The following is a 100,364-nucleotide window of genomic DNA, read 5'->3' on the forward strand; positions in this document are numbered from 1 at the left end:
ACCCCTTCCCATCCCGAACAGGACCGTGAAACAACTTTGCGCCGATGATAGTGCTGCAACCAGTGTGAAAGTAGGTTATCGTCAGGCTTGTTATTCGAAAAAACCCCCATCGGTGATCCGGTGGGGGTTTTTTTACGTCCACAGATTGCCGCGCCTGCACGGCGTACGGACGAAAAAAAGGCAGCGCTGCGCGCGGCCTTTGTCATTTATCAAGTCCATTAAAAGTGATAAGCGACTTTGACGTTCATGTAATTGACGCCGCTATTCGGCTTTTTGTAGCCACCGTTCGAGAAATGCTGGATCTTCGCAGCGACTTCCCATTTGTTATTGAACACATAGCCGACGCCGATGTGGTCGCCGAACTGGAAGTGGGTCGACAGGCGGTTATCATCGTTGTCGTACAGCTTGGACAGCATGTGTACGCCAATGCCGGCTTCCGCATAGAAACCCAGCTTATTCGTGTTTTCAAAGCGGAAGACGGGAGTAAAGCCCAGATCCCACAGTTTTTGATGCTGGCCCGGGACGTTGCGATAGCTCTTGCCATCCCAGCCGCCAATGCTGGCATCCCAGTAACCACTGAGCTGCGTGCCATTCGATACAAACCAGGCCTTATCCCAGTTCGACGTTACGCCAGCGCGCAGCATTTGCACCTTCACCCCCTTGGCATATTCGCCATAGACGGAGTCGATCAGCTTGTCGTCAGCAGCAAAGCCGGCGTTGGCTGCCATCAGCGCAGTAATGGCGGCGATGGATTTGAGGAGATTCTTCTTGAAGAACATAGAGGCTTTCATCGTAAAATTGGCCGATAGGCTATTGTCTTGTCCGTGCAGGCAGCTTTTCCGCATGCCGCTCTCGCCGCTTGTTGATCTCAGGGGTTCAATTGACATTCTCTACAAAAATTGCATTTCTCGGTATCGGTCTGATGGGGGATCCGATGGTCCGCTGCCTGCTACGCGCTGGATATTCTGTCACAATTTGGAATCGCACGCACAGCAAGGCCCAAGTCCTGTGTGCGGCAGGGGCGCAGCCGGCCGTTTCCATCGCTGAGGCTGTCAGTGCTGCGGACGTGGTCATCTCCATGCTGGAAGCCGGTCCCATCGTAGCAATGGTGCTGCAGGAGGCGCTGCCGGCCTTGCGCGCAGGGACGCTGTGGATCGACATGAGTTCCACCAGGCAATCGGAAGCCCAGCAACTTCATGCCACTTTGCATGCTGCAGGCCATGGTTTCATCGACGCACCCGTATCGGGCGGGGTTGGCGGGGCGCAGGCGGGTAAGCTGGCCATCATGGCCGGGGCCAGTAGCAGCGATTACGCCCGGGTTGAAGCGATACTGTCGGCCATGGGGCGGCCGACCCTGGTGGGCCCACCAGGCAGTGGTCAGGTTGCCAAGCTGTGCAATCAGCTGATCGTCGGCGGCACCCTGAACATCGTGGCCGAAGCCCTGCTGCTGGCCCGGGCGGCCGGCGCCGATGCGGCTGCCATGCGGGCGGCCATCCGCGGCGGTTTTGCCGAGAGCAAGATTCTGGAGGTGCATGGCCAGCGCATGCTGGAACGTAACTTTGTTGCCGGTGGGCAGGTAAAAAGCCAGATCAAGGACATGCACAACATCCTCGCGGCGGCCGAGGCGGCCCACGTCACCTTGCCGGTGACGCAACTGGTGACGCAGCGCTATGAAACACTGGCGACCACGCACCCGACGGCCGACCATGCGGCGGCCTTGCTGGCCCTGGAAGCGTTGAATCCGGGCCAGCGCCTGGGCATTGCCCCGGATAAGTTGAGCTGAATCAAGCGACGGGCAGGCTCGCTTCGGCCAGCTTGACCCAGAAACTGGCGCCGATGGGCAGTAATTGGTCATTGAAGTCGTAGCTGCCATTGTGCAAGACGCACGGCCCCAGGCCGTGGCCGCCGTCGCGGTGCTCGCCGTCACCGTTGCCGATGAAGATGTAGCAGCCGGCTTTTTCTTGCAGGAAGAAGGCGAAATCTTCCGCCCCCATGGTCGGTTCGACATTCGCGTTGACCTTGTCGGCCCCCACCACGCTTTTCATCACGTCGACGGCAAACGCCGTTTCCTTGGCATGGTTGACCAGCGGCGGATAGTTGCGCTTGAAGTGGAACTCGACTTCCGCGCCAAAGGCGGCCGCCGTGTGCACGGCGATGTCGCGCATGCGCTCTTCGATCAGGTCCAGCACGGGCGTGGTGAAGGTGCGCACGGTGCCGACCAGGCTGGCATCGTCGGGAATCACGTTGGTGGCGCTGCCTGCGTGGATTTGCGTGATCGACAGCACGGCCGTGTCGAGCGGGCTCTTGTTGCGCGTGATGACGGTTTGCCAGCTTTGCGCGATCTGCACGGCCACCATCACGGGGTCGATGCCCTTGTGGGGCTGGGCCGCGTGGGCGCCCTTGCCCTTGACGGTGACGTGGAATTCATTGCTTGACGCCATCATCGGGCCTTCCACCACGCTCAGGGTGCCCGTTTCCGCGCCTGGCCAGTTGTGCATGCCGTAGATGGCGTCCATGGGAAAGCGGGTAAACAAGCCGTCTGCGATCATTTCGCGCGCGCCGGCGCCGCCTTCTTCCGCCGGCTGGAAGACCAGGTAGACCGTGCCATCAAAATGGCGGTGCTGCGCCAGGTAATGGGCCGCACCGAGCAGCATGGCCGTGTGGCCGTCGTGGCCGCAGGCGTGCATCTTGCCCGGGTGGCGCGACGCATGCTCGAAGGTATTCATTTCCTGCATGGGCAGGGCATCCATGTCGGCGCGCAGGCCAATGGCGCGTTTCGAAGTGCCATTCTGAATGATGCCGACCACGCCAGTGCGGCCCAGGCCGCGTACCACGGGAATGCCCCATTCCGTCAGTTTGGCGGCGACCACGTCCGAGGTGCGCTGTTCTTCGTAGCACAGTTCGGGGTGCGCATGCAGGTCGCGGCGGATGCCTTGCAGCTCGGATTGAAACGCCAAGATCGGATCAACTAGTTTCATGGAACTCTCCTGTGGATGCTGGCGCGCAGCCATGTAGGGCGCGCCGGACCGCGTCTGTTTGATCAAAAACATGCGCGGCTAATAATGCATTGTAGCCCTTGTTTGCGGGGTAAATCCAGCGCACGGACCAGCTTGCCCTGACGCCAACAGCTAGCGCGCGGAATGGTTTACAGTATCGCCTTCCGCCAACGTTTTTGGATTGCACCATGACCACCACCCAAGTGCGCGCCGCCTGCCCGCTCGATTGCCCCGATACCTGCGCCCTCCTGGTCACGGTGACCGATGGCGTGGCCACCGCTGTCAAGGGCGATCCCGACCACCCGACCACGGCCGGCGTGCTGTGCACCAAGGTGTCGCGCTTCACGGAGCGCACCTACCATGCGGACCGCTTGCTGACGCCGCTGCGCCGCGTGGGCAAGAAAGGGGAAGGCAAGTTCGAGCCCATCAGCTGGGACGACGCATTGCAGACCATCGCGGCCCGCCTGAAACCGATCGCCGCGCGCGATCCGCAGGCGATCTTGCCGTACAGCTACTGCGGCACCATGGGCCTGGTGCAGGGCGAATCGATGTCCTCGCGCTTTTTCAACCAGCTCGGCGCTTCCCTGCTGGACCGCACCATCTGCGCCTCGGCCGGCGCCACGGGCTACCGCTACACGGTGGGCGCCAGCATCGGCACGGATATGGAGCAGTTCCAGAACGCCAAGTTGATCATCATCTGGGGCGGCAACCCGATCGCCTCGAACCTGCACTTCTGGATGCGTGCCCAGGAAGCCAAGCGCCATGGCGCCACCCTGATCGCCATCGACCCCTATCGTTCGCTGACAGCTGAAAAATGCCACCAGCATATCGCCTTGCTGCCGGGTACCGACGCGGCCCTGGCGCTGGGTTTGATGCATGTCTTGATCGTGGAAGATATGCTCGATCATGATTACATCGAGCGCTACACTATTGGTTACGAGGCCTTGCGGCAGCGCGCGCTGGAATGGCCGCCCGAGCGCGTGGCCGAGGTGTGCGGCATCACGGCCACGGAAGTGGTGGAACTGGCGCGCCTGTATGGCCAGGCCTGCCGTTCCGGCGAGGGCGCCGCCATCCGTGCCAACTACGGCGTGCAGCGCGTGCATGGCGGGGGCATGGCCGTGCGCAATATCGCCTGCCTGCCGGCCCTGACGGGCGCGTGGCGCCATCCGGCGGGCGGCATGCAACTGTCGAGCTCTGGTTCCTTCCCCGTCAACCGCAAGGCCCTGCAGCGCCCAGATTTGCTCAAAGGCACGCCGCGCACCATCAACATGAGCACCATCGGCGACGATTTATTGAAAGAAAGCTCGCCCGAGTTTGGCCCGCAAGTCGAGGCCGTGATCGTCTACAACTCGAACCCGCTGGCCGTGGCGCCCGATTCCGCGAAAGTGGCGCAGGGTTTTGCCCGCGAAGACCTGTTTACGGTCGTGCTCGAACACTTCCAGACCGATACTGTCGATTACGCCGACATCGTGTTGCCCGCCACCACGCAGCTGGAACATGTCGATGCGCACTCCACCTATGGGCATCTGTACATGATGGCAAACAACGCGGCCGTGGCGCCGCTGGGCGAAGCGAAGGCGAACACGGAAATTTTCCGCCTGCTGGCCCGATACATGGGCTTTGATGACCCGTGCTTCCAGGAAAGCGACGATGCGCTGGCGGCCAAGGCGTTCGACAGTACTGATGCGCGTGCCGTGCATTTCGACTGGGAATCGCTGAAACGCACGGGCTGGCAAAAACTGGCCATGCCCGAGGCGCCCTTTGCCGAAGGTGGTTTCCCCACGCCATCGGGCAAGTGTGAACTGTATTCGGAGGCCATGGCGCAGGCGGGACTCGATCCCTTGCCCACGTATATCGCACCGCACGAATCGCCAGCGAGCAATCCCGCGCTGGCGGCGCGCTTCCCGCTGGCCATGATTTCGCCGCCGGCGCGCAACTTTCTCAATTCCACCTTTGTGAACGTGAAGAGCCTGCGTGCGGCCGAAGGCGAGCCGCACCTCGACATCCACCCGGATGACAGTGCCGCGCGCGGCATCGCGGCCGGCGACATGGTGCGCATCTTCAATGACCGCGGCAGTTTTGTCGCCAAGGCCAGGGTCACGGACAAGGCGAGACGAGGCCTGGTGGTGGGCTTGTCCGTGTGGTGGAAAAAGCTCGCCAGCGACGGCAAGAACGCCAATGAGGTGACCAGCCAGCGCCTGACGGACATGGGCCGCGCGCCGACCTTCTACGATACGCTGGTCGAAGTGGAAAAGGTTGCCTGACATGGCGCGCTGGCCGGCCCGGCTGCTTGTCGGCGTGCTGTGCCTGCCGCTGGGCGGCTGCACGCAGCTGCGTTACTACACGCAGGCGGCGCAGGGACAATATGCGCTGTGGTCCGGCGCGCGCCCCGTCGATGCCTGGCTCGATGACCCGGCCACCGAACCGCGCCTGAAAGTGCGCCTGGCCAAGGCGCAGCAGATCCGCCGCTTTGCCGTCAGCGAACTGGATTTGCCGGACAATGGCAGCTACAAGAATTACGCGGCCCTGCGGCGCCCCTTCGTGCTGTGGAACGTGGTGGCCACGCCGGAACTGTCGCTGCAGCCGCTGCAATGGTGTTTCCCCATCGCCGGCTGCGTGAGTTACCGCGGCTATTACAGCAAGGATGAGGCGCTCGCCTATGCCGACGAGTTGCGCGCCCAGCATTACGACGTGCAGGTGGGCGGCGTGCCCGCCTATTCCACGCTGGGCTGGTTCGACGATCCCCTGCTGTCGACCTTTATCAACTACAACGATGCGGAATTGGCGCGCCTGATTTTCCATGAGCTGGCGCACCAGGTGGTGTACGTGCCCGGCGATTCGGCCTTCAACGAATCGTTTGCCAGCGCCGTCGAAGAGGCGGGCGTGCAGCGCTGGCTGGCGCATGAAGGCAATGATGCCATGCGCACGGCCTACGCCCAGTACACGGCGCGGCGCCAGGATTTTCTCGCCCTGCTGCTGGAGTATCGGGGGGAACTGGAAGCCGTGTATGCGAGCGAGGCCAGCGATGCAGACAAGCGCGCGCGCAAGGTGCAGGTGTTTGCGGCGTTGCAAGACGCGTATCAGGCACTGAAGAAAAACTGGGGTGGTTTTGCCGGTTACGACCGCTGGTTCGAGCAGCCCTTGAGCAATGCGCACCTGGCTTCCATCTCCACCTACAATGAATTTTTGCCTGCCTTCAAAAAATTGCTGGAAGAAAAAAAGAACTTTCGTGCTTTTTATGCTGCAGTGCACACAATGTCCCAACTCGACAAGCCTGAGCGCAGGCATGCGCTGGAACAATTGTCCAGCCCCTGACCCGTAAAGATTGTCCAGTACGCCGAGGCAAGCGATTCGGTAACAGCGTATTTATCATGCTGCAATGCAGCATAAAATACCCCTAGAGTTGCCGCTCGAATACTGTTGAAAGCGCTTGCATGGAAGCGCGGCGCCCGATAGCATCGCATTAGTAGCATAGAGCAATTGCTCGTCAGAATGCTCAAACTGACTGCCGGACGACAGAATCCGCAGCAATGATCCGCGTCGGCAAGGTGCGCCGGCTCCCCCACGATGATTCGAGACAAGAGGCACAGGATGGAAAAAATTTGGCTGAAGTCGTACCCTCCCGGCGTCCCCGCCGACATCGATCCTGATCAATATCGTTCGCTGGTGCATCTGCTGGAAGAAGCGTTTCAAAAATATGCGGACCGCAATGCCTATGTCTGCATGGACAAATTTCTCACCTACGCCGAACTCGACACCTATTCGCGCCAGCTGGGCGCATGGCTGCAAAGCCGCGGCCTGAAAAAAGGGGCCAGGGTCGCCCTGATGATGCCGAACGTGCTGCAGTATCCCGTGGCCATTGCTGCCGTGCTGCGCGCAGGCTACACGGTGGTCAACGTCAATCCTTTATATACGCCGCGCGAACTCGAACATCAGCTCAACGATTCGGGCAGCGAAGCGATCATCGTGCTGGAAAACTTCGCCCATACGGTCGAGCAAGTACTGAGCAAGACGGCCGTCAAGCACATCGTCGTCGCCAGCATGGGCGAGATGCTCGGTGGCTTGAAGGGCATGATCGTCAATTTTGTCGTGCGTAACGTCAAGAAGATGGTGCCCGCGTATTCCCTGCCGAACGCCATGCGTTTCAAGCAGGCGCTGGCGCTGGGCAGCCGCATGAAACTCACGCCCGTCGAGCTGAGCATCCACGACGCCGCGTTCCTGCAATACACGGGCGGCACGACGGGCGTGTCGAAAGGCGCGACCTTGAGCCACCGCAATGTGATCGCCAATGTGCTGCAAAGCGAAGCGTGGTCGGGCGCGGCGCTCGACCAGAACAGCCAGGAGCAACTGATTATCGTCTGCGCCTTGCCGCTGTACCATATCTTTGCCCTGACGGCGTGCGCCATGTGGGGCACGCGCGTGGGCGCGCTCAATATCCTGATCCCGAATCCGCGCGATATCCCGGGCCTGATCAAGGAACTGGGCAAATACAAATTCAATTTGTTGCCGGCGGTCAATACGCTGTATAACGCGCTGGTCAATCACCCCGATTTCGCCAAGCTCGATTTCTCGGGCCTGAAGATCGCCAATGGCGGCGGCATGGCGGTGCAGCAGGCCGTCAACGACAAGTGGCTGCAGGTGACGGGCGTGTCCATCATCGAAGGCTATGGCTTGTCGGAAACGTCGCCTGTTGCCACCTGCAACCGCGCCGACAGTACGGCGTTTTCCGGCACCATCGGCTTGCCCGTGCCATCGACCGACATCGCCATTCTCGACGATGACGGCAAGGAAGTGCCGCTGGGCCAGACGGGCGAGATCGCCATCCGCGGCCCGCAAGTGATGAGCGGCTACTGGAACCGTCCCGATGAAACGGCCAAGGTCATGACGCCGGACGGCTACTTCAAATCGGGCGACGTGGGCATCATGGACGAGCGTGGCTACGTGAAGATCGTTGACCGCAAGAAAGACATGATTCTCGTCTCCGGCTTCAATGTCTATCCCAACGAAGTCGAGGCCGTCATCGCCGCCCATCCGGGCGTGCTCGAGTGCGCCTGCGTGGGCGTGCCTGATGAACACTCGGGCGAGGCCGTGAAAGTGTTTGTCGTACGCAAGGACCCGAACCTGACCCAGGAAGTGCTGGCTGCATATTGCAAGGAGCAGTTCACGGGCTACAAGCGGCCGAAATACATCGAGTTCCGCGATGAACTGCCGAAGACCAACGTCGGCAAGATTTTGCGTCGCGCCCTGCGCGACGAGAAAAAGATAGCAGCATAAACAATGTGGATGCGCCAGGAGGCGCATCCCTTTTACAGATAAAGATGAGGCGAGATGGACAAGATTTGGTTGAAGTCGTACCCGGACAGCGTTCCCGCAGAGATTGACTGCACGCAATACCGTTCCGTCACGCATTTGCTGGAGGAGTCCTTCCAGAAATATGCGGACCGCAATGCCTTCGTGTGCATGGATAAATTCCTTACCTACCGCGAACTCGACAAGCTGTCGCTGCAGATGGGCGCCTGGCTGCAAAGCAAGGGCTTGCAACGGGGCGCGCGCGTGGCGATCATGCTGCCCAACGTGCTCCAATACCCGGTCGCCATGGCGGCGATCCTGCGCGCCGGCTACACGGTGGTCAACGTCAATCCCCTGTACACGCCGCGTGAATTGCAGCACCAGTTGATCGATTCGGGCAGCGAAGCGATCATCGTGCTGGAAAATTTTGCCACCACGGTCGAGCAGGTGCTGCCGCATACCCAGGTCAAGCACGTGATCGTTGCCACCATGGGCGACTTGCTGGGCGGCTTGAAGGGGACGATCGTCAATTTCGTCGTGCGCAAGATCAAGAAAATGGTGCCCGCGTTTTCCTTGCCGACCGCCATCAGCTTCAACAAGATGCTGGCCGAAGGCGCGCGCCTGACCTTGAAACCGGTAGAGCAGGGCCATGACGATATCGTCTTCCTGCAATACACGGGCGGTACGACGGGCGTGTCGAAAGGTGCGATGTTGTTGCACCGCAATGTGATTGCCAACGTGCTGCAGAACGAGGCGTGGATGGCGCCCGTGATGACCAAGGAAATGCGCGCCACGTCGATGGGCTTCATGTGCGCCTTGCCCCTGTATCACATCTATTCGCTGACGGTCAGCGCCCTGATGGGCATGCGTCTGGGCGGCATGTGCGTGCTGATTCCGAATCCGCGCGACATCCCCGGCTTCGTCAAGGAATTGAGCAAGCACAAGATCGTCGTCTTCCCGGCCGTCAATACTCTGTACAACGCGCTGCTGAACAATGCCGACTTTGCCAAGCTCGATTTTTCCAGCTACAAAGTGTGCAATGGCGGCGGCATGGCCCTGCAGCGCAACGTGGCCGAACGCTGGCTGAAACTGACGGGCTGCCCGCTGATCGAAGGCTATGGCATGTCGGAAACGTCGCCCGTGGTGACGGGCAACCGCGTCGATATCACGGAATTTACGGGCACCATCGGCTTGCCTTTCCCGTCGACGGAAGTGGCCATTTTGAACGATGACGGCGTGGAAGTGCCGCTGGGCGAGCCGGGCGAAATCGCCGTGCGCGGCCCGCAAGTGATGGCGGGATATTGGCAGCGTCCGGACGAGACGGCCAAGTCGATGACGGCCGACGGCTATTTCAAGACGGGCGACGTGGGCGTCATGGACGAGCGCGGCTATGTGAAGATCGTCGACCGCAAGAAAGACATGATCATCGTTTCCGGCTTCAATGTGTATCCGAACGAGGTGGAAGACGTGGTCGCATCGTGCCCGGGCGTGCTCGAATGCGCCTGCATCGGCGTGCCGGACGCCAACTCGGGCGAAGCCGTGAAAGTGTTTGTCGTGCGCAAGGATCCGAACCTGACGGTGGAACAGATCCGCGAGCATTGCAAGCATGAATTGACAGCGTACAAGAAGCCGAAATACATCGAGTTCCGCGATGAATTGCCGAAAACCAACGTCGGCAAGATCTTGCGCCGTCAATTACGCGACGAAAAGAAGGTTGCCTAGGCTTTAACTCTGCAATCCCGCCTTGCCGTCCTGGACGGTAAAGCGGGCCAGTGTCGCGATGCCGGATGCGCTGTCGCGCACATTCTCCAGGCCCTGGAACAGGGTCGTCGTCTTCTCCGGCGTGATTTCCATCAATATATAGCCGCGCTTGTCGCTGCGCCCGTAGCGGATGTGCGGATTCATCGCCACATACTGCTCGGTGCGCGCCTGCGGACGGGAACTCGACGTGATTGAGGTGCCGCAAAACTCGGTCGCCAGCACGGGATTATCCTTGCCGGTAGGGCGCATGGCGTTGCGGCTCAGTTCCGTGGCATAGAACGTGTGCACGTCGCCCGACAGCACCAGCGGGTTGCGGGCCTGGCTGCTGCGCAAGGCGTCGAGCAGGTGCTGGCGCGCCATCGGGTAGCCATCCCAGCCGTCGGTCCAGACGCGCTCGTCGCCGGGCCGCACGATGGGCACCTGGCTCGATTGCGCCATCAGGGTTTGCTGCGCCAGGATATTCCAGTGCGCGGGAGAAGCATCGAGCCCGGCTTGCAGCCAGCGCTGCTGTTCTTCGCCCAGCATGGTGCGGCCCGGTTTCAGCAAGTCGGGGCAGTTGCGCGTGGTGACGGAATTCGAGCCGCCGCGGCCCGGCTTGGCGCACGCATGGTAGGCACGGTATTGCCGGTCGTCGAGCACGTGGAAGCGTGCCAGGCGGCCCCAGTCGTAGCGCTGGTAGATGCGCATGTCGACAAAGCCCCTTCTGCCCAGCGGCAGCAGGCGCAGCGGCATATGTTCATAAAACGCCTGGTAGGCGGCCGCGCGACGCTGCAAGAAGGTGGGCGTGAGCAACTCGTCGCGGTCGTTGCCGTAGTCGTTGGCCACTTCATGGTCGTCCCAGGTGACGATCCACGGCGCCGCCAGGTGCGCGCCCTGCAAATCCCGGTCGCTCTTGTATTGCGCATAGCGGGCGCGGTACTCGTCCAGGCTGAAACTTTCATGCGTGCGCATGGCCCGGTCCGGGTGCTGCAGCTGGTACGGCCCCCATTCATAGATGTAATCGCCGAGAAAGGCCACCAGGTCGGGCGCTGCCGCGGCGATATGCCGGTGCGCCGCATACGCGCCGAATTCCCAGTGCTGGCACGAGGCGACGGCCAGCTTCAGCGACGCGGGCAGGGCATCGGCGGCGGGCGCCGTGCGCGTGCGGCCCACGGGACTGACGGCGTCGCCCAGCATGAAGCGGTACCAGTACCAGCGGCCGGGCGCCAGGCCGCCCGCGTCGACATGCACGCTGTGCGCGAGCGCCGGCGTGGCTGTCGCTTGTCCCTTGGCGGCGATGCGCCGGAAAGCCTCGTCTTCGGCCACTTCCCAGCGCACGTTCAGGGCGATGGCGGGCGTGGCAGCGGCCTGCAGCGGGTCGTAGCAGATGCGCGTCCACAGCACGACCGCATCGGGCAAGGGCGAGCCGGAGGCGACGCCGAGTGAAAACGGATAAGCCGTGCCGTTCAGGCGCGTGGCGGCGCTGGCGCTGGAACCGGACAGCATGGTGCCGGCGGCGGCCAGCGAGACTATGCGCGCAGCGCTGTGCAGGAAGATGCGGCGCTGGCTATCCATACCGGCTGAAAATAAAACGTCAGATTATTGCGACAACAAGGTCTCGATGGGCGGCACCTTGCGCGGCTTGCGGTCGGAGTCCGTCGCCACGTAGATCAGGGTTGCTTCCGTGACTTTCACGATGCAGGCCTGCAGGCGGTTGCGCTCCGCATACACCTCGACATTGACGGTGATCGAGGTGTTGCCGACCTTGACGATATCGGCGTAGAAGGATAGCAGATCGCCGACGAACACGGGGTTTTTGAAGACGAAGGAATTGACGGCGATGGTGGCGACACGGCCGTTGGCGCGCCGCGTGGCCGGCAGGGAACCGGCGATATCGACTTGCGCCATGATCCAGCCGCCGAAGACGTCGCCGTACACATTGGCGTCCGATGGCGCGGGCATCATGCGCAGTTCGGGCATTTTTCCGGCGGGCAGGCCGGAGGCGAGGCAGTTGTCGGGGCGGTCGGGGGAGGTGCTCATCTTTTATTCTCATGAAAGGCTACAATTGCTGCGATTGAACCATAAAAAGCCGACCTTCGCCATGCGCCGCTCCCAGACTCCCCCTCCGCCCCGCTCGCCAGCTTCCGCCAGCCACAGCGATTTCGCCACCATCAAGACCTTGCTGCCGTACCTGTGGGTCTACAAATGGCGAGTATTGCTGGCGCTGCTATGCCTGGTGGGCGCCAAGCTGGCCAACGTGGGCGTGCCGCTGATCCTGAAAAAACTCGTCGACGCCATGACGATCACGGCCGCGCATCCGCAAGCGCTGCTGGTGCTGCCCGTGGGCTTGCTGGTGGCCTACGGCTTGCTGCGCCTGTCGACCACCTTGTTTACGGAACTGCGCGAATTCCTGTTCGCCCGGGTCACGCAGCGGGCCGTGCGCACCATCGCCCTGCAAGTGTTCCGCCACCTGCATGCCTTGTCCCTGCGTTTTCATTTGAACCGCCAGACGGGCGGCATGACGCGCGATATCGAACGGGGCACGCGCAGCGTCGGCTCGCTCATTTCCTACACCCTGTTCAACATCCTGCCGACCCTGGTGGAAATCACCCTCGTGCTCGGCTACCTTGTCTTGCATTACGACATCTGGTTCACCGTGATCACGGCCGTGGCGCTGGTGTCGTACATCGCGTTTACCGTGCTGGTGACGAACTGGCGCACGCATTTCCGCCGCACCATGAACGACCTCGATTCAAAAGCCAATACCAAGGCCATCGATTCGCTGATCAACTATGAAACCGTAAAATATTTCGGTAACGAGGATTACGAAGCGAAGCGCTACGACGAAGGCTTGCAGCGCTACGAATCGGCAGCCGTGAAATCGCAGACTTCCTTGTCCTTGCTCAATACGGGCCAGTCGCTGATCATCGCCACGGCCGTGACTTTAATTCTCTGGCGCGCCACCGTGGGCGTGATCGCCGGCACGATGACCCTGGGCGACCTGGTGCTGGTGAACGCCTTCATGATCCAGCTGTACATTCCCCTCAATTTCCTCGGTGTCATTTACCGCGAAATCAAGCAAAGCCTGGCGGACATGGAACGCCTGTTTTCCCTGCTGAACGAAAACCGCGAAATCGCCGATACGCCGGACGCCAAACCGCTCGTCACGCGCGGTGCGGCCGTGCGTTTCGACCACGTGGATTTCAGCTATGAAGCCAAGCGGCAAATCCTGTTCGACGTCAATTTCCAGATACCGGCCGGCACCACCACAGCCGTGGTGGGCCACAGCGGCTCGGGCAAGTCGACCTTGTCGCGTTTGCTGTTCCGCTTCTATGAAGTCGACGGGGGCGGCATTACCATCGATGGCCAGGACTTGCGCGCCGTCACCCAGGACTCCCTGCGCGCCGCCATCGGCATCGTGCCGCAGGATACGGTGCTGTTCAACGACACCATCGAATACAACATCGCCTACGGCAAGCCGGGCGCCAGCAAGGAGGCCATCGTGGCGGCGGCCAAGGCCGCGTCAATCCATGACTTTATTGAAAGCTTGCCAGATGGTTACAGCTCCATGGTGGGCGAGCGAGGGCTGAAACTGTCGGGCGGCGAAAAGCAGCGCGTGGCGATTGCCCGCACCCTGCTGAAAGACCCGGCCATCCTGATCTTCGATGAGGCCACCTCGGCACTCGATTCGAAGGCCGAACAGGCGATCCAGGCGCAGCTGAAGGACATTGCCAGGAATCGCACCACCCTGGTCATTGCGCACCGGCTGTCGACGGTGGCCGACGCCCAGCAAATCCTCGTGCTCGACCATGGCCGCATCGTCGAGCGGGGCACGCATCCGCAATTGCTGGTGCTCGACGGGTTGTACGCGCAGATGTGGCAACGCCAGCAGGCAAATCTGGACGACGAGGCGGAAGAGGACGACGCGCTGGCGGGCTTGGCTCCGGCAAAATAAATCGGAAATGGGAAATCAGTAGGAAAAATGCTACAGCCGCGCTGATTCGGGCACGCGCATAGCGCCTATTTGATGGCAATCGCAGAAAACGGCTGGTCCGGCGCTGAAAATGAAATAAAATTAATTCCATTGGTGGCGTCTGCACCACAGTTGTTTCGTCCGGCACCGCCGGTTTGTCCGCCCAGGAGAATTTATGAAATTGACCAAAATCATCGCCACGCTGCTCAGCGTCGGTGTCATCGGCAGCATGTCGCCAGTCCAGGCTCAGGAATTGACCGGCACCTTGGCCAAGATCAAGAAAGCCGGTTCCGTCACCCTCGGCGTGCGCGACGGCTCCGTGCCCTTCTCCTATCTCGATGACAAGCAGCAATACCAGGGCTATTCGATCGACCTGTGCATGAAAGTCGTCACGGCCCTGCAAAAACACCTGGGCATGAGCGAACTGAAGGTGGTGATGAGTCCCGTCACCTCGGCCAACCGCATCCCGCTGATGGCCAACGGCACCATCGACCTCGAATGCGGCTCGACGACGAATAATCTGGAGCGCCAGCAGCAGGTGGCGTTCGCCCCCACCATGTTCGTCATCGGCAACCGCGTGCTGTCGAAAAAATCCTCGAACATCAAGACCCTGGAGGACTTGCGCGGCAAGACCCTGGTGGCCACGGCTGGCACGTCGACCATCAAGCAGATGACGATTTTGAACAAGGAAAAGAACCTGGGCATGACGATTGCCGTCGGCAAGGATCATCCCGAGTCCTTCCTGATGCTGGAAACGGGCCGCGCGGTGGCCGAAGCCAACGACGACATTTTGCTGGCGTCGCAAGTGGCCAACTCGAAGAACCCGAACGACTACGAAATCACCAAGGAAGCGCTGTCCGTCGAGCCGTACGGCATCATGCTGCGCAAGGGCGACCCGGCCTTCAAGAAAGTGGTCGACGATGCGCTGATCCGCCTGTACAAGAGCGACGACATCAACCGCATTTACGCGAAATGGTTTACCTCGCCGATCCCGCCGAAAAACATCAACCTGAAATTCCCCATGCCGCCGCAATTGAAAGCCGTGTTCATGAATCCGACCGACTCCGGTGACCCGGCCGCGTATGCGGCCGTGCCAGAAGCGCAGAAGACTTCGGACAAACGGAAAAAGTAAAGATTGCGTAACAAACCGGGAGGCGCAAGCCTCCCGATTCATTTGCGGGGCGGGTGGCCGGCTGGCTGCCGTCCTTGGGCTGCACGGGAAGGATGATCATGAATTACAACTGGAATTGGCGCATTTTCTGGGAGATTTCTCCCGATGGCGTGGGCACGTATATGGACACGCTGTGGTCCGGCCTGATCTGGACACTGGCCACGGCCGGTGCGGCCTGGATCATGGCGCTGATCCTGGGCCTGGTGATCGGCACCGTGCGCACCTTGCCGAATAAATGGGTGGTGGGCGTGGCCAATGCCTACGTCGAACTGTTCCGCAACGTGCCGCTGCTGGTGCAGATGTTCCTCTGGTATTTCGTCATGCCGGAACTGCTGCCGCCCGACCTGGGTACCTGGGTCAAGTCGCTGCCGAATGCGCCGTTCGTCACGGCCGTGCTGTGCTTGGGCTTTTTCACCTCCTCGCGCGTGGCCGTGCAGGTGACGACGGGCATCGAGGCGCTGCCGCGCGGGCAGAAACTGGCCGGCACGGCGCTGGGCCTGACCCTGCCGCAAACCTACCGTTTCATTTTGCTGCCGATGGCCGCGCGCGTCATCATGCCGCCGCTGACCAGCGAGTTTTTGAACATCATCAAGAACAGTTCCGTGGCGCTGACCATCGGCCTGATCGAACTGACGGCCAGCGCGCGCGCCATCCAGGAGTTTTCCTTCCAGGTGTTCGAGGCATTTTCGGCCGCCACCATCATCTACATCGTCGTCAACCTGCTGGTCGTGGTACTGATGCACCTGATCGAGAAAAAGGTCGCCATCCCCGGCTTCATCGTCGCCGGCGCCAAGACGGGAGGACACTGATATGTTCGGCAATTTCGACTTCGATGTCATCTCCCGCTCGTGGGTCTACCTGTTCCAGACCGGCATGGTCTTCACCCTGAAACTGACGGCGCTGGCCATGGTGGGCGGCATCGTGCTGGGCACCGTGCTGGCGCTGATGCGCCTGTCCGGCAACCGCATCATCTCGGGCGTGGCGTCGAGCTACGTCAACCTGATACGCTCGATCCCGCTGGTGCTGGTGATCTTCTGGTTCTACTTCCTGGTGCCGTATATCGCCGCCTGGGTCATCGGCGCCAACGAACCGGTGAAAGTGGGCGCGTTTTCTTCCGCGCTGATCACCTTCATCATGTTCGAGGCGGCCTACTATTGCGAGATCATGCGCAGCGGCATCCAGTCGATCCCGCGCGGCCAGGTGTGGGCGGGCCAGGCGCTGGGCATGAACTACCGGCAGACCATGGGCAACATCGTGTTGCCGCAGGCCTTCCGCAACATGATTCCCGTGCTGCTGACGCAGACCATCGTGCTGTTCCAGGACGTGTCGCTCGTGTACGTGCTGTCGATTCCCGATTTCGTCGGCGCCGCCTCGAAAATCGCGCAGCGCGACGGCCGCCTGGTGGAAATGTACGTGTTTGTCGCCGTCGTGTATTTCGTGCTGTGCTATGCCTTGTCGTTCCTGGTAAAACGCCTGCAGAAACGCGTCGCCATCATTCGCTAACCGTAAAAGAAAGAACAAGATGATTGAACTCAATAACGTCAGCAAATGGTATGGCCAGTTCCAGGTACTGACCGATTGCACCACCAATGTCGCCAAGGGCGACGTGATGGTCATTTGCGGCCCGTCCGGCTCCGGCAAGTCGACCCTGATCAAGACCGTCAACGGCCTGGAACCGATCCAGCAGGGGCAGATCATCGTCGACGGCATCACCGTCAACGACCCGAAGACGAATCTGTCGAAACTGCGCGCGCGCATCGGCATGGTGTTCCAGAATTTCGAGCTGTTCCCGCATCTGTCGATCCGCGAAAACCTGACCATCGGCCAGATCAAGGTGCTCGGCCGCAGTGCCGACGAAGCCAATGCCAAGGGCTTGAAATACCTGGACCGCGTGGGCCTGCTGTCGCAGCAGGACAAGTTTCCGGGCCAGCTGTCGGGCGGCCAGCAGCAGCGCGTGGCGATCGCCCGCGCGCTGTCGATGGACCCGATCGCCATGCTGTTCGACGAGCCCACGTCGGCGCTCGATCCGGAGATGATCAACGAGGTGCTCGACGTGATGGTGGGCCTGGCGCAGGAAGGCATGACGATGATGGTCGTCACGCACGAAATGGGTTTTGCCCGGCGCGTGGCGAACCGCATCGTCTTCATGGACCAGGGCAAGATCATCGAGGATTGCAGCAAGGACGACTTCTTCAACACGACACGCTCGGACCGGGCGCGCGATTTCCTCGCCAAGATCATCCATTAATTTTCCATCACCTTGAAGTTGAGTACGAATGCCTGACATGAAACACATCGCCGGCGCCATGCTGGCGCTGGGCATGCTTGCCCATGCCCACGCGGCCGACAAGATCGCCGTCGACATCGCCCTGCGCGACGCCACCCTGATCGACGTGGCCGGTGGCCTCGCCGTCAAGGGCAAGACCGTGCTGCTCAAGGGCGACAGCATCGTCGCCGTCGTCGATGACGCGCAGTTGCGCAGCTACGCGCCGAAGCGGACCATCCGCCTGCCTGGCAAGTACCTGATGCCGGGTCTGTGGGATACGCACGTGCATTTCGGCGGCGGCCCCGAGCTGATCGACGAGAACAAGCAGCTGCTGCCCCTGTACCTGGCGCACGGCATCACCACGGTGCGCGACTGTTCGGGCGACTTGCCCGACACGGTGCTGGCATGGCGCCGGCAGGTCAATGCGGGCCAGCTGGAAGGTCCGACGATCTTTACCTCCGGCGCCAAGCTCGAAGGCATCAAGCCCCTTTGGAAGGGCACCATCGAAGTGGGCACGCCGCAGGAAGTCACGCGCGCGCTCGATGGCCTGCAGGCGCAGCAAGTGGACTTCGTGAAGATCACGGAAAACACCCTGAAGCCGGAGCTGTACCTGGAAGCGCTGCATCAGGCACGCGAACGGGGCATGCGCACTTCGGGCCATATCCCCGTGCAGCTCACATTGGAGCAGATGGCCGATGCGGGCCTGGGCACGATCGAGCATCAATCATATCTGCTGCGTGCCACCACGCCGCGCGAACAGGAGCTGACGGACAAGGTGGCCGCCGGCGCGATGACGGGCAAGGAAGCCATGCACGCCAGCGTGCAAAGCTACGACGAGCCGACGGCGCGCAAGGCTTTCAGCTACCTGGCCGCGCGCGGCACGGCCATCGTGCCGACCCTGTGGGGCTCGCGCGTGACGGCTTACCTGGACCGCGAAGACCACACGCACGATCCGGCCTTGCAGTACATCGGCAAAGGCTTGCGCGCCACCTACGACTGGCGCGTGCAGCGCGCCGCCAAGGATGGCCCGGAAGCGATCGCCCAGCGCCACGCGCAGTTCGAGCAATCGGCAAAGCTGCTGCCGATTTTGCAGCAGCAGGGCGTGAGCATCATCGCCGGCACCGATGCGGGCTTCTTGAATTCATTCGACTATCCGGGCCAGGCCCTGCACGATGAAATCGGCCTGTACGTGCAATACGGCCTGACGCCGCAGCAAGCCTTGCAGTCGGCCGTCATCAACGGCCCCCGCTTCCTGGGCAAGCTGGACCGTTACGGCAGCGTGGCGGCCGGCAAGGCGGCCGACCTGCTGGTGCTCGACGCGAACCCGCTGCAGGATATCGGCGCCACGCGCCAGATCCGCCTGGTGGTCAGCCGTGGTCACGTGTACGACCGCGCCAAGCTGGACCAGATGCTGGCCGAAATTCGCGCCTGGGTGGCGAAGCAGGAAACGGCGCCGGCCAAGTCCTGATGCTCTTCGTTCTGATGCCACGAGCGGCCGGTTGATACCGGCCGTTTTGCCGTCTGCCGGCCAGCATGCACCGGCTCTTCCGGCCGGCGGGACGGCCCCGCGACTGGTAAAATGGCGCTATTCGCAATGACCGCCTGAGAGCAGCCGCCATGTCCACACTCGATCACACCCCAGATTCCATCACCATCACCCGTCCGGATGACTGGCATTTGCACCTGCGCGACGGCGCCGTCATGGCCAGCGTGCTGCCGCACAGCGCGCGCCAGTTTGGCCGCGCCATCGTCATGCCGAACCTCAAACCCCCCGTCACCACCACGGCCGATGCCAGCGCCTACCGCGAGCGCATTTTGGCCGCCGTGCCGGAAGGCGTGAACTTCGATCCGCTGATGGTGCTGTACCTGACGAACAACACCTCGCCCGACGAAATCCGCCGCGCGCAGGACAGCGGCATCGTGCAAGCCGTGAAACTGTATCCGGCCGGCGCCACGACGAATTCCGACCTGGGCGTGACGGATTTGAAGAATTGCTACAAGGTACTCGAAGTGATGCAGGAAGTGGGCATGCCCTTCCTCGTGCACGGCGAAGTGACGGACCCGGAAATCGACATTTTCGACCGCGAAGCCGTCTTCATCGAGCGCGTGATGCGTCCGCTGCGCAGCGCCTTCCCAGCCCTGTCCGTCGTGTTCGAGCACATCACCACCAAGGATGCGGCGCAGTACGTGGCCGAAGCGGAAGGCCCGATCGCCGCCACCATCACGGCGCACCATCTGCTGTACAACCGCAACGAGATTTTCAAGGGCGGCATCCGCCCCCATTACTACTGCCTGCCCATCCTCAAGCGCGAAGAGCACCGTTTGGCCCTGATGACGGCCGCCGCCAGCGGCGACGAGCGCTTCTTCCTCGGCACCGACTCGGCGCCGCACGCGCAGGGCGCCAAGGAAATGGCTTGCGGCTGCGCCGGTTGCTACACGGCCCTGCACGCGATGGAAATGTATGCGGAAGCGTTCGAACGGGCCGGCGCGCTCGACAAGCTGGAGGCGTTCGCCAGCTTCCACGGCCCGGCCTTCTACGGCGTGCCGCGCAACACGGACACCATCACCTTGCGTCGCGAAAGCTGGACCTTGCCGGCCTCGCTGCCGCTGGGCGACAGCCATGTCATTCCGCTTAACGCGGGCGAGCAGATCAACTGGAAAATGGTCTAGGCGCTCATGCTGCCATCGATAGACTGGACCCGCCCCTGGTTTGCCACGGTGCTGCCGGCGCGACGGCAGCTGGACCTGCAGCGCGAGACGGTGATCGCGGCGCTGAACGGACGGGCGCGGGCGCTGGACTTGCGCAATCCGTCGGGCTTGCCGCTGGCCTTCGTACCGCAAGCGGACCTGCCCGAAGGCATGGCCTACGAAGAGTTCATCGGCGCGACGGGCGGCGTGCCCACGCGCGACAATCTGCACGATTTTTTCAACGCGCTCGTGTGGCTGACTTTCCCGCGCATCAAGCGGCAGTTGAATGCGCTGCAGGCGGCGCAGATTGCCCTGTCCGGCGTGGGTAAATCGCGCGGCCCGGCGCGCGATGGCGCGACGATTTTCGATGAAAATTCTGCCTTGCTGGTGCTGCGCGACAGCGACGCGGGGCGCGCGCTGGAAGCGGCCTTGCGCGGGCACGACTGGCGCAGCGTGTTTATCGCGCAGCGCGAGAAATTTGGCGCGGGCGGCGACGCCGAAGTATGGCTGTTCGGCCATGCGCTGATGGAAAAGCTGGTGGCGCCACGCAAGGCCATCACGGCGCACACGCGCGTGATCTTTGCCGGTGACGCCTATTTCACCCTGGACGATGCGGCACGCCGCGCCTGGCTCGACGAACGGGTGGCGCAAGACCTGGCGCAGCAAGGCCTCACCACGGCCGACTTCACGCCGCTGCCGGTGCTCGGTTTGCCCGGCTGGTGCGAAAACCAGGACGACGATTTTTACAATGACGCGGCGGTGTTCCGCCCGAAACGCAAGGTTGCAGGCGCAGAAAGAGAGTAGAGCATGGAGCATACGGTCCGCTGGGGCATCCTCGGCACAGGCAAGATCGCCCGCGCGATGGCCAATGGCTTGCGCGATGCGCCAGGTGCGCAACTGGCGGCGGTCGCTTCGCGCAGCAGCACCGGCGCGCAAGCCTTCGGCACCGAATTCGGCATCGAACGCTGCCATGGCTCCTATCAGGCGCTGGCTGACGATCCTGGCGTGGACGTGATCTACGTTGCCACGCCGCATACCCTGCATGCGGAAAATGCCCTGATGTGCCTGGCCGCAGGCAAGCACGTCGTGTGCGAAAAGCCGTTCACGATGAACGCGCGCGAAGCGCTGGCCGTGGTTGAGCTGGCGCGCGAGAAAAAGCTGTTTTTGATGGAAGCCATGTGGAGCCGTTTCCTGCCCGCCGTGCAGGAAGCCCAACGCATCATCGCCAGCGGCGAAATCGGCGTGCTGCGGCAGGTGCAGGCCGATATCGGCTTTGTCGCCCATTTTCCGCCCGAGCACCGCATGTTCAATCCGGAACTCGGCGGCGGCGCGCTGCTCGACGTGGGTATCTATCCGCTGTCGATGGCGGCCTTTTTCCTCGGCCCGGTATCGCAGGTGCAGGCGCTGGCCGAGCTGGGCGCCAGCGGCGTCGATGAGCAGGTGGTGTTCTCGCTGCTGCACGCGGGCGGCGGCACCTCGTCCTGCGCCTGCAGCCTGCGCGCGCAAACGCCGACGGAAATGACCATTTCCGGCAGCCTGGGCCGCATCCGTCTGCCCAGCCGTTTTTACAAGCCCGATCACCTGATCGTCGAAGCGATGGATGGCACGCGCCGCGTCGTCGCCGCGCCCTATCTGGGCAATGGCTACGCGCATGAAGCGATCGAAGCGATGCGCTGCATCCGCGCGGGCCTGCTGGAAAGCCCGATCATGCCGCAAGCGGAAAGCGTGGCGCTCATGCATAATCTGGACACCATGCGCGGCCAGATCGGTCTCGTTTACCGTGCCGACCAGGCCTAAGCAGGAATATTCCATGACATTGCACTCATCGCGTCCCAGCCTGAAAACCGTCCTGATCGCCAGCGGCGTCGTCCTGACCCTGGCGATGGGCGTGCGCCACGGTCTGGGCTTCTGGATGCAGCCGATCTCGCAAGCGAATGGCTGGACACGCGAAACCTATTCGCTGGCGCTGGCCATGCAAAACCTGATGTGGGGCGTCTTCGGCCCGTTCGCCGGCATGGCGGCCGACCGATTCGGTACCATGCGCGTCGTCATCGTCGGCGCCATCAGCTACATGGCGGGCCTCGTGTGGATGGCGCTGGTGACGCAGCCCACCCTGTTCATCGTCGGTTCCGGCATCTTCATCGGCCTGGCGCTGGCCTGCACGGCCTTTGGCGCCATCAGCGGCATCATCGGGCGCAGTGCGCCGCCCGAACAGCGCTCATGGGCCTTCGGCATCTCGTCTGCGGCCGGCTCGTTTGGGCAGTTCCTGATGATGCCAGTGGAGCAGCAGCTGATTTCCGCCGTGGGCTGGCAAAATGCCTTTTATGTGCTGGCCGCGCTGGTGCTGCTGGCCATGATCCCGATGGCCTTCTACCTGCGCGAGCCGCCCGTGTCGCACGCCAGCGGTCCGCAGCAAAGCGTCGGCGCCGCCTTCAGCGAAGCAGTTGGTACCCGCTCGTTCTGGCTGCTGCTGGCCGGCTATTTTGTCTGCGGTTTCCAGCTGGTCTTCATCGGCGTGCATTTGCCGGCCTACCTGAAGGACCAGGGCCTGATGAATCCGAATGTCGCCGTCACGGCGCTGGCCCTGATCGGCCTGTTCAACATCGTCGGCTCCTACTATGCGGGCAAACTCGGTGGCAAGATCGCCAAGCGCTACCTGCTGTCGGCCATCTACGTGACGCGCGCCGTGGTCATCACCGCATTCCTGCTGGCGCCATTGTCGGCGTGGTCCGTGTACCTGTTCGCCGCCGCCATGGGCGTGCTGTGGCTGTCGACGGTGCCGCTAACGAACGGCATCATCGCCGGCATCTTCGGCGTCAAGCATCTGTCGATGCTGGCCGGGATGGTGTTTTTTTCGCACCAGGTGGGCAGTTTCCTCGGTGCGTGGCTGGGTGGTTATCTGTACGAGCACCAGGGCAGTTACCACGTCGTGTGGATGATCACCATCGGCCTGGGCTTGCTGGCCGCGCTGATTAACCTGCCTGTCGACGAGCGCGCCATCAAGCGCGTGCCGGTGGCCGCGTAATGGCCAGCTGGCGTACATGGCTGTGGCGCCTTGCCGGCGCCGCGCTGCTGACCATCGTATTCCTGGCCTATCTGCGGCCCGACTTCATGCTCGACCTGGCGAACCGCTTCTGGATGTGCATGTAGCGCCCCGGGCCTTACACTTTCAAAAATTCCTCTTTTCCACCGAGCCAGCGCGCCAGGTGCGCTTCCACGGTGGCGGCGGCGGCCGCCGTGGTAGCGTGCAGCAGGTCGTGCGCCACGTCGCGGGCCTGGTCTACCAACCATTGGTCCGTTTCCAGGTCGGCGAAGCGCAGCATGGCCTGGCCGGACTGGCGCGCGCCAAGAAACTCCCCGGGTCCGCGGATTTCCAGGTCGCGCCGGGCGATTTCAAAACCGTCCGTCGTTTCGCGCATGGTCATCAAACGCTGGCGCGCCACGCCGCCCAAGGGGCCTTGATACAGCAGCAGGCAGACGCTGGCCGCCGAGCCGCGGCCCACGCGGCCGCGCAGCTGGTGCAGCTGCGACAGGCCGAAACGCTCGGCGTGCTCGATCACCATCAGCGAAGCGTTTGGCACGTCGACGCCCACCTCGATGACGGTGGTGGCCACCAGCACGTGGATATGGCCGGCGATGAAAGCGTCCATCACTTCCTGTTTTTCCGCCGGTTTCAGGCGGCCGTGCACGAGGCCCACCTGCAGCGCGGGCAGGGCTTCGGCCAGCATCATGTAGGTGTCGGTGGCCGTCTGCAGCTGCAGCGCTTCCGATTCCTCGATCAGCGGGCAGACCCAGTACACCTGGCGGCCTTCCAGCGCGGCCGCGTAGACGCGGGCGATGACTTCGTCGCGCCGGTTCTGGTCGATGGCGCGCGTGACGATGGGACTGCGCCCGGGCGGCAGCTCGTCGATCACGGACACTTCCAGGTCGGCGTAATACGTCATGGCCAGGGTGCGCGGGATCGGCGTGGCCGACATCATCAGCTGGTGCGGCACGGCCGCGCTGTCGCCCTTGTTGCGCAGGGTCAGGCGCTGGCCCACGCCGAAGCGGTGCTGCTCGTCGACGATCACCAGGCCCAGTTTGGCAAACAGCACGTTGTCCTGGATCAGCGCATGCGTGCCGATCACCAGCTGCGCTTCGCCCGATTCGATCAGGGCCAGCGCCGCCGTCTTTTCCTTTTTCTTCAGGCTGCCCGTCAGCCACGCCACCTTCACGCCCAGCGGTTCCATCCAGGCGGCGATCTTGCGGAAGTGCTGCTCGGCCAGAATCTCCGTGGGCGCCATCAGCGCGGCCTGGTAGCCGCTGTCGATCGCCTGCGTGGCGGACAGCGCCGCCACCACCGTCTTGCCGCTGCCGACGTCGCCCTGCAGCAGGCGCTGCATCGGATACGGCTGGCGCAGGTCGGCGCGGATTTCCTCGAGCACGCGCGCCTGCGCGCCCGTCAGCTTGAAGGGCAGGGCGGCGCCGAAGGCTTCCGAGAGGGTACCGACGACGGGCAGGGAGGCGGCGCCCTTCGAGCGGCGCGCGCGCTGGGCGCGTTTGAGCGACAGCTGCTGCGCCAGCAGCTCATCGAACTTCATGCGCACCCAGGCCGGGTGCGAGCGGTCCATCAGCGCGCTTTCATCGATGTCCTGCGGCGGGTAGTGCAGCAGGTGCACGGCGGCGCGGAACGGCGACAGCTGCATCCCGCGCAGCAGATCATCGGGCAATGTATCCTGCCAGTCGATGCGGCGCATGGCGTCGGCGATCTCGCGGCGCAGCACGTGCTGCGACAGGCCTTCGCCGGACGGATACACGGGCGTCAGGGCCGTGGGCAGCGGCGCGCCCTCGTTGACCACCTTGTACGTCGGGTGCACCATCTCGGCGCCGAAAAAGCCGTGCTTGAGTTCGGCGCGCGCGCGCACCCGCGTGCCTTCTGCCAGCTGCTTGACCTGGCTGCCATAGAAATTCATGAAGCGCAGCAGCAAATTGCCCGTTTCGTCGGCGATTGTCACCAGCAATTGCTTGCGCGGCTTGAAATTGACTTCGCACTTGGTGACGATGCCTTCCACCTGCCACGACTCGCCGCCGCGCAGGCAGGCGTCGCGGATGGTGTAGACCTTGGTTTCATCCTCGTAGCGCATCGGCAGGTGCAGCACCAGGTCCATATCCGTGCGCAAGCCCAGTTTGGCCAGCCGGCTTTCCGTGCTGACCACCTTTTTGACGGCTTTCGGCTTGGCTGCCGGCTTGGCTGTGGGAGGAAGATCGGGCTTGGGTTCGGACATATCGGAGATTTTTGTGCCGCTAGCGTAAAATAGAGGGTTGTCCGGCACACCCTGTGCGTACCGCAGTTGTATATTGCTGCGGCGGATTATTGTAATGCCTGTATAGGCGCACAGTATAGTGCCAGATGTTCCATTGCGCACTCCTAATCATTTTTGACGTACTTTTGAAGCAAAACGCATGTATTCGCTTTCCGATTTCGATTTTAATTTGCCGCAAGAAAACATTGCGCAAACTCCGTTGGCCGAGCGCAGCGCCTCGCGCCTGTTGCATCTGGACGGCGCGACCCTGGTCGACCGCCAGTTCGCCGACATCGTAGGACAGCTAGCCGCTGGCGACCTGCTGGTGATGAACGACACGCGCGTGCTCAAGGCGCGCTTCTTCGGCGTCAAGGAAAGCGGCGGCAAGATCGAGGCGCTGGTCGAGCGCGTGCTGGACGACCGCACTGTGCTGGCCCAGGTGCGCGCGTCGAAGTCGCCGCCGCCCGGTTGCCGCATCCGCCTGGCCGACGCCTTCGACGTCACGGTCGGCCAGCGCGCCGGCGAATTTTTTACTTTGCACTTCGAGGCCGACGTGTTCGAGCTGATCGAGGCGCATGGCCGTTTGCCGCTGCCGCCCTACATCGAGCACGATGCGGACGAATTCGACGAAACGCGCTATCAGACGGTCTTCAACAAGGTGCCGGGTGCCGTCGCCGCGCCGACGGCGGGCCTGCATTTCGACCAGGCCCTGCTCGACCAATTGAAGGCCAAGGGCGTCAACTTTGCCTATGTGACCCTGCACGTGGGCGCCGGCACCTTCCAGCCCGTGCGCACGGAAGTGCTGAGCGAACACAAGATGCATACCGAGTGGTACACCATGCCGCAGGAAACCGTCGACGCCGTGCGCGCCGCGCAGCAGGCCGGGCGCGACGTGGTCGCTGTCGGCACGACCAGCCTGCGCGCGCTGGAGTCGGCCTCGCAAAGCGGCCAGCTGGTGGCGGGCAGCGCCGATACGGCCCTGTTCATCACGCCCGGCTATGCGTTTAAAACGGTGACGCGCCTGATCACCAACTTCCATTTGCCGAAGTCGACCCTGCTGATGCTGGTGTCGGCCTTTGCCGGCTATGAGCCGATCCGCAACGCCTACGCGCATGCGATCGCGCAGAACTACCGTTTCTTCAGCTATGGCGATGCGATGCTGCTCACCACGCAATCGCGCGCCCCGCTGAACCTTGATACCCCCGTGAAAGACTGACCATGCTGGAATTTACATTACTCAAGACCGACACGAGCGGCCTGACCAAGGCACGCCGTGGCACCTTGAAACTCAACCATGGCGTCGTGCAGACGCCGATCTTCATGCCAGTGGGTACTTACGGCTCCGTGAAAGCCATGTCGCCGCTGGAACTGAACGAGATCGACGCGCAGATCATCCTGGGCAACACGTTTCATCTGTGGTTGCGTCCAGGCAACACCGTCATGGAAAAATTCGGCGGTTTGCACGGTTTCATGGGCTGGAACAAGCCGATTTTGACGGATTCGGGCGGTTTTCAGGTGTTTTCGCTGGGCGCCATGCGCAAGATCACGGAAGAGGGCGTGCATTTCAATTCGCCCATCAACGGCGATAAACTGTTCCTCTCGCCGGAAGTGTCGATGCAGGTGCAGCGCGTCTTGAATTCCGACATCGTCATGCAGTTCGACGAATGCACGCCGTACGAAATCGCCGGCCGCCCGGCCACCATCGAGGAAGCGGCCAAGTCCATGCGCATGTCCTTGCGCTGGGCGCAGCGCTCGAAGGACGAGTTCCACCGCGGCGAGAACCCGAATGCGCTGTTCGGCATCGTGCAGGGCGGCATGTTCGAAATGCTGCGCGACGAGTCGCTGGCCAAGCTCGAAGAGATCGATTTCCCCGGCATCGCCATCGGCGGCCTGTCCGTCGGCGAGCCGAAGGAAGACATGATGCGCATGCTGGCCCACGTGGGTCCGCGCCTGCCGGCCAACAAGCCCCATTACCTGATGGGCGTGGGCACGCCGGAAGACCTGGTGGCGGGCGTGTCGAACGGCATCGACATGTTCGATTGCGTCATGCCGACGCGTAACGCCCGCAATGGCTGGCTGTTTACCCGTTTTGGCGACATCAAGATCAAGAATGCCAAGTACAAGGAAGACCAGGCGCCGCTCGACGAAACCTGCAGCTGCTACGCGTGCCGCAACTTCTCGCGCGCCTATCTGCACCATTTGCACCGCTCCAAGGAAATCCTCGGCGCGCGCCTGAACACCATCCACAACCTGCATTACTACCTGGACCTGATGCGCCAGATGCGTGAAGCGCTGGACGAGGACCGTTTCCATGCGTTTACGCTGCAATTCCACGCTGAACGGGCGCGGGGAGCTTAAGAAAAGCTTAGGACAAGACGCGACGCCGCCTTGACCCGAGGATTTCTTGATAGATGCTTGGAGCGGGCGATAAAGCATTGCATAATGCCTTTTTAGCCCCATTTGAAGCTGCCATGCCTGCAATTGGAGGCTTGGCGTATTGTCAATGCTAGAATACAGCGCTATTTTTTCAAACTGATTAGAACTGGAGTCACCGTGTTTTTCATTTCCAACGCTTATGCGCAAGCCCCTGCCGATGCCCTGGGTTTCGGCGGCAACCTGACCAGCTTCCTGCCGCTGGTACTGATGTTCGTGGTCATGTATTTCCTGATGATCCGCCCACAGCAAAAACGCGCCAAAGAACAAAGGGCGATGATGGATGCGCTGACCAAGGGTGACGAAGTCGTCACCGCCGGCGGCATGCTGGGTCGTGTTTCCAAGGTAGTGGACGCTTACGTCACCATCGAAGTCGCGACCGGCACCGAAATCACGGTGCAAAAGAGCGCCATCACCACCCTGCTGCCTAAAGGCACCCTGAAGGCGCTGTAATTCCTCGCCGTCGCTACGCCTGTGGCGACTGACCGGGGCGGCTACCCGCCGCCCCTCGCGACGCCTCCGACGCTCAACACTGAACGCTGAATCAATATGAATCGCTATCCTGCCTGGAAATACATCATCATCGTCGTCGCCTTATTGCTGGGCGCACTCTATACGGCGCCCAATTATTTCGGTGAATCACCGGCGCTGCAAGTAACCAGCGGCAAGTCGACCGTCAAAGTGACGGGCGAACTGATGACGCAAGTCGAGCAAATATTGACGAAAGAGAACGTCAAGTCGGAAGGTGTCACCATGGATGGCGCCGGCAACCTCGCCTCCGTGCGCGTGCGTTTTGCCGATCCCGATACCCAGTTCAAGGCAAAACTGGTGCTGGAAAAAGACTTGAATACGGATGCCAGCGACCCCGCGTACATCGTGACGGTCAATCTGCAAGCCAATACCCCGATGTGGATGCAAAAATTGCATGCCTTGCCCATGTTCCTGGGCCTGGATTTGCGCGGTGGCGTGCACTTCCTGATGCAGGTCGATGCGAAAGCAGTACTGAACAAGAAGGTCCAGGGCGTCCAGTCCGCCGCGCGTAGCGTGCTGCGCGACAAAAATATCCGCCACGCCGGCATCGAGCGCGTGGGCGACAGCGTGCAGATCAACTTCCGCGACGCGGAAACGCGCCTGAAGGCCAAGAATGTGCTGTCCGACCAGATGTCGGAACTGGCTTTCGCCGATGCGGGCGAAGGCAGCGACCTGAAACTGAACATCACCCTGAAACCGGCGGCCCTGAAGGCCACCATCGATGAAGGCGTGAAACAGAATATCTCCACCCTGTCCAAGCGCGTCAACGAGCTGGGCGTGGCCGAGCCGCTGATCCAGCAGCAAGGTCCGGACCGCATCGTGGTGCAACTGCCTGGCGTGCAGGACGTGGCCCGCGCGAAAGCCATCATCGGCCGCACGGCGACCCTGGAAGTGCGCCTGGTCGACGAAACCATCGTGCCCGGCACCGAACTGTCGAGCGCCATTCCGTTCAACTCCGAATTGTTCACCGTCGGCAAGGGCGTGCCTGTCGTGCTGGCGAAAGACGTGATCCTGACGGGCGACTACATTTCCAGCGCCACGGCCAGCTTCGACCAGAACCAGCAAGCGGCCGTGTCGATCGACCTGAACGGCGACGGCGGACGCAAGATGCGCGAAGCGACGCGTGAACGCGTGGGCAAGCGCATGGCCATCGTGCTGTTTGAAAAAGGCAAGCCGGAAGTGCTGTCGGTCGCCACCATCCAGCAGGAACTCGGTTCGCGCTTCCAGATCACCGGCATGGGCGGCGCGGAAAACGCAAATGAACTGGCGCTGCTGCTGCGCTCGGGTGCCCTGTCCGCACCGATGACCGTCATCGAAGAACGCACGATCGGACCGCAACTGGGCGCGGAAAACATCGCCAAGGGCTTCCACTCGACCTTGTACGGTTTCATCGCCATCGCCATCTTCATGATTGCCTACTACATGCTGTTCGGCGCCTTCAGCGTGCTGGCCCTGGCCACCAACCTGTTGTTGCTGGTCGGCTTGCTGTCGATGATCCAGGTGACCTTGACCTTGCCAGGTATCGCCGCTATCGCGCTGGCGCTGGGCATGGCGATTGACGCCAACGTGCTGATCAATGAACGTATCCGCGAAGAGCTGCGTGCCGGCAATACGCCGCAAGCGGCGATCGCTGCCGGCTTCGACCGCGCCTGGGCCACGATTCTGGACTCGAACGTGACCACCCTGATCGTCGGCCTGGCCTTGCTGGCCTTCGGCAGCGGTCCTGTGCGCGGCTTCGCTGTCGTGCATTGCCTGGGCATTCTGACCTCGATGTTCTCCTCCGTGTTCGTGTCGCGCGGCGTGGTCAACCTCTGGTATGGCCGCAAGAAAAAGCTGACGACCTTGTCGATCGGCACGGTGTGGGTGCCGGGCGCCAGCAAATAAGCGACGACCCCGACTTACCGAATAGCGTCAACAGCGATAGCGTCCGGCGGTCCCGCCGCCGGATGCACAGAATAGAACTCAGAGGATTTCATGGAATTTTTCCGGATCAAAAAAGATATTCCCTTCATGCGCCATGCGTTGATTTTCAACGTCATCTCGGCCGTGACCTTCCTTGCCGCCGTCTTCTTCCTGGTGCACAAGGGCTTGCACCTGTCCGTGGAATTCAAGGGCGGTACCCTGATGGAGGTGAAATACCCCAAGGCGGCCAACCTTGAAGGCATACGCGGCACCCTGATCGCCATGGGCTACGAAGAGCCGGGCGTGACCAGTTTCGACACGGCGCGCGACGTCATGATCCGCCTGCCGGTGGAGAAGGGCGTGTCTGCCGCGAATACCTCGCAGCGCGTGTTTGACGCGCTGTGCAAGGCCGAGCAAGGCACGGCCAAGGCCATCGACACCGTCACCGCAAAGGGCGAACATGTGCTCAAGAGCGCCTGCATGGACACCGCCGGCAATGAAGCGGTGGTACTGCAGAAGGTTGAATTCGTCGGCCCGCAAGTGGGCGAGGAACTGGCGCAGAACGGCTTGAACGCGCTGGTGGTGGTGATTATCGGCGTGATGATCTACCTGGCCATCCGCTTCGAATGGAAATACGCTGTCTCGGCCATTATCGCCAACTTGCATGACGTGGTGATCATCCTGGGCTTCTTCGCCTTCTTCGAGTGGGAATTCTCGCTGACGGTGCTGGCGGCCATCCTGGCGGTGCTCGGTTATTCCGTCAACGAATCGGTGGTGATCTTTGACCGTATCCGCGAAAACTTCCGCAAGCAGCGCAAGGCTTCCGTGCATGAAGTGATCGACAACGCAATCACCAGCACCATTTCGCGTACCATCATCACCCACGGCTCGACCCAGATGATGGTGCTGTCGATGCTGGTCTTCGGCGGCCAGACCCTGCACCACTTCGCCCTGGCGCTGACCATCGGTATCTGCTTCGGTATCTACTCGTCCGTGTTCGTCGCGGCCTCCATCGCCATGTGGCTGGGCGTGAAGCGCGAAGACTTGATCAAGCCGGTCAAGGAAAAAGACGAAACCGACGGCGCCGTGGTGTAAGCGCAGGTCTTTTGCAGGTTGAATGAAGAACGACCACCGTTTGCGGTGGTCGTTTTTTTTTGTAACGGATGATGATGAAGCGTTTTTTATGGGTAGGTGTGATGGCCGGCGTGACGGGGCTGGCCGGCGCGGCCGATTTCAGCCGTGTCGACGCCGGCAGCATCGCCATGCGTGGCGCGATTGCCGATGGCGATGCGGACCGGCTGCGGCAGATGTACACGCGCGAGACGACTTTGTTGCGCATCAATAGTGACGGCGGCGAGCCGCTGGCGGCAATGTCGCTGGGACGATTCATTCGCCAGCAGCGGCTCGATCTCGCTATCGACACCATGTGCGCGGGCAGCTGCGCCCTGTATGTCTTCCCGGCCGCGCTGCGCAAGAGCATTCCCGCCAATGCCGTGCTGGCCCTGCAGGAACCGGCCTTCCTGCGCGCGCAGGCGGACCGGGCGCACATGCACCGCACCCTGGTCGAGGCGGGCGTGGCGGCCCAGGACCTGGGCAGCGAAACGGCGGCGCTGGCAGCGCAGCTGGCAAGCGTGGCAACGCTGGAAGCGGCCTTTGCCTCGGATCTGGGCATCGCACCCGCCTTTTATCGCGATTTCCGGCAGGTCGCCGCGCAGGCCGAGAGCGTGCGGCGCCGCTTTCCCGACCAGGAGGCCGCCGTCTACTGGTGGCCTGGTGCGGCACGCCTGCAGCGCTGCTACGGCATCGCGGGCGTGGAAGAGGGGCCGCGCGCGGCGCGCCTGGCGCCTGACGGCTATCTGTACGTGCCGGCCCTGTCTGCCCTCGTCATGGGCGACCAGGCCTTGCAGGGCTGTCCATGAGCCGCAGCGGCCGTCTGTTCCTGCTGATGGATGCCATGCGGGCCAGACGCGTGCCGGTGACCGCTGCCCAGCTGGCGCGGCAGCTGGGTGTGTCCGAGCGTACGATCTACCGCGATATCCAGACCCTGGCCGAACTGGGCGCGCCATTGCAGGGCGAGGCCGGCATCGGCTATGTGCTGCGCCGCGGCGCCTTCCTGCCGCCGCTGATGTTCGGACCCGATGAACTGGAGGCGCTGGTGCTGGGGGCGCGCTGGGTGCGCCGGCAGGGCGATGCGGGCCTGGCGCAGGCGGCCAGCAATGCCCTGGCGAAGATCGCGGCCGCTTCGCCGCGCGATTTGCGCGACAGCATGGCCGAGACCAGCCTGTGGGTGCCGCTGGGGCGTCCCGCCGATGGCGGGGAACCGGCCGACCGCTATGTGCAGCCCGTGCGCGAGGCCATCCGCTACGAACAGAAACTCACGCTCGCGTATGAGGATGAGCGCGGCAGCGCCACGCAACGCACGGTGTGGCCATTCGCGCTGGCCTTTTTCGAGGGCAAGCGCCTGCTGGCCGCCTGGTGCGAGCTGCGCGGCGACTACCGGCATTTCCGCATCGACCGCATCGCCGGCGTGCAGCAGCACGAGGAGCGCTATCCCACGCGGCGCCATGTGCTGCTCGATGCCTGGCGCAAGGCCCACGAGATTGATCCGGAATCCTGATATTCGCTCCTGACAAAAACTGTCAGTGATGGCCCGTACGATGGTGGCTTCTTCACTCACCGGAGCCATCCATCATGCGCCTGTACCGCCACCCCATGTCCTCGAATGCCCGCCGTGCCCTGATGACGGCGATCCACCTCGGCCTGCCGCTGGAACTGGCCGAAGTCGACCTGATGAATGCGGACGACCGCCGCCGCCTGCTTGAACTGAACCCGAACGGCAAAGTGCCCGTGCTGGCCGATGGCGCTTTCCTGCTGTGGGAATCGTGCGCCATCATGCAATACCTGGCCGAGCAGGTGCCCGGCCAGACGATTTATCCGCAGGCGCCGCAAGCGCGCGCCGACGTCAACCGCTGGCTGTTCTGGGCCGCGCAGCACTTCGCGCCTGCCATCAGCGTGCTGGCCTGGGAGCGGGCCTGGAAAGGCATGACAGGCAATGGTCCGGCGGACCCGCTCGAAGAGGCGCGCGGCGAACGCGACCTGCATGAATGCGCCATGGTGCTGGACGCGCACCTGGCCCAGCGCGACTGGCTTTGCGGCGATGCCTTGACCCTGGCCGATTTCGCGGTGGCCGCGCCGCTGATGTACAGCGAACGCGTGCAATTGCCGCTGGGGCAGTACGCCAACATCCAGGCCTGGTTTGGCCGCGTGCAGCAACTGCGCGCCTGGCAGGAAACGGAAGTGACGCTGATCGGGGCTTGAATATGGCTGCTAAGTGAGCCAGCGCACGGAGCCGGCATGGCGGCGCGGCATAAGATAGGGCTGTCTCTTTCAGGACATCCCTAGCTTTGGACTTTACCCGCTTTCGAGCGGGTTTTTTTTTTGCCTTGCCTGGAGCTTGAAAAGTTGACAAGTGCACCGCATGTGGACCGTACTCTCTTTTCAGGAAGATCCGCATGTTCATGCCGCGCCATCCGAAGCCGCTGTTGAGTACCCGGGCTGTTGCCATGCAAGTCGTCAGGCAGGAGCAAACGAGCAAGGCCGTGGACAAGCACGTGCTGATCGTCGAGACAGCCAAGCCAGCGGCACCGCCACCGGCCAGCAAGAAGCGCTAGTGCACGAGCACCTTCAGCAGCGACTGCACTTCGTCATCCGATTCGGCGAGGATGCTCGACAGGGTCATGTCGTCGCCGATGACGCAGTCGATGCTGCGGGCAGCGCGGGCGGCCCGGACGGCGATGGCGGCCGGGCTTTCGTTGAGCGGTGACGCCACTGGCGCCAGGTCGTTCGCCAGCAGCAGGGTGTCGCCCAGCGATTCAGGCGGGATGGCGCGCAATCCCTCCCACAGGGAATCGATGGCGTGCATCACGGCTTCCGGCACCTTGAGTTTGGTCAACACGCCGTGGCCGATCGCCTGCTCGCCATGTTCGACCCAGTCCTGCGGTTCGCCATCAAGAATGCCGGGAAACTCGGCCGCGCGCGACAGCAGATAAAAGCCGCCCACTTCGTGCACGATGCCTGCAAACAGGGCTGTATCGGGGTCGACCCTGGTGACCCGGCGGGCCAGCACCTGCGACAGCGCCGCCACATGGGCCGTATGCTCCCACAACTGGTTGGCCTTGGCTTGCAACACGGGATCGGTAATCGTGCTGCCCAGCTGGCGCACGATCAGCGAGGCCACCACCGACTGCAGCGTACGTACGCCAAGCCGTTGCACGGCATTGCGCACGCTGGTGATCTCGTTGCCGGACCGGTTGAAGGCCACGGAATTGGCGATGGCCACCGTGCGCGCCGCCAGCAGCGGGTCGGCCTGCACCAGCTTGGCGGCCGCTTCGATATGGCAGTCGGGATCGGCCAGCGCCTGCTGCAGCTTGAGCGAAGCGTCCACATTGGCGGGGAAGGTCAGCTCGCCACGAGCGGCTTGCGCGGCGATGCTTTTAAAGGCGTCGAGTCTGTTCATTGAAAAAATTATACTCGCAATATTTCCGTGTGGAACTTTTTGGCCATGATCTTTTCGCAAACAGCCTGGCAAAAGGCAAGCAAAGCCCCGTAAACGCAAAATGGGCACGCGTACAGTCGACGCGTGCCCATTTTGAACGACGAAATTCCGAACGCTTAACAAAACCATTGCGAGCGGATGGGATTTGTGGCTAAGAAGCGCAACCGTACCTTAGTACGGGGGCGCCGAGCCGGTGAGCATCGCAGGCCGCAAAGCGCACCGCGCAGCAGGTCTTGTTACGCGTTGTTAGAGAGATTCGCTGAAGATGGCGTCGCAGCCTTCGACCAGTTCGTCGCTGTCTTCCAGTTCATCCGTCAGGCCGAGGTCGAAGAGTTCCTCGACGGCGTTCATGAAGCTGTTGTGCTTGGTCGCACCGATCAGGCGGTAGATTTCGCCATCTTCATTGCGCACGCCGATGATCAGCTTTTCCTGGCGCACCAGTTCAGGCGTGCTGGCGTTGAGCAACAAGTTGCCGATGATGTGTTTATCGAAATGAGCGGGCTTTTTGCCTTCGAGCAGTGTGGTTTTCAACTTGTTTTCCTTTGTCTTGTTTGAATCTGATGTTTGCTTGATGAATTGTCAGCCGTGGCCATGCGCAATGGCCTGCTTCAGGCTCGCCAGGGTCGTTTCCAGACGAATAAAATCGTCTTCGGTATAGCCGGCAAACAAGTGCTGCCCTTGCCTGGTCAGCTTGGGGAATACGTCATGAAACACTTGTTCGCCCTCGCAGCTCAGGCGTACGAAGTAGGAGCGTTTGTCGCGCGTACAACGTTCCCGTAGCACCAGCCCCTTTTGTTCCAGCCGGTCCACCACGCCGGTCAAGGTGCCCTTGGTGATCAGGGTTTTCTGCCCCAGTTCCTTGTAGGACATGCCGCAGGTGTTGCCAAGCGTGGCGATGATGTCGAATTGGGCATGCGTCAAGCCGTACTGGCGCACGAAGTCGCCGGAAAACCGCTCGAAGCCCTGCATGCATTCGGCCAGCAGCCGGATACTTTTTAAATATCGTTCACCCATGGGTGTGATTATATCCTTCCGCCCCGCTTTTTTCCGGCGCAGCGGGCGGGCGCCCTCGATGGCGGGCGCAGAGCCGTCGAACTCCGGTATGATAGGCGAACTGTAGCCATAGCCCCGATCCCTCCCCGCCGATGTCCTTTGCTAATCTTTCCCGTATCGGCCTCGATAAACCGCTGCGGCTGCTGCTGATCCATGCCGGCGATGCCGAATCGATTACCTGGGCCGGCCTGGTGCAGCCTTTGCGCCTGTGCGCGCGGGCGCTGGGACCGCAGGCGTTCCAGCTGGACGTGCGCACGCCGGAACAGGTGGCCGCGCAGGGCGGCAACTGGCATATCGCCCTGCTGGTGGCCGACGAAACGGAAGCGCCATTGCGCGCCGAGCTGTGCCGGGCCGTGATCGAGCGTTGCCGCTCGGCGCCATTCTGGGGGGGCGTGGGCGCAGCCGTGCTGTGGCTGGCCGACGCGGGCGTCATGGACGGCGTGCGCATTGCCCTGCCTTGGGCCTTATATGCCGATGCGGAAGCGAAGGCCGAGCGCGCCATCCTGACGCCGCATTTGTTCGACATCGACGGCCCGCACATCACGTGCTGCGGCGGCGCGGCCAGTATCGACTTTTCGCTGACCCTGATCGAAACCGTGTTTGGCGCCGACGTGCAGGCGCTCGTCAAGGAGGCATTGTGCGTGGACAAGGTGCGTGGCAAGGAGGAGCGCCAGCGCGTGGCGCTGCAGGCGCGCTTCGGCGTGCTGCAGCCGAAGCTGTCCGAGGCGGTGACCTTGATGGAAGCCAATATCGAGGAACCGTTGTCGACGGACGATATCGCCAGCCTGGTGGGACTGTCGCGGCGCCAGCTGGAGCGGCTGTTCAAGCAATACCTGGGCAGCCTGCCGTCGCGCTATTACCTGGAACTGCGGCTGCAACGATCCAGGCAACTATTGCTTGATACACATTATTCCATCGTGCAAGTGGGACTGATGTGTGGTTTTTCGTCCGGATCGCACTTTTCCACGGCCTTCGGCACCCTGTTTGGCAATACGCCCCGCGAAGAGCGGCAGCGCAAGCTCATGCCGGCCGCGTAAGGCGCGGCGGCATGGGATTTTTCCTGTGATGAATTGTGAAAATCCTTGTCGCAGATTCAAAAGAGTTTTAGCATCCCGCTTTTTATAATGCAGTACACACGTAGCTATCGTAGCTGCGGAGTACCTAACATATTGATGGGGAAATGCTATGAATGCCAAGCTTGATTCGACCGTAACCGCTCGCCCAGTCACCCGGGAAACCTTTGACCAGGTTCTGGTTCCTACCTACGCTCCTGCCGCCATGGTGCCGGTGCGTGCCTCCGGACTGGATCTGTGGGACCAGTCCGGCAAGCATTACCTCGATTTCACGTCCGGCATCGCCGTCACCAGCCTGGGACACTGCAATCCGGCCCTGGTCGACGTGCTGACCAAGCAAATCAATTCCCTGTGGCATTTGGGCAACGGCTACACCAACGAGCCCGTGCTGCGCCTGGCGCTGGCCCTGACGGAAGCGACGTTTGCCGACCGTGCCTTCTTCTGCAACTCCGGCGCGGAAGCCAACGAAGCGGCCCTGAAACTGGCGCGCAAGTATGCGCACACCAAATTCGGCGCGCACAAGTCGCGCATCATCTCGTGCTTCAGCTCCTTCCACGGCCGCACCCTGTTTACCGTCTCCGTCGGCGGCCAGGCCAAGTACACGGAAGGCTTCGAGCCGCTGCCGCCGTCGATCGACCACATCGCCTTCAACGATATCGAAGCGGCCCGCGCTGCCATCGGTGACGACGTGTGCGCCGTGATCGTCGAGCCGGTACAGGGCGAAGGCGGCGTGGTGCCAGGCAACCCTGAATTCCTCAAGGAACTGCGCGCCCTGTGCGACAAGACGGGCGCCCTGTTGATTTTCGACGAAGTCCAGAGCGGCATGGGCCGCACTGGCGCGTTGTTTGCCTACATGGGCTATGGCGTCACGCCGGACATCCTGACGGCCGCCAAGGCACTGGGCAACGGTTACCCGATCGGCGCCATGCTGACCACCAACGAGCTGGCACAAACCCTGGCCGTCGGCACCCACGGCACCACCTACGGCGGCAACCCGCTGGCCGCCACCGTGGCCCTGACCGTGCTGGAGACGATCAATACGCCAGCCTTCCTGGCGCGCGTCAAGGAAGCCAGCGTCAGCACCATCGCCATGTTGCAAGGCCTGATCTCGGACTATCCGCAAGTGTTCTCCGTGGTGCGCGGCAGCGGCCTGCTGCTGGGCCTCGTGGTCAGTGACGCCTGGAAGGGCCGTGCGAAAGACATTCAGAAAGCCGCCGAAGCGCAGGGCCTGATGGTGCTGATCGCCGGCATGGACGTGGTGCGCCTGGCGCCGGCCCTGATCGTCTCGGACGAACAGATCACCGAAGCCGGCCGCTTGCTGCGCGCCGCCATCGACGGCATGCTCAAGGCCTGAAACTAGCCTGACCTCCGTTCTGTCACCGGCCCGCCGCCTTGCCGCGGGCCGGCTTGGTTCTACCCTGGCATTGTCTGTATTGAAGGAGTACCCATGTATGTTGTCCGTCCGGTAGAAATTGCGGATATTGCAGCCCTCGAAGCGCTGGCCGCGGTAACCATGCCGGGTGTCCATACCCTGCCGAAGACGCGCGAAAAAATCGCCGCCTCCGTCGAGCGCTCCATCGCCTCGTTTGCCGCCCACGTCGATATCCCCAGCGAAGAGTCGTATCTCTTCGTGCTTGAATCCCTGCTCGACAAGAGCATTGCCGGCACGGCCGCCATCTTCGCCTCGGCCGGCTCGAACGGCACCTATTTTTCCTTTCGCAACGACGTCATCCAGCAAGTCTCGCGCGACCTGAACATCAGTCACAGCGTGCATGCGCTGACCCTGTGTTCCGAGCTGACGGCGTACTCGCAGCTGTCCGGTTTCTTTGTGCGCAATATGGACCAGGCGGGCCTGGAAGCGGCCCTCCTGTCGCGCGCGCGGCTGCTGTTCGCCGTGCTGGCGCCGCACCGTTTCGGCGACCGCTTCTTCGTGCCGCTGGCCGGCATCACGGACGCCAACGGCCAGTCGCCGTTCTGGGATGCGCTGGGCCGCAAGTTCTTCCAGATGGATTTCCTCGATGCCGAGAAAGTCATCGGCGGTGCGCGCAACCGCACCCTGATCGTTGAACTGATGCCTCATTACCCCGTGTACGTGCCCCTGTTGCCCGGTGACGCGCAAGCGGCCATGGGCCAGATCCACCCGAGCGGTGAACTGGCGTTCAACCTGCTGACGGAGGAAGGCTTTGAAGCGGACGATTACATCGATATTTTCGATGGCGGCCCGATCCTGCAGGCCCACAAGAATTCGCTGCGCTCGTTTACGGGCTCGCTCACGCGTCGCGTGGTGGCAGGCGTCACGCCCAGCCGCACGGGCCTGAAAGTGCATTACGCGGTCGCTTCGGGCGCGGAGCGCAACTTCCGCGCCGTCACCTTTGCCTGCGATGCGCTCGAAGCGCAGGACACCGTCGGCTTGCCGGCCGAGCTGCTTGACGCGCTGGCCGTGGCCGAAGGCGACAGCGTCATTTGCGTGCGCATTTAACCGAGAGAACATTATGCTAGTAGTACGCGCCATCAACGCTTCCGACCTGAATGCCCTGTACGGCCTGGCAAGCCAGGTCGGCACCGGCATGACCACCCTCAAGCCGGACATGAAAATGCTGGGCGACCGCCTGGCCATCGCCTGCGCCTCGTTTGCCGAAACCATCGCGCCCGAAAAACGCGACTACATGTTTGTCATGGAGGATACCGACACGGGCCGTCTGGCCGGCGTCTGTGCCATCAAGGGCGCCGTAGGCCTGGAAGAACCGTTCTATAACTACCGCATCGGCACCCTCGTGCATTCGAGCCGCGAACTCGATGTGTTTACGCGCATGGAAACCCTGTACCTGTCGAATGACCTGACAGGCAGCACGGAACTGTGTTCGCTGTTTTTGCACCCTGATTACCGCAGCGGCAACAACGGCAAGCTGCTGTCGAAAAGCCGGTTTCTCTTCATCGCCCAGTTCCCGCACCTGTTCACGGAAAAGCTGATCGCGGAAATGCGCGGCTACCAGGCGCCGGACGGCTGCTCGCCGTTCTATGAAGGCCTGGGCCGCCACTTCTTCAAGATGGATTTCCACCACGTTGACGACTTGACGAGCCTGGGCAAGAAATCGTTCATCGCCGAACTGATGCCGCGCCAGCCCATGTACGTGGCCTACCTGCCGGACGAGGCGCAGGAAGTCATTGGCAAGGTGCATCTGAGCACGGCGCCCGCGCGCCGTTTGCTGGAACAGGAAGGCTTGCACTTTGAAGGCTATGTCGACATTTTCGATGCCGGTCCCGTGCTGCAGGCGCGCGTCTCCGAGCTGCGCGCCATGCGCGACAGCATGCCGGCCGTGCTCGATGCCGAGGCTGCGCCTGAAGCGTGCGGCGACGCCGCCCAGGCCGAGCCTTACCTGGTGTCGAACACCGACCTGAAAGATTTCCGCATGATCGTCACCAGCGCCAATCCGCACGGCGGAAAAATCGCGCTCGATGACGATGAACTGCATCTGCTGCGTTGCCACAATGGCGATACCGTGCGCACGCTGTCACTCAACCCGAGGAAGCATCCCCATGTCTAATGTGTTTAATTCGTCTACCGCAGCATCGAACTTCATCAACGGCGCCTGGCTGCCAGGCACGGGCCGTGAACTCGTCACCATCGATCCGTCAAACGGCAAGCAGACCTGGGCCAGCCTGGAAGCGACGCAGAGCGAAGTCGGGCAAGCCTGCCAGGCCGCGCGCGCGGCCTTCGCGGCGTGGGCCGATACGCCCGTCGAAGAGCGCATCGCCATCTGCGTGCGCTTTCGTGAACTGCTGAAGGAGCATGCGGAAGCGCTGGCGCTCTTGATCTCGGAAGAAGTGGGTAAACCATTGTGGGAGTCGCGCACGGAAGTGGCGACCATGGCCAACAAGATCGATATTTCGGTGCAATCGTACAACGCACGTACCGGCATCACGCAAAGCAAGATCGCCGACGGCGACGCCGTGCTGCGCCACCGCCCGCATGGCGTCTTCGGCGTCTTCGGCCCGTACAATTTCCCCGGTCACCTGCCGAATGGCCACATCGTGCCAGCCCTGATCGCCGGTAACACCATCGTCTTCAAGCCCAGCGAATATGCGCCGCGCACGGCCATCAAAACCGTGCAGCTGTGGCAGCAGGCGGGCTTGCCGAATGGCGTCGTCAACCTCGTCAACGGCGGGCGCGATACGGGCGTGGCGCTGGGCGCCAATGCGCTCCTCGACGGCGTGCTGTTTACGGGTTCCTGCCAGACGGGCATCAGCCTGCACCGCCAGTTCGGCGGCCAGCCGGGCAAGATGCTGGCGCTGGAAATGGGCGGCAACAATGCCCTCGTCGTATGGGATGTGCAGGACGTGGACGCCGCCGTGCACCACGCGATCTTTTCCGCTTTCGTCTCGGCCGGCCAGCGCTGCACCTGCGCGCGCCGCCTGGTGGTGCAAGATAATGCTGCGGGGTCTGCCTTCGTGGCGCGCCTGGTGGAAGTGGCCGCGAAACTGGGCATCGGCGCGTCCGACGCCCAGCCGCAGCCGTTCATGGGGCCAGTGGTGTCCAGTGCCGTGGCAAAGCGCCTGGTGCAGGCACAGGCGGACATGGTCGCCAAGGGTGGCACGACCCTGCTGCAGATGCGCCAGTTGAATCCCGAGGCGGGCTTTGTCACGGCCGGCATCGTCGATGTCACCGCTGCTAGGGGCATCCCCGACGAAGAATGGTTCGGCCCGCTGCTGCAAGTGATACGCGTGGCCGATTTTGATGCGGCCCTGAAGGTCGCCAACGCCACCGAATTTGGCCTGGCCGCGGCTCTGCTGTCCGACGACCCTGCCCTGTGGCAGACCTTCCAGAGGCGCGCGCGCGCCGGCATCATCAACTGGAACCGTCCGACTACGGGCGCGGCCAGCACGGCGCCATTCGGCGGCATCGGCAAGTCGGGCAACCACCGTCCGAGCGCCTATTACGCCGCTGACTATTGCGCCTATCCGGTCGCCTCGATCGAGAACAGCGTACTGGAAATGCCGGCCAAGCTGTCGCCCGGCCTGAATTTTTAAGAAGGTTTATCAAGGAATACCCATGCACAGCACGCGCGAATACAACTTTGACGGCCTGGTCGGGCCATCGCATAACTATGCCGGACTCTCGTTCGGCAACGTGGCCTCGTTCAGCAATGTGAAGAGCGCTTCGAATCCGAAGCAGGCTGCCTTGCAGGGCCTGGCCAAGATGCGTGCGCTGGCCGCGCGCGGTTTTGCGCAAGCCTTGCTGCCGCCGCAGGACCGGCCCAATTTCCGCCTGCTGCGCTCCATCGGTTTCACGGGCAGCGACGCCGAGGTGCTGGCGCGTGCCTACCAGGAGTCGCCCGTCATCCTGGCGTGCGCGTATTCCGCCTCGCCCATGTGGACGGCGAATGCCGCCACGGTCAGCCCGTCGGCGGACACGCAGGACGGCCGCGTGCATTTTACGGCTGCCAACCTGAATAACAAGCTGCATCGCGCCTTCGAGCACGCGCAGTCGGCGCGCAGCCTGCGCGCCATTTTCAGCGACGACAAGCATTTCGCCGTGCACGACGCGCTGCCGTCGACGCCCGCCTTTGGCGACGAGGGCGCGGCCAACCACACGCGCCTGGGCGCGAACCACGGCGCGCCATCGGTCGAGCTGTTCGTGTATGGCCGGGTGGAGTTCGACCCTTCCGCGCCGTCGCCGAAGCGCTACCCGGCGCGCCAGACCCTGGAAGCGTCGCAAGCCGTGGCGCGCCTGCATGGCCTGGACGACAAGCGCACCGTGTACGTGCAGCAGAATCCTGAAGTGATCGACCAGGGCGTATTCCATAACGACGTCATCGCCGTCGGCAATGGCAATGTGCTGTTCTATCACGAGCAGGCGTTTGCCGATGAAGAGAACAGTCTGTCGCAGCTGCGCCGCGCCGTTGCCGGCACGGGCACCGAGCTGCAGGCGCTGCGCGTGGACACTGGCCAGGTGCCCATCGCGGACGCCGTCAGCAGCTATCTGTTCAACAGCCAGTTGCTGACGAAAGAGGGCGGCAAGATGGCGCTGGTGATCCCGCAGGAATGCCAGGAAAACCGTGCCGTGTCGCGCTACCTGGAGGGCCTGGTGGCCGGCGGTGGCCCCATCGATGAACTGATCCATTTCGACCTGCGCCAGAGCATGCGCAACGGCGGCGGGCCCGCCTGCCTGCGTTTGCGCGTGGCCCTGACGGAAACCGAGGCGCGCGCCATGCACCAGGGCGTGATCATGACGGAAACGCTGTACCATCGGCTGGTACAGTGGGTAGAAAAGCACTACCGCGACCATCTGGAGCCAGGCGACCTGGCCGACCCGCAGCTGGCGCTGGAAGTGCATGCGGCGCTTGAAGAATTGACGATCATCCTCAACTTACCTGGATTGTACGACTTGTAGGCGATAGAAAAACACACAGAAAATCCGAGACACCCTATCTGCAGTATCGAAAGAATTGGACGGGCGACCCCCGTCTCTTGACACCGCTGCCGCCTAGCCACAAGCCCACACGACAGCGCTGGACATTCACATTACCGTAATGGAGATGCAAGATGAATCACACGCCACAAGATTTGCGCACACAAACGCTGGAGCTGATCAAGGACAAGGCGGCAGCGCCTGTCGTGCAACTGATACAGGCATGGCTCGACTCGCTCGACGCCGAAGACCTGGCCGATATCGCACCCGATAGCCTGGCGCCTGTGCTGGTCGACGGCTTTACGCAAGCGGCCAAGCGCACTGGCAGCGGTTGCCAGATCGCCACCCTGCGCTATGCGGATGGCCGTGGCGGCATGGCGAGCGCCTTGCTGATCCTGAACGAAGACATGCCTTACCTGGTTGACTCCATCGTCATGGCCATGCGCCGCCAGCACCTGGCCGTGCGCGGCGTGATGAATACCGTCCTGCCCGTGCGCCGCGCCGGCGACGGCAGCGTGGAAGCGGTGCGCCAGGCTGGCGACCCGCTCGAATCATATGTGCTGGTGCTGCTCGACGAAGAGCTGGCGCCGGAAGCGCTGGCCGCACTGGTCGGCTCCCTCGACATGGTGGCGCGCGACGCCGCCGTCGTGCGTCGCGACGCCGCTTCCATGAGCGAACGTTTGGCCGCAGTGGCCACGGCTGCGGCGCAGCATGGCGAAGAGGGTGCGGAAGTTGCCGCTTTCCTGGAGTGGGCGCGCAGCGGCGGCTTTGAGGTATTCGGCTATGCGTACTACCGCGTCAAGCCGGGCGTGCGCGAACTCGAACGTGATATTCCGAGCCGCGTCGGCGTGCTGCAGGATACGGCGCACCCGGTCTACGGCACCTGCCTGGCGAATATTCCGGGTGACTTCGACACCCTGGCCAAGCGTGAATCGGCGCTGTCCATCGTCAAGGCCGACGTGGCGGGTACTTTGCACCGCGACCAGCAGCTCGACTTCATCGGCGTGCGCGACACCGACGCGCAAGGCGCGATCCTGGGCGAGCACTGCTTCGTTGGCCTGTTCACCCGCGCCGGCAATTCCACCCCGCTGGCGGCGCTGCCGTTTGCGCGCGGCCGCGTGGCCAAGGTGCTGAGCCTGGCCGGCGTGCGCCAGCAAGGCTTCCGCGCCGAGAAATTCCGCGAAATCCTCGAGTCCCTGCCGCGCACCGAAGCGCTGGAAGCGGACCTCGATTGGCTGGCGCAAGTGTGCGGCTCCGTCGTTTCGCTGTACAAGCAGCCGCGCACCAAGGTCTTCGCGCGCCGCGACGTATATGCGCGCCACCTGAACGTGCTGGTCTACCTGCCGCGCGAGCGCTACAGCGCCAGCGTGGCATCGAGCCTGGCAAAAGCCTTGCAAGCCAGTTCCGGCGCCACGCATGTGAGCATGCAGACGCTGGTGGCTGACGGCCCGCTGGCGCGCGTCTACCTGATCGCCCACGCCGCCCGTTACCCGCTGGATCTGGAAACGGATATCGAGCAACCGCTCCTGGGCGTGCTCGATGGCTGGCACAACGGCTTTGCCGCCGTGGCCGACGCCGTGCCCGACGTGGCCCTGCGCACCAGCCTGCGCAAACTCTGCGCGACTTTACCGCTCGATTACGTGGCCGCCACCGCGCCGGCCGTCGCCTTCCGCGACCTCGACACCATCTTGCGCAATGGCGATGCAGCGCACGTTGCCGTGCGCATCGAGACGGGCGCGGTCACCACGATCCGCCTGTATTCGGCCAACAAGGTGCCGCCGCTGTCGACCATTTTGCCGGCCCTGCACAATGCGGGCGTGGCCATCGACCGCGAGCAGGCATATTCGGTTTCTCTGTCTGACGGCACACGCTATTTCGTCACCAGCCTGACGGTCGATGCCGCCAGCGCGGCGAAACTGGCGCAGCCATCCGTCGTCGCCGTGGCGCAGGAACTGTTTGCCGCGCTGTTCAATGACGAAGCCGAAGACGGCCGCCTGAATGGCCTCGTCATCGAGGGCGGCCTGTCGACGCGCGAAGTGCAGCTGGTGCGCGCCTACACCAGCTACTGGCGCCAGGCAGGCAGCCGCTTCTCGGTGCGCTACATCGCCGAGAGCCTGCGCAAGCAGCCGGCCCACGTGAAAGCCCTGGTCGAGGCCTTCCTGCAGCGCTTTGATCCTTCGCTGTCAGACGCGCAGCACGCAGCCGCCCTGGAGGCGATCGCCACCATCAAGGCCGGCCTGCCATCCGTGAACCATGCCGATACCGAGGAAATCCTCGGCGCGCTGGCTGACCTGATGAGCGCCACCCTGCGCACCAGCTACTTCCAGAACAAGCAGCAAGGCGACAAGATCATCTTCAAGTTCGACACCAGCAGCCTGGCGCTGGTGCCGGAACCGCGTCCGTACCGCGAGATTTTTGTCTTCTCGCGCCGCTTCGAAGGCGTGCACCTGCGCGGCGGCCCCGTCGCCCGCGGCGGCTTGCGCTGGTCGGACCGCATGGAAGACTACCGCACGGAAGTGCTGGGCCTCGTCAAGGCCCAGATGGTCAAGAATGCCGTCATCGTGCCGGCCGGCGCGAAGGGCGGTTTTGTCTGCAAGATGATGCCGAAGGACGCCGTGCGCGAAACCATCGCGGCCGAAGGCGAAGCCGTCTACCGCCTGTTCATTTCCAGCCTGCTGGAAGTGACGGACAACCGCTCGCTGGGCAATATCGTCCCGCCCGTCGATACCGTCTGCTTCGACGACGCCGACCCGTACCTGGTGGTCGCTGCCGACAAGGGCACGGCCACGTTCTCGGACATCGCCAACGGCATCGCCGTGCAGCGCGGTTTCTGGCTCGGCGACGCGTTCGCCTCGGGCGGCTCGAATGGCTACGACCACAAGAAGCTGGGCATCACCGCCAAGGGCGCCTTCGAAGCCGTGAAGCGCCACTTCTATGAAATGGACCACGACCTCAATACCACGCCGATCACCATGGTCGGCGTGGGAGACATGTCGGGCGACGTGTTCGGCAATGGCGTGCTGCTGTCGCGCCAGCTCAAACTGGTGGCCGCGTTTGACCACCGCCACATCTTCCTCGACCCGACACCGGACGTCGCCGTCTCGTTCGAAGAGCGCGCGCGCCTGTTCGCCTTGCCGCGCTCCTCGTGGGACGACTACAACAAGGACTTGATATCAGATGGCGGCGGCGTGTATCCCCGCTCCGCCCGCACGATCGAACTGTCGCCGCAAATCCGCGCCGCGCTTGATATCGCCGAAACGTCGCTGGCGCCGGAAGAACTGATGCACCGCATCCTGAAATCCCCGGTCGACCTGTTCTACAACGGCGGCATCGGCACCTACATCAAGGCCTCGACCGAGACGCACGCACAGGTGAAGGACCGTGCGAATGACCATATCCGCGTGAACGGCAACGAGCTGCGCGTGAAAGTGGTCGCCGAAGGTGGCAACCTGGGTGCGACGCAGGCGGGCCGCATCGAGTTCGCGCTGGCGGGCGGACGCATCTTCACCGATGCGATCGACAACTCGGCAGGCGTGGATTGCTCGGACCATGAAGTGAACGTGAAAATCTGGCTGGACGTGGAAGTCAATGCGGGCAAGCTGACGGAAGCGGAACGCAACCGCGAGCTGTATGCGATGACGGACGACGTCGAGCGCCTGGTCTTGCGCGACAACACGCAGCAGACGCATTTGCTGGTGCGCGAGCTGCAGGCGCAAGGCGAGAGCGCCGTGCAGGACGGCTATGCCGCCCTGATCGCCAGCCTGGAAGAAGAGGGCGCCCTGTCGCGCGAGCTGGAGCAATTGCCGTCGGTGGCCGAACTGGCGCGCAGGAAGAGCGACGGGCGTGGCCTGACCACGCCGGAACTGGCTGTGGTGATCGCCAACGTGAAGAACCGCTTCAAGCGCATTCTGTCCGCGCTGCCGCTGACGGACGAAACGTGGGCCGAGCCGGTGCTCAAACCGTACTTCCCGTCCCTGCTGGTGGAAACCCGTTCGGCACTCGACCATCCGCTGGCCAACGCCATCCTGGCGACCGTGCTGGCCAATGAAGTGATCAACCGCTGCGGCCCGCTGATGATCCGCAACCTGGCGGCGGAACACGGCGTGGACGAGTCGGCCGTGATCCTGGCCTGGGGCCAGGCATGGGTGGCGCTGAACCTGGCGCCCGTGTTCGACGCGCTCGATGCGGATGCCCTGACGATTCCGCGTGCCGTGTCGATCAAGGTCGATGCGCAAACGCGCGTGCTGCAGCAGACGATGATCGCCGGCGTGCTGTCCGTGCCGGCCGAGCAGTTGCGCGGTGCGGGACTGGCCGAATTGACGCGCTTGTTTGGCGCGGAATCGAAGCGCGAGCTGCTCAAGGCCGTCGGCATCAAGTCGGAAGCGGCGCTGGTGCCGGGCCTGAAGCCGGCCTTCGTGCAGGCGTGGGATGCGGTCGATGCGCTGGAAGTCGTCGCCGGCTTCCTGTTCCCGGCCCTGTCCGTGCCGCGTCCTGCCTCGATGGACCTGGCGGCCTTCCTGCAGGTGGGCCTGGCCCTGCGCAGCCAGGCGGGCATCGACACGCTGGAGCGTGGCCTGAAGCTGGCCGCGCAAGGCAAGTCGCAGGAACAGTTGCGCAACTATGCGCAGCAAGCGCTGCGCCGCACGCAACAGCGTTTGCTGACGCAGGTGTTGGCGCGCGCCGAACAAGGCAATGCGGGCCAGGCCGTCGATGCCGTAACGGGCGCGCTGGGCCTGTCGGCGTATGTGGCGGCGACGGAACTGGAGCAAGCCATGCTGGACGTGTGGACGCTCTCCGAGGCCGTGAATAAAGTGACAATGGAAGCGGCGGTGTAATGACGCAAGAAGCAACGCAAGTAGTAACCCAGGTAGTACAGGGCGCTGGCGGCTTGCCGCCGGCCGTGCAGGCGCTGGCGCAGGCCGATTTCAGCGGCGTGGCGCGGCTGTTCGCCGACGCCGGTTTTGCGGTGGCCTTGCCGGCACCCGGCATGCTGCAAGTCGTCAAACCGGGAGCAGGCCGCGCCAGCGTGGCCGTCTCGGTGGGCGTGCACGGCGACGAGACGGGGCCGATCGAAGTGCTCGCGCATCTGCTCGACGCGCTGTCGCGCGATGCGTCGGCACTGGCCGTCGACCTGCTCGTCTGCGTGGGCAATGTCGATGCGATCCGGGCCCGCAAGCGCTTCATCGACGCCGACCTCAATCGCATGTTCCGCCCCGTGCGGGGTAGCCTGGCGCAAGCGGCGGAAAGCGCGCGCGCCGATGAAATGATCGCCGCGACCAAAGCGTTCTTTGACGCGGCCGGTCCCATGCGCTGGCACCTGGATTTGCACACGGCCATCCGGCCTTCCGTGTACCCCACGTTTGCCATCGTGCCGGACCTGGTGGCCGATGACGCCAAGGCGCAGCTGATAGCCTGGCTGGGCCAGGCGGCCATCGGCGCCATCATCATGAACCCGCAGTCGGCCGGCACCTACAGTTATTATTCGGCCGAGCATTGCGGCGCGGCCGCCAGCACGGTGGAACTGGGCCGCGTGGGCACCCTGGGGCAGAACGATTTATCGCTGTTCGATGACGTGTCGCGGGCGCTGGACGGCTTGCTGCGCGGCTTGCCTGCGCAGCCCGTCAAGGCGCAACCGCACGTGTTCAAGGTGGCGCAGGAAATCATCAAGCATAGCGATGAATTCCGCATGGCTTTTGATCGCAGCACGCAGAATTTCACTTCCCTGCCGCAGCACGCCGTGATCGCCAGCGATGGTGACCATGTGTACACGGTGCAGCACGCGGAAGAGCTGGTGGTGTTTCCCAACCCGGACGTGCGGGTGGGCTTGCGTGCCGGTTTGATGGTGGTGCGCGTGGCCTGATCGTCCAGCCCTCACTCAGCATTTGGCGCCAGCCGGGGAAACCCGCTTGGCGCCATTTTTTTGCCTGGCGTTCGGTGCGCACCCGCGGGCGGCGCCTCGGGTACACTGGCTCATCGTTCACTATCAGGAGTTCGCCATGTCCGTGTCCATGTATCAGGCAACCATTCCCGTCTTCATCCGCGGCTTGCGGGTCGTCTCGGCGCTGCTGGAAAAAGCGCAAGCGCATGTGGAGGAAGACGGCATTGTGCCCGAGATTTTACTGGGCGCGCAGCTGGCGCCCGACATGCTGGATTTGACGGCGCAGGTGCAGCGCGTCAGCGACACGTCGAAGATGTCGGTCGAGCGCCTGAGCGGCGTGCCTGCGCCGAAGTTCGAGGATAACGAAGCCTCGTTCGAGCAGTTACAGGAACGCATTGCCAACACCATCGCCTATATCGACAGCGTCAACGCGGGCCAGATGGCAGGCAGCGCGCAGAAGGAAGTCGTGCTGAACTGGACTGACGAGGGGACAAAATTCTCGGGTGACGATTACCTGCTCAGCTTTGCCTTGCCGAACTTCTATTTCCACGTTTCCATGGTCCACGCCATCCTGCGAAACAATGGCGTGGCCGTGGGCAAGCTCGATTATCTTGGTCCCTACGATTAAAAACCGTCGCGAGCGGCGATGATTTGTTGCCGAGAAGCGCAACTGTGCTGAAGCACAGTGAGCATCGCAGGCCGCAAAGCGCAACGCGCAGCAGGTTCTTTAACGTTGAGGTTGCTGCTCAACCTGGTTCTGCACTGCATTGCCCAGCATGCCGCCGCCGATCACGCCGGCCACCGTCGCCAGCGCCTTGCCGCGACCGCCACCGACCTGATTGCCGATCAAGCCGCCGATGACGGCGCCCGTGCCGATGCCCACGTAGTTCGGCTGCGCAGGCGCAGGCGCTGGAACCGGCTGCGGCTGACGTGCCGTTTCGCGGTAGGACGTGTCGCGGTAGCCATCGTCATGGTAGGCGGGACGCGCCTGCGCCACTTGCGTATGGTGCACGATGCGCTTGTGCACGACGGGCGCCGGTGCCGACGCAGGCGCCGCTTGTGCCACGACGGGAGCGGCCACCGGTGCGCCAACCGGCGCTGCCAGGGCGGCAGCGCCCGCCGGCGTCATGGCGGCCACGTCGGCCGGCACTGCCGCCGTGGCGGGTACGTTCGCCCGCGAATTGGGCAGGATGCCAGCGATGGACGCCGCGCCCACCAGGCACAGGACCGTCACGGAAATGGCGGCGCCGGCCATCAAGGGGTGGATGCGGCTGGCGGTAGTCGTCGTGTTCATGTGTTCTCCTGGGGTGGTATTGCGGGTGTTGTTGATGTGTCCAGATTAGCGGCCGCGCCTGCGCAAGGCTAGCCCTTGCGCTGTATCAAACGTAAGCAGGTGTAAGGCTCCGATCGCCAAAGCGCAGTAGAATCGGTGCTTCCCCTTTTCCGGAGTGCGCCATGAGCCAGTTATTCACGCCGTTTGCACTGGGGCCGCTGCAGGTGGCCAACCGCATCGCCATCGCGCCCATGTGCCAGTACTCGGCCGACAACGGCAATGCCACCGACTGGCACATGATCCACCTGGGCCACCTGGCCCTGTCCGGCGCGGGCCTGCTGATGACGGAAGCGACGGCCGTCTCGCCCGAGGGGCGCATCTCGGCCGACGACCTGGGCCTGTGGTCGGACGCGAATCAAACGGCGCTGGCCAAGGTGGTGCAGGCGATCCGCCGTCATTCTTCGATTCCGCTGGTGGTGCAGCTGGGCCATGCCGGACGCAAGGCGTCGAGCCGCGCGCCCTGGCAGGGCGGCGCCTGCGTGCACCTGGCCGACGGCGGCTGGCAAACGGTGGCGCCATCGGCCATCGCCCATGCACCGGGCGAAACGGTGCCGCTCGCGCTTGACGAGATGGGTTTGCTGCAAATCAAGGGCGCCTTTGTCGCCGCCGCCCAGCGCGTGCATGCACTGGGCATCGAAGGCATCGAATTGCATGCGGCGCACGGCTATCTGCTGCACCAGTTCTTGTCGCCGCTGGCCAACCAGCGTACCGATGCGTATGGCGGCAGCCTGGACAACCGCATGCGCTTTCCGCTGGAAGTGTATGAAGCCGTGCGCGCCGCCGTGCCCGCCAGCGTGGCCGTGGGCGTGCGCATTTCCGCTACCGACTGGGTCGATGGCGGCTGGGAAATCGAACAAAGCGTGCGCTTTGCGCAGGAACTCAAGCAGCGGGGCGCCGACTTCATCCATGTCTCCAGCGGCGGAATCTCTCCGCAGCAGCAGATTCCCGTCGCTCCTGGCTACCAGGTGGCGTTTGCCGAACGCATCAAGCGCGACAGCGGCTTGCCCACCATCAGCGTGGGCCTGATCACGGAAGCGCAGCAGGCGGAAGACATCATCGCCTATGGCCAGTCCGACATGGTGGCGCTGGCGCGCGCCATCCTGTTCGACCCCCGCTGGCCGTGGCACGCGGCGGCCCAACTGGGCGCGCAAGTGCAGGCGCCGCCGCAGTACTGGCGCTCGCAGCCGCGCGAATACAAGGACCTGTTCGGCGACACGACCCTGGGGCAGCGCTAAGAAGCCTGCTCTGCTACACTGACGCTTCTTTCCCACTTCTCCAGGACGCTTCGACATGCGCCATTGATACTGCCGTGCTTGCACGGCCTTGCCCATCCCGCCAGCGCGCCATTGCGCCGCGCGGGTTCGCCAGCCTTGCTCAAGGAGTATCCATGCCTGCATTACTGCAACTCGACCGTCTTTCCTTCGTGCTGCCCGATGGCCGCCCCCTGTTTTCTGATTTGCAATTTACTTTTGCTCCACAACGTACCGGCCTCGTCGGCGATAACGGCGTGGGCAAGAGCGTGCTGGCGCGCCTGCTGGCGGGCCGGGCACAACCGTCTTCTGGCGCCGTGCGCCGCGACGGCAGCTTGCATTACGTGCCGCAGGAGCTCGACCCGCAATCCTATCCCACCGTGGCGGCGCTCGCCGGCATGGATGCCTTGCTGGCCGCGCTGGCGCGCATCGCCGCCGGCAGCATTGACGAGGCTGACTACGCCCTGGTGGGCGAGCGCTGGGATGCGCCGGCCCGGCTGCGCCAGGCGCTCGACGAGATCGATTTGCGCCACGTCGATGCCGACACGCCCACGGCCAGCCTGAGCGGCGGCGAACGCCAGCGCATCGCCTTGCAGGGCGCCTGGCTGTCGCAGGCGGACTGGCTGGTGCTCGATGAACCGAGCAACCACCTTGACGCCCATCAACGCGCCCGCCTGGTGGCGCAGATGGCGCGCTGGCCCGGCGGCTTGCTGCTGATCAGCCATGACCGCGGCTTGCTGCAGCACGTCGCTGCCATCGTGGAACTGTCGGCGCAGGGCTTGCGCAGCTATGGCGGCAATTACGCGCTGTATGCGCAGCAGCGCGCGCTGGAACAGGCCGGTTTTGCTGCCGCCCTGCAGGCGGAAAAGGCCGGCGCCAGGCGCGAACAGCGCGAAGCGCAACAGCAGGCGGAGCGCCAGCAGCGCAGGGTCGGACGCGGCGAGAGGGAAGGGCGCGAAGGCAACCAGAGCAAGCTGCTGCTCGACGCAAAAAAGGAGAGAAGCCAGGATAGCCAGGGCAAGCTGCGCGTGCGCGCGCAAGAGGCGCAGCTGGCGCGCCAGCAGCGCGTGATGGACGCCAGCGCCCGCTGCGCCCCCGAGACCGAGCGCCTGCTGCTGGCGCCGGACAGCCAGGTTCCCAGCGGAAAACTGCTCCTCGAGCTGCGCGCCCTGGTCTTGCCATATGGCCAGACGCAGCCACTGGACCTGGTGCTCAGCGGCCCGCGCCGCCTGGCCGTCACGGGCGACAATGGCAGCGGCAAGTCGACGCTGCTGCGCGTAATCGCCGGGCAACTGGCACCGGCCGGCGGCGCAGTGCTGTGTCCCGCGCGGGTGGCGTGGCTGGATCAGCATGCGGCAACGCGTGAAGGCGAGCTGAGCGCCGTGCAGCGCGTGCAAAAACGCAACAGTACGCTGGCGGAAGGGGCCTTGCGCACGCGGCTGGCGCTGCTGGGCATCGCCGGCACGCGCGCCACCCTGCCCAGCCACCTGCTCAGCGGCGGCGAGCGCATGAAGGTGGCGCTGGCGGCCGAACTGTACGCGCAGGCGCCGCCGCAGCTGCTGCTGCTCGACGAACCCGACAATCACCTGGACCTGGCCAGCCGGCAGGCGCTGGAGCAGATGTTGCTGCAATACCACGGTGCGTTACTTGTGGTATCGCATGACCAGGCATTTCTGGATGGCCTGAACCTTGACCCGGAGGGCTTGACTTTGCATAAAAGACAATCAAGTGAAAAGGATCACGCTCGATGCCTGTAGAGCATGCTTCATGAAACGATGCTGAATTTTGTTTGATTGTCGGTATAATCCACTGAATAACCGGGCCTATTTGTGAACTAAAACTGCTCGTTCACCAATATGATGACGTTTAATCTGGCACTGTTGTCGGTCACTACCGCGCTGCCAGGGCGTCACCCTCCGTGCCCTGCTGCGCATGAATTTTGGTTTCGCTTATATTGTTTTCTTGGAGAAATAGCATGTCGTTTTACGAAAAACTCAAAGCCCTCAACATTGAACTGCCAGTTGTTGCAGCGCCAGCTGCCGCCTACGTGATGCATGCCCGCACCGGCAACACCGTCTTCCTGTCCGGCCACCTGGCCAAGAAGGATGGCAAGGTCTGGGTTGGCCAACTGGGCAAGGATGTCACCACGGAAGAAGGCAAGATCGCTGCGCGCGGCATCGCCATCGAACTGATCGCCACCCTGCAGGACGCGTGCGGCGGCGACTTGAGCAAAGTCAAACGCATCGTCAAGGTCATGAGCCTGGTCAATTCCACCTCCGAATTCACGGAACAGCACCTGGTCACCAACGGCGCCTCGGAACTGTTCGTCGAAGTCTTCGGCGACAGCGGCAAGCATGCCCGCTCCGCCTTTGGCGTGGCGCAGATCCCGCTGGGCGCTTGCGTCGAAATCGAGCTGATCGCCGAACTGGCCTGATCATCTGAGCATGCCGGCGATAACCGCCGGCTCGCCTTTTCCTCCTTTCCAGCAAGAGCGGAACCGCCATTGGGGTGGAGGGATCGGTGTATTCAAGAAAAAACGGAGACACGTAATGAAAACGAGTGAACAAGGCTTGCACCGCGGCCTGGGCGAGCGGCAAATCCGCCTGATGGCGTTGGGCGCTGCGATTGGCGTGGGCCTGTTTCTGGGGTCCGGCAACGCGATCAAGATGGCCGGTCCTGGCATCATGTTGTCGTACATCATCGGTGGCGCGGTCATCTTCATGATCATGCGCGCGCTGGGCGAAATGGCCGTGCACAATCCGGTGGCTGGCTCTTTCAGCCGCTATGCCCAGGATTACCTGGGACCCCTGCAAGGCTATCTGACGGGCTGGAACTACTGGTTCCTGTGGCTGGTCACGTGCGTGGCGGAAATTACCGCCGTCGCCATCTACATGGGCATCTGGTTCCCCGACGTGCCGCGCTGGATCTGGGCCCTGGCGGCCCTCGGTTCCATGGGCGCCATCAACCTGCTGGCAGTGAAAGCCTACGGCGAGTTCGAGTTCTGGTTTGCCCTGATCAAGGTGGTTACCATCATCCTGATGATCGTCGGCGGCACGGGCATGATCATCTTCGGTCTCGGCAACGGCGGCGTGGCCGTCGGCATCTCGAACCTGTGGACGCATGGCGGTTTCTTCCCGAATGGCGCGCAGGGCGTGCTGATGTCCTTGCAGATGGTGATGTTTGCTTACCTGGGCGTGGAAATGATCGGCCTGACGGCCGGCGAAGCGGCGAACCCGAAGAAATCGATTCCCGACGCCATCAATTCGGTGTTCTGGCGCATCCTGATTTTCTATGTCGGCGCGCTGTTCGTCATCCTGTCGATCTACCCATGGAATGAAATCGGCACCACCGGCAGCCCCTTCGTGATGACGTTCGAACGCCTGGGCATCAAGACGGCCGCCGGCATCATCAACTTCGTCGTGCTGACGGCAGCCTTGTCGTCGTGCAATGGCGGCATCTTCAGCACGGGCCGCATGCTGTACAACCTGGCGCTGCAAGGCCAGGCGCCGAAGGCGTTTGCGGAAACGACGGCCAGCGGCGTGCCGCGCCGCGCCATCCTCGTGTCCGTCGTGGCGCTGCTGCTGGGCGTGCTGCTGAACTACATGGTGCCGGAAAAAGTGTTTATCTGGGTCACCTCGATTTCCACCTTCGGCGCCGTCTGGACCTGGGGTGTGATCCTGGTCACGCAGATTCAGTTCCGCAAGACCTTGACGCCGCTGGAAATCAAGAACCTGGCCTTCCGCATGCCGTTCGCGCCGTATGGTTCCTGGATTTCGCTGGCTTTCCTGGCGCTGGTCATCGGCCTGATGGCGTATTTCCCCGATACGCGCATCGCCCTGATGGTCGGACCGGCTTGGCTGATCCTGCTGACGGTGCTGTACTACGCGTTGGGCCTGGCGCCAAAGAACAAGCGCGATGACGTGCCGCAAGGCTACGAAGCGGGCTGGCCAGCGGCCGATGCACCGCACATCAAGAAGTAATCCACCGTCGTTGAGCTGAGCGACAAGCGCGTCACTGCCCCTGCAGTGGCGCGCTTTTTATTTCATATTGACAATTCCACGCCCCGCCAGCGCCTATGCGCGTTTCGCGGCACACGGCCGGCGTTGTTTCCTTGCATCAAAGTTCTGTTTAGCTGAGCCGGTGAAAGCCCTATAATCGCTTAGTTTTCAAAATGGACGCGATCTTTCCGGTTTTTTGCCAGGTAAGTAATCGCCAGGAAATTATTGTGAATTTATAGCAAACAGAAGTGGATGTGATGCAAGGCGCCCGGCGCGACGCAGTGCGAGCACTGCTAGCGATGGGTAACGCAGCAGCGCGCCACTTATGGAAGCTAGAAAACACAAGAATTTATTGGGGGTTACTCAAGGCCGGAGCGCTATTTGTTTTTACCCGTCGTACGAAAATACGTATGCCTCATAAAGGAAGTCTAGTGAGCCAAACCCTGGTCCAGAAACTCTGCCGCACCAAGCCGATCGATACCACGGTCGAGTATGGTGAAGGCCTCAGCAGCAGCGGCTTGAGCCGCTCCATCGGCCTGTTTTCCCTCACCATGATCGGCGTCGGCGCCACCATCGGCACGGGCATCTTCTTTACCATGGTCGAGGCCGTGCCCAAGGCGGGCCCGTCGGTCGTCCTGTCGTTCCTGATCGCCGCCATCACGGCCGGCCTGACGGCCCTGTGCTATGCGGAGCTGTCGTTCCGCATCCCCGCCTCCGGCTCCTCGTATTCGTTTGCCTACGCCACCGTGGGCGAGTTTCTTGCCTTCATCATGGCCGCCTGCTTGCTGCTCGAATACGGCTTGGCGGGCAGTGCCGTGGCCATTGGCTGGTCGTCCTATCTGAATAATTTCCTGGAAAACGCGTTTGGCTGGCACATCCCCGAGATGCTGCGCACGCCGATGATCGTTTCCGGCCCGCATGGCATGGAGTTTCACTCTGGCCACATCAACCTGCCGCCCATCTTCTTGATCTGCATGTGCGGCTTCTTGCTGCTGCGCGGCGCCAAGGAATCGGCCCTGATGAACGCCATCATGGTCATCATCAAGCTGGCGATTCTCGTGTTTTTCATCGTCATCGCGTTTTCCGGTTTTAATGCCGACAATTTCTTCCCCTTCTTCAATGCCGACAACAGCAAGGGCTTTGCCGGCATGACGGGCGTCACGGCGGCGGCTGGCACCGTGTTCTTCTCCTTTATCGGCCTCGATACGGTGGCAACGGCCGGCGACGAAGTGAAAAATCCCACGCGCAATGTGCCGCGCGGCATCCTCGGCGCCTTGCTGATCGTTACCGTGTTTTACCTGCTGGTGGCCGTGGCTGCCCTCGGTGCGCAACAGGCGAAATTGTTCGAAGGCCAGGAAGCGGGCCTGGCGGTGATCCTGCAAAACGTCACGGGCAAGACCTGGCCTGCGCTCGTGCTGTCGGCCGGTGCCGTCATTTCCGTCTTCAGCGTGACCCTGGTGACGATCTACGGCCAGACGCGCATCCTGTTTGCCGTCAGCCGCGACGGCCTGATCCCGAAATCGTTCCAGAAAATCCACCCGCGCACCCTGGTGCCTGTCAGCAATACCATCATCGTCTGCCTGGTGGTGGCCGTGGTGGCCGGTTCCGTCGATGCGACTTACCTGTGGGACATGGTCAGCATCGGCACCCTGACGGCTTTCATGGTGGTCTCGATCGCCGTGCCCGTGCTGCGCCACAAGCAGGGCGCCAACCGCATCGAAGGCTTCAGCGTGCCGTTCGGCCCCTACGTGATACCGGGCCTGAGCGTGCTGGCTTGCCTGTACATCATGCGCGACTTGCCGCATACGACGTTTGTCGTGTTCAGCGTGTGGATGGCGGTCACGGTGGCCATTTATTTCCTGTACAGCATGCGGCATTCGCACCTGGGCAAGAAGGCCCGCTAATGCAGCCTGTTCCATCTAAAACCGCCGCGCTTGCCGGCGGTTTTTTTTATTTCTAACCGGAATTTACATGATGAAAATAACTGATCTGGCCGCTTGCGGCTTGCTGGCAAGCAGTCTTCTTGGCAGCGCAGCGCAGGCTGCTCCTGCCGCCGAGCCGGCATTGCGCGACTATCGCGCCGTCGCCCTGTCGGCCAATGGCCAGCGCATCGCCGCCATCGAATCGAGCAAGGCGGGCGAGCCGCCGCAGCGTCCGCATGCGGCCATCGTCGTGCGCGACGCCGCCAACGGCACCATCGTGCAGCAATTCGACCCGTGCGCCGTGTGTTCCTACGACAAGCCCAACTGGTCGCCCGATGGCAGGCAACTGGCCTTTGTCGGCTACGACGCCAAGGCGGGCACGGCGCATCTGTACCTGGCCACGATGACACAGGCGCAGACGCGCGTGTTGACCAGTATCAAAGGCGTGGCCAGCACGGCGCGCTGGTCGCCCGACGGCACGCAGCTGGCCTTGCTCGCCACAGTGGGCGCGCGCAAGCTGGCCGGCGCCGTGGAAGCGGGTGTGCGCCAGGTGGGCGAAGTGGGCAGCGAAGACGATGCCCAGCGCATCGGCGTCGTGCCTGTCAGCGGCGGCGAGCTGCGCCTGCTGTCACCCGCCGACACCTATGTGTATGAATATAATTGGACGCCCGATGGCCGTGGTTTTGTCGCCACCAGCGCGCAGGGCAATGGCGACAGTAACTGGTGGGTGGCCAAGCTCAGCCATATCGACGCCGCCACGGGCGTCCTGCGCGTGGTGGCCGCCCCTGCCATGCAGCTGAATCTGCCTTCCGTTTCACCTGACGGCAAGACGGTGGCCTTCATCGGTGGCCTGATGAGCGACTTCGGCGTCACAGGCGGCGATCTCTACACGGTGCCGCTGGCCGGCGGCACGCCGCGCAATCTCACGCCAGACTATCGTGGCACCTTCAATGGCGTCGTCTGGCGCGGCGCCGGCTTGCTGGCAACGGCCTTGATCGATTCGCAGCTGGCGCTCGTGCCTGTCGATGCGCAAACGGGTCCCGCCCAGCCCGTGCTGCTCGGAGAACTGAGCAGCGGCGGCAGCGATGGGCGTCTGTCGTTCAGCGCCGACGGCCGGCGCGCCGCCGCAGCACAGCAGGACTTTACGCATGCGGCCCACTTGGTGGCCGGCCCCGTGGGCCAGTTGAAGAAGATTACGCATGACAATGATCACTTCACACCTCAGCTGAGCGTGCAAAACGTGGGCTGGACCAATGAGCAATACCAGGTGCAGGGCTGGTTGCTGGGGCCGATGAAGGTCGAGGCGGGCAAGCAGTATCCGATGATCGTCAACGTGCATGGCGGTCCCGCAGCAGCGGCCTCGCCGCACTACGTGGAAGCCGGCGGACAGATCCAGGAATTCACGGATAAAGGCTATTTCATCTTCCTGCCCAACCCGCGCGGCAGCTTTGGCCAGGGCCAGGCATTTACGCGCGCCAATATGGCCGACTTTGGCGGCGGCGACTGGCGCGACATCCTGGCCGGCATCGATGCTGTCCTGAAGGTGGCGCCCGTCGATGGTCAGCGCCTGGGCCTGATCGGCCATTCGTATGGCGGCTTCATGACCATGTGGGGCGTCACGCACAGCGACCGCTTCAAGGCGGCCGTGGCCGGCGCGGGCGTGTCGAACTGGATCAGTTACTATGGCCAGAACGGCATCAACCAGTGGATGATCCCCTTCTTCGGCGCCTCCGCGTATGACAAGCCCGAGGTCTACCGCCGTGCCTCGCCCATCGAATCGATCAAGGCAGCGAAGACGCCCACCCTGATCTACGTGGGCGAGCGCGACGTGGAAACGCCGGCCGCCCAGTCGCTGGAATTCTGGCACGGCTTGCGCGCCATGGGCGTGCCGTCCAGCCTGTTCATCTACGACGGCGAAGGCCATTCCTTCCGCAAGCCCGAGCACCAGCGCGACCTGCGCCAGCGCACCCTGGCGTGGTTTGAGCGTTATCTGAAATAAGCTGGCAGCCTTAGCGCGGCGCCACAATATGCACGATCGCCGCGCTATGTATCACGATCTTGTCCGCATCTGCCTGCAACAATCGGATGCGCCTTTTGACGAGCGGCCAGCCCGACCAGGCCACGTCGCTGATGGGCGGTGCGGCAGCGCTAGCCTGCGGCGCGCTGATGGCGGTCTTGTTGTCGAGCTGGTCCAGCGCGCGCGACAGGGTCAAACACACTTGCGTATGGCTGTGGCCAAGCAGGGCGTTGACGGGCGCGACGGGCAGCTGGCTGGCGTGGCGCCCCAGGATGGAGCGCAGCGCCGCCACGTGGGCCACCAACAGGTAATTTTGCACGATGAACAGGTTGATGTCTTCCACGGCCCGCTGCTTGCTGGCCGGTTCATCGAGCATGCGCACCAGCGCCGAGCTGAGCGCTGCCAGGCTGTCCATCAGGCGCTTGCGCTCGATACGGTAGGCAAAGTCGTCAAAATATTTTCCCTGCAGCAATTCGAAACTGGCTTGCATATACGACAGGTTGACGTTGAGAACCTGGCGCACGAGCCGTGGCAGGCTCTGGTATTCCCAGTTGGCCAGCACGAAGCTGAACACGGTGGCGACCGCCGCGCCGATCAGGGTATCGATCAGGCGCTCGCTGACGAGGTTCGGGTTGCTGGGCGCCACCAGGTGCATTTGCAGCAAGATCATCAGGCTCACGGCAATGGCCGTGTAGCGGTAGCGCAGATAGATGAAGGTGGGCGTGGCGACGATGGAGAGAAATAAAATGGCCATCAGCACGATATTGCTGTGCACGAAGCGGATCACGATGGCCGTGATGACGCAGCCGATGATGGTGCCGATGATGCGGTCGGCGCGGCGCTGGCGCGTCATGCTGAACGTGGGGCGCAGGATGATGACGATGGTCAAGACGATCCAGTAGCTGTGCGCCGCATACGGCAGCCAGTGGCCGATCAGTAATCCCACCGAGATGGCCATCGACACGCGCAGGGCGAAGCGGAACACGGGCGAATCCAGGCGCAGATTCGACAGCAGGGTCTTCAGTTCGTATTTCTGCTGCGACAGGAAGGGCGCCATGTCGGCGCCGCTCCAGAATGGCACGTCGGCATAGACTTTTTGCGTGGCCAGATGCAGCTCGGCGATCATTTTTAAAATGGCGCGGATCTTGTTGCGCTGCGCGCGCAAGGTGGCCAGCGCTTCCTGCGCGTTTTCTCCCTTCGCCTGCAGGCGGGCAATTTCTCCTTCGATATCGGCCCATTCCTTGTCGTAGCTGATCTGTGCATACGAGGCGCGCTTGCGCGTGACGGCATAGGCCACGGATTCGATATCGCGCGCCGCCTTGTAGGCCAGGTCGTGCAGGGATTTCAAGACATCGGAGTCGGCCAGGTGCTGGCGCAGCAGCGCGTAATCCGTGTGCGTGGAGAGGATCAGTTCATACAAATCGAGCATGCACACGTGCACCTGCACGACGATCGCGTCCTTGCTGTTCTTGTGGCTGCGCAAGATCAAATCACGCGATGCCTGCTGGCGGTCGGCCAACAGGCTTTGGTGGCGCACCAGCTTGTTGAATTGCTCCGTCAGGTTAAAACGCGTGTCGTAGAAATCGGCCTTGATGTCGATGTAGGCGGCCAGTTCGAACAGGGCTTCGGCCAGCACTTGCTGCTTGATGCGGTGGCGCAAGACCCAGGCGATGGCCATGGCGTAGGCCAGATAGATCAATCCCCCCAGCATGAACAGGCCCGCGTGGTGAAACGATTGCTGCCACGTCATCTGATGCTCCATCGACATGGTCATGATGAACAGGGCGGCCAGTTGCAAGGGCATGGATTTCTTGCCGTACACTACCATCATGCTGGCGAGGAAACTGACCAGCACGAGCACCGTCATCAGCAGCCACTGCACGGGACCGCACAGGCTGATCAACAAGGTGACGGCGCTGCACAGCAGCACGGAGGCCAGCATTTCGTTGAACTTGTGGCGCAGGGGGCTGGGCATGTCCATCAGGGTCGTGCACAGGGCGCCGATGCACACCGTCATGGCGGTGGCGCTGTCGCTGATTTCCTGGGTCAGCAAGGCCAGGCCCACCAGGCCGATGGCCACGCGCAAGCCCAGGTAAAAATAATGGCTGTAAATAAAGGTGCGCAGGTTCAGTGCGTAGTGCATGGGATTACCTTGTGGGTAGGGCACAGAAAGAGGCGCCGCACCGGGGTCTCCGGTGCGGCGCCAGGATGTTGCAGTCGCTACAGCCTTGATTTACATCAGGGCAATGACGGGATATCTCCGCCACTCGGGTTCGGCAAAGCGTTGGCAGTGTTCAAAAATGAAGTCGAGCACGGCTTCCTGATTGCTCAGCAAGGCCGGATTCGCTGCTTTCCATTCGGCAAACTTGGCCGCCAGTGCGGGTTCGTCGCGCAGCAGTTCGGACGCCATGTCTTCGAACACATAATCGGAGAACGCTTCCTTTTTCTCCAGCACGCTGTTGAAGAAGCCCCAGCGGAAGAAGCTGTCGTGCGCCTCGGGTTCCAGTGTTTCCACGGCATAGCGCGCGTTGTCCTGGTCCAGGCTGATGACATAGTCGCCCGCCTGCAAGGTGAACTGTCCCGTGCGCGCTTCCAGTTCCACCGTATCGTGGAACATGTGGCCTTCGTAGGCCGTGGCGCGCGTGCCGACGTTGGCGATATGGTAGTAGCGCGCCGTTACCGTCTGTTCGGCGGTGATACGACTCATTTCGACGCCATTCCAGCGCAGCCGCTCGATGACTTCGCGCCAGGCTTGCGGCACGACATAGGCTTTCGGCGCAGCCACGGTGACGTCCGCATCGAAGCGGTTGTAGTAGGCGATATCGCGTTCCCACGGCTGCGAGCGGTCGTACGACAGGCGCTGGTAGTCGCCCAGGATACTCGGCGTGTATTTTGCCGCATAGCCCTTGAAGGGGAAGGTCGACGGTTGCGCTTCGTTCATGCTCCAGTGGATGGGCCATTCGGCTTGCGTGCGTCCCGCCGCCTTGGCTTGCGCGCGCAGTTGCCTGATCTGCTCGCCGTGCTCGATGGTAAAGGCCATGGTGATGTCGAGCAGGGCGCGCATGGACGCGTAGCGGTCGGCAAACGGCTTGAGCATGTGCGTTTCCGGCATGAAACCGATGACGTGATGCAGGGCCGCAAAACCGGTCGAGAAACGCGGTACTTCGAGGAATTCGGCGATGCCGTGGTCGGGGCTGTCCTTGACGGGATTGACGTACGGGCAGGTGGGCCAGCCGGCGCTTTCCATCTGCGCAAAGATGTGCGGCAGCATGGTGTCTTGCAGGAAGGGACCGAGGCCATTGCCCAGCTTGTCCGTCTGCGTGTGGATCAGGGTCATCGTGTACGGGTAGTCGGCGCCGTTCGACGTGTGCGTGTCGACCATCACGTCCGGGTCCCAGCTGGCCAGCAGGCGGTTGAACACTTGTGCGTTCAGGCTGTCGCATTTGATGAAATCGCGGTTCAGGTCCAGGTGGCGGCTGTTGCCGCGGAAACCGAATTGCTCCGGGCCATCCTGGTTCACGCGCGAGGTGTTGGCGCGGTTCAGGCTGCCGTCGACGTTGTAGATCGGAATGAACAGCAGCACGGTGCTGCCCAGCGCGGCCAGGCGCTCCGGCTGCGTGCACAGGTCGCGCACGATGGCCATGCAGGCGTCGATGCCTTCCGGCTCGCCCGGGTGGATGCCGTTATTATTGAAGAACACGGTGCGGCCCGCGCGCTTGATTTGCTCGCGGTCAAACACGCCGTCCGCGCTGACGACGCCAGCGTGGATGGGCACGCCCGAGTCGGACAGGCCGATCTGTTCGAAGTGCAGCACCTGCGGATAGCGTGCGGCGAGATCTTGATAGAAGGTGATGCATTCCAGCCAGGTCGTGGTCTGGTTGTGGTTACCGAGTTCGTAGGTCGTGCGCAAGTCTGGTGGCATAGCGGTCTGAGTCTGGGAGGGGGAAGGCGCGCTGGGTAAGTACGCCCGCTAGGGGCCAATTGTAGCACCGGCGCCCTGGCCTTGATGCGCAACAGCAGGTGATCGCCGGACTTGTGTTATGAATACGTTTCAGGCGCAAGGATGGAGGTGGCATGAGCAAGACGGCGATGGCGGCGCTGCTGTGGTGGGCTTGCCTGGCGGCGCAGGCGGCGCCGCTGCGCTTGCCGGCGGGCAAGGAGCCCGTGGTGCAGGGCGGTTCCGTCACGGCTACGGCCCAAGGGGCGCGGATACGCTACCGGGGCTGGCTGCTGGCCGTTGATGAAGCGCAAGCCGATGGCGCGGCCGATGCGGTGTTGATCTCCGGTAATGCCCGCCTGGCGCCGCAGCTACAGATCGGCGCCAGGCCACGCGCCTTGCCCCTGTGGTCAAGCTTCGAGTTGATCAAGGGCAGCACGCGCTTGCGCATTACGGCGCTGCCGGGATGGGATGAGCTTCCCGCGCTGCTGCTCGACTTTGGCGATGGCGATTACCGCATCGTGATTCCCGCCGCGCGCATCGAGCGCCATGCTTATCCCTTGCTGGCGCAGCGTTTTCCCGGCGCCGACCTGGCCCTGCTGCTGCAGGATGGCCGGAGGGTGATGCTGCCGCTGGGAAAAGGCAGCGCACAGGTGTTTGGCGAGGAGCAGGCCGTGCCTTACCGTTTTGCCAAGGTAAAACGCTAGGCGAAAAAAAGCCACTCCCGCGGGAGTGGCTCAGGGAACAACCGCCCGTTGCCGGGCTTATTAGTTGTTGTTATCCGCGAATTACTCGGCGCCCATTTCTTTCAGCAGGTTGTCCGCGTGGTCGATGTGTTTCATGTTCCACAGCATGTAGCGCAGGTCGACCTGGATCGAACGGGTGTTGGCCTTGTTGTAGTCCCAATCGGAAATGATCGAGTCCAAGGTGCCGTCGAAGGCCAGGCCGATGAATTCACCTTTCGAATTCAGGGCAGCCGAACCGGAGTTGCCGCCGGTGATGTCCAGGGTGGCCAGGTAGTCGACCGGCACGGTTTTCAGCTTCGGATCGACAAATTTGCCGAAGTCCTTGGCTTTGATCGCGGCCAGTTGTTTCGCTGGTGCATTGAACTCGCCTTCGCCCGTGGCTTTGGCGACAATGCCATTGACGGTGGTGAAAGCGGTCCAGGTGGTGCCGTCGGCGCCATGGTCACGGCCGGCAACTTTGCCGAAGGTCACGCGCAGGGTGCTGTTGGCGTCAGGATAGACGGCTTGGCCCTTGCTCTTCATGAAGGCGATCTTGGCTTTCATGTAGTTGGCGTAGGCTTGCTGGATCTTGCCTGCCAGTTCTTCGTCTTCCGCTTCGTTTTTCAACGAATCCGGGTACATGGCGACGGCGGCCTGGATGAAGCTGTCCTTGCTGGCCTGGAATTCGGCTGGCGTGCGTTTCAGCCATGCTGCGCGCTCGGCCTTGTCGCCCAGCTTGCTGCCGGCATACAGTTTGTCCAGGGCGGCGGCCAGGTCCGCTTGCGACATGCCATCCTTGATGCCGATGGCGGCGTCGAAGCTGGCGCGGCGCTGTGCTGCCGGTTGCGCGGCGTACTTGGTCAGGCTGTTCAGTACCAGCGCCTTGTCGACTTTTTCATCGTAGGTGCGCTCGACCGAGGTGATGCCCGCTTCCAGGCGTGGCAAGTCGCGCGTCTGGTAGCCGGACTTGCGTTCCGTATCGGCCTTGGTGCCTTCGTTGGACAGGCGGTACAGGCTGCGTGCCGTGTTCAGCAGGCGTGGCTGGGCGTAGCCCAGGAAGAAATCGCGCTTGGTGTCGGCGTCGCGCTCGGCGATCAGCTTTTCCACTTGCTCGATGTCGCCGGCAAATTCCGCCTTGCGTGCTGGCGTGGCGTTGACCCAGGTTTTCAGGGCGGCGTGTTCGGCCGTCTTGCGCGCCAGGAAGTCGCTGCCGGCGTAGGAGTCCAGCATGCCTTGGCGGTTCTTGTAGTAATTGTTCACGCCAGCCACCTGGCCCGCGTACTTCAGGGCAACATCCTTGTTGTCCTTGGTTTCGCGCGCGATGATGGCCAGGGTTTCGCCCGACGCTTTCACGAAGGCCGGGTAGTTCCAGTCAAACGTGAAGGCCACTTCCGATGGCAGGCGGTGACGGTTGGTGCGGCCAGGGTAGCCCAGCGCCATGACGAAATCGCCTTCCTTCAAGCCATCCTTGGCCAGTTTCAGCACGTGTTTTGGCTGGTATGGCACGTTGTCCTTGCTGAAGTCGGCAGCTTTGCCGTCGCGGCTGACATAGGCGCGGTAGAAACCGTAGTCGCCCGTGTGGCGCGGCCACATCCAGTTGTCGGTGTCGCCGCCGAATTTACCGACGCCGGCCGGAGGCGCGTGTACCAGGCGCACGTCGCGGATTTCCAGTTGCTTGATCAGGTAGAACTCCAGGCCGCCGTAGTAGCTCGACACGGTGCAGCGGAAACCGGCTTCTTTTTCGCATTCGGCGACCAGTTTCTTCTGGTTTTTCTCGATCGCGTCGATGCGCGCCTTGCCTTGCAGCTTGGCCACGTCGGCGGTGATGATCTTGTCGCTGACATTGGTCACGGCCGAGGTGACGAAGATGCGGCTGCCTGGGGCGGCCGGCAGTTCTTCAGCGAACGTCTTGGCCAGGAAACCGTTGGCCAGCAAATCGCGCTCCTTGGTGGAATTGACCGCCACGCTGTTGTAGACGCAATGGTGATTGGTCGCAACCAGGCCTTGCGGCGAGACGAACGAGGCCGAGCAACCGCCCAGGCTGACGATGGCGCCCATCGGGAATTCGGTCAGTTTGGTCAGGGTGGTCGGATCGAGTTTCAGTCCGGCTGCCTTCAGTTCCTTGGCTACTTGTGGCAGCTGTTGGGGCATCCACATGCCTTCATCGGCGTGTGCGAAGTTGCTCAGGATGGCGAGCGCGATTAGAGATTTTTTCATTCGAGTTCTGTTCTTTTTCATGTAGGGAAGTCGGAATCAGCTGCGTACCCAGTGGTTTTCTCAGCGGGCGACCTAGAGTATCCGTATCGAACTGTGACTAGTCAATGACATTTTCCTCAGGGTATGCTGGGGAGTGATGCATTTAGGGAAATATTTTATGCCACGGTGCAGGGCAAACCGGGCTGCCAGGGCGCATTTTTCCGTGCCAGCGACTGTGGTATTGTCCAGACAATTGTCTTGGTGGCAAGAAGAATGGCCGGGTGCGTGTGCGGCCCGGCCATTTGCGGATGGGCGGCTGTTTTGCCCGCCTAGCGTATTTTGCCTCGGCGCAAAAGATTCACGATGCCCAGCAGGATCACGGCGCCCAGGAACGAGACGAGCAGCGAAGACAGGCTGAAATTGTCACTATTGATGGTGCCCGTGCCGAACAGTGGCGCCAGCAGCCAGCCGCCGAGGAAGGCGCCGACGATGCCGACGACGATATTGAGGAAGATGCCTTGTTGCGCATTGGTTTTCATGACCATGCTGGCCAGCCAGCCGATGACGCCGCCAATAACAATCCAGATAATGAAATTCATGTAATCCTCCGCGCGATGGATGAGTAGTAGTGCCATGTCAGAAAAACATCATGGAAAATTGATACTGATGCCGCACGATAGAAAAGTCCAGTGAAAAGTCGACATGCTTTCTGGCATGAAAAAGCCCGCCTGGCTGCGGGCAGCGAGGCGGGCTTGTCATGTGGCAAGGTCGTGCTTAGTCGGCCTTGATCGCTTCCACCTGGATGGCCAGCTTGACTTCCGGCGAGAACGCCGGCATGCCGTAGGTCAGGCCAAAGTCGCTGCGCTTGAATTCCGCGCTGGCATCGGCGCCGCACACTTCACGCTTGTAGCGCGGGTGCATGATGCACTTGAATTTGCTCACGTTCAGCTTGACGGGCTTGGTCACGCCCAGCAGGGTCAGTTCGCCATCGACTTCCACCAGCTGCTCGCCGTTGAACTTGAACGACTTGCTCTTGTAAGTGATTTGCGGAAATTTTTCGACGTTGAACATGTCCGCTTTTTTCGCGTGCGTATTCATGGCGTCCAGGCCGAAATCGATCGAATCGGCATCGATGACCAGGTCCAGGCTGCCGCTCTTGGCGGCGCGGTCCAGGGTCACGGTGCCCTTGGACTTGTTGAACTTGCCACGCCACACGGACAGGCCCATGTGATCGGCTTCAAAGCTGGGGAAGGTGTGCGTCGGGTCGAGGTTGTAGGTGTCGGTAGCGGCCATGGCCGAACCCGCGCCGGCGGCTGCCAGCATGGCGATCATCAAGTGCGAAAATTTCATGCAGATCCTAAAGTTGAACAGGTTGTGGGGTTGTTTTTGGTAACGCCTGAAAAACGTTCAGGGCAAGGCGCCTTGCCTGGTGCGGTCCGAAAAGCACAAGGTGGAAAACCAGGCAAGAGCAACGCAGCCATGGACGTTTTCTCAGGTGTTACTGAGCAGCGACGTGGAATTTAATTGTGACCTCGTCGGCAACCATGCTCGTGTCCTTCCACTCGCCTTCGCCGATGTTGTAGGTCAGGCGCTTGATGGGCAGGGTGCCGTCAAACGCGTATTTGCCGCCATCGGCCTTCACCGTCAGGGGGAAGGTCACGTCCGTGGTCTTGCCTTTGATGCTCAGCTTGCCGGTGACCGTCAGCTTGCCCGCACCGGCGGCCTTGATGCTGCTCGAGACAAAGGTGGCTTTCGGGAACTGGGCCGAGTTGAACCATTCCTTCTTGGCCACTTCCTTGTTGTATTCCGGGTCGCCGATATCGATGCTGGCCGTCTCGATCTCCACCGACGCCTTCGAGGCGTCCGGCGTTGCCGGGTTGTAATCGATGGCGATATTGAATTTCTTGAATTTCGCTTCCACGGGCACGTTCATTTGCTTGAAGACGGCCGACACGCTGGTCTTGGCGGAATCGACTTTCAGCAGGGTGGCGGCGGTGGCGGCCACGGATAGGCCCAGCAGGGAAGCGAGGACGATGCGTTGGGTGGTTTTCATCTTGTTTTTCCTGTGTTTCAGTGAGCAAAGCAGATTGAGGCGGACTTGGAACGCCGGACAAAACCGTAGCGAGCGGAAGTGCGGCTCGGCGCCCCCGTTGGTCCGAGAAGCGGAACTGTGCTTGGCACGGGGCCGCCGAGGCAGTGAGCATCGCAGGCCGCAAATCGCGACGCGCAGTAGGTTTGGTTCGACGTTCTTAGGGCAGCATGCGCTTAAGCACGCCATCGCGGTCGATGAACTGGTGCTTCAGCGCCGCCAGCACATGGGCGGCCACGGCGGCGGCCATCGTCATGTTCAGAACATAATGAATTTCTTTTAAGAGCGGCTTAAGCTCCGGGTTCGGCGCCATGATGACAGGCAGTTGGAACAGGCCCAGGTAGACCACCGGCACGCCGGCGGCCAGGGTGTACAGGTAGCCGGAGATGGGCACGGCGAAGATCAGGATGTACAGCAGCACGTGCATGGCGTCGGCCGCCTTTTTTTGCCAGGCAACCATGCTGGCCGGGTGCGGCGGCGGCACGTTGGCCTTGCGCCACAGCAAGCGGATGGCGGCGATGGCCAGCACGGTCACGCCCAGCCATTTGTGCCAGGAGAAATACTTGAGCTTGGTGGGCGTCAGGCCGGGAATGTCCGTCATGACCAGGCCCATGACAAAGGCGCTGATGATCAGCAGGGCGGTCAGCCAGTGCAGGATGATGGCGGTGGTGGTGTAGCGTTGCATCGGCGGCTTTCTTGAATGTAGTACGTATTAGGACTAATTCAGCCTAATGTACCAAAGAAAAGCAAATTGCGCTGCGTGCTGCAGATTCTACAAGAAAGCGTGCGGGAAAAACTGCGGGGCGGGCAGCATTTGTGTGCTGGCCGCCCCGCGGGAGCGGGATCGGATGATCCCCGTGTGGAAACTGCTTAGATGGCTTTGGCCAGTTGCGCCGCGATACCGATGTAGTTGCCCGGCGTCATCGTCAGCAAGACATCCTTGGCGTCCTGCGGAATGGCCAGGCCGTTGACGAATTCCTGCAGCGCTTCCTTCGAGATGCCTTTGCCGCGCGTCAGCTCTTTCAGCTGCTCGTACGGGTTTTCGATGCCATAGCGGCGCATCACGGTTTGTACGGGCTCGGCCAGCACTTCCCAGGTGGCGTCCAGGTCTTGCGCCAGGCGCGCGTGGTTCACTTCCAGCTTGTTCAGGCCGCGCAGGCAGCTGTCATACGCCAGCAGGGTGTAACCGAGGCCCACGCCGATGTTGCGCAGCACGGTCGAATCCGTCAAATCGCGCTGCATGCGCGAGACGGGCAGTTTTTCCGACAAATGTTTCAAGACGGCATTGGCCAGGCCCAGGTTGCCTTCCGAGTTTTCGAAGTCGATCGGGTTGACCTTGTGCGGCATGGTCGACGAGCCGATCTCGCCCGCTTTCAGCTTTTGCTTGAAGTAGCCCAGCGAGACATACGTCCAGATGTCGCGGTTCAGGTCCAGCAGGATCGTGTTGGCGCGCGCGAAGGCGTCGAACAGTTCGGCCATGTAGTCGTGCGGTTCGATCTGGATGGTGTACGGATTGAAGACCAGGCCCAGGCGCTGTTCGATGACGGCCTGCGAGAATGCCGGCCAGTCGAAGCCGGGGTAGGCCGACAGGTGGGCGTTGTAATTGCCGACGGCGCCATTCATCTTGCCGAGGATTTCCACTTGTGCGATGCGTTTCACGGCGCGCTGCAAACGGGCCACGACGTTGGCAAATTCCTTGCCCAGGGTGGTCGGGCTGGCCGTCTGGCCGTGCGTGCGCGACAGCATCGGCACGTCCGCATTGTCGTGCGCGATCTGCGTCAGCTTGGCCACCAGGCCGTTCAATGCCGGCAGCATCACGCCGTCGCGGGCGGCCTTGAGCATCATGCCGTGCGAGGTGTTGTTGATGTCTTCCGAGGTGCAGGCGAAATGGATGAATTCCGAGGCCGCCACCAGTTCCGGCACGTCCGCCACTTGTTCCTTCAGCCAGTATTCGACGGCCTTGACGTCATGGTTGGTGACCGCTTCGATGGCCTTGATGCGGGCCGCGTCGGCTTCCGAGAAGTCGGCCGCCATCTTGTCGAGCAGGGCGGTCGCTTCTGCCGAGAAAGGCTTGATTTCGGCGAAACCGGCTTGCGACAGCGCTTGCAGCCAGGAGATTTCCACTTTCACGCGGTGGTGCATGAAACCGGCTTCGGACAGGATCGGGCGCAGCAGATCGGTCTTGCTGGCGTAGCGGCCATCGAGCGGAGACAGGGCCGACAGCGTGGAATACGGAGTAGTAGAAGTCATGAGAGCGGACGCAAGTTAAAGAAACGGTTGGCGCGTGGCGCGCGGGGAGGGCAGGGCTATTGCAATACAGCAACACTGACGGCGCCACAGTAAAGGGCGATTTTACCACCGCTGGGGGCTTGCCAGCCGTCCATCGGGCGCCGGCGTACCGCAATCTGGCCGAATCCGGCCCCGATGCGGCATGCCTGCCACACTGGGCGGTGGGCCGGGCGCGCGCTGCCAAAAGGCGGCGCCCGCCGATGCTATACTGCTTGCTGCTCCTTTACCTTAAAGTACCTATGAAACTGATCGGCTCCCTCGCCAGCCCGTATGTCCGCAAAGCCCGTATCGTACTGGCGGAAAAAAAGCTCGACTATGTCTTCGAGCTGGAAAACGTGTGGGTGCCGGAAACCCGCATCGCCCAGGCCAACCCGCTGGGCAAGGTGCCCTGCCTGGTGATGGAAGATGGCAGCACGCTCATCGATTCGAAAGTCATCGTCGAATACCTCGACACGCTCACGCCCGTCTGCAAGCTGCTGCCGGCCGGCGGCAATGGCCGCGAGCGGGCCGATATCAAGAACTGGGAAGCGCTGGCCGACGGCATCCTCGACGCGGGCGTGCTGGTGCGCCTGGAGCGCACGCAGCGTCCGCCCGAGCAGCAAAGCGCGGCCTGGATCGCGCGCCAGCTGGACAAGGTCACGCTGGGCCTGGCGGCGCTGGAAGCGCGCCTGGGCGAGAGCGCCTATTGCGCCGGCAAGAGCTACACCCTGGCCGACGTGGCCGTGGGCTGTACCCTGGGCTGGCTCAGCTTCCGCTTCCCGGAAATCGACTGGCGCGCCGATCACCCGGCGCTGGCGCGCCTGTTCGACAAGCTGTCCGAGCGGCCATCGTTCAAGGACACCGTGCCGCAATAAGGCGCGGACGTAAAAAAACCGGCAGTTGCCGGTTTTTTTATTTCACCACCAGGGTTACGACGCCTGATAAAACCGTCGCAGGCCGCCTATGCCGACGCGCAGCAGGTTTTATCAGGTGTCATCACTCCTCAACGGCCATCTGGCTTTGCAGGTAGTTCTGGATGCCGACCTTGTCGATCAGGTCGATCTGCGTTTCCAGCCAGTCGATATGCTCTTCCGTGTCTTCCAGGATCATCAGGAACAGGTCGCGCGAGACGTAGTCGCCCGCTTTTTCGCAGGTGGCGATGCCTTCCTTGACGGTGGCGTGCGCGGCGCGTTCCAGTTTCAGGTCGCAAGCCAGCATTTCCGGCGTGTTCTCGCCGATCAGCAGCTTGTGCAGCGCTTGCAGGTTAGGCAGGCCGTCGAGCATCAGGATGCGGTCGATCAGCTTGTCGGCGTGTTTCATTTCGCCGATCGACTCTTCGTATTCCTTCTTGCCCAGCTTTTCCAGGCCCCAGTGCTTGTACATGCGGGCATGCAGGAAATACTGGTTGATGGCGGACAGTTCGTTGGTGAGCTGTGCGTTGAGCAAGCGGATGACTTCTTTATCGCCCTTCATGGGAATTCCTTTGTTCTGTGTCGCGTTCGATGATGATACCGGAGGCTGCTGACGGCCACGGCCGGGTGGCGCAAAGGCTGCCTGGTGGCGCGCAGCTTGCCGGTTTCGCTATGCCCGCATGATAGCGCAAAATGTCGGCGATTTCGGGTGCTAAACGGCATTTTGCCGTCTATTTAACGCAAAAATCGTGCGAATAAAACCCATTCTCAAGTGGATCCCTCCACTTTTCCGTTTTTTATTTGTTAAGGAAAATGAAGGCCATTCTCATTCGCGTTCATGGCGCCGTTTGTGTGCGGCCCGCGCACTGGCGCGGCGGCATGGAAACGGTGGACATGTTTGCGCCATTCTTGCTTTTGGCTATTCTGGCCGGGCAATGGCAGTGCGATAATCAGTCAGCGATTTTTACGGAAAAGGATAGCAAGATGATGCTGCATATACCCGGCGTGCTGACGCCGGAACAGGTGACGCAGTTTCGCCAGCGCCTGGCGCAGACGGACTGGGTCGACGGGCGCGCCAGCGTGGGCGCGCAGGGGGCGCAGGTCAAGCGCAACCGCCAGCTGGCCGAAGGTTCGCCGCTGGCGCTGGAGCTGGGCGAGATCGTCAGCCGCGCGCTGATGGCCAACCCGCTGTTTTTTGCGGCCGTGCTGCCGCTGCGCATCCTGCCGCCCTTCTTCAACAGCTATGCGGGCGGCCAGCACTATGGCCTGCACATCGACGGCGCCATCCGCACGCCGAAAAACGGCATGCAGTCGATGCGCGCCGACGTCTCGTCGACCGTGTTCCTCAGCGAGCCGGACGAGTACGAGGGCGGCGAACTGGTGGTGGTCGATGCGTATGGCACGCATGAAGTGAAACTGCCGGCCGGCGATGTGATCGTGTATCCGTCGAGCAGCGTGCATCAGGTGCTGCCCGTCACCAGCGGCGAGCGCATCTGTTCCTTCCTGTGGACGCAAAGCATGGTGCGCGAGGACTGGAAGCGCAGCATGCTGTTTGAGCTTGATCAAAACATCCAGAGCGTGCGCGGCGAGCACGGCGATTCGCCGGCGACCGTGGGGCTGACGGGGCATTATCACAACCTGCTGCGGATGTGGGCGGAGATGTAACGGGAAACGCGCATGGCGGCGTTGCTCAGGCTCGCCGTACATTCGTACTGTCTTCGCCGTCGCGCCTTGCCCTGTGCGCTACGCGGTGCGGTCGCGCAAATGCGCAGGCAAAAAAAAGTCTGCCTGGCCCGGGGATGTAGGCTGGCAGACTGAAACAAGCTGTTGCTTGACTGGTAAAGAAGACAGGGCGCACAAAAGCAAGCAGGGCACACGGTGCGGTGCTTGCGGGCTGGCAGCGGCGCCGTGGCCGCCGATGGCTAGCTCAGCTGGAAGGTCAGCGGTACCAAAACGTAGACGGGCACGGGTTTGCCATTCTCGATCATGGGCTTGAACAGTGCGCGCTGGGCGGCCTGGCGGCCCGCTTCATCGAGATTCGTGTAGCCCGTCGATTTCTGGATCAGGATTTGCTCGGGCAAGCCCTTTTCATTGATCAGGATGCGCAGCACCACGGTGCCGCTTTCGCCCAGGCGGCGCGACAGGTTCGGGTAGATCAGTTGCGGCGCCTTGATGTATTCGACGCTGCTGACGGTGCGCGGCGTCGATGGGGCCGGCGGGGTCGGCGATGGTGCCGCTGGCGCCGTCGGCGCGGCGGTGGCCACGGGCGCCGCCTCGGCGCGTGTCGCCTGCGGCGGCGTGATCGTCGGTTCGGTCGGCGCCACGGCGATCAGCGGCAGCGGCGGGATCACGGCGCGCGGCACGGGGGCGCTCAGTTCCACGGTCTTCGGCACGGACGGCGCCGGCGGTTTCGGCGGCGCCGGCGGGGCGATGATGCTGATGGTGGTGATGGTCGGCATGGCCGCCGTGACGACGCGGCTCAGCAAGCCGCTCTGGATGGCGTAAAAGCCGGCGATATGCAGCACGACGATGGCCATCAGCGGCGCGAATTTGTTGCGCTTCTTGTCGAAGTCGGCAAATTGCTGCACGGCCTGCACCGTTACGGGCGGGGGCATCATCGTCATGGCGTTCATCGCTTTCTTTAGTTGGTCAGTACAGCTCGCATCAATACGGTTTCTTGCAGCACCACGGTGGCGCTCAGGTGATCGTTCAGCACTTCCCGTGCGCAGGTGTGGCATTTGCCGCAGCAGGTGGCCACGCCCAGGTCGCGGCGCAGTTCGGCCATGCTGGACAGGCCAAGATCGACGGCTTGACGGATTTCACGATCAGATATGTTGTTGCAGACACATACAATCATTGATACACCTTCTGGCTGGATGATGAAAAGACACTAGTGCTGCGAAGCATTGTTGCTAGTGTTTTAATGAGAATCATTATCATTACGTTTCATTGTCGCGCAAAGTGCAGGACAATGCAAGCGATTTTGATGAAACGTGCGGCTGCAGGCGGGCTGGCGCGGTGCGCCCGCAAGCGGGCTGTGGTGTTGTGCATACGCATGGTACGGCCCTTGACAGGGGCGGCTCTCCGGGCCAAATAAAAACAATTCGCATTCATGTTTATAATGCTGGTATTGTCTCGGACGGTCGCCGTCCGGATAGATCGAAAGGCCGCTTGTCGGTAATGCGCAACAGTTGCGTTTTACCTCACAACACCCAGGACATGCGCCATGCGCAGCAGGCTGTCCCCGGTGTTCTTAATTTGAACGGAATTTGCTCATGACTCTAGTTCCACCCCTGATGACGCTCGATGCGCTGGCAGTCGGCCAGAGCGGCACGGTGTTGCATATCACGCCCCACACGGCCGGACAGACGGAGGACGGCGTCGACCTGGCCCGCCGGCTGATGGAGCTGGGCTTCGTTCCCGGCGAACGACTGCGCATGCTCAAGCGCGGCCTTCCCGGCGGCGACCCCCTGGCCATCAAGGTCGGTAACGCCACGTTCGCACTGCGCCGCTTCGAAGCGGCACTGATCACGATTCAACCGCTGCTTCAACCGGAATAATTATGGGTGCCGTAGAAACTATCGTGGAAGCGGGCGCGCACAAGCCGCCGCACCAGCCACAAATCGCCTTGCTGGGCAATCCGAACTGCGGCAAGACGGCCCTGTTCAACCGTCTGACGGGGGCGCGCCAGAAAGTGGCGAACTACGCCGGCGTGACCATCGAGCGCAAGGAAGGCCATTTCACTTCGCCCGCCGGCAAACCCGTGCGCCTGCTCGACCTGCCGGGCGCCTACAGCCTGTCGGCCACCACGCCCGATGAAGCCATCACGCGCGACGTGGTGGGCGGCCTGCGCCGCGGCGAGCCGCGGCCGGACGCCATCATCTGCGTCGTCGACGCCACCAATTTGCGCCTGAACCTGCGCCTGGTGCTGGAAGTCAAGCGCCTGGGCCTGCCCATGCTGCTGGCGCTGAACATGACGGACGTGGCGCGCAAGCGCGGCATGGTCATCGACACGGCCAGGCTGTCGGCCGAGCTGGGCATGCCCGTGGTGGAAACCGTCGCCGTGCAGCACGATGGCGAAAAAGCCTTGCTCAATGCCATCGACGCCATGCTGCCGCTGCCGGCAGTCGAGGCCAAGCCGCTGGCGGCCATCGACGCCGTCAGCGTCGAAGAAACCCAGCGCGAAGTGCGCCGCATCCTGGCCGCCGCCAGCAATGACGCCAGCGACACGGGCAACCTGACGGAAAAGATCGACGACGTGGTGCTGCACCCCGTCTTCGGCCCGATCATCCTGGCCGTGCTGATGTTCCTGATCTTCCAGGCCGTGTTTGCCTGGGCCGCCACGCCGATGGAAATGATCACCGATGGCGTGGGCCACCTGGGCGCCGTGCTGACGGCGAACATGCCTGACGGCCACCTGAAAAGCCTGCTGGTGGAAGGCATCATCGGCGGCGTCGGCAGCGTGCTGGTGTTCCTGCCGCAAATCCTGATCCTGTTCTTCTTCATCCTGAGCCTGGAAGACTGCGGCTACCTGCCGCGCGCGGCCTTTTTGCTGGACCGCCTGATGGGCGGCGTGGGCCTGTCGGGCCGCGCCTTCATCCCGCTGCTGTCGAGCTTTGCCTGCGCCATTCCCGGCGTGATGGCGGCGCGCACCATCCAGAATCCGCGCGACCGCCTGGTGACCATCATGATCGCGCCGCTGATGACGTGTTCGGCGCGCCTGCCCGTGTACGCGCTGATCATCGCCGCCTTCATCCCGCAGCGCCAGGTGTGGGGCTATCTGAGCCTGCAAGGCCTGGTGCTGTTCGTGCTGTACTTCGCCGGCATCATCTCGGCCATGGCCGTGGCCTGGGTCATGAAGCGCAGCATGGGCGTGCGCGGCAACCAGCCGCTGCTGCTGGAACTGCCGGCCTACCACTGGCCGCACCTGCGCAACCTGGCCGTCAGCCTGTGGGAGCGCGCGAAGATCTTCCTCACGCGCGTCGGTACCATCATCCTGAGCCTGATGATCATCCTGTGGTTCCTCAGCACCTTCCCCGGCCCGCCGGACAACGCCATCCATCCGCCCATCTACTACAGCCTGGCCGGCATCCTGGGCCGCGGCCTGGAAGTGATCTTTGCGCCCATCGGGTTCAACTGGCAGATCTGCATCGCGCTGGTGCCGGGCATGGCGGCGCGCGAAGTGGCCGTCGGCGCGCTGGGCACCGTGTATGCGCTGTCGCAAACGGGCGATGCGCTGGCGTCCACGCTGGAACCGCTGATCGCCCATTCGTGGTCGCTGGCCACGGCGCTGTCGCTGCTGGCCTGGTATGTGTTCGCGCCGCAGTGCCTGTCGACCCTGTCCGTGGTGAAGCGCGAGACGGGCGGCTGGCGCTATCCGCTGCTGATGGCCGGCTACATGTTCGCGCTGGCCTACGCCGCCTCATTCATCACTTACCGCGTCGCCCTGCTGTTCGGCGCCTAGGAGCACACCATGTGGCAAACCCTCATCGTCGCCCTGATCGTTGCAGCCGCGCTGCTGCATTTTTCGACCAAATACCTGCCGGCGGGCGTGCGCCGCGCCATCGTGCGGGGCCTCGTGCGCTGCGGCCTCGATGAGGCGAAGATGTCGACCTTCTTCAGGGTGGCGCCCGGCTGCGGCAGCGGCTGCGGTTCCTGCGGTTCCTGCGACAGCCCGCCGCCGCCGTCCGCCACGCCGCCAGCCGACGGCAGCAGCAAGCGCGTGATCCTGATGCAGGTACATCGCTAAAGCCTGTATTTCAGTGTAGCCACGGATGCGTCCGTGGGCTACACTGGGCTTTCCGCATGGCAAGGAGTGGCAATGGCGATACTGTTGATCTTCATGTTTCTGTTTGCCGTCGCCACCTGGCTGCTGGCCAGCCGGCGCGGCCGCCACGGGGGACTCTGGTTCGGCATCGGCCTGCTGCTCGGGCCGTTTGCCTTGCTGGCGGTGGCGGCCCTGCCGCCCGTGCCGCCCGTGCCGCCCGTTACGCGGCCCTGAACGAAAAAAACCCGCTGCTGCGGGTTTTTTTACGCCGGTACTGCGCTTAGGCCTTGCCGGCCAGTTTTTCCACCACGGGCACGAGCGCGGCCGGGCGGCAGCCGAAGGCGGCCAGTCGGCCTTGCGCCTCGGGCGCCAGGTCCAGGTCGTAGGGCAAACGGCCCGCCACCAGCCACAGTTTATCGTGCGGCAGGGCTTTGACGAGGCGGCGCTGGCCGTCGACGAACATGGCGTTATACGTTTGCAGCACGATCTGCTGCGCGCCTTGCGCAAAATCAATGGCGGCCGCCACTTCCTCGTCCAGCGCTTCGGCCGACAAGGCATATTCGCGCACGTCCAGGCCCGCTTCGAGCAGCGCCGGCAGCATCGAGCTGCGCGCTTCCTTGTTGCGGCCCAGGGCCACTTCGTCGATTTCGCTGCGCGAGCGCACTTCCACCGTCAGCAGGGTCACGGGCAGGCCCGCGTCGAGCGGGCGGTAGTCGCCCTGCACGCGCAGTGCCGCTTTTTGCAGCAGCTGCGACAGGGCCATGGCGGCCGGCTGCATCAGCGCCGGCGGGGCGACAGGACGCTCGCGCCAGTCGCGCACGGCGCGGTTGCGCTTGAGTTCCGCCACGCGGGCACAGGCTTCGTCGATGCGCGCCATGGCAATGTCGCCGCGCTCCACGGCGGCGATCACGGCGTCGATGGCGGCCGTCTGCTGCGCTTCGCGGTGCGAGATGAGGACGATGTCGGCGCCCGCCTGCAGGGTGGCGATGGCGCCGCGGGCGATGCCGATGCCGTCGGCAATGGCGGCCATTTCCAGGCAGTCGGTGATGACCACGCCCTTGTATTGCATTTCGCCGCGCAGCAGGTCCGTCAGCACGCCTTTCGAGAGCGTCGCCGGCACGCTGGTGTCGGCCTCGAAGGCGGGGAAGACCACGTGCGCCGTCATGATGGCGTCCACGCCGCCGGCAATCGCCGCGCGGAAGGGCGCCAGCTCCACGGCGCGCAAGCGTTCCTTGTCGTGCGGGACGAGGGCCATGGCGTAATGTGTGTCGATGGCCGTGTCGCCGTGGCCGGGGAAGTGCTTGGCGGTGACGGCCAGGCCGCTGGCGCGCTGGCCGCGCATGGCGGCCATGCCATAGTCGATGACGGTGGCGGCGTCCTCGCCATACGCGCGCACGCCGATGACGGGGTTGTTGCGGTTGTTGTTCACGTCCAGCACGGGCGCGAGCAGCATGTTGATGCCGATCTGGCGCATTTCATCGCCGCTGATCTGGTTCATGCGTTCGCAGTCTTCCACGGAGCCGGCCGCCTGGAAGGCCATCGCGGCGGGAATCGGCGTGACGCCCTGCTCGATGCGCATGACCATGCCGCCTTCCTGGTCGATCGAGATCAGCAGCGGCGTGTCGGACACTTCCGCGTTGATTTCCTGCAGTTCGCGGCACAGGGCCGACACTTGCGCCGGCGTGTGCACATTGCGGCGGAACAAAATCACGCCGCCCACCTTTTTGTTGCGTATCAAGGTCTTGATATGCTCGTCCGCCTGCAGGGCGTCGAAGCCCACCATGAACAACTGTCCTACTTTCTCGCGCAAACCCTGCTCCATGCTGCAACTCCTCCGGTCTTCATTGTGATGATGGCATACGTATTGTGGCACCGTGGTGGCGCATCTTGGCGGTCACCGGAAAAGCTGCCTTCGTTTCATGCTTGTTTTGGTATTGTATTGGATTTGGGTTTTTGCGCAAGTGGTTATTAAGTGGTATTACTTGCGCAAGGGCTGGGTCAGGCCAGGCTCTGGAACGATGCCGCCTGGGCCTTGGGCCAGTACAGGCCGAACACGGGCGGCAGCTGCGGCAGCTGGCTCGGGTCGAGCAACTGGCCCGCTTCCAGGAAGGGCAGCAGGGCCGAGGCCAGTTTCACCTGGTTCGGCGAGATGCGCCGCACCAGGTGGTGCGGGCGCAGCTCCTGCGGGTGCGACAGGCCGGCGGCGGCGATCAGTTCGGCCAGCGCCTTCATGGTGTTCTCGTGGAAGTGCGCCACGCGAGAAATCTTGTCGTCGACCACCAGCGCGCGCTGGCGCTGCGGGTCTTGCGTGGCCACGCCCGTGGGGCAGCGGTCCGTGTGGCAGCTTTGCGACTGGATGCAGCCCAGCGCGAACATGAAGCCGCGCGCCGAATTGCACCAGTCGGCGCCCAGCGCCAGCAGGCGGGCGATGTCGAAGGCCGTGATGATCTTGCCCGAGCAGCCGATCTTGATCCGGTCGCGCAGGTTGGCGCCCACCAGGGTGTTATGCACGAGTACCAGCGCTTCTTGCAGCGGCGTGCCCACGTGGTCGGTGAACTCCACGGGGGCCGCGCCCGTGCCGCCTTCGCTGCCGTCGACGACGATGAAGTCGGGCGTGATGCCCGTTTCCAGCATGGCTTTCACAATGGCGAAAAATTCCCACGGATGGCCGATGGCCAGCTTGAAGCCCGTCGGCTTGCCGCCCGACAGGGTGCGCAGGCGGTCGATAAAATGCAGCATTTCCAGGGGCGTGGAAAAGGCGCTGTGCGCGGCCGGCGAGACGCAATCCTCGCCCACCATCACGCCGCGCGTGGTGGCGATCTCGATCGTCACTTTCGGGCCGGGCAGCACGCCGCCGTGGCCCGGCTTGGCACCCTGCGACATCTTCAGCTCGATCATTTTCACCTGTTCGGAGCTGGCGTTGGCGATGAAGCGCTCTTCGGAAAACGTGCCGTCCTGGTTGCGGCAGCCGAAGTAGCCGGAGCCGATTTCCCACACCAGGTCGCCACCGTTTTCGCGGTGGTAGGGGCTGATGCTGCCTTCGCCCGTGTCGTGCATGAAGCCGCCGCTGCGCGCGCCGCCGTTCAGGGCCAGGATGGCGTTGGCCGACAGGGCGCCAAAGCTCATCGCCGAGATATTGAAGACGCTGGCCGAATACGGTTTGGCGCGCGGGCAGTCGGGGTGCTTGCCGATGTCGATGCGGAAGTCGTGGCCCGTCACCTTGGCGGGGGCGATGGAGTGGTTGATCCATTCGTAGCCCGCCTCGTAGACGTCGAGCTGGGTGCCGAACGGGCGCTTGTCCGTCTGCTCCTTGGCGCGCTGGTAGACGATGCTGCGCTGGCTGCGCGAGAACGGCGTCGCTTCCGTGTCGCTTTCCAGGAAATACTGGCGGATCTCGGGGCGGATGCTCTCAAAAAAGAAGCGGAAGTGCGCGAGGATGGGATAGTTGCGGCGCAGGGCGCGCTTCGTCTGCAGCAGGTCGCTGATACCCAGCAGGGTCAGCGCTCCGGCCAGCAGGGGCAGCCAGTAGTGATCGTAGTAAAACAGGGACAGGACAAAGATGGCGGCCGTCGCAATGAAGGTCAGGTAGCGAAAGGGTACTAGGTGCATGGGCACTCCGGGGAAGTCAGACTGATAACTGATGAGTCTACCTTCGATTCGCGGAACGTGCTGGTGGGAAAGAACGCGGCGCCCGGCGGACGCCGCGTGGGGGCTAGCGCTGCGCTGACCGGATGCGGGCCACCCGCTCGGCGCTGGCCGGATGGCTCGACAGGTAGGGCGTGCCGCCATCCAGCTTGCCCAGGGCGACAAACACCTGCGCCAGGTGTTCCAGCGCAATGCCGTTCTGGCGCAGCATGGCGATCGCATAGTCGTCCGCATCGCGCTCGACATCGCGCGAATACTTCAGGTCCAGCAGCAGCGGCGGCAGGGTCGCCACCACCGTCGAGACGTCGCCGAACAGCAGCGCCGCGCCGGCGCCCACGGCCGACGTCTGGATGATGCGCCGCGTCAGGTGGCGCTGCTGCAGATGGCCCAGTTCATGCGCCAGTACGCCCATGATGGCCTCGTCGTCCGGCAGCAGTTCGACCATTTCATCGGTGAGCACGATATCGCCGGAAGGCAGGGCGAACGCGTTCGGGCCGATCTTGCTCTTGCGGAAAACGATGCGGTGCTCGGGCGCGCTGTCGCCGGGCGTGGCCAGGCGCGCGAACCGGGCGCGCAAGGCTTGCTGCCGTGCCGCATCGAGTTGACTTGGCGCAAACATGTGCTGGTCCAGGAAACCGAGCACGCCCTGGCCCAACTGGCGCTCGACCGATTGCGGAATCGCATGGGCGATGCCTTGCGCCGCCAGCGGCAGCAGGTACAGATAGCTGAGCCAGAGGGCCAGCACCGTGGCCACTGTCGCCAGCAGGGCGCCGCGCCAGCTTTGCTGCAGCCGCACGACCCAGCCGTCGCGGTGGCCGGTGGCATGCAGCACGTCGTTGAAGGCCGCCTGGTCGGCGATTTCCAGGTAGGCACCGTCAGGGAAGCTGACCTTGCGCACGGCGTGGCTGCTGCGTTCGGACACGTGCAGCTCTCCCAGCGGGCAGCTGCGCGCGATGTCGCCGGCCAGTACGGCCATGCCATCGTGCACGGACAGCGTGACGTGGTACAGGCGCGAGGTCTGGCCGTCGAAATAGCGGGCGGGCACGGGGGCCGCGCCCGGCGCGTGGTGATCGAGCGTCATGCTACAGCGACAGGTCGAAGTCCAGCAGATCGACCATGCCTTCGCCCGTGGCAGAGACTTGCTCTCCGGTGGCGGCGACGAAGGCGTCCAGGCTGCCGTGCACCAGCATTGACGTCGCTTCCAGGCGGTACTTCAGCCAGCGCACCTGGGCGAATGGCGAAAACAGGCCCAGGGTGACGACGATACCGAGCAGGTTGGTCAGCATGACGAAGGTGGTGCGGCCCCAGGTCAGCTGCGACTGGAACTGGTGCTGCTGCAAGCGCGTGTGGTTCCAGATCAGGTTCTGGATCATGGTCAGGAACAGCGGCAGCACGATAAAGGCCCACGCATACAGGGCGGCCACGGCGCCGAAGATGCTGCCGGCCTTGGTGACATCGTTGGCGTTGGTGGCAAAGGCGGCGAAGACGCTGGCGAAGACGACAAAGATCAGGACCAGGAAACCTGCCAGCAGCAGGGCGAAGAACAGCAAATAGGTCTTGTAGAAGCTGCCAACCGAGGCGTCGAAGCTGAAATTGCTGCTGCCGAAGCGGCTCTGCGTGTGCTGGAAGCGCTTCAGGCGCTGGTGCAGGAACGGCGTCATCAGGCCAGCCGTGAAGGTGTTCAGGATGGGCAGCCACAGGAAGTATTTGTAGGCTTCCCTGGCGCTGCCGTCAAAGCCGAAGCGGATGCCCCGGTAGCTGGTGTTATACAGCTTGAATTGCAGGCTTTTCCAGACCAGCCATGGCAGCACGGCCATCATCAGCACGAGCATGATCAGGCCGACGATGGGCGAGACCTGGAAGGCGATATTGTAGCCGCCGATCAGCACCACGGCCGCGATGCGGCCTTTCAGGATGGCGACGGCGTTGCCATGGTATTCGAAGCTGCTGCCGGCCAGGTGGGTGCTGGAATAGAAATAGCGGTTGCGGCGCACCTTGGCCCAGGCGGAATAGATGCCCAGGGTGACAATGCTCAGCAGCAGGTTGACGATCCAGATACGGAAGTATTCGCTGCCGGTGGCGCTGAAGGTGATGGCTTCGCGCCGGAGAGTAGTGTTGTTGGTGTCGAAATCCACAGGGGGTTTCCTTACTTATTGGAAACAAAACAAGATAAGGGAATATTGAAAATTTATCAATTGAAACGATTGTTTTTCGCCATTTTTTTTGCCGATCCCCCATGCGTCGCCGCGATTTGGCCGTCCCGGCTATACTGGAACTCAACCATTGCCGAACGGGAACCACCATGATCGTCGTCCACCATCTGAACAACTCGCGCTCGCAGCGCGTGCTCTGGCTGCTCGAGGAGCTGGGCCTGGAATACGAGGTCAAGCGCTATCAGCGCGACCCGAAAACCATGCTGGCGCCCGCTTCGCTGAAGGCCGTGCACCCGCTGGGCAAGTCGCCCGTCATCACGGATGGCGCCAATACCATCGCCGAATCGGGCGCCATCATCGAGTACCTGGTCGAACGCTACGGCAATGGCCGCCTGATACCGGCGGCCGGCACGCCCGAGAAGCTGCGCTGGACCTACTGGCTGCATTTCGCGGAAGGTTCGGCTATGCCGCCACTGCTGATGAAGCTGGTGTTCGACAAGGTCGAGTCGTCGCCGATGCCGTTTTTCGTCAAGCCGATCGCGCGCGGCATCGCCAGCAAGGTCAAAAGCAGCTTCATCCTGCCCAATATCAACAGCCAACTGGCCTACATGGAAGCGGAACTGGAGAAAACCAAATGGTTTGCCGGCAACGAATTCACGGCGGCCGACATCCAGATGAGCTTTCCGCTGGAAGCGGCGGCCATGCGCGGCGGCCTCGACGAGCGCCTGCCGAAGCTGACGGCCTTTTTGCAACGCATCCACGCGCGCCCGGCCTACCAGCGCGCGCTGGAAAAGGGCGGACCTTATGATTTTGCAAAGTAAGCGGCGTTGACGGGCTATGCGCGGGGCGCCATACGGTAAAATGCCCGATTCAACCAGTATTTACTTACCGCATGGCCAGACTCCTCGCTATCGACGGCTTGAACATCGTACGCCGCGTCTACGAAGCCAGTCCTGAACCCGATTCCGACCTGAAGGCGGAGATCGCGCTTCGCCATGCGCTGTCGTCGTTCCGCACGCTGATCAACGACCACGAGCCGACGCACATCCTGCCGGCCTTCGATTTCGGCGGCCCCACGTGGCGCCACGCCCTGTATGCCGGCTACCGCGAGGGGCGCCAGCCCATGCCGCAGGTGCTGCGCGACGCCTTGCCCGGCTTTTACGCCACCTTGGCCAGCTTCGGCATGCACGTGGTGAGCATCCCCGAGGTCGAGGCCGACGACGTGATCGGCACGGCCGTCATGCGCTGGCTGCACGAAGGGCGCGGTGCGGCCGTTATCGCCACCACGGACAAGGATTTGCACGGCCTGATCGCCCATGGCGCGCTGGTATGGGACCATTTCAAGGGCATCTGGCACGACCGCGCCTGGGTCGAGAAAAAGTTCGGCGTGCCGCCGGAACTGCTGCCCGACCTGCTGGCGCTGATGGGCGACGTCACCGACAGCATCCCCGGCGTGTCGAAGATCGGCCTGAAGACGGGGGCGAAACTGTTGCGCGCCTACGGCAATATCGATGCCGTGATGGCTGGCGCAGGGATTTTGCCCGGTGCGCTCGGTGAAAGCCTGCGAAAAGAGCGGGAAATACTGTATCTTTCAAGAAAGTTGGTCGAACTCAAGACTGACGTGACCTTAGGCGTGACCTGGAACAAGCTGGCGTGGGAGAAGTAAGCGCCGGCGTAACACAAGAACAATCAAGCAAGGGATGTAATCATGATGTTAAAGACAGTCCTGATCGATAGCAGCGCCGTGGCGCGCGGCCTGCTGAATACGGTCCTGACCGATGGCGGCTACGATGTCTGCGGGCAGACACATACCAGCGCGCTGGGATTGGCGCTGCTGGTCAAGCACCATCCGCATTTCGTCTGCATCGCGCGCGAGCAGGTGGAAGATGGGAGCAATGTGGTGCAAACCATCCGCGCCCAGTACCCGAAGACGCTTATTTTCATGGTTTCGGGCGGCATCGACGCGGCCTCGCTGCAGGCGGCCCACGCCATGGGCGTGTCGGGCTTCATCGTGAAACCCTTCATGGCCGACACGGTCCTGAAAACCGTGCGCAATACGGTCATTGCCATGGTGCGCAAGCAGCAGCAGGCGCTGGCCGCCGCTGCGCAATCGACCAAGCAGCCCGACTGAACTGCTGGCATGGTCAGGCGTCAGTGGGTCAGGTAATACAGTGCCTGGCCCAATGACTTTCCGAGATGCAGCAAAAAGTACGCCGTGGCGCCCAGCAGCAAGCTGGCCTGCAGGACTACGGGAAAGGCATTCCATACTGTGACAATCCGGGCGTGCAGTGCGTGCATCAGCGTATCCTTTCAGACCATGATCAGGGCGTGCCCGTCGCGCTGGCGATGATGCCGCCACCGAGGCAAACATCCCCATCATACAACACGGCTGACTGGCCCGGCGTGACGGCCCATTGTGCCTGGTCAAAGGCCAGGCTGAAGTGTTCGTTTCCATCCGGCAATAACTGGCAAGCCACGTCGGCCTGGCGGTAGCGCGTCTTGGCACTCAAGGCGCCTGCCTGCGGCGCGCTGCCTGCCACCCAGCTGGCCTGGTCGGCCGTCAAGGCCGGCGACAGCAGCCACGGGTGGTCATGGCCCTGCACCACCCACAGGGTGTTGTTGGCGATATCCTTGCGCGCCACGTACCAGGCGTCGCTGCTGCCGTCCGCGTTCTGGTACGACTTCACGCCGCCGATGCCGATGCCCTTGCGCTGGCCCAGCGTATAGAAACTCAGTCCCACGTGTTCGCCCACGGTCTTGCCGTCGGCCGTCTTCATCGGGCCCGGCTTGTACGACAGGTAGCGGTTCAGGAATTCGCGGAACGGGCGCTCGCCAATAAAACAGATACCCGTCGAATCCTTCTTTTGCGCGTTCGGCAGGGCCAGCTTCTCGGCGATCTGGCGCACCTGCGTCTTCGGGATTTCACCGAGCGGAAATAAAGTCTTGGACAACTGCGCCTGGTTCAGGCGGTGCAGGAAGTAGCTTTGGTCCTTGCTGGCGTCGACGGCCTTGAGCAGTTCATAACGGCCCGCGTCGGTCGGCGCCTGGCGCACGCGCGCATAGTGGCCGGTGGCGATCAGGTCGGCACCCAGGGTCATGGCGTGGTCAAGAAAAGCCTTGAACTTGATCTCGGCGTTGCACAGCACGTCCGGATTCGGCGTGCGGCCGGCCTGGTATTCGCGCAGGAAGTCGGCGAAGACGCGGTCCTTGTACTCGGAAGCGAAATTGACGGCTTCGATGTCGACGCCGATGACGTCGGCCACGCTGGCCGCGTCGATCCAGTCCTGGCGCGTCGAGCAGTATTCCGAATCGTCGTCATCTTCCCAGTTTTTCATGAACAGGCCGATGACTTCATAGCCTTGTTCCTTCAGCATCCATGCCGCGACCGAGGAATCGACCCCGCCCGACATGCCGATAACGACTTTCTTCTTGCTCATCTTGCTTTCCAGTGTACTTTAGATAATGTTGCCATGCGCGGGTCTATGCGCTGTTAAAGACCGACGTATGCGTGTGCAGCAGGGCCAGCGGCGCGCGCCGGCCGGCCAGGTATTCGTCCACGCACTGCAGCACCAGGGGGCTGCGGTGGCGTTCCTGGCACGCCGCCAACTCGTCGCGCGTCATCCACAGGGTGCGGATGATGCCTTCGTCCAGAGGGCGGTCATGCTCGGCGCCGGCCGTGCCGCAAAAGGTGAAGCGCAGATAGGTCACGTCCTCGCCCGTGCGCAGCGACTGGTAGCGCGACATGTACATGCCCACCAGCGCCGTGGGGATGAAATCGTAGGCCGCTTCTTCCAGCGTTTCGCGGATGACGGCCTGCTCCAGCGACTCGAACGGGTCGAGGTGGCCGGCCGGCTGATTGATCTTGATGCCTTCGCTGGTCTCTTCTTCAATCAGTAAAAACAGGCCGTCGCGCTCGACGATGGCGGCAACGGTGACAGAGGGTTTCCAGATTCTCGGCATGATTCCATCCTTGAAAGAGCCGACATTTTATCTTGTTCTGCGCGCGCGGTTTGAACGCGGCCTTCTGTTGCGCGGACATATTGATAAATGACAACGTTTTAGCAAATAGCGGTGGGAGGTACTTACGTCTTTCCCGGGGAGCGCACTAGCATGGGGGGCTTGGTCGGCAAGGCGGCAGGAAACGCCCGCTAATATAGGCTTTCCCTGTGGTCAAAACAAGCGCGCACGCTGGCTCGACTGTGGTGAGATTGACACACCCTTCCCACAATATGGTCGCTGCGCCGCATGGTGAAACGAATCGTGGGATGCTGATGAAATTAGTGTCGTACGACTAAAAGTTGCTGGTTCACAAACGTTTAACGCGCTGCTTTCCGTGTTAGATTCTAGTCAGTTTATCAATTTGCGGAGGCATCATGAGGATAGGCATACCGGCCGAAACGCGGCCCGGTGAGACCCGGGTGGCAGCGACGCCCGAGACAGTCAAGAAGCTGGCGGCCAAGCATCAGGTCGTCGTACAGGCGGGAGCGGGCGTGCAAGCGTCGATTCCCGACGAAGCGTATGCCGCCGCCGGCGCGCAGATCGGCACCGCCCAGGAAGCCTACGGCTGCGCCATCGTGCTCAAGGTGCGCGCTCCCGATGCCGGGGAACGGGCCCTGATGGCCGGCGGCACCGTGCTGGTCGGCATGTTGAACCCGTTTGACGCGGACAATATCGCCGCCATGGCCACGGCCGGGCTGTCCGCCTTTGCCCTGGAAGCCGTGCCGCGCATCACGCGCGCGCAGTCGATGGACGTGCTGTCCTCGCAGGCAAATATTGCCGGCTACAAGGCCGTGATGGTGGCGGCCAATACCTACCAGCGCTTCATGCCCATGCTGATGACAGCGGCCGGCACGGTGAAAGCGGCCCGCGTGCTGATCATGGGCGTGGGCGTGGCCGGCTTGCAGGCGATCGCCACGGCCAAGCGCCTGGGCGCCGTCATCGAGGCGTCCGACGTGCGCCCGCCCGTCAAGGAACAAGTTGAATCGCTGGGCGCCAAGTTCCTCGACGTGCCTTTCCTCACCGATGAAGAAAAGGAGATCGCCAAGGGGGCGGGCGGCTATGCGCGCGCCATGCCGGCCGACTGGATGCGGCGCCAGGCCGAACTCGTGCACGAACGGGCGAAGCTGGCCGACATCATCATCACCACGGCACTGATCCCCGGCCGCGCCGCGCCCGTGCTCATTTCCGAAGAGACGGTGAAGGCCATGAAGCCCGGTTCCGTCATCGTCGACCTGGCCGTGGAGCAGGGCGGCAACTGCCCGCTGTCCGAGCTGGGCAAGACGGTCATCAAGCATGGCGTCTACATCGTCGGCGAGCCGAACCTGGCGACCCTGGTGGCGGCCGATGCCTCGGCCCTGTATGCGCGCAATGTGCTGGACTTTTTAAAGCTCATCATCGACAAGGACGACCGGCTGCAGATCGACCGCGAGGATGAAATCATCAAGGCCAGCCTGGTTTGCGCGGACAGCGTGATCTTGCGCAAATAAGTTACGCAACTAAGTTACGAAAACAATGCGGCACAGGGAGAGAACAACATCATGGAAATCAGTCACACCATCACCAATCTGATCATCTTCGTGCTGGCCATCTATGTCGGCTACCACGTCGTGTGGACCGTCACGCCGGCGCTGCATACGCCGCTGATGGCCGTCACCAATGCCATTTCCGCCATCATCATCGTCGGTGCCATGCTGGCGGCCGGCCTGACCGACGGTCCGCTGGCGCAGGCGGCTGGCACGCTGGCCGTGGCGCTGGCCGCCGTCAACGTGTTTGGCGGCTTCCTCGTCACGCAGCGCATGCTCGAGATGTTTCGTAAGAAAGAACCGAAAGCCAAGCAAGGAGCGAAAGAATGAGTCACGCCATGAGCTTCGTCACCATGAACCTGGTGACGATGATGTACCTGATCGCCTCGGTGTGTTTCATCCAGGCCCTGAAAGGCCTGTCGTCGCCCTCGACGGCACGCCGCGGCAATGCCTTCGGCATGAGCGGCATGGCCATTGCCGCCGTTACCACCGTGGCCCTGATCCTGAAACTCAAGGAACAGCAGACGGGCGGCATGGGCTTGACCCTCGTCATCATCGGCATCGTCACGGGCGGCGCCATCGGCGCCTACCTGGCGAAAACCGTGGAAATGACGAAGATGCCGGAACTGGTGGCGGCCATGCACTCGCTGATCGGCCTGGCGGCCGTGTGCATCGCCGTGGCGGCCGTGTCGGAGCCGTGGGCCTTCAATATCGCCAAGCATGGCGAGGCGTTGCCCATCGGCAACCGCTTCGAGCTGTTCATCGGCACCTTTGTCGGCGCCATCACGTTTTCCGGTTCGGTGATCGCCTTCGGCAAGCTGTCGGGCAAGTACAAGTTCCGCCTGTTCCAGGGCGCGCCCGTCAGCTTCAAGGGCCAGCACATGCTCAACCTGGTGCTGGCGCTGGTGATGGTGGGACTGGGCCTGGCGTTCTGCTTCGCCGATGGCGTGCAGCCCGCGTGGACGCCGTTCATCATCATGGCCCTGATCGCCTTTGCCCTGGGCGTGCTGATCATCATCCCCATCGGCGGCGCGGACATGCCGGTGGTGGTGTCGATGCTCAACAGCTATTCGGGCTGGGCCGCAGCCGGCATCGGGTTTTCGCTGAATAACTCGATGCTGATCATCGCCGGCTCATTGGTTGGTTCGTCCGGCGCGATCCTGTCGTACATCATGTGCAAGGCCATGAACCGCTCGTTCTTCAACGTCATCCTCGGCGGCTTCGGCGGCGATGCGCCGGCCGCGGCCAGCGGCGGCGCGCAGGAACAGCGCCCCGTCAAATCGGGCTCGGCCGACGATGCCGCCTTCATCATGGGCAATGCGGAAACCGTCATCATCGTGCCAGGCTATGGCCTGGCCGTGGCGCGCGCGCAGCATTCGCTCAAGGAACTGGTGGAAAAGCTCACGCACAAGGGTGTGACCGTCAAATATGCGATCCACCCGGTGGCGGGGCGCATGCCGGGCCATATGAACGTGCTGCTGGCCGAGGCGGAAGTGCCGTACGACCAGGTCTTCGAGATGGAAGACATCAATGGCGAATTCGGCCAGACGGACGTGGTGCTGGTGCTGGGCGCGAACGACGTGGTCAACCCGGCGGCAAAAGACCCGAAATCGCCGATCGCCGGCATGCCTATCCTGGAAGCGTATAAAGCCAAGAGCATCATCGTCAACAAGCGCTCGATGGCCTCCGGCTATGCGGGCCTGGACAATGAACTGTTCTACCAGCCGAACACGATGATGGTGTTTGGCGACGCCAAGAAGGTGATCGAGGATATGCTGAAAGCGGTCGAATAAACGCCAGCCAGCGCCGCAGGCGACGACCGGACGGCCCGCCTTGCGCGGGCCGTTCTTATTGGCTATGTCTCCGTTAAATAGGGGATTTCCAGGAATCTTGCTCTGCCCCGGCTGTCTGACTGTCTATATCAGACAAACAGGAGCCTTCCATGCAGCATGCCAAATGGATCCGTTTTATCGCGCAGTTTGCCCAGCTGAGCCGCCGCCAGCGGCAGGCAGGCATCGCCCTGCTGCGTGGCAACACGCCACAGGACGCCACCGTCGCATTGCTTGAAAGCGTGGCACAGCCGCATTTGGCTTGTCCCGCCTGCCACAGCAGCCATGCGCACCGGCACGGCCATGCGCACGGACTGCAGCGTTACCGCTGCGTGCCGTGCGGGCGCACCTTCAATGCGCTCACCGGCACGCCGCTGGCGCGCCTGCGCCATAAATCGCTGTGGCTAGCCTACGCCGATTGCCTGCTGGCATCGGCTTCCGTGCGCCAGGCAGCGCGACAACTGAACGTGCACCGCAACACCACCTTCCGCTGGCGCCACCGGTTTTTGACGCTCGCCAGGACGGACCGGCCGCTGCGCCTGCACGGCATCGCCGAGGCCGACGAGCTGTATCTGCTGGAATCGGAAAAGGGATCCAGGCATCTGGCGCGTCCGGCACGCCGCCGGGGCGGCCATGCCCGCCAGCGCGGCATTTCCAGTGAACAGGTCTGCATCGTGGTGGCGCGCGACCGCACGGGCCAGACCCTCGGTTTCGTCACGGGCAAAGGGGCGCTGACGCAGCTGCAGCTGCAGCGCTGTTTGTTGCCCGTCATGGATCATGATGTCTTGCTGGTTACCGATGGCCATGCCGCCTATCGGGATTTCGCTGCGGAAGCGGGCATCAGCCACGAGGCCGTCAACTTGCGCACCGGTATCCGCGTGCAGGGCGCCGCCCATGTGCAGAACGTCAACGCTTATCACAGCCGCCTGCGCGCATGGCTGCGGCCCTTTCACGGCGTGGCGACGCGCTACCTGCCGAATTACCTGGGATGGCGCTGGATCCTCGACGCCAGACGCATCCGCTCGCCAGAAGCGTTATTGAAAGCAACGGTGGGAGCATTCCCACACCTGACGGTGACATAGCCTTCTTACTCGGCGGCGAGTGCCGCCATGACCTGGTTGCGGCCCTGGTGCTTGGCCACGTACAGGGCCTTGTCGGCTTCCGACATGGCCGCGTCCATGCTGGCGCCTCGCGCCAGCGGCGCCAGGCCGATGCTGATGGTGACATGCAGCGGGGAGCCGTCGGGCAGCACCGTGACGGCAGCGGCCACGGCCGCGCGGATGCGCTCGGCCACCATTTGCGCCTGTGGCAAGGTCGCGTCGGGAAACAGCAGGCCGAATTCCTCGCCGCCCATGCGCGCCGCCACGTCGGTGACGCGGCCCGTGTCGCGCAGCACTTGCGCCACGTTGCGCAGCACGGCGTCGCCCACGGCATGGCCATGGCGGTCGTTGATTTTCTTGAAATGGTCGAGGTCGGCCACGCCCACCGTCAGCGCGGCGCCGCTGCGCGCCGCGCGCGCCATGGCCTGCTCGGCCTGCGCTTCATAGGCGCGCCGGTTCGGCAGCGAGGTGAGGGCGTCGTGCAGCGCTTGCTGTTCCAGTTGCGCCAGCAGGCTGGCATTCTTGGCCGCCAGTTCACGTCGCTCGCGCACGTCGAGCAGGAAGGCGCCGAAATAGCGCATGCCGTCCACCACGCCCAGGTCCAGCGCCTTCATTTCGATGGGGATCATCTGTGCATTGCGGTGGCGGATGGCGAATTCGCGGATTTTCCCCAATACGCTGGACTGGCGCGAGCTGCGGATGTAGTTGATGACGAGGTTGTCGTGCTGCGAGGCGACGGCGTCGGGCAGCAGGCCGTTCAGGGTCTGGCCCAGCAATTCTCCACTGGCATAGCCGGACAGCGCCTGCATGGCGCCATTGATGTAGCGGATGCGGCACTGCTCGTCGATGATGATGACGGCGTCGAGGGCGTCTTCCAGCAAGCGGGAAAAGAGTACTTCGGAAAGTACGGCAGGCGGTGCTGCGGGCAATGCGTCTGTCATGGAACGGTCGCCAAAATCCAGGTGACAGCCATTGTCGCATCCGCGGGCCGTTTACTCCATGCCGGATCGCCCGCCTGTTTCTTTTTCGCCCGTGCCCTTTCTTTATTGTCAATATTTCAGCGGCGGCCGTACATCATCAGTTCAGCCAGGCTCCTGCGCGCCGGGCTGAAGGCGTCCAGCAAACCCAGCGACAGGCCCAGCAAGCCTTGCGTGGGCGCGCTGCCCGTAAAAATGCGCGCCATGGTGTCGGTGACGCGCACCGTCAGCCCCCGGTCGGCCTGGCGCAGGCTGGCGTAGCGCTCCAGGCCGGCCGGGCTGCTGTCCTGCGCCAGCACGCGGGCCAGCACGGCGGCGTCGCGCAAGCCCAGGTTCAGGCCTTGTCCCGCCACCGGGTGCAGCGTCTGCGCCGCATTGCCGATGGCGACCGTGCGCGCCGTGCCGCCCGCCTGCGCGTTCAGGCCCAGCGGATAGGCCAGGCGCGCCGATGTGCGGGTAAAACGTCCGAGGCGGCTGCCGAAGGCGGCGCCCAGCCGCGCCAGGAAAGCGGCGTCGTCGAGCGCCAGCAATTGTTCGGCGCGCGTGGGCGGCACGCACCAGACCAGCGCGTAGCCGTTGTCCTGGGGCAGCAGGGCCAGCGGGCCGTCGTCCGTGAAGCGTTCAAAGGCACGGTGGTCGATGGGCGCGCTGACATGCACGTGGGCGATGATGGCGCTTTGGCCATAATCGCGGCTGACGGCGCGTTCCGGCTGCTGGCCGAACAGGCCGCCCTCGGCCTGTACCAGCAGGCTGGCGCGCAAATGTGACGCGGCGCCCGCCTGTTCGATCTGCACGGACACGCCATCGGCATCTTCCACGCTGCCCGTGACCAGCGCCGGACGCAGGCTGGCCACGCCCAGGCGCTCGCACACGTCGGCCAGCGCGCTGACGACGGCGCCGTAACGGGCCACATAGCCGAGCGCCTCGACGCCATGTTCTTCACGGTCCATCAGGCTGCGCCCGAACTGGCCGCGGCGCGAGACGTGAATCTGGTGGATCTGCGTCGCTTCCACGGGCCAGGCACCCGCTTCCGCGAGGATCTGGCGGCTGCCATACGACAGGGCGATGGTGCGCGGGTCGCGTTTGGCCTGTTCGATGGACTTGGCGTCGAGCAGGGCGATGCCGGCGGCGCTCTGGCCCCGTTGTACCAGCAGGGCGGCCAGCGCCATGCCGACGGGGCCGGCGCCGCAGATGGCGAGATCGAAAGTGGACGGTGTATGCATGCTGCTGCGTTAATCCTGTGTCATCAGTTGTTCGATTTCAGCGACGCTTTTGGGCGCCGTGCTGAAGACTTCATGGCCTTGCGGCGTGACCAGCACGTCGTCCTCGATGCGGATGCCGGTGTGCCAGAACTGTTCCGGCACGCCCGCGCCGGGGCGCACGTAGATGCCCGGCTCCACCGTCAGCACCATGCCAGCTTCCAGCGCGCGCCATGGCTTGCCGGGCGCGCCCGTGTCGCGGTAGGCGCCCACGTCGTGCACGTCCATGCCCAGCCAGTGGCTGGTGCCGTGCATGTAGAACGGCGCATAGCCCTTGTCGGCGATAACGTCCTGCGCGCTGCCGCATTTTTGCCGGTCCAGCAGTTTCAAATCCAGCATGCCCTGCGCCAGCACCTGCACGGCTGCTTCGTGGATGGCGCTGTGCGGCAAGCCGGGACGCACCACGTCCAGGGCCGCCTGCTGCGCCGCCAGCACCAGTTCATACAGCGCCCGCTGCGGGCCGCTGAAACGGCCATTGACGGGAAAGGTGCGCGTGATGTCGGAGGCGTAGCCGTCGAGTTCGCAGCCGGCGTCGATCAATACCAGCTCGCCATCCTTGAGTACCGCATTGTTGGCGCTGTAGTGCAGGATGCAGGCGTTGTCGCCGCCGGCCACGATGGACGAGTAGGCGGGAAATTGCGCGCCGCTGCGGCGAAATTCGTACAGCAGTTCCGCTTCCAGCGCATATTCATGCATGCCGGGCCGTGCCGCGCGCATGGCCCGCGCGTGGCCCGCGCTGGAAATGGCGGCCGCGCGGCGCATCAGGCTTAGCTCCTGCGGGTCTTTCAGCAGGCGCATGGCGTCGAGCATGCCGTTGACGTCAATCGCCATGGCGGGCGCCGTAACGCCGCTGCGGGCCTTTTGCCGCACACCGTGCAGCCAGCCCCTGACTTGCGCGTCGAGGCTGCCGCCCAGCGCGTAATACAGGGCCGGCGCGTCGGCCAGCAGGCGCGCCATTTCCACGTCGCGCTCCTCGATGGGAAAGGCGGCGTCGAAGCCGAACGCGGTGCGCGCCGCCTCGGGGCCGTGGCGAAAGCCGTCCCAGATTTCGCGCTCCGCATTCTTTGGGCGGCAAAACAGGATGGCGCGCGCGGGCGCCGTGGCGCTGGCGGCCACGAGCGCCAGCGCGCTGTCGGGTTCCGTAAAGCCGCTCAGGTAGTAAAAATAGCTGTCATGGCGATACGGATAGTCGCAATCGCTGTTGCGCGGCACTTCGGGCGCGGTGGCGAGGAAGGCCACGCTGCCCGGCAGCATCTGCGCCAGCAGCGCCGCGCGCCGTGCCGCGTAATTGGCCATCATGCCGCCGGCGCCTTGGGCGTCACGCCATTGAGCGCGTCAAGCTGCTGCGGCGTGCCTACGTTGGTCCAATCGCCAGTGTAGACTTCGCCGCCCACGCGGCCCTGGTCCGCGTACTGGCGCAGCAAATCGCCGAGTCTGGCGTGGCTGCCTGCCTGGATGCCGTCGAACATTTCAGGACGGTAGACGCCGATATTGGCGAAGGTCCATTTGGTCTCGTCCGTGTTGTTGATCGAGAACAAGGTCAGGCCGAAGTCACCCTTGGGATGGAAGTCGGGATTGGGTACCAGGTAAGTCCAGGCGATGTCGCGTTGGTCGGCCGGATACGGCGTGCCCAGCACATCCTTGTCGGCCAGCACATCGAGTACTTGCGTGAAATCAAAGTAGGGGCAATAGATATCGCCGGAAATGGCCACGAACGGTTCCTCGCCCAGCAAATGGCGGGCCTGGGCGATGCCGCCCGCCGTTTCCAGCGGAGTAGTCTCGGGCGAATACGCGATGCGCGCGCCATACGCGCTGCCGTCGCCCAGGGTTTCCTCGATCAGATGGCCCAGGTGCGAATGGTTGATGACGATGTCCGTGATGCCGGCGCGCACCAGGTTCAGCACATGCCAGACGATCAGCGGGCGGCCGCGCACTTTCAGCAGCGGTTTGGGGCAGGTGTCGGTGAGCGGACGCATCCGTTCACCGCGGCCTGCGGCAAAGATCATGGCTTTCATGGGTAGTCGTTTTCAGTATCGGTAAGTCGGCTGCGCGGACAGGCCGCGCAGCGGGAAAGTGCCTAGAAGGTATAACCGACCTGGGGCGTTTTATTCTCCAGTGCATCGAGCAAACGCACCAGCGGCTTGAGTTCCGTGTAGCGGTTGGCCGTCTTGCGCACATAGTCGAGCACGGTCGGCAGGTCGCCCATGTACAGGTCCTTGCCGTCGCGGTAGTTCAGGCGCGCGAACAGGCCGAGGATTTTCAGGTGGCGCTGCAGGGCCGTGAATTCGAAATCGCGGTAGAAGGCGTCGATATCGGGATTCACCGGCAAGCCCAGCTGCTTGGCGCGTTGCCAGTAGCGGATCACCCAGTCCAGCACCAGCTCTTCGTCCCACTGGATATACGCGTCGCGCAGCAGCGAGGCGATGTCGTAGGTGACGGGGCCGAAGACGGCGTCCTGGAAATCGAGGATGCCGGGATTCGGGATGGAGCCATCGTTGATGTGCATCAAATTGCGCGAATGGTAGTCGCGGTGCATGAATACTTGTTGTTGCGACAAGATGTTCGCCGTGATGGCTTCGAAGACCTTGTCCAGCTGGGCTTGTTGCACATCCGTCAAGGTGGCGCCCAGGTGCTTGCCGATAAACCATTCGGGGAACAGATTCATTTCGCGCAGGATGAAGGCGCGGTCGAATTCGGGCAGCACGTCGGGGGCGCTGGCCAGCTGGATTTTCATCAAGGATTCCAGCGCTTCGGCGTACAGCACGCTGGCGTTGTCGTGGTTCAGGGCGTCCAGATACGTGGTCGTGCCCAGGTCGGACAGCAGCAGGAAGCCCTGCTCCAGGTCTTGCGCGATGATGTCGGGCACGGACACGCCGGCGCCTTTCAGCAAGCCGGCCACCTTGACAAAGGCGGGTACATTTTCGCGCTCGGGCGGCGCATCCATGGCGATCAGTGTACTTCCTGGCAAGTTTGCACTGCCTGGCAGTACATCGAGGCGGTAGTAGCGGCGGAAGCTCGCATCGCTGGAGGCGGGGCGGGCGGAATCGGGTGAAACGAGGTTAAGCGGGGCCAACCAGGCTTTCAACAGGGTCAGGCGAGCGTCGGCGGAGGCCGGCGCGGCAGGGGAATTGGGGGAGAATGACATTAAGCGGCCTGTGGAATCGGGTTGATGGTGCGGAGGGTAGGAGACGCCCATTGCTGGAAGCTCTCCCCCCTAAGAACCGTGCGTGCGACTTTCACCGCACACGGCTCAAGCATAATAAAAGTCCCTATGCAGGGACCGGCTTCGCAACGTGTAAATCGTTTGCGTGCACATTTATATGGCAATTTGGGTGCAATAATACGCGATTTCCAAGGGCCTCGGAACCACCTGCCACACGGTGTTCTATGTGGTGGTCATGCCATCCGGTTTCCATGTTCATCTCGTATCCACACAGAGCGCACAAGCCACGTTGGTCGAGGTAGAGCCTGGCCCACTCGCGCCGGTAAGACATGTTTTTCAACTTGCGTTCCTGCCCAAGGGTTTCGCCGTACAGTTCCCATTGCGGATCGTAGGGGGGATAGCCGCCCTTGATCTTCGTGTGACGCGGAATCGCTGTACCTGGTAACGAGTACAGTTCCTTCATGGCCTTATTGCCATTCTTTGTGACAACGTCCGCTGCAAACCCCCGATTTCCACTCTCGGTTGGGCGCCAGTATCGGTCGCGTATCCAACTGTCGGTTTTCTTCGGATGCCTGCGCATGGCCCAGCGACGAAGCCGCCAGTACAGCAGCGACTCCATCGTCGAAAACGCCTCCTTGGCGACGACAGGGCTGTGATATTGCGCCCAGCCCCGCAGCATGGGGTTCAGCAGTCGAATGAGATTCTCCTGCTTCGCCCCGATGTTGTCGCTGATCGTCTTCCTCAGCTTTTCATAGAACGCCTTCATGTTCTTCTTGCTTGGCTTGATGAGCAGTGTCCCGGAATATTTTCGGAAGTTCCACCCCAGGAAGTCGATGCCCTCATCGATGTGCACGATCTTGGTTTTGGCACTGGACAGACGCAATCCCCTGACTGCAAGAAATGCTTCTATCCAAGGCTTGATTTCCGTCTTCAGCAATTCCTTCGATCCACTGGTAAGGACAAAATCGTCCGCATATCGCACGACACCGACTTTGAGCTTGCCTGCCTTGGACTTGCCGAATTTCGCACCGAGGTGCGCAATCAGTTCAGTCTCCAGCCCGTTCAACGTCCAATTCGCAAGGGCAGGGCGGATGATGCCGCCCTGTGGCGTTCCAGCTGTGGTTGCCATTCATCGCTTCCGGTCGACTACCCCGGATTTCAGCCATTCAGGCAGGATCAACTTATCCATGAAGACATTGTCGACCAGCCATTGATGGTTGATATTGTCGAAAAAACCTTCGATATCCGCATCCAACACCCAGGTTGCCGAGACTTTCCGGCAGGTCTGGAGAAAAATTTGCGACATCGCATCGGCCGTTGAGCGATTTTTGCGAAACCCGTATGAGTTGGGATCACTCAGCGTTTCACCTAGCCCCTGGACCGCATCGCTGCTCGCAGTCTCCAGCCAGGCGTTCGCACGCCGGGCTGCCGGAACAGAATGGGGGTACGTTGTCCCTGAGGCTTTGCACCCCGCCGTTACCGGCGACGCACACTCAAGTAGGTGACAGATGGTCGTACATCCGGTCATGGCAGCAGTTGCAACACTGAAGCATGACAAGATATCGAAGAGTTTTACTCGGGTATGACTCAGCTGAGAGAAAACCGAGTCTTGCAGAGAACTGTTGAAATATAGAAAATTGTAAGCAAATGTAAAATATCCACAAGCTTTGCAAATAAACTACAGTTTCAATGTTTTATGTAAAGAAAACAGGCAAAGGAATCGCGACTCGCCGGTGATTCGGCGGGCGTATAAGACTGACAAGGCACCTTCTCGTAGCGTGTCTTGTCTTGCCAAGAATGGGTACTCCGGGGAGTCCCTCACTGTTTTATCGCTGGTAAACCGGGGATTTGCCTGCGCAGTTCCTGCGCTGCCAGCCGTTACTGCTACGTTGCGACCGGGGCCAGCTACCCGAGCTTTAAGGCGTGTCGCACAGATTCCCATATAATAAGGGATTCAGTGCGACACGTAGTCGCTAATTGGTCGCTATGCGGCATTGATTTACAAGCAACAAAACCTGCAAACATGCGCTAAGTCCTTGATTTTTACAGGATGTTAGCGTCGGCTGTATAACTCCGCCCAGCGGAAACGATACAGTTCAGATCAAATCCACACTCAAACAATCTTCACGTATCCGACGTTCATGCACAGGTTTTCCTGTCCCATGCGCTTCCTTGCGTCGAAAATTCGCCCACAAGGCGGAATTGTGTTGCCTCCAAACAACGAACGGTATATACCCGTGAAACTGGAACGTACGCCTTCCGCGCAGACGTTCATGGCAAGCCAGCAATGGCATTTGAGACATTAAGCAGGCAGCAGTTGCTATGTATAGAGCGCAAGCTCTGAGATACCTTGTCGTACCCGAATTATCAGGTGCTACGACCGGATGCACGACCATCTGTCACCTATTCGAACATGCGTCACTGGCAACGGTGGGGTGTGAAGCTTCGAAGACAATGTACCCCCATGTTCGTATGCGGCGTTTTGTTCATGCGAGTGAGCAAGGCGGAGACTGCCAGCAGAAAGGCGGTTGAGGGGCTAGGTGAGTGCTGCAAGGGTAATGTAATGTGAATCGTCGTTTGAACCCTCGTAAATATTGATGGGCCTAAGCTGCTGACAGGCCCTAACCAAAACGGTACCGTGGATGGTTGTCCTTGTTGAATCTGGGGACACGTCGTCATTAACACCACCGGGGGATAGGCGGACTCTAAACAGTCAATCGCAATGTATTCAGTTGCGTTGGTATCTCAGGGAACGTGGTAAGCCTGATTTCCTGCCGTAGCTTGGCAGCTACAAGTCATACGGCAGGCGACCCGCAAGGGAAGCTGACGGGAAAGCAGGTATGGGAGGATGGAAAAAGCGAATGCTGCGCAGTAATAGCGTGGATAGGGATTCCAAATTTGTCCCACCGTGAAAGCGGGCAGACTTCCATCTGGTGCAATAGTCGTCAAACGACTGTATAGACAATAACTGTTTAGATTCGTGGGATCATGTACCTATGCGTAGTTGGCCACTCTTCAAGGCCAGGCAGGTTTTGCGTACACTGTTCCAATCTGATCTTTCACT

At 62.6% G+C, this 100,364-nt stretch carries 87 protein-coding genes and 1 pseudogene; 54 read left to right on the forward strand and 34 right to left on the reverse strand.

Going from position 1 to position 100,364, the window contains the following annotated elements; all coding sequences use genetic code 11:
* Together BXA07_RS31150 and BXA07_RS24650 are read right to left on the reverse strand one after the other, a co-directional pair.
* Nucleotides 1–206: hypothetical protein (locus tag BXA07_RS31150; RefSeq protein ID WP_212592364.1), on the reverse strand; the 206-nt coding region annotated here is incomplete at its 3' end.
* A 12-nt stretch (nucleotides 207–218) separates the two neighbouring features.
* A complete protein-coding gene (locus BXA07_RS24650; protein ID WP_244556396.1) occupies nucleotides 219–887 on the reverse strand; it encodes an acyloxyacyl hydrolase in 669 nt (222 codons plus the stop codon).
* An 11-nt stretch (nucleotides 888–898) separates the two neighbouring features.
* Between BXA07_RS24650 and BXA07_RS24655 the strand changes: the two genes are divergently transcribed.
* On the forward strand, nucleotides 899–1,783 hold the full coding sequence (locus tag BXA07_RS24655; protein ID WP_280175077.1) for an NAD(P)-dependent oxidoreductase: 885 nt from the start codon (nucleotides 899–901) through the stop codon (nucleotides 1,781–1,783).
* 1 nt (nucleotide 1,784) lies between these two features.
* On the opposite strand, the gene BXA07_RS24660 is transcribed toward BXA07_RS24655, so the two are convergent.
* On the reverse strand, nucleotides 1,785–2,978 hold the full coding sequence (locus tag BXA07_RS24660) for a M20 aminoacylase family protein (RefSeq protein ID WP_076571942.1): 1,194 nt from the start codon (nucleotides 2,976–2,978) through the stop codon (nucleotides 1,785–1,787).
* 206 nt (nucleotides 2,979–3,184) lie between these two features.
* On the opposite strand from BXA07_RS24660, the gene BXA07_RS24665 reads away from it, so the two are divergent.
* From BXA07_RS24665 to BXA07_RS24680, 4 genes are all read left to right on the forward strand, one after another.
* Entirely contained in the window at nucleotides 3,185–5,260 is a 2,076-nt protein-coding gene (locus BXA07_RS24665) for a molybdopterin-containing oxidoreductase family protein (RefSeq protein ID WP_076571818.1), read from the forward strand.
* A 1-nt stretch (nucleotide 5,261) separates the two neighbouring features.
* Nucleotides 5,262–6,311, forward strand: coding sequence for an aminopeptidase (locus BXA07_RS24670; protein WP_076571819.1), 1,050 nt, complete (start codon nucleotides 5,262–5,264; stop codon nucleotides 6,309–6,311).
* Between the two features lie 276 nt (nucleotides 6,312–6,587).
* On the forward strand, nucleotides 6,588–8,270 hold the full coding sequence (locus BXA07_RS24675) for a long-chain fatty acid--CoA ligase (protein WP_076571821.1): 1,683 nt from the start codon (nucleotides 6,588–6,590) through the stop codon (nucleotides 8,268–8,270).
* 54 nt (nucleotides 8,271–8,324) lie between these two features.
* On the forward strand, nucleotides 8,325–10,007 hold the full coding sequence (locus BXA07_RS24680) for a long-chain-fatty-acid--CoA ligase (RefSeq protein ID WP_076571823.1): 1,683 nt from the start codon (nucleotides 8,325–8,327) through the stop codon (nucleotides 10,005–10,007).
* A 3-nt stretch (nucleotides 10,008–10,010) separates the two neighbouring features.
* On the opposite strand, the gene BXA07_RS24685 is transcribed toward BXA07_RS24680, so the two are convergent.
* Together BXA07_RS24685 and BXA07_RS24690 are read right to left on the reverse strand one after the other, a co-directional pair.
* Nucleotides 10,011–11,600, reverse strand: coding sequence for an alkaline phosphatase D family protein (locus tag BXA07_RS24685; protein ID WP_083708516.1), 1,590 nt, complete (start codon nucleotides 11,598–11,600; stop codon nucleotides 10,011–10,013).
* Between the two features lie 24 nt (nucleotides 11,601–11,624).
* Nucleotides 11,625–11,990 (reverse strand): acyl-CoA thioesterase, encoded by a 366-nt coding sequence (locus BXA07_RS24690; protein WP_244556400.1) that lies wholly within the window; start codon nucleotides 11,988–11,990, stop codon nucleotides 11,625–11,627.
* Nucleotides 11,991–12,126: 136 nt separating this feature from the next.
* Here BXA07_RS24690 and BXA07_RS24695 point away from each other — a divergent pair, with 136 nt between their 5' ends.
* The 11 genes from BXA07_RS24695 (at nucleotide 12,127) to BXA07_RS31700 (ending at nucleotide 23,273) form a co-directional block, all read left to right on the forward strand.
* The gene (locus BXA07_RS24695) at nucleotides 12,127–13,980 is read left to right on the forward strand and encodes an ABCB family ABC transporter ATP-binding protein/permease (RefSeq protein WP_076571946.1); all 1,854 of its coding nucleotides are present in this window, start codon (nucleotides 12,127–12,129) and stop codon (nucleotides 13,978–13,980) included.
* A gap of 193 nt (nucleotides 13,981–14,173) precedes the next feature.
* Nucleotides 14,174–15,130 (forward strand): amino acid ABC transporter substrate-binding protein, encoded by a 957-nt coding sequence (locus BXA07_RS24700; RefSeq protein ID WP_076571827.1) that lies wholly within the window; start codon nucleotides 14,174–14,176, stop codon nucleotides 15,128–15,130.
* Nucleotides 15,131–15,228: 98 nt separating this feature from the next.
* On the forward strand, nucleotides 15,229–15,978 hold the full coding sequence (locus BXA07_RS24705) for an amino acid ABC transporter permease (protein WP_076571948.1): 750 nt from the start codon (nucleotides 15,229–15,231) through the stop codon (nucleotides 15,976–15,978).
* A gap of 1 nt (nucleotide 15,979) precedes the next feature.
* Complete coding sequence (locus tag BXA07_RS24710; RefSeq protein ID WP_076571829.1) at nucleotides 15,980–16,672, forward strand: amino acid ABC transporter permease; 693 nt, start codon at nucleotides 15,980–15,982, stop codon at nucleotides 16,670–16,672.
* Nucleotides 16,673–16,691: 19 nt separating this feature from the next.
* The gene (locus tag BXA07_RS24715; RefSeq protein WP_076571831.1) at nucleotides 16,692–17,417 is read left to right on the forward strand and encodes an amino acid ABC transporter ATP-binding protein; all 726 of its coding nucleotides are present in this window, start codon (nucleotides 16,692–16,694) and stop codon (nucleotides 17,415–17,417) included.
* Nucleotides 17,418–17,454: 37 nt separating this feature from the next.
* Nucleotides 17,455–18,903, forward strand: a complete 1,449-nt coding sequence (locus tag BXA07_RS24720; RefSeq protein ID WP_244556398.1) for an amidohydrolase family protein — start codon at nucleotides 17,455–17,457, stop codon at nucleotides 18,901–18,903.
* Nucleotides 18,904–19,052: 149 nt separating this feature from the next.
* The gene (pyrC, locus tag BXA07_RS24725; RefSeq protein ID WP_070290804.1) at nucleotides 19,053–20,105 is read left to right on the forward strand and encodes a dihydroorotase; all 1,053 of its coding nucleotides are present in this window, start codon (nucleotides 19,053–19,055) and stop codon (nucleotides 20,103–20,105) included.
* 6 nt (nucleotides 20,106–20,111) lie between these two features.
* Nucleotides 20,112–20,927, forward strand: a complete 816-nt coding sequence (locus BXA07_RS24730) for a DUF3025 domain-containing protein (protein WP_076571835.1) — start codon at nucleotides 20,112–20,114, stop codon at nucleotides 20,925–20,927.
* Between the two features lie 3 nt (nucleotides 20,928–20,930).
* On the forward strand, nucleotides 20,931–21,920 hold the full coding sequence (locus BXA07_RS24735) for a Gfo/Idh/MocA family protein (protein ID WP_076571837.1): 990 nt from the start codon (nucleotides 20,931–20,933) through the stop codon (nucleotides 21,918–21,920).
* Between the two features lie 13 nt (nucleotides 21,921–21,933).
* Nucleotides 21,934–23,148 (forward strand): MFS transporter, encoded by a 1,215-nt coding sequence (locus tag BXA07_RS24740; protein ID WP_083708517.1) that lies wholly within the window; start codon nucleotides 21,934–21,936, stop codon nucleotides 23,146–23,148.
* Nucleotides 23,148–23,273 (forward strand): hypothetical protein, encoded by a 126-nt coding sequence (locus BXA07_RS31700; RefSeq protein WP_280175076.1) that lies wholly within the window; start codon nucleotides 23,148–23,150, stop codon nucleotides 23,271–23,273. Before BXA07_RS24740 ends, BXA07_RS31700 begins: the two co-directional genes overlap by 1 nt.
* 11 nt (nucleotides 23,274–23,284) lie before the next feature.
* Here BXA07_RS31700 and recG read toward each other — a convergent pair whose 3' ends face one another.
* Nucleotides 23,285–25,387, reverse strand: a complete 2,103-nt coding sequence (gene recG / locus BXA07_RS24745; RefSeq protein ID WP_076571839.1) for an ATP-dependent DNA helicase RecG — start codon at nucleotides 25,385–25,387, stop codon at nucleotides 23,285–23,287.
* A gap of 178 nt (nucleotides 25,388–25,565) precedes the next feature.
* On the opposite strand from recG, the gene queA reads away from it, so the two are divergent.
* The 9 genes from queA (at nucleotide 25,566) to BXA07_RS30930 (ending at nucleotide 33,942) form a co-directional block, all read left to right on the forward strand.
* Entirely contained in the window at nucleotides 25,566–26,621 is a 1,056-nt protein-coding gene (queA, locus tag BXA07_RS24750; protein WP_076571841.1) for a tRNA preQ1(34) S-adenosylmethionine ribosyltransferase-isomerase QueA, read from the forward strand.
* 2 nt (nucleotides 26,622–26,623) lie between these two features.
* A complete protein-coding gene (gene tgt, locus BXA07_RS24755) occupies nucleotides 26,624–27,763 on the forward strand; it encodes a tRNA guanosine(34) transglycosylase Tgt (RefSeq protein ID WP_076571843.1) in 1,140 nt (379 codons plus the stop codon).
* A 195-nt stretch (nucleotides 27,764–27,958) separates the two neighbouring features.
* The gene (gene yajC / locus BXA07_RS24760) at nucleotides 27,959–28,291 is read left to right on the forward strand and encodes a preprotein translocase subunit YajC (protein ID WP_076571845.1); all 333 of its coding nucleotides are present in this window, start codon (nucleotides 27,959–27,961) and stop codon (nucleotides 28,289–28,291) included.
* Nucleotides 28,292–28,387: 96 nt separating this feature from the next.
* Complete coding sequence (gene secD, locus BXA07_RS24765) at nucleotides 28,388–30,253, forward strand: protein translocase subunit SecD (RefSeq protein ID WP_076571847.1); 1,866 nt, start codon at nucleotides 28,388–28,390, stop codon at nucleotides 30,251–30,253.
* 90 nt (nucleotides 30,254–30,343) lie between these two features.
* Entirely contained in the window at nucleotides 30,344–31,366 is a 1,023-nt protein-coding gene (gene secF, locus BXA07_RS24770; protein WP_076571849.1) for a protein translocase subunit SecF, read from the forward strand.
* 74 nt (nucleotides 31,367–31,440) lie between these two features.
* On the forward strand, nucleotides 31,441–32,190 hold the full coding sequence (locus BXA07_RS24775; RefSeq protein ID WP_139335743.1) for a hypothetical protein: 750 nt from the start codon (nucleotides 31,441–31,443) through the stop codon (nucleotides 32,188–32,190).
* Nucleotides 32,187–32,888, forward strand: coding sequence for a helix-turn-helix transcriptional regulator (locus tag BXA07_RS24780; protein ID WP_076571853.1), 702 nt, complete (start codon nucleotides 32,187–32,189; stop codon nucleotides 32,886–32,888). Before BXA07_RS24775 ends, BXA07_RS24780 begins: the two co-directional genes overlap by 4 nt.
* A gap of 74 nt (nucleotides 32,889–32,962) precedes the next feature.
* Nucleotides 32,963–33,589 (forward strand): glutathione S-transferase family protein, encoded by a 627-nt coding sequence (locus BXA07_RS24785; RefSeq protein ID WP_076571855.1) that lies wholly within the window; start codon nucleotides 32,963–32,965, stop codon nucleotides 33,587–33,589.
* Between the two features lie 194 nt (nucleotides 33,590–33,783).
* Nucleotides 33,784–33,942 (forward strand): hypothetical protein, encoded by a 159-nt coding sequence (locus BXA07_RS30930; protein WP_170909737.1) that lies wholly within the window; start codon nucleotides 33,784–33,786, stop codon nucleotides 33,940–33,942.
* On the opposite strand, the gene BXA07_RS24790 is transcribed toward BXA07_RS30930, so the two are convergent.
* From BXA07_RS24790 to BXA07_RS24800, 3 genes are all read right to left on the reverse strand, one after another.
* Complete coding sequence (locus BXA07_RS24790; protein ID WP_076571857.1) at nucleotides 33,939–34,787, reverse strand: HDOD domain-containing protein; 849 nt, start codon at nucleotides 34,785–34,787, stop codon at nucleotides 33,939–33,941. The two genes, BXA07_RS30930 and BXA07_RS24790, sit on opposite strands and share 4 nt — an antisense overlap.
* Before the next feature lie 285 nt (nucleotides 34,788–35,072).
* Nucleotides 35,073–35,357 carry a hypothetical protein gene (locus tag BXA07_RS24795; RefSeq protein ID WP_070290811.1) on the reverse strand — a complete coding sequence of 95 codons (285 nt, stop codon included), beginning with the start codon at nucleotides 35,355–35,357 and terminating at the stop codon, nucleotides 35,073–35,075.
* A 48-nt stretch (nucleotides 35,358–35,405) separates the two neighbouring features.
* Nucleotides 35,406–35,840, reverse strand: a complete 435-nt coding sequence (locus BXA07_RS24800; protein ID WP_076571859.1) for a MarR family winged helix-turn-helix transcriptional regulator — start codon at nucleotides 35,838–35,840, stop codon at nucleotides 35,406–35,408.
* A 131-nt stretch (nucleotides 35,841–35,971) separates the two neighbouring features.
* On the opposite strand from BXA07_RS24800, the gene BXA07_RS24805 reads away from it, so the two are divergent.
* From BXA07_RS24805 to BXA07_RS24845, 9 genes are all read left to right on the forward strand, one after another.
* Nucleotides 35,972–36,916 (forward strand): GlxA family transcriptional regulator, encoded by a 945-nt coding sequence (locus tag BXA07_RS24805; RefSeq protein WP_076571861.1) that lies wholly within the window; start codon nucleotides 35,972–35,974, stop codon nucleotides 36,914–36,916.
* Nucleotides 36,917–37,064: 148 nt separating this feature from the next.
* Entirely contained in the window at nucleotides 37,065–38,306 is a 1,242-nt protein-coding gene (gene astC, locus BXA07_RS24810) for an acetylornithine/succinylornithine family transaminase (protein WP_076571863.1), read from the forward strand.
* Nucleotides 38,307–38,399: 93 nt separating this feature from the next.
* The gene (locus BXA07_RS24815; RefSeq protein WP_076571865.1) at nucleotides 38,400–39,431 is read left to right on the forward strand and encodes an arginine N-succinyltransferase; all 1,032 of its coding nucleotides are present in this window, start codon (nucleotides 38,400–38,402) and stop codon (nucleotides 39,429–39,431) included.
* 13 nt (nucleotides 39,432–39,444) lie between these two features.
* A complete protein-coding gene (gene astA, locus BXA07_RS24820) occupies nucleotides 39,445–40,497 on the forward strand; it encodes an arginine N-succinyltransferase (protein ID WP_076571867.1) in 1,053 nt (350 codons plus the stop codon).
* Nucleotides 40,490–41,980 (forward strand): succinylglutamate-semialdehyde dehydrogenase, encoded by a 1,491-nt coding sequence (astD, locus tag BXA07_RS24825; protein WP_076571868.1) that lies wholly within the window; start codon nucleotides 40,490–40,492, stop codon nucleotides 41,978–41,980. Before astA ends, astD begins: the two co-directional genes overlap by 8 nt.
* A 22-nt stretch (nucleotides 41,981–42,002) precedes the next feature.
* Nucleotides 42,003–43,343 carry an N-succinylarginine dihydrolase gene (astB, locus tag BXA07_RS24830; protein WP_076571870.1) on the forward strand — a complete coding sequence of 447 codons (1,341 nt, stop codon included), beginning with the start codon at nucleotides 42,003–42,005 and terminating at the stop codon, nucleotides 43,341–43,343.
* A 152-nt stretch (nucleotides 43,344–43,495) separates the two neighbouring features.
* Nucleotides 43,496–48,196: an NAD-glutamate dehydrogenase domain-containing protein gene (locus BXA07_RS24835; protein ID WP_076571871.1), complete on the forward strand. Its 4,701-nt coding sequence runs from the start codon at nucleotides 43,496–43,498 to the stop codon at nucleotides 48,194–48,196.
* Complete coding sequence (locus tag BXA07_RS24840; RefSeq protein WP_076571873.1) at nucleotides 48,196–49,221, forward strand: succinylglutamate desuccinylase; 1,026 nt, start codon at nucleotides 48,196–48,198, stop codon at nucleotides 49,219–49,221. Before BXA07_RS24835 ends, BXA07_RS24840 begins: the two co-directional genes overlap by 1 nt.
* A 136-nt stretch (nucleotides 49,222–49,357) precedes the next feature.
* A complete protein-coding gene (locus BXA07_RS24845; RefSeq protein ID WP_076571875.1) occupies nucleotides 49,358–49,867 on the forward strand; it encodes a DUF1993 domain-containing protein in 510 nt (169 codons plus the stop codon).
* A 99-nt stretch (nucleotides 49,868–49,966) separates the two neighbouring features.
* On the opposite strand, the gene BXA07_RS24850 is transcribed toward BXA07_RS24845, so the two are convergent.
* Complete coding sequence (locus BXA07_RS24850) at nucleotides 49,967–50,533, reverse strand: glycine zipper 2TM domain-containing protein (protein WP_076571877.1); 567 nt, start codon at nucleotides 50,531–50,533, stop codon at nucleotides 49,967–49,969.
* A gap of 161 nt (nucleotides 50,534–50,694) precedes the next feature.
* Between BXA07_RS24850 and BXA07_RS24855 the strand changes: the two genes are divergently transcribed.
* The 6 genes from BXA07_RS24855 (at nucleotide 50,695) to BXA07_RS24880 (ending at nucleotide 59,741) form a co-directional block, all read left to right on the forward strand.
* On the forward strand, nucleotides 50,695–51,807 hold the full coding sequence (locus tag BXA07_RS24855) for an NADH:flavin oxidoreductase/NADH oxidase (protein ID WP_076571878.1): 1,113 nt from the start codon (nucleotides 50,695–50,697) through the stop codon (nucleotides 51,805–51,807).
* A 152-nt stretch (nucleotides 51,808–51,959) separates the two neighbouring features.
* The gene (locus BXA07_RS24860; protein ID WP_076571880.1) at nucleotides 51,960–53,579 is read left to right on the forward strand and encodes an ATP-binding cassette domain-containing protein; all 1,620 of its coding nucleotides are present in this window, start codon (nucleotides 51,960–51,962) and stop codon (nucleotides 53,577–53,579) included.
* A 218-nt stretch (nucleotides 53,580–53,797) separates the two neighbouring features.
* On the forward strand, nucleotides 53,798–54,256 hold the full coding sequence (locus tag BXA07_RS24865) for a RidA family protein (RefSeq protein ID WP_076571881.1): 459 nt from the start codon (nucleotides 53,798–53,800) through the stop codon (nucleotides 54,254–54,256).
* A gap of 115 nt (nucleotides 54,257–54,371) precedes the next feature.
* On the forward strand, nucleotides 54,372–55,802 hold the full coding sequence (locus tag BXA07_RS24870; protein WP_076571883.1) for an amino acid permease: 1,431 nt from the start codon (nucleotides 54,372–54,374) through the stop codon (nucleotides 55,800–55,802).
* Nucleotides 55,803–56,251: 449 nt separating this feature from the next.
* On the forward strand, nucleotides 56,252–57,724 hold the full coding sequence (locus BXA07_RS24875) for an amino acid permease (RefSeq protein WP_083708519.1): 1,473 nt from the start codon (nucleotides 56,252–56,254) through the stop codon (nucleotides 57,722–57,724).
* Between the two features lie 67 nt (nucleotides 57,725–57,791).
* Nucleotides 57,792–59,741, forward strand: coding sequence for a S9 family peptidase (locus BXA07_RS24880; RefSeq protein ID WP_244556399.1), 1,950 nt, complete (start codon nucleotides 57,792–57,794; stop codon nucleotides 59,739–59,741).
* A 10-nt stretch (nucleotides 59,742–59,751) separates the two neighbouring features.
* Here BXA07_RS24880 and BXA07_RS24885 read toward each other — a convergent pair whose 3' ends face one another.
* Nucleotides 59,752–61,902, reverse strand: coding sequence for an FUSC family protein (locus tag BXA07_RS24885; protein WP_076571886.1), 2,151 nt, complete (start codon nucleotides 61,900–61,902; stop codon nucleotides 59,752–59,754).
* A 90-nt stretch (nucleotides 61,903–61,992) separates the two neighbouring features.
* Nucleotides 61,993–63,681, reverse strand: coding sequence for a M14 family zinc carboxypeptidase (locus tag BXA07_RS24890; RefSeq protein ID WP_076571888.1), 1,689 nt, complete (start codon nucleotides 63,679–63,681; stop codon nucleotides 61,993–61,995).
* Nucleotides 63,682–63,833: 152 nt separating this feature from the next.
* On the opposite strand from BXA07_RS24890, the gene BXA07_RS24895 reads away from it, so the two are divergent.
* Nucleotides 63,834–64,403, forward strand: a complete 570-nt coding sequence (locus BXA07_RS24895) for a hypothetical protein (protein WP_076571889.1) — start codon at nucleotides 63,834–63,836, stop codon at nucleotides 64,401–64,403.
* An 81-nt stretch (nucleotides 64,404–64,484) separates the two neighbouring features.
* On the opposite strand, the gene BXA07_RS24900 is transcribed toward BXA07_RS24895, so the two are convergent.
* The 6 genes from BXA07_RS24900 to purB form a co-directional block, all read right to left on the reverse strand.
* Nucleotides 64,485–66,638 (reverse strand): S46 family peptidase, encoded by a 2,154-nt coding sequence (locus BXA07_RS24900; RefSeq protein ID WP_076571891.1) that lies wholly within the window; start codon nucleotides 66,636–66,638, stop codon nucleotides 64,485–64,487.
* Nucleotides 66,639–66,946: 308 nt separating this feature from the next.
* Complete coding sequence (locus tag BXA07_RS24905) at nucleotides 66,947–67,216, reverse strand: GlsB/YeaQ/YmgE family stress response membrane protein (protein WP_076571892.1); 270 nt, start codon at nucleotides 67,214–67,216, stop codon at nucleotides 66,947–66,949.
* Nucleotides 67,217–67,391: 175 nt separating this feature from the next.
* Nucleotides 67,392–67,967 carry a YceI family protein gene (locus BXA07_RS24910; protein ID WP_076571894.1) on the reverse strand — a complete coding sequence of 192 codons (576 nt, stop codon included), beginning with the start codon at nucleotides 67,965–67,967 and terminating at the stop codon, nucleotides 67,392–67,394.
* 148 nt (nucleotides 67,968–68,115) lie between these two features.
* Nucleotides 68,116–68,670: a YceI family protein gene (locus tag BXA07_RS24915; RefSeq protein WP_076571896.1), complete on the reverse strand. Its 555-nt coding sequence runs from the start codon at nucleotides 68,668–68,670 to the stop codon at nucleotides 68,116–68,118.
* 196 nt (nucleotides 68,671–68,866) lie between these two features.
* On the reverse strand, nucleotides 68,867–69,391 hold the full coding sequence (locus BXA07_RS24920; RefSeq protein WP_070311507.1) for a cytochrome b: 525 nt from the start codon (nucleotides 69,389–69,391) through the stop codon (nucleotides 68,867–68,869).
* Between the two features lie 185 nt (nucleotides 69,392–69,576).
* The gene (gene purB / locus BXA07_RS24925; protein WP_076571897.1) at nucleotides 69,577–70,956 is read right to left on the reverse strand and encodes an adenylosuccinate lyase; all 1,380 of its coding nucleotides are present in this window, start codon (nucleotides 70,954–70,956) and stop codon (nucleotides 69,577–69,579) included.
* Between the two features lie 278 nt (nucleotides 70,957–71,234).
* Between purB and BXA07_RS24930 the strand changes: the two genes are divergently transcribed.
* Nucleotides 71,235–71,849 carry a glutathione S-transferase N-terminal domain-containing protein gene (locus BXA07_RS24930; protein ID WP_076571899.1) on the forward strand — a complete coding sequence of 205 codons (615 nt, stop codon included), beginning with the start codon at nucleotides 71,235–71,237 and terminating at the stop codon, nucleotides 71,847–71,849.
* Between the two features lie 121 nt (nucleotides 71,850–71,970).
* Here the strand turns inward: BXA07_RS24930 and bfr are convergent, their stop codons facing one another.
* Nucleotides 71,971–72,447 (reverse strand): bacterioferritin, encoded by a 477-nt coding sequence (gene bfr, locus BXA07_RS24935; RefSeq protein ID WP_076571901.1) that lies wholly within the window; start codon nucleotides 72,445–72,447, stop codon nucleotides 71,971–71,973.
* Nucleotides 72,448–72,869: 422 nt separating this feature from the next.
* On the opposite strand from bfr, the gene BXA07_RS24940 reads away from it, so the two are divergent.
* Complete coding sequence (locus BXA07_RS24940) at nucleotides 72,870–73,550, forward strand: Fe2+-dependent dioxygenase (protein WP_076571954.1); 681 nt, start codon at nucleotides 72,870–72,872, stop codon at nucleotides 73,548–73,550.
* A gap of 257 nt (nucleotides 73,551–73,807) precedes the next feature.
* Here the strand turns inward: BXA07_RS24940 and BXA07_RS24945 are convergent, their stop codons facing one another.
* Entirely contained in the window at nucleotides 73,808–74,509 is a 702-nt protein-coding gene (locus tag BXA07_RS24945; RefSeq protein WP_083708522.1) for an energy transducer TonB, read from the reverse strand.
* A gap of 17 nt (nucleotides 74,510–74,526) precedes the next feature.
* Nucleotides 74,527–74,742: a (2Fe-2S)-binding protein gene (locus tag BXA07_RS24950; RefSeq protein ID WP_071075208.1), complete on the reverse strand. Its 216-nt coding sequence runs from the start codon at nucleotides 74,740–74,742 to the stop codon at nucleotides 74,527–74,529.
* A gap of 418 nt (nucleotides 74,743–75,160) precedes the next feature.
* On the opposite strand from BXA07_RS24950, the gene BXA07_RS24955 reads away from it, so the two are divergent.
* The 4 genes from BXA07_RS24955 to BXA07_RS24970 all read left to right on the forward strand — a co-directional run bounded on the left by BXA07_RS24955 (nucleotide 75,161) and on the right by BXA07_RS24970 (nucleotide 77,886).
* A complete protein-coding gene (locus BXA07_RS24955; protein ID WP_076571905.1) occupies nucleotides 75,161–75,445 on the forward strand; it encodes a FeoA family protein in 285 nt (94 codons plus the stop codon).
* A gap of 2 nt (nucleotides 75,446–75,447) precedes the next feature.
* The gene (locus BXA07_RS24960) at nucleotides 75,448–77,349 is read left to right on the forward strand and encodes a ferrous iron transporter B (protein ID WP_076571907.1); all 1,902 of its coding nucleotides are present in this window, start codon (nucleotides 75,448–75,450) and stop codon (nucleotides 77,347–77,349) included.
* 9 nt (nucleotides 77,350–77,358) lie between these two features.
* Nucleotides 77,359–77,634: a DUF6587 family protein gene (locus tag BXA07_RS24965; protein WP_076571909.1), complete on the forward strand. Its 276-nt coding sequence runs from the start codon at nucleotides 77,359–77,361 to the stop codon at nucleotides 77,632–77,634.
* A gap of 72 nt (nucleotides 77,635–77,706) precedes the next feature.
* The gene (locus BXA07_RS24970) at nucleotides 77,707–77,886 is read left to right on the forward strand and encodes a hypothetical protein (RefSeq protein WP_076571911.1); all 180 of its coding nucleotides are present in this window, start codon (nucleotides 77,707–77,709) and stop codon (nucleotides 77,884–77,886) included.
* A gap of 46 nt (nucleotides 77,887–77,932) precedes the next feature.
* Here BXA07_RS24970 and nagZ read toward each other — a convergent pair whose 3' ends face one another.
* The 4 genes from nagZ to BXA07_RS24990 form a co-directional block, all read right to left on the reverse strand.
* Nucleotides 77,933–79,474 carry a beta-N-acetylhexosaminidase gene (nagZ, locus tag BXA07_RS24975; protein ID WP_076571913.1) on the reverse strand — a complete coding sequence of 514 codons (1,542 nt, stop codon included), beginning with the start codon at nucleotides 79,472–79,474 and terminating at the stop codon, nucleotides 77,933–77,935.
* Between the two features lie 176 nt (nucleotides 79,475–79,650).
* Nucleotides 79,651–81,261: an FMN-binding glutamate synthase family protein gene (locus BXA07_RS24980; protein ID WP_076571915.1), complete on the reverse strand. Its 1,611-nt coding sequence runs from the start codon at nucleotides 81,259–81,261 to the stop codon at nucleotides 79,651–79,653.
* 103 nt (nucleotides 81,262–81,364) lie between these two features.
* Nucleotides 81,365–82,378: a M48 family metallopeptidase gene (locus tag BXA07_RS24985; protein WP_076571917.1), complete on the reverse strand. Its 1,014-nt coding sequence runs from the start codon at nucleotides 82,376–82,378 to the stop codon at nucleotides 81,365–81,367.
* 1 nt (nucleotide 82,379) lies between these two features.
* Nucleotides 82,380–83,432, reverse strand: coding sequence for a YjgN family protein (locus tag BXA07_RS24990; protein ID WP_076571919.1), 1,053 nt, complete (start codon nucleotides 83,430–83,432; stop codon nucleotides 82,380–82,382).
* A 167-nt stretch (nucleotides 83,433–83,599) separates the two neighbouring features.
* Between BXA07_RS24990 and BXA07_RS24995 the strand changes: the two genes are divergently transcribed.
* The 3 genes from BXA07_RS24995 to BXA07_RS25005 all read left to right on the forward strand — a co-directional run bounded on the left by BXA07_RS24995 (nucleotide 83,600) and on the right by BXA07_RS25005 (nucleotide 85,581).
* Nucleotides 83,600–84,271 (forward strand): glutathione S-transferase, encoded by a 672-nt coding sequence (locus BXA07_RS24995; protein WP_076571921.1) that lies wholly within the window; start codon nucleotides 83,600–83,602, stop codon nucleotides 84,269–84,271.
* A gap of 71 nt (nucleotides 84,272–84,342) precedes the next feature.
* Nucleotides 84,343–85,116, forward strand: coding sequence for a 5'-3' exonuclease (locus BXA07_RS25000; RefSeq protein ID WP_076571923.1), 774 nt, complete (start codon nucleotides 84,343–84,345; stop codon nucleotides 85,114–85,116).
* Between the two features lie 45 nt (nucleotides 85,117–85,161).
* Entirely contained in the window at nucleotides 85,162–85,581 is a 420-nt protein-coding gene (locus BXA07_RS25005; protein WP_076571956.1) for a response regulator, read from the forward strand.
* Nucleotides 85,582–85,601: 20 nt separating this feature from the next.
* Here the strand turns inward: BXA07_RS25005 and BXA07_RS30935 are convergent, their stop codons facing one another.
* Genes BXA07_RS30935 through BXA07_RS25015 form a run of 3 tightly spaced genes read right to left on the reverse strand, consistent with a single transcriptional unit; the run spans nucleotide 85,602 to nucleotide 87,410 of the window.
* On the reverse strand, nucleotides 85,602–85,748 hold the full coding sequence (locus BXA07_RS30935) for a hypothetical protein (protein ID WP_170909736.1): 147 nt from the start codon (nucleotides 85,746–85,748) through the stop codon (nucleotides 85,602–85,604).
* Nucleotides 85,749–85,771: 23 nt separating this feature from the next.
* Nucleotides 85,772–86,887: a tRNA 2-thiouridine(34) synthase MnmA gene (mnmA, locus tag BXA07_RS25010; RefSeq protein WP_076571925.1), complete on the reverse strand. Its 1,116-nt coding sequence runs from the start codon at nucleotides 86,885–86,887 to the stop codon at nucleotides 85,772–85,774.
* A 43-nt stretch (nucleotides 86,888–86,930) separates the two neighbouring features.
* Complete coding sequence (locus BXA07_RS25015; protein ID WP_076571927.1) at nucleotides 86,931–87,410, reverse strand: NUDIX hydrolase; 480 nt, start codon at nucleotides 87,408–87,410, stop codon at nucleotides 86,931–86,933.
* 413 nt (nucleotides 87,411–87,823) lie between these two features.
* Here BXA07_RS25015 and BXA07_RS25020 point away from each other — a divergent pair, with 413 nt between their 5' ends.
* The 4 genes from BXA07_RS25020 (at nucleotide 87,824) to BXA07_RS25035 (ending at nucleotide 91,883) form a co-directional block, all read left to right on the forward strand.
* Nucleotides 87,824–88,936 (forward strand): Re/Si-specific NAD(P)(+) transhydrogenase subunit alpha, encoded by a 1,113-nt coding sequence (locus BXA07_RS25020; protein WP_076571929.1) that lies wholly within the window; start codon nucleotides 87,824–87,826, stop codon nucleotides 88,934–88,936.
* A gap of 51 nt (nucleotides 88,937–88,987) precedes the next feature.
* Nucleotides 88,988–89,302, forward strand: coding sequence for an NAD(P) transhydrogenase subunit alpha part 2 (locus tag BXA07_RS25025; RefSeq protein WP_071321726.1), 315 nt, complete (start codon nucleotides 88,988–88,990; stop codon nucleotides 89,300–89,302).
* 8 nt (nucleotides 89,303–89,310) lie between these two features.
* Entirely contained in the window at nucleotides 89,311–90,765 is a 1,455-nt protein-coding gene (locus BXA07_RS25030) for an NAD(P)(+) transhydrogenase (Re/Si-specific) subunit beta (protein ID WP_076571930.1), read from the forward strand.
* Between the two features lie 149 nt (nucleotides 90,766–90,914).
* Nucleotides 90,915–91,883: an IS1595 family transposase gene (locus tag BXA07_RS25035; protein ID WP_076571932.1), complete on the forward strand. Its 969-nt coding sequence runs from the start codon at nucleotides 90,915–90,917 to the stop codon at nucleotides 91,881–91,883.
* A gap of 5 nt (nucleotides 91,884–91,888) precedes the next feature.
* On the opposite strand, the gene BXA07_RS25040 is transcribed toward BXA07_RS25035, so the two are convergent.
* The 6 genes and pseudogenes from BXA07_RS25040 to BXA07_RS25065 form a co-directional block, all read right to left on the reverse strand.
* On the reverse strand, nucleotides 91,889–92,842 hold the full coding sequence (locus BXA07_RS25040) for a GGDEF domain-containing protein (protein ID WP_083708520.1): 954 nt from the start codon (nucleotides 92,840–92,842) through the stop codon (nucleotides 91,889–91,891).
* Nucleotides 92,843–92,958: 116 nt separating this feature from the next.
* Nucleotides 92,959–94,101: an FAD-dependent monooxygenase gene (locus tag BXA07_RS25045; protein ID WP_076571936.1), complete on the reverse strand. Its 1,143-nt coding sequence runs from the start codon at nucleotides 94,099–94,101 to the stop codon at nucleotides 92,959–92,961.
* A gap of 9 nt (nucleotides 94,102–94,110) precedes the next feature.
* Nucleotides 94,111–95,433 carry an aminopeptidase P N-terminal domain-containing protein gene (locus BXA07_RS25050; protein ID WP_076571957.1) on the reverse strand — a complete coding sequence of 441 codons (1,323 nt, stop codon included), beginning with the start codon at nucleotides 95,431–95,433 and terminating at the stop codon, nucleotides 94,111–94,113.
* Entirely contained in the window at nucleotides 95,433–96,152 is a 720-nt protein-coding gene (murU, locus tag BXA07_RS25055; RefSeq protein WP_076571938.1) for an N-acetylmuramate alpha-1-phosphate uridylyltransferase MurU, read from the reverse strand. Before murU ends, BXA07_RS25050 begins: the two co-directional genes overlap by 1 nt.
* Before the next feature lie 62 nt (nucleotides 96,153–96,214).
* Entirely contained in the window at nucleotides 96,215–97,282 is a 1,068-nt protein-coding gene (locus tag BXA07_RS25060; RefSeq protein WP_076571940.1) for an aminoglycoside phosphotransferase family protein, read from the reverse strand.
* Nucleotides 97,283–97,406: 124 nt separating this feature from the next.
* Nucleotides 97,407–98,684, reverse strand: a pseudogene (locus BXA07_RS25065) (reverse transcriptase domain-containing protein); the annotation flags it as partial.
* Nucleotides 98,685–100,364 lie beyond the last annotated feature (1,680 nt).

The sequence above is a fragment of the Janthinobacterium sp. TND4EL3 genome (genome assembly GCF_900156175.1).
Taxonomy (GTDB): domain Bacteria; phylum Pseudomonadota; class Gammaproteobacteria; order Burkholderiales; family Burkholderiaceae_D; genus Janthinobacterium.

Coding starts and splice junctions, on each gene's coding strand:
- BXA07_RS24650 (WP_244556396.1), bottom strand. CDS start 887: ATGTCAATTGAACCCCTGAGATCAACAAGCGGCGAGAGCGGCATGCGG.
- BXA07_RS24660 (WP_076571942.1), bottom strand. CDS start 2,978: ATGAAACTAGTTGATCCGATCTTGGCGTTTCAATCCGAGCTGCAAGGC.
- BXA07_RS24665 (WP_076571818.1), top strand. CDS start 3,185: ATGACCACCACCCAAGTGCGCGCCGCCTGCCCGCTCGATTGCCCCGAT.
- BXA07_RS24670 (WP_076571819.1), top strand. CDS start 5,262: ATGGCGCGCTGGCCGGCCCGGCTGCTTGTCGGCGTGCTGTGCCTGCCG.
- BXA07_RS24675 (WP_076571821.1), top strand. CDS start 6,588: ATGGAAAAAATTTGGCTGAAGTCGTACCCTCCCGGCGTCCCCGCCGAC.
- BXA07_RS24680 (WP_076571823.1), top strand. CDS start 8,325: ATGGACAAGATTTGGTTGAAGTCGTACCCGGACAGCGTTCCCGCAGAG.
- BXA07_RS24685 (WP_083708516.1), bottom strand. CDS start 11,600: ATGGATAGCCAGCGCCGCATCTTCCTGCACAGCGCTGCGCGCATAGTC.
- BXA07_RS24690 (WP_244556400.1), bottom strand. CDS start 11,990: ATGATGCCCGCGCCATCGGACGCCAATGTGTACGGCGACGTCTTCGGC.
- BXA07_RS24695 (WP_076571946.1), top strand. CDS start 12,127: ATGCGCCGCTCCCAGACTCCCCCTCCGCCCCGCTCGCCAGCTTCCGCC.
- BXA07_RS24700 (WP_076571827.1), top strand. CDS start 14,174: ATGAAATTGACCAAAATCATCGCCACGCTGCTCAGCGTCGGTGTCATC.
- BXA07_RS24705 (WP_076571948.1), top strand. CDS start 15,229: ATGAATTACAACTGGAATTGGCGCATTTTCTGGGAGATTTCTCCCGAT.
- BXA07_RS24710 (WP_076571829.1), top strand. CDS start 15,980: ATGTTCGGCAATTTCGACTTCGATGTCATCTCCCGCTCGTGGGTCTAC.
- BXA07_RS24715 (WP_076571831.1), top strand. CDS start 16,692: ATGATTGAACTCAATAACGTCAGCAAATGGTATGGCCAGTTCCAGGTA.
- BXA07_RS24720 (WP_244556398.1), top strand. CDS start 17,455: ATGAAACACATCGCCGGCGCCATGCTGGCGCTGGGCATGCTTGCCCAT.
- pyrC (WP_070290804.1), top strand. CDS start 19,053: ATGTCCACACTCGATCACACCCCAGATTCCATCACCATCACCCGTCCG.
- BXA07_RS24730 (WP_076571835.1), top strand. CDS start 20,112: ATGCTGCCATCGATAGACTGGACCCGCCCCTGGTTTGCCACGGTGCTG.
- BXA07_RS24735 (WP_076571837.1), top strand. CDS start 20,931: ATGGAGCATACGGTCCGCTGGGGCATCCTCGGCACAGGCAAGATCGCC.
- BXA07_RS24740 (WP_083708517.1), top strand. CDS start 21,934: ATGACATTGCACTCATCGCGTCCCAGCCTGAAAACCGTCCTGATCGCC.
- BXA07_RS31700 (WP_280175076.1), top strand. CDS start 23,148: ATGGCCAGCTGGCGTACATGGCTGTGGCGCCTTGCCGGCGCCGCGCTG.
- recG (WP_076571839.1), bottom strand. CDS start 25,387: ATGTCCGAACCCAAGCCCGATCTTCCTCCCACAGCCAAGCCGGCAGCC.
- queA (WP_076571841.1), top strand. CDS start 25,566: ATGTATTCGCTTTCCGATTTCGATTTTAATTTGCCGCAAGAAAACATT.
- tgt (WP_076571843.1), top strand. CDS start 26,624: ATGCTGGAATTTACATTACTCAAGACCGACACGAGCGGCCTGACCAAG.
- secD (WP_076571847.1), top strand. CDS start 28,388: ATGAATCGCTATCCTGCCTGGAAATACATCATCATCGTCGTCGCCTTA.
- secF (WP_076571849.1), top strand. CDS start 30,344: ATGGAATTTTTCCGGATCAAAAAAGATATTCCCTTCATGCGCCATGCG.
- BXA07_RS24775 (WP_139335743.1), top strand. CDS start 31,441: ATGAAGCGTTTTTTATGGGTAGGTGTGATGGCCGGCGTGACGGGGCTG.
- BXA07_RS24780 (WP_076571853.1), top strand. CDS start 32,187: ATGAGCCGCAGCGGCCGTCTGTTCCTGCTGATGGATGCCATGCGGGCC.
- BXA07_RS24785 (WP_076571855.1), top strand. CDS start 32,963: ATGCGCCTGTACCGCCACCCCATGTCCTCGAATGCCCGCCGTGCCCTG.
- BXA07_RS30930 (WP_170909737.1), top strand. CDS start 33,784: ATGTTCATGCCGCGCCATCCGAAGCCGCTGTTGAGTACCCGGGCTGTT.
- BXA07_RS24790 (WP_076571857.1), bottom strand. CDS start 34,787: ATGAACAGACTCGACGCCTTTAAAAGCATCGCCGCGCAAGCCGCTCGT.
- BXA07_RS24800 (WP_076571859.1), bottom strand. CDS start 35,840: ATGGGTGAACGATATTTAAAAAGTATCCGGCTGCTGGCCGAATGCATG.
- BXA07_RS24805 (WP_076571861.1), top strand. CDS start 35,972: ATGTCCTTTGCTAATCTTTCCCGTATCGGCCTCGATAAACCGCTGCGG.
- astC (WP_076571863.1), top strand. CDS start 37,065: ATGAATGCCAAGCTTGATTCGACCGTAACCGCTCGCCCAGTCACCCGG.
- BXA07_RS24815 (WP_076571865.1), top strand. CDS start 38,400: ATGTATGTTGTCCGTCCGGTAGAAATTGCGGATATTGCAGCCCTCGAA.
- astA (WP_076571867.1), top strand. CDS start 39,445: ATGCTAGTAGTACGCGCCATCAACGCTTCCGACCTGAATGCCCTGTAC.
- astD (WP_076571868.1), top strand. CDS start 40,490: ATGTCTAATGTGTTTAATTCGTCTACCGCAGCATCGAACTTCATCAAC.
- astB (WP_076571870.1), top strand. CDS start 42,003: ATGCACAGCACGCGCGAATACAACTTTGACGGCCTGGTCGGGCCATCG.
- BXA07_RS24835 (WP_076571871.1), top strand. CDS start 43,496: ATGAATCACACGCCACAAGATTTGCGCACACAAACGCTGGAGCTGATC.
- BXA07_RS24840 (WP_076571873.1), top strand. CDS start 48,196: ATGACGCAAGAAGCAACGCAAGTAGTAACCCAGGTAGTACAGGGCGCT.
- BXA07_RS24845 (WP_076571875.1), top strand. CDS start 49,358: ATGTCCGTGTCCATGTATCAGGCAACCATTCCCGTCTTCATCCGCGGC.
- BXA07_RS24850 (WP_076571877.1), bottom strand. CDS start 50,533: ATGAACACGACGACTACCGCCAGCCGCATCCACCCCTTGATGGCCGGC.
- BXA07_RS24855 (WP_076571878.1), top strand. CDS start 50,695: ATGAGCCAGTTATTCACGCCGTTTGCACTGGGGCCGCTGCAGGTGGCC.
- BXA07_RS24860 (WP_076571880.1), top strand. CDS start 51,960: ATGCCTGCATTACTGCAACTCGACCGTCTTTCCTTCGTGCTGCCCGAT.
- BXA07_RS24865 (WP_076571881.1), top strand. CDS start 53,798: ATGTCGTTTTACGAAAAACTCAAAGCCCTCAACATTGAACTGCCAGTT.
- BXA07_RS24870 (WP_076571883.1), top strand. CDS start 54,372: ATGAAAACGAGTGAACAAGGCTTGCACCGCGGCCTGGGCGAGCGGCAA.
- BXA07_RS24880 (WP_244556399.1), top strand. CDS start 57,792: ATGATGAAAATAACTGATCTGGCCGCTTGCGGCTTGCTGGCAAGCAGT.
- BXA07_RS24885 (WP_076571886.1), bottom strand. CDS start 61,902: ATGCACTACGCACTGAACCTGCGCACCTTTATTTACAGCCATTATTTT.
- BXA07_RS24890 (WP_076571888.1), bottom strand. CDS start 63,681: ATGCCACCAGACTTGCGCACGACCTACGAACTCGGTAACCACAACCAG.
- BXA07_RS24895 (WP_076571889.1), top strand. CDS start 63,834: ATGAGCAAGACGGCGATGGCGGCGCTGCTGTGGTGGGCTTGCCTGGCG.
- BXA07_RS24900 (WP_076571891.1), bottom strand. CDS start 66,638: ATGAAAAAATCTCTAATCGCGCTCGCCATCCTGAGCAACTTCGCACAC.
- BXA07_RS24905 (WP_076571892.1), bottom strand. CDS start 67,216: ATGAATTTCATTATCTGGATTGTTATTGGCGGCGTCATCGGCTGGCTG.
- BXA07_RS24910 (WP_076571894.1), bottom strand. CDS start 67,967: ATGAAATTTTCGCACTTGATGATCGCCATGCTGGCAGCCGCCGGCGCG.
- BXA07_RS24915 (WP_076571896.1), bottom strand. CDS start 68,670: ATGAAAACCACCCAACGCATCGTCCTCGCTTCCCTGCTGGGCCTATCC.
- BXA07_RS24920 (WP_070311507.1), bottom strand. CDS start 69,391: ATGCAACGCTACACCACCACCGCCATCATCCTGCACTGGCTGACCGCC.
- purB (WP_076571897.1), bottom strand. CDS start 70,956: ATGACTTCTACTACTCCGTATTCCACGCTGTCGGCCCTGTCTCCGCTC.
- BXA07_RS24930 (WP_076571899.1), top strand. CDS start 71,235: ATGAAACTGATCGGCTCCCTCGCCAGCCCGTATGTCCGCAAAGCCCGT.
- bfr (WP_076571901.1), bottom strand. CDS start 72,447: ATGAAGGGCGATAAAGAAGTCATCCGCTTGCTCAACGCACAGCTCACC.
- BXA07_RS24940 (WP_076571954.1), top strand. CDS start 72,870: ATGATGCTGCATATACCCGGCGTGCTGACGCCGGAACAGGTGACGCAG.
- BXA07_RS24945 (WP_083708522.1), bottom strand. CDS start 74,509: ATGACGATGATGCCCCCGCCCGTAACGGTGCAGGCCGTGCAGCAATTT.
- BXA07_RS24950 (WP_071075208.1), bottom strand. CDS start 74,742: ATGATTGTATGTGTCTGCAACAACATATCTGATCGTGAAATCCGTCAA.
- BXA07_RS24955 (WP_076571905.1), top strand. CDS start 75,161: ATGACTCTAGTTCCACCCCTGATGACGCTCGATGCGCTGGCAGTCGGC.
- BXA07_RS24960 (WP_076571907.1), top strand. CDS start 75,448: ATGGGTGCCGTAGAAACTATCGTGGAAGCGGGCGCGCACAAGCCGCCG.
- BXA07_RS24965 (WP_076571909.1), top strand. CDS start 77,359: ATGTGGCAAACCCTCATCGTCGCCCTGATCGTTGCAGCCGCGCTGCTG.
- BXA07_RS24970 (WP_076571911.1), top strand. CDS start 77,707: ATGGCGATACTGTTGATCTTCATGTTTCTGTTTGCCGTCGCCACCTGG.
- nagZ (WP_076571913.1), bottom strand. CDS start 79,474: ATGGAGCAGGGTTTGCGCGAGAAAGTAGGACAGTTGTTCATGGTGGGC.
- BXA07_RS24980 (WP_076571915.1), bottom strand. CDS start 81,261: ATGCACCTAGTACCCTTTCGCTACCTGACCTTCATTGCGACGGCCGCC.
- BXA07_RS24985 (WP_076571917.1), bottom strand. CDS start 82,378: ATGACGCTCGATCACCACGCGCCGGGCGCGGCCCCCGTGCCCGCCCGC.
- BXA07_RS24995 (WP_076571921.1), top strand. CDS start 83,600: ATGATCGTCGTCCACCATCTGAACAACTCGCGCTCGCAGCGCGTGCTC.
- BXA07_RS25000 (WP_076571923.1), top strand. CDS start 84,343: ATGGCCAGACTCCTCGCTATCGACGGCTTGAACATCGTACGCCGCGTC.
- BXA07_RS25005 (WP_076571956.1), top strand. CDS start 85,162: ATGTTAAAGACAGTCCTGATCGATAGCAGCGCCGTGGCGCGCGGCCTG.
- BXA07_RS30935 (WP_170909736.1), bottom strand. CDS start 85,748: ATGCACGCACTGCACGCCCGGATTGTCACAGTATGGAATGCCTTTCCC.
- mnmA (WP_076571925.1), bottom strand. CDS start 86,887: ATGAGCAAGAAGAAAGTCGTTATCGGCATGTCGGGCGGGGTCGATTCC.
- BXA07_RS25015 (WP_076571927.1), bottom strand. CDS start 87,410: ATGCCGAGAATCTGGAAACCCTCTGTCACCGTTGCCGCCATCGTCGAG.
- BXA07_RS25020 (WP_076571929.1), top strand. CDS start 87,824: ATGAGGATAGGCATACCGGCCGAAACGCGGCCCGGTGAGACCCGGGTG.
- BXA07_RS25025 (WP_071321726.1), top strand. CDS start 88,988: ATGGAAATCAGTCACACCATCACCAATCTGATCATCTTCGTGCTGGCC.
- BXA07_RS25030 (WP_076571930.1), top strand. CDS start 89,311: ATGAGCTTCGTCACCATGAACCTGGTGACGATGATGTACCTGATCGCC.
- BXA07_RS25035 (WP_076571932.1), top strand. CDS start 90,915: ATGCAGCATGCCAAATGGATCCGTTTTATCGCGCAGTTTGCCCAGCTG.
- BXA07_RS25040 (WP_083708520.1), bottom strand. CDS start 92,842: ATGACAGACGCATTGCCCGCAGCACCGCCTGCCGTACTTTCCGAAGTA.
- BXA07_RS25045 (WP_076571936.1), bottom strand. CDS start 94,101: ATGCATACACCGTCCACTTTCGATCTCGCCATCTGCGGCGCCGGCCCC.
- BXA07_RS25050 (WP_076571957.1), bottom strand. CDS start 95,433: ATGGCCAATTACGCGGCACGGCGCGCGGCGCTGCTGGCGCAGATGCTG.
- murU (WP_076571938.1), bottom strand. CDS start 96,152: ATGAAAGCCATGATCTTTGCCGCAGGCCGCGGTGAACGGATGCGTCCG.
- BXA07_RS25060 (WP_076571940.1), bottom strand. CDS start 97,282: ATGTCATTCTCCCCCAATTCCCCTGCCGCGCCGGCCTCCGCCGACGCT.